General features: G+C 67.3%; 106 protein-coding genes and 2 pseudogenes (2 of these 108 running past the window's edge). 55 read left to right on the top strand and 53 right to left on the bottom strand.

Annotation, left to right across the window (positions count from 1 at the left end):
• From BM396_RS16140 to BM396_RS16120, 6 genes are all read left to right on the top strand, one after another.
• On the top strand, positions 1 to 516 hold the 3' portion of the coding sequence (locus BM396_RS16140; RefSeq protein ID WP_051975989.1) for a DUF3280 domain-containing protein. Its footprint begins 24 nt before the window's first position; the window shows 516 of its 540 coding nt (coding positions 25-540); its start codon lies beyond the left edge, outside the window; it ends in the stop codon at positions 514 to 516.
• Positions 517 to 775: 259 nt separating this feature from the next.
• Positions 776 to 1246: a cupin domain-containing protein gene (locus BM396_RS16135; RefSeq protein WP_043380981.1), complete on the top strand. Its 471-nt coding sequence runs from the start codon at positions 776 to 778 to the stop codon at positions 1244 to 1246.
• A gap of 139 nt (positions 1247 to 1385) precedes the next feature.
• On the top strand, positions 1386 to 1970 hold the full coding sequence (locus BM396_RS16130; protein ID WP_043380978.1) for a hypothetical protein: 585 nt from the start codon (positions 1386 to 1388) through the stop codon (positions 1968 to 1970).
• A 44-nt stretch (positions 1971 to 2014) separates the two neighbouring features.
• Positions 2015 to 2200, top strand: coding sequence for a hypothetical protein (locus BM396_RS32210; RefSeq protein WP_053622176.1), 186 nt, complete (start codon positions 2015 to 2017; stop codon positions 2198 to 2200).
• A 168-nt stretch (positions 2201 to 2368) separates the two neighbouring features.
• A complete protein-coding gene (locus BM396_RS16125) occupies positions 2369 to 2617 on the top strand; it encodes a hypothetical protein (protein ID WP_053622175.1) in 249 nt (82 codons plus the stop codon).
• Positions 2618 to 2668: 51 nt separating this feature from the next.
• The gene (locus BM396_RS16120; protein WP_043380974.1) at positions 2669 to 3178 is read left to right on the top strand and encodes a hypothetical protein; all 510 of its coding nucleotides are present in this window, start codon (positions 2669 to 2671) and stop codon (positions 3176 to 3178) included.
• A 483-nt stretch (positions 3179 to 3661) separates the two neighbouring features.
• Here BM396_RS16120 and BM396_RS32205 read toward each other — a convergent pair whose 3' ends face one another.
• Both BM396_RS32205 and BM396_RS33340 read right to left on the bottom strand, forming a co-directional pair.
• The gene (locus tag BM396_RS32205; protein WP_139239495.1) at positions 3662 to 3886 is read right to left on the bottom strand and encodes a hypothetical protein; all 225 of its coding nucleotides are present in this window, start codon (positions 3884 to 3886) and stop codon (positions 3662 to 3664) included.
• 1247 nt (positions 3887 to 5133) lie between these two features.
• Entirely contained in the window at positions 5134 to 5577 is a 444-nt protein-coding gene (locus BM396_RS33340) for a DUF6894 family protein (protein ID WP_244538883.1), read from the bottom strand.
• A gap of 23 nt (positions 5578 to 5600) precedes the next feature.
• Here BM396_RS33340 and BM396_RS16110 point away from each other — a divergent pair, with 23 nt between their 5' ends.
• The 3 genes from BM396_RS16110 to BM396_RS16100 all read left to right on the top strand — a co-directional run bounded on the left by BM396_RS16110 (position 5601) and on the right by BM396_RS16100 (position 9585).
• On the top strand, positions 5601 to 6392 hold the full coding sequence (locus tag BM396_RS16110) for a Crp/Fnr family transcriptional regulator (RefSeq protein ID WP_043380972.1): 792 nt from the start codon (positions 5601 to 5603) through the stop codon (positions 6390 to 6392).
• 15 nt (positions 6393 to 6407) lie between these two features.
• Entirely contained in the window at positions 6408 to 9104 is a 2697-nt protein-coding gene (locus BM396_RS16105) for a PAS domain S-box protein (protein WP_081948598.1), read from the top strand.
• Between the two features lie 67 nt (positions 9105 to 9171).
• Entirely contained in the window at positions 9172 to 9585 is a 414-nt protein-coding gene (locus tag BM396_RS16100) for a hypothetical protein (RefSeq protein WP_244538882.1), read from the top strand.
• Between the two features lie 426 nt (positions 9586 to 10011).
• Here BM396_RS16100 and BM396_RS16095 read toward each other — a convergent pair whose 3' ends face one another.
• Complete coding sequence (locus BM396_RS16095) at positions 10012 to 10335, bottom strand: hypothetical protein (protein ID WP_139239494.1); 324 nt, start codon at positions 10333 to 10335, stop codon at positions 10012 to 10014.
• A 47-nt stretch (positions 10336 to 10382) separates the two neighbouring features.
• Between BM396_RS16095 and BM396_RS33670 the strand changes: the two genes are divergently transcribed.
• The 4 genes from BM396_RS33670 to BM396_RS16080 all read left to right on the top strand — a co-directional run bounded on the left by BM396_RS33670 (position 10383) and on the right by BM396_RS16080 (position 13933).
• A complete protein-coding gene (locus BM396_RS33670) occupies positions 10383 to 10508 on the top strand; it encodes a KUP/HAK/KT family potassium transporter (RefSeq protein ID WP_274925975.1) in 126 nt (41 codons plus the stop codon).
• Between the two features lie 691 nt (positions 10509 to 11199).
• Positions 11200 to 11856: a LuxR C-terminal-related transcriptional regulator gene (locus BM396_RS16090; protein ID WP_081948597.1), complete on the top strand. Its 657-nt coding sequence runs from the start codon at positions 11200 to 11202 to the stop codon at positions 11854 to 11856.
• 35 nt (positions 11857 to 11891) lie between these two features.
• A complete protein-coding gene (locus tag BM396_RS16085; protein WP_274927669.1) occupies positions 11892 to 12284 on the top strand; it encodes an EAL domain-containing protein in 393 nt (130 codons plus the stop codon).
• A 164-nt stretch (positions 12285 to 12448) separates the two neighbouring features.
• On the top strand, positions 12449 to 13933 hold the full coding sequence (locus BM396_RS16080) for a sensor domain-containing diguanylate cyclase (protein WP_158713271.1): 1485 nt from the start codon (positions 12449 to 12451) through the stop codon (positions 13931 to 13933).
• A 175-nt stretch (positions 13934 to 14108) separates the two neighbouring features.
• Here BM396_RS16080 and BM396_RS16075 read toward each other — a convergent pair.
• A pseudogene (locus tag BM396_RS16075) lies at positions 14109 to 14258 on the bottom strand (helix-turn-helix domain-containing protein); the annotation flags it as partial.
• Between the two features lie 287 nt (positions 14259 to 14545).
• Positions 14546 to 14964, bottom strand: a pseudogene (locus tag BM396_RS32200) (IS630 transposase-related protein); the annotation flags it as partial.
• 251 nt (positions 14965 to 15215) lie between these two features.
• On the opposite strand from BM396_RS32200, the gene BM396_RS16070 reads away from it, so the two are divergent.
• The 4 genes from BM396_RS16070 (at position 15216) to BM396_RS16055 (ending at position 20315) form a co-directional block, all read left to right on the top strand.
• Positions 15216 to 16064, top strand: a complete 849-nt coding sequence (locus tag BM396_RS16070) for an AraC family transcriptional regulator (protein WP_081948595.1) — start codon at positions 15216 to 15218, stop codon at positions 16062 to 16064.
• A 122-nt stretch (positions 16065 to 16186) separates the two neighbouring features.
• Positions 16187 to 18166 carry an autotransporter domain-containing protein gene (locus BM396_RS16065; protein ID WP_081948594.1) on the top strand — a complete coding sequence of 660 codons (1980 nt, stop codon included), beginning with the start codon at positions 16187 to 16189 and terminating at the stop codon, positions 18164 to 18166.
• 203 nt (positions 18167 to 18369) lie between these two features.
• A complete protein-coding gene (locus BM396_RS16060) occupies positions 18370 to 18636 on the top strand; it encodes a DUF485 domain-containing protein (protein ID WP_051975983.1) in 267 nt (88 codons plus the stop codon).
• Positions 18633 to 20315 carry a cation acetate symporter gene (locus tag BM396_RS16055; RefSeq protein ID WP_091994845.1) on the top strand — a complete coding sequence of 561 codons (1683 nt, stop codon included), beginning with the start codon at positions 18633 to 18635 and terminating at the stop codon, positions 20313 to 20315. The genes BM396_RS16060 and BM396_RS16055 overlap by 4 nt, the downstream gene beginning before the upstream one ends.
• An 835-nt stretch (positions 20316 to 21150) precedes the next feature.
• Here BM396_RS16055 and BM396_RS16050 read toward each other — a convergent pair.
• The 7 genes from BM396_RS16050 to BM396_RS16015 all read right to left on the bottom strand — a co-directional run bounded on the left by BM396_RS16050 (position 21151) and on the right by BM396_RS16015 (position 32386).
• Complete coding sequence (locus tag BM396_RS16050) at positions 21151 to 21852, bottom strand: GntR family transcriptional regulator (RefSeq protein WP_081948592.1); 702 nt, start codon at positions 21850 to 21852, stop codon at positions 21151 to 21153.
• A 256-nt stretch (positions 21853 to 22108) separates the two neighbouring features.
• The gene (locus BM396_RS16045; RefSeq protein ID WP_043380957.1) at positions 22109 to 24061 is read right to left on the bottom strand and encodes a TniQ family protein; all 1953 of its coding nucleotides are present in this window, start codon (positions 24059 to 24061) and stop codon (positions 22109 to 22111) included.
• The gene (locus tag BM396_RS16040; RefSeq protein WP_051975980.1) at positions 24058 to 25152 is read right to left on the bottom strand and encodes an ATP-binding protein; all 1095 of its coding nucleotides are present in this window, start codon (positions 25150 to 25152) and stop codon (positions 24058 to 24060) included. Before BM396_RS16040 ends, BM396_RS16045 begins: the two co-directional genes overlap by 4 nt.
• The gene (locus BM396_RS16035) at positions 25149 to 27356 is read right to left on the bottom strand and encodes a Mu transposase C-terminal domain-containing protein (RefSeq protein WP_043380955.1); all 2208 of its coding nucleotides are present in this window, start codon (positions 27354 to 27356) and stop codon (positions 25149 to 25151) included. The genes BM396_RS16040 and BM396_RS16035 overlap by 4 nt, the downstream gene beginning before the upstream one ends.
• A complete protein-coding gene (locus BM396_RS16030; RefSeq protein ID WP_139239493.1) occupies positions 27353 to 28069 on the bottom strand; it encodes a hypothetical protein in 717 nt (238 codons plus the stop codon). The genes BM396_RS16035 and BM396_RS16030 overlap by 4 nt, the downstream gene beginning before the upstream one ends.
• A 1776-nt stretch (positions 28070 to 29845) precedes the next feature.
• A complete protein-coding gene (locus BM396_RS16025; protein WP_043380952.1) occupies positions 29846 to 30742 on the bottom strand; it encodes a 3'-5' exonuclease in 897 nt (298 codons plus the stop codon).
• Positions 30743 to 31345: 603 nt separating this feature from the next.
• Complete coding sequence (locus BM396_RS16015) at positions 31346 to 32386, bottom strand: GSU2403 family nucleotidyltransferase fold protein (RefSeq protein WP_158713270.1); 1041 nt, start codon at positions 32384 to 32386, stop codon at positions 31346 to 31348.
• A gap of 467 nt (positions 32387 to 32853) precedes the next feature.
• Between BM396_RS16015 and BM396_RS16010 the strand changes: the two genes are divergently transcribed.
• From BM396_RS16010 to BM396_RS15980, 7 genes are all read left to right on the top strand, one after another.
• Positions 32854 to 33141, top strand: coding sequence for a hypothetical protein (locus tag BM396_RS16010; RefSeq protein ID WP_051975977.1), 288 nt, complete (start codon positions 32854 to 32856; stop codon positions 33139 to 33141).
• The gene (locus tag BM396_RS16005; protein ID WP_043380947.1) at positions 33138 to 33776 is read left to right on the top strand and encodes a TetR/AcrR family transcriptional regulator; all 639 of its coding nucleotides are present in this window, start codon (positions 33138 to 33140) and stop codon (positions 33774 to 33776) included. Before BM396_RS16010 ends, BM396_RS16005 begins: the two co-directional genes overlap by 4 nt.
• On the top strand, positions 33773 to 35011 hold the full coding sequence (locus tag BM396_RS16000; protein ID WP_043380945.1) for an efflux RND transporter periplasmic adaptor subunit: 1239 nt from the start codon (positions 33773 to 33775) through the stop codon (positions 35009 to 35011). The genes BM396_RS16005 and BM396_RS16000 overlap by 4 nt, the downstream gene beginning before the upstream one ends.
• A gap of 53 nt (positions 35012 to 35064) precedes the next feature.
• The gene (locus tag BM396_RS15995; RefSeq protein WP_043380942.1) at positions 35065 to 38151 is read left to right on the top strand and encodes an efflux RND transporter permease subunit; all 3087 of its coding nucleotides are present in this window, start codon (positions 35065 to 35067) and stop codon (positions 38149 to 38151) included.
• 34 nt (positions 38152 to 38185) lie between these two features.
• The gene (locus tag BM396_RS15990) at positions 38186 to 38788 is read left to right on the top strand and encodes a DUF2147 domain-containing protein (RefSeq protein WP_043380940.1); all 603 of its coding nucleotides are present in this window, start codon (positions 38186 to 38188) and stop codon (positions 38786 to 38788) included.
• An 813-nt stretch (positions 38789 to 39601) separates the two neighbouring features.
• Positions 39602 to 39976, top strand: coding sequence for a response regulator (locus tag BM396_RS15985; protein ID WP_043380939.1), 375 nt, complete (start codon positions 39602 to 39604; stop codon positions 39974 to 39976).
• A 37-nt stretch (positions 39977 to 40013) separates the two neighbouring features.
• Positions 40014 to 40211 carry a hypothetical protein gene (locus BM396_RS15980; protein WP_043380936.1) on the top strand — a complete coding sequence of 66 codons (198 nt, stop codon included), beginning with the start codon at positions 40014 to 40016 and terminating at the stop codon, positions 40209 to 40211.
• Positions 40212 to 40394: 183 nt separating this feature from the next.
• Here BM396_RS15980 and BM396_RS15975 read toward each other — a convergent pair whose 3' ends face one another.
• Positions 40395 to 43736, bottom strand: a complete 3342-nt coding sequence (locus BM396_RS15975; RefSeq protein ID WP_043381003.1) for a DEAD/DEAH box helicase — start codon at positions 43734 to 43736, stop codon at positions 40395 to 40397.
• A gap of 408 nt (positions 43737 to 44144) precedes the next feature.
• Positions 44145 to 47876, bottom strand: a complete 3732-nt coding sequence (locus BM396_RS15970) for a vitamin B12-dependent ribonucleotide reductase (protein ID WP_043380934.1) — start codon at positions 47874 to 47876, stop codon at positions 44145 to 44147.
• A gap of 513 nt (positions 47877 to 48389) precedes the next feature.
• On the opposite strand from BM396_RS15970, the gene BM396_RS15965 reads away from it, so the two are divergent.
• Both BM396_RS15965 and BM396_RS15960 read left to right on the top strand, forming a co-directional pair.
• The gene (locus tag BM396_RS15965; RefSeq protein WP_078947231.1) at positions 48390 to 48806 is read left to right on the top strand and encodes an NADH:ubiquinone oxidoreductase subunit NDUFA12; all 417 of its coding nucleotides are present in this window, start codon (positions 48390 to 48392) and stop codon (positions 48804 to 48806) included.
• Between the two features lie 128 nt (positions 48807 to 48934).
• Positions 48935 to 49591 carry a DUF2155 domain-containing protein gene (locus BM396_RS15960; RefSeq protein WP_043380931.1) on the top strand — a complete coding sequence of 219 codons (657 nt, stop codon included), beginning with the start codon at positions 48935 to 48937 and terminating at the stop codon, positions 49589 to 49591.
• 83 nt (positions 49592 to 49674) lie between these two features.
• Here the strand turns inward: BM396_RS15960 and BM396_RS15955 are convergent, their stop codons facing one another.
• Positions 49675 to 50736: a polysaccharide deacetylase family protein gene (locus BM396_RS15955; RefSeq protein WP_043380929.1), complete on the bottom strand. Its 1062-nt coding sequence runs from the start codon at positions 50734 to 50736 to the stop codon at positions 49675 to 49677.
• Between the two features lie 245 nt (positions 50737 to 50981).
• On the opposite strand from BM396_RS15955, the gene BM396_RS15950 reads away from it, so the two are divergent.
• Positions 50982 to 52169 carry a GNAT family N-acetyltransferase gene (locus tag BM396_RS15950; protein WP_051975976.1) on the top strand — a complete coding sequence of 396 codons (1188 nt, stop codon included), beginning with the start codon at positions 50982 to 50984 and terminating at the stop codon, positions 52167 to 52169.
• Between the two features lie 42 nt (positions 52170 to 52211).
• On the opposite strand, the gene BM396_RS15945 is transcribed toward BM396_RS15950, so the two are convergent.
• On the bottom strand, positions 52212 to 54434 hold the full coding sequence (locus BM396_RS15945; protein ID WP_043380926.1) for a GumC family protein: 2223 nt from the start codon (positions 54432 to 54434) through the stop codon (positions 52212 to 52214).
• Positions 54435 to 54623: 189 nt separating this feature from the next.
• Between BM396_RS15945 and BM396_RS15940 the strand changes: the two genes are divergently transcribed.
• Complete coding sequence (locus tag BM396_RS15940) at positions 54624 to 55202, top strand: polysaccharide biosynthesis/export family protein (RefSeq protein WP_043345320.1); 579 nt, start codon at positions 54624 to 54626, stop codon at positions 55200 to 55202.
• A gap of 16 nt (positions 55203 to 55218) precedes the next feature.
• On the opposite strand, the gene BM396_RS15935 is transcribed toward BM396_RS15940, so the two are convergent.
• Complete coding sequence (locus BM396_RS15935; RefSeq protein WP_043380923.1) at positions 55219 to 55857, bottom strand: hypothetical protein; 639 nt, start codon at positions 55855 to 55857, stop codon at positions 55219 to 55221.
• Between the two features lie 182 nt (positions 55858 to 56039).
• Positions 56040 to 56288: a hypothetical protein gene (locus tag BM396_RS15930; RefSeq protein WP_043345326.1), complete on the bottom strand. Its 249-nt coding sequence runs from the start codon at positions 56286 to 56288 to the stop codon at positions 56040 to 56042.
• Positions 56289 to 56557: 269 nt separating this feature from the next.
• Here BM396_RS15930 and BM396_RS15925 point away from each other — a divergent pair, with 269 nt between their 5' ends.
• Positions 56558 to 56776, top strand: a complete 219-nt coding sequence (locus BM396_RS15925) for a hypothetical protein (RefSeq protein WP_043380921.1) — start codon at positions 56558 to 56560, stop codon at positions 56774 to 56776.
• Positions 56777 to 56795: 19 nt separating this feature from the next.
• Here the strand turns inward: BM396_RS15925 and BM396_RS15920 are convergent, their stop codons facing one another.
• Positions 56796 to 57851 carry a hypothetical protein gene (locus BM396_RS15920; protein WP_043380918.1) on the bottom strand — a complete coding sequence of 352 codons (1056 nt, stop codon included), beginning with the start codon at positions 57849 to 57851 and terminating at the stop codon, positions 56796 to 56798.
• Positions 57852 to 57879: 28 nt separating this feature from the next.
• On the bottom strand, positions 57880 to 60927 hold the full coding sequence (locus tag BM396_RS15915; protein WP_043380915.1) for a penicillin-binding protein 1A: 3048 nt from the start codon (positions 60925 to 60927) through the stop codon (positions 57880 to 57882).
• 156 nt (positions 60928 to 61083) lie between these two features.
• Between BM396_RS15915 and BM396_RS15910 the strand changes: the two genes are divergently transcribed.
• The 5 genes from BM396_RS15910 (at position 61084) to gyrB (ending at position 67532) form a co-directional block, all read left to right on the top strand.
• The gene (locus BM396_RS15910) at positions 61084 to 62751 is read left to right on the top strand and encodes an alpha-amylase family protein (protein ID WP_043380913.1); all 1668 of its coding nucleotides are present in this window, start codon (positions 61084 to 61086) and stop codon (positions 62749 to 62751) included.
• Between the two features lie 67 nt (positions 62752 to 62818).
• Entirely contained in the window at positions 62819 to 63202 is a 384-nt protein-coding gene (locus BM396_RS15905) for a hypothetical protein (protein ID WP_043345342.1), read from the top strand.
• Between the two features lie 89 nt (positions 63203 to 63291).
• Positions 63292 to 63936 carry an MBL fold metallo-hydrolase gene (locus tag BM396_RS15900; RefSeq protein ID WP_043380910.1) on the top strand — a complete coding sequence of 215 codons (645 nt, stop codon included), beginning with the start codon at positions 63292 to 63294 and terminating at the stop codon, positions 63934 to 63936.
• A gap of 8 nt (positions 63937 to 63944) precedes the next feature.
• Positions 63945 to 64907, top strand: coding sequence for an aldo/keto reductase (locus BM396_RS15895; protein ID WP_043380908.1), 963 nt, complete (start codon positions 63945 to 63947; stop codon positions 64905 to 64907).
• A 180-nt stretch (positions 64908 to 65087) separates the two neighbouring features.
• Positions 65088 to 67532, top strand: coding sequence for a DNA topoisomerase (ATP-hydrolyzing) subunit B (gene gyrB / locus BM396_RS15890; protein WP_043380905.1), 2445 nt, complete (start codon positions 65088 to 65090; stop codon positions 67530 to 67532).
• A 490-nt stretch (positions 67533 to 68022) separates the two neighbouring features.
• Here the strand turns inward: gyrB and BM396_RS15885 are convergent, their stop codons facing one another.
• Positions 68023 to 68316, bottom strand: coding sequence for a hypothetical protein (locus tag BM396_RS15885; RefSeq protein WP_007563909.1), 294 nt, complete (start codon positions 68314 to 68316; stop codon positions 68023 to 68025).
• A 63-nt stretch (positions 68317 to 68379) separates the two neighbouring features.
• Between BM396_RS15885 and BM396_RS15880 the strand changes: the two genes are divergently transcribed.
• Positions 68380 to 68589, top strand: a complete 210-nt coding sequence (locus BM396_RS15880) for a hypothetical protein (RefSeq protein ID WP_007563911.1) — start codon at positions 68380 to 68382, stop codon at positions 68587 to 68589.
• A 117-nt stretch (positions 68590 to 68706) separates the two neighbouring features.
• Here the strand turns inward: BM396_RS15880 and BM396_RS15875 are convergent, their stop codons facing one another.
• The 14 genes from BM396_RS15875 to BM396_RS15815 form a co-directional block, all read right to left on the bottom strand.
• Entirely contained in the window at positions 68707 to 69486 is a 780-nt protein-coding gene (locus tag BM396_RS15875) for a COG4705 family protein (protein WP_007563913.1), read from the bottom strand.
• Positions 69459 to 70298 (bottom strand): COG4705 family protein, encoded by an 840-nt coding sequence (locus BM396_RS15870; protein ID WP_007563915.1) that lies wholly within the window; start codon positions 70296 to 70298, stop codon positions 69459 to 69461. Before BM396_RS15870 ends, BM396_RS15875 begins: the two co-directional genes overlap by 28 nt.
• A 29-nt stretch (positions 70299 to 70327) precedes the next feature.
• The gene (locus BM396_RS15865; protein WP_007563917.1) at positions 70328 to 70735 is read right to left on the bottom strand and encodes a hypothetical protein; all 408 of its coding nucleotides are present in this window, start codon (positions 70733 to 70735) and stop codon (positions 70328 to 70330) included.
• Positions 70736 to 70803: 68 nt separating this feature from the next.
• Entirely contained in the window at positions 70804 to 71580 is a 777-nt protein-coding gene (locus BM396_RS15860; protein ID WP_007563919.1) for a COG4705 family protein, read from the bottom strand.
• A 92-nt stretch (positions 71581 to 71672) separates the two neighbouring features.
• Positions 71673 to 72968, bottom strand: a complete 1296-nt coding sequence (locus tag BM396_RS15855) for a sensor histidine kinase (protein WP_007563921.1) — start codon at positions 72966 to 72968, stop codon at positions 71673 to 71675.
• A complete protein-coding gene (locus BM396_RS15850) occupies positions 72965 to 73624 on the bottom strand; it encodes a response regulator transcription factor (RefSeq protein WP_007563923.1) in 660 nt (219 codons plus the stop codon). Before BM396_RS15850 ends, BM396_RS15855 begins: the two co-directional genes overlap by 4 nt.
• Positions 73625 to 73691: 67 nt before the next feature.
• Positions 73692 to 74129 carry an EamA family transporter gene (locus BM396_RS15845; RefSeq protein WP_007563925.1) on the bottom strand — a complete coding sequence of 146 codons (438 nt, stop codon included), beginning with the start codon at positions 74127 to 74129 and terminating at the stop codon, positions 73692 to 73694.
• A 131-nt stretch (positions 74130 to 74260) separates the two neighbouring features.
• Positions 74261 to 74869, bottom strand: a complete 609-nt coding sequence (locus BM396_RS15840; RefSeq protein WP_007563927.1) for an MFS transporter — start codon at positions 74867 to 74869, stop codon at positions 74261 to 74263.
• Between the two features lie 184 nt (positions 74870 to 75053).
• A complete protein-coding gene (locus BM396_RS32195; RefSeq protein WP_007563929.1) occupies positions 75054 to 75332 on the bottom strand; it encodes a hypothetical protein in 279 nt (92 codons plus the stop codon).
• A 225-nt stretch (positions 75333 to 75557) separates the two neighbouring features.
• Positions 75558 to 76499 (bottom strand): cation diffusion facilitator family transporter, encoded by a 942-nt coding sequence (locus tag BM396_RS15835; RefSeq protein ID WP_007563931.1) that lies wholly within the window; start codon positions 76497 to 76499, stop codon positions 75558 to 75560.
• A gap of 40 nt (positions 76500 to 76539) precedes the next feature.
• Complete coding sequence (locus BM396_RS15830; RefSeq protein WP_007563933.1) at positions 76540 to 77097, bottom strand: hypothetical protein; 558 nt, start codon at positions 77095 to 77097, stop codon at positions 76540 to 76542.
• Positions 77098 to 77102: 5 nt separating this feature from the next.
• Positions 77103 to 80351, bottom strand: a complete 3249-nt coding sequence (locus BM396_RS15825; RefSeq protein ID WP_007563935.1) for an efflux RND transporter permease subunit — start codon at positions 80349 to 80351, stop codon at positions 77103 to 77105.
• Positions 80352 to 80362: 11 nt separating this feature from the next.
• Positions 80363 to 81715, bottom strand: a complete 1353-nt coding sequence (locus BM396_RS15820) for an efflux RND transporter periplasmic adaptor subunit (RefSeq protein WP_007563937.1) — start codon at positions 81713 to 81715, stop codon at positions 80363 to 80365.
• Between the two features lie 120 nt (positions 81716 to 81835).
• On the bottom strand, positions 81836 to 82207 hold the full coding sequence (locus tag BM396_RS15815; RefSeq protein WP_039902985.1) for a hypothetical protein: 372 nt from the start codon (positions 82205 to 82207) through the stop codon (positions 81836 to 81838).
• A gap of 230 nt (positions 82208 to 82437) precedes the next feature.
• On the opposite strand from BM396_RS15815, the gene BM396_RS15810 reads away from it, so the two are divergent.
• Both BM396_RS15810 and BM396_RS15805 read left to right on the top strand, forming a co-directional pair.
• Positions 82438 to 82674, top strand: coding sequence for a hypothetical protein (locus BM396_RS15810; protein ID WP_007563940.1), 237 nt, complete (start codon positions 82438 to 82440; stop codon positions 82672 to 82674).
• 172 nt (positions 82675 to 82846) lie between these two features.
• Positions 82847 to 83086, top strand: coding sequence for a hypothetical protein (locus BM396_RS15805; protein WP_007563942.1), 240 nt, complete (start codon positions 82847 to 82849; stop codon positions 83084 to 83086).
• A 213-nt stretch (positions 83087 to 83299) separates the two neighbouring features.
• On the opposite strand, the gene BM396_RS15800 is transcribed toward BM396_RS15805, so the two are convergent.
• The 6 genes from BM396_RS15800 to BM396_RS15775 all read right to left on the bottom strand — a co-directional run bounded on the left by BM396_RS15800 (position 83300) and on the right by BM396_RS15775 (position 88236).
• Positions 83300 to 83563 carry a hypothetical protein gene (locus BM396_RS15800; protein ID WP_007563945.1) on the bottom strand — a complete coding sequence of 88 codons (264 nt, stop codon included), beginning with the start codon at positions 83561 to 83563 and terminating at the stop codon, positions 83300 to 83302.
• A gap of 99 nt (positions 83564 to 83662) precedes the next feature.
• Positions 83663 to 84997 carry an ATP-binding protein gene (locus BM396_RS15795; protein ID WP_007563947.1) on the bottom strand — a complete coding sequence of 445 codons (1335 nt, stop codon included), beginning with the start codon at positions 84995 to 84997 and terminating at the stop codon, positions 83663 to 83665.
• Positions 84994 to 85740 (bottom strand): response regulator transcription factor, encoded by a 747-nt coding sequence (locus BM396_RS15790; protein ID WP_007563949.1) that lies wholly within the window; start codon positions 85738 to 85740, stop codon positions 84994 to 84996. The genes BM396_RS15795 and BM396_RS15790 overlap by 4 nt, the downstream gene beginning before the upstream one ends.
• 12 nt (positions 85741 to 85752) lie before the next feature.
• Positions 85753 to 86439 carry a ZIP family metal transporter gene (locus BM396_RS15785; protein ID WP_007563950.1) on the bottom strand — a complete coding sequence of 229 codons (687 nt, stop codon included), beginning with the start codon at positions 86437 to 86439 and terminating at the stop codon, positions 85753 to 85755.
• A gap of 7 nt (positions 86440 to 86446) precedes the next feature.
• Positions 86447 to 87433, bottom strand: coding sequence for a cation diffusion facilitator family transporter (locus BM396_RS15780; RefSeq protein WP_007563951.1), 987 nt, complete (start codon positions 87431 to 87433; stop codon positions 86447 to 86449).
• A 47-nt stretch (positions 87434 to 87480) separates the two neighbouring features.
• The gene (locus tag BM396_RS15775) at positions 87481 to 88236 is read right to left on the bottom strand and encodes a cation efflux transmembrane domain-containing protein (RefSeq protein WP_043380901.1); all 756 of its coding nucleotides are present in this window, start codon (positions 88234 to 88236) and stop codon (positions 87481 to 87483) included.
• Between the two features lie 67 nt (positions 88237 to 88303).
• On the opposite strand from BM396_RS15775, the gene BM396_RS15770 reads away from it, so the two are divergent.
• Positions 88304 to 88849 (top strand): MerR family transcriptional regulator, encoded by a 546-nt coding sequence (locus tag BM396_RS15770; RefSeq protein WP_007563954.1) that lies wholly within the window; start codon positions 88304 to 88306, stop codon positions 88847 to 88849.
• A 145-nt stretch (positions 88850 to 88994) separates the two neighbouring features.
• Here BM396_RS15770 and BM396_RS15765 read toward each other — a convergent pair whose 3' ends face one another.
• Positions 88995 to 89420: a MerR family transcriptional regulator gene (locus BM396_RS15765; protein WP_007563956.1), complete on the bottom strand. Its 426-nt coding sequence runs from the start codon at positions 89418 to 89420 to the stop codon at positions 88995 to 88997.
• 69 nt (positions 89421 to 89489) lie between these two features.
• Here BM396_RS15765 and BM396_RS15760 point away from each other — a divergent pair, with 69 nt between their 5' ends.
• Positions 89490 to 89912 carry a hypothetical protein gene (locus BM396_RS15760; RefSeq protein ID WP_007563959.1) on the top strand — a complete coding sequence of 141 codons (423 nt, stop codon included), beginning with the start codon at positions 89490 to 89492 and terminating at the stop codon, positions 89910 to 89912.
• The gene (locus BM396_RS15755; RefSeq protein WP_007563961.1) at positions 89912 to 90136 is read left to right on the top strand and encodes a GDCCVxC domain-containing (seleno)protein; all 225 of its coding nucleotides are present in this window, start codon (positions 89912 to 89914) and stop codon (positions 90134 to 90136) included. Before BM396_RS15760 ends, BM396_RS15755 begins: the two co-directional genes overlap by 1 nt.
• Before the next feature lie 129 nt (positions 90137 to 90265).
• On the opposite strand, the gene BM396_RS15750 is transcribed toward BM396_RS15755, so the two are convergent.
• The 11 genes from BM396_RS15750 to BM396_RS15700 all read right to left on the bottom strand — a co-directional run bounded on the left by BM396_RS15750 (position 90266) and on the right by BM396_RS15700 (position 99899).
• Positions 90266 to 90541, bottom strand: a complete 276-nt coding sequence (locus BM396_RS15750; RefSeq protein WP_007563962.1) for a MerR family DNA-binding transcriptional regulator — start codon at positions 90539 to 90541, stop codon at positions 90266 to 90268.
• A 327-nt stretch (positions 90542 to 90868) separates the two neighbouring features.
• Complete coding sequence (locus BM396_RS15745) at positions 90869 to 92173, bottom strand: ABC transporter ATP-binding protein (RefSeq protein WP_007563965.1); 1305 nt, start codon at positions 92171 to 92173, stop codon at positions 90869 to 90871.
• Positions 92174 to 92239: 66 nt separating this feature from the next.
• Entirely contained in the window at positions 92240 to 93037 is a 798-nt protein-coding gene (locus BM396_RS15740) for a GNAT family N-acetyltransferase (protein ID WP_007563967.1), read from the bottom strand.
• A gap of 121 nt (positions 93038 to 93158) precedes the next feature.
• Complete coding sequence (locus BM396_RS15735) at positions 93159 to 93869, bottom strand: transglycosylase SLT domain-containing protein (RefSeq protein WP_007563971.1); 711 nt, start codon at positions 93867 to 93869, stop codon at positions 93159 to 93161.
• Positions 93869 to 94579 (bottom strand): copper-binding protein, encoded by a 711-nt coding sequence (locus BM396_RS15730; RefSeq protein WP_007563973.1) that lies wholly within the window; start codon positions 94577 to 94579, stop codon positions 93869 to 93871. Before BM396_RS15730 ends, BM396_RS15735 begins: the two co-directional genes overlap by 1 nt.
• A gap of 75 nt (positions 94580 to 94654) precedes the next feature.
• Positions 94655 to 94945 carry a copper-binding protein gene (locus BM396_RS15725; protein WP_007563975.1) on the bottom strand — a complete coding sequence of 97 codons (291 nt, stop codon included), beginning with the start codon at positions 94943 to 94945 and terminating at the stop codon, positions 94655 to 94657.
• Between the two features lie 163 nt (positions 94946 to 95108).
• Positions 95109 to 96527: a multicopper oxidase family protein gene (locus BM396_RS15720; protein WP_043380886.1), complete on the bottom strand. Its 1419-nt coding sequence runs from the start codon at positions 96525 to 96527 to the stop codon at positions 95109 to 95111.
• Positions 96528 to 96568: 41 nt separating this feature from the next.
• Entirely contained in the window at positions 96569 to 98101 is a 1533-nt protein-coding gene (locus BM396_RS15715) for a TolC family protein (RefSeq protein WP_007564144.1), read from the bottom strand.
• A gap of 47 nt (positions 98102 to 98148) precedes the next feature.
• Positions 98149 to 98445: a hypothetical protein gene (locus tag BM396_RS15710; RefSeq protein ID WP_007564146.1), complete on the bottom strand. Its 297-nt coding sequence runs from the start codon at positions 98443 to 98445 to the stop codon at positions 98149 to 98151.
• A 168-nt stretch (positions 98446 to 98613) separates the two neighbouring features.
• Positions 98614 to 99042: a hypothetical protein gene (locus tag BM396_RS15705; protein ID WP_230364970.1), complete on the bottom strand. Its 429-nt coding sequence runs from the start codon at positions 99040 to 99042 to the stop codon at positions 98614 to 98616.
• 245 nt (positions 99043 to 99287) lie between these two features.
• A complete protein-coding gene (locus tag BM396_RS15700; RefSeq protein ID WP_007564148.1) occupies positions 99288 to 99899 on the bottom strand; it encodes a DUF2231 domain-containing protein in 612 nt (203 codons plus the stop codon).
• Between the two features lie 522 nt (positions 99900 to 100421).
• Between BM396_RS15700 and BM396_RS15695 the strand changes: the two genes are divergently transcribed.
• The 15 genes from BM396_RS15695 to BM396_RS15625 all read left to right on the top strand — a co-directional run.
• Entirely contained in the window at positions 100422 to 100976 is a 555-nt protein-coding gene (locus BM396_RS15695) for a sigma-70 family RNA polymerase sigma factor (RefSeq protein WP_039903061.1), read from the top strand.
• Positions 100973 to 101623, top strand: coding sequence for an NrsF family protein (locus tag BM396_RS15690; RefSeq protein WP_007564152.1), 651 nt, complete (start codon positions 100973 to 100975; stop codon positions 101621 to 101623). The genes BM396_RS15695 and BM396_RS15690 overlap by 4 nt, the downstream gene beginning before the upstream one ends.
• A 224-nt stretch (positions 101624 to 101847) precedes the next feature.
• Positions 101848 to 102225 (top strand): hypothetical protein, encoded by a 378-nt coding sequence (locus tag BM396_RS32190; RefSeq protein ID WP_139239492.1) that lies wholly within the window; start codon positions 101848 to 101850, stop codon positions 102223 to 102225.
• 577 nt (positions 102226 to 102802) lie between these two features.
• A complete protein-coding gene (locus BM396_RS15680) occupies positions 102803 to 103216 on the top strand; it encodes a hypothetical protein (protein ID WP_007565524.1) in 414 nt (137 codons plus the stop codon).
• 81 nt (positions 103217 to 103297) lie between these two features.
• Complete coding sequence (locus BM396_RS15675; RefSeq protein WP_007565526.1) at positions 103298 to 103702, top strand: FixH family protein; 405 nt, start codon at positions 103298 to 103300, stop codon at positions 103700 to 103702.
• A complete protein-coding gene (locus BM396_RS15670; protein ID WP_007565528.1) occupies positions 103699 to 105222 on the top strand; it encodes an efflux RND transporter periplasmic adaptor subunit in 1524 nt (507 codons plus the stop codon). Before BM396_RS15675 ends, BM396_RS15670 begins: the two co-directional genes overlap by 4 nt.
• Positions 105219 to 108371 carry an efflux RND transporter permease subunit gene (locus tag BM396_RS15665; RefSeq protein WP_007565530.1) on the top strand — a complete coding sequence of 1051 codons (3153 nt, stop codon included), beginning with the start codon at positions 105219 to 105221 and terminating at the stop codon, positions 108369 to 108371. The genes BM396_RS15670 and BM396_RS15665 overlap by 4 nt, the downstream gene beginning before the upstream one ends.
• Positions 108372 to 108391: 20 nt before the next feature.
• On the top strand, positions 108392 to 108868 hold the full coding sequence (locus BM396_RS15660; RefSeq protein WP_007565532.1) for a DUF411 domain-containing protein: 477 nt from the start codon (positions 108392 to 108394) through the stop codon (positions 108866 to 108868).
• A gap of 230 nt (positions 108869 to 109098) precedes the next feature.
• Positions 109099 to 110058, top strand: a complete 960-nt coding sequence (locus BM396_RS15655) for an SMEK domain-containing protein (RefSeq protein ID WP_007565534.1) — start codon at positions 109099 to 109101, stop codon at positions 110056 to 110058.
• Entirely contained in the window at positions 110051 to 110293 is a 243-nt protein-coding gene (locus BM396_RS15650; protein WP_007565536.1) for a hypothetical protein, read from the top strand. Before BM396_RS15655 ends, BM396_RS15650 begins: the two co-directional genes overlap by 8 nt.
• Complete coding sequence (locus BM396_RS15645; RefSeq protein ID WP_007565538.1) at positions 110283 to 111998, top strand: DUF2326 domain-containing protein; 1716 nt, start codon at positions 110283 to 110285, stop codon at positions 111996 to 111998. The genes BM396_RS15650 and BM396_RS15645 overlap by 11 nt, the downstream gene beginning before the upstream one ends.
• A gap of 281 nt (positions 111999 to 112279) precedes the next feature.
• Positions 112280 to 112492 (top strand): heavy-metal-associated domain-containing protein, encoded by a 213-nt coding sequence (locus tag BM396_RS15640; RefSeq protein WP_007565540.1) that lies wholly within the window; start codon positions 112280 to 112282, stop codon positions 112490 to 112492.
• A gap of 130 nt (positions 112493 to 112622) precedes the next feature.
• Positions 112623 to 113057, top strand: coding sequence for a hypothetical protein (locus tag BM396_RS15635; RefSeq protein WP_230364971.1), 435 nt, complete (start codon positions 112623 to 112625; stop codon positions 113055 to 113057).
• Positions 113058 to 113469: 412 nt separating this feature from the next.
• Positions 113470 to 113802 carry a four-helix bundle copper-binding protein gene (locus tag BM396_RS15630; RefSeq protein ID WP_007565541.1) on the top strand — a complete coding sequence of 111 codons (333 nt, stop codon included), beginning with the start codon at positions 113470 to 113472 and terminating at the stop codon, positions 113800 to 113802.
• Positions 113803 to 113858: 56 nt separating this feature from the next.
• On the top strand, positions 113859 to 113967 hold the 5' portion of the coding sequence (locus BM396_RS15625; protein WP_007565544.1) for a DUF305 domain-containing protein. Its footprint extends 383 nt past the window's final position; only the first 109 of its 492 coding nucleotides appear in the window; it begins with the start codon at positions 113859 to 113861; its stop codon lies beyond the right edge, outside the window.

The following is a 113967-nucleotide window of genomic DNA, read 5'->3' as shown; positions in this document are numbered from 1 at the left end:
ATCCCGCTGTCTGCAGTGCTGCTCAGCGCTGCGACCGCGCGAGCCGACCCACCTAAAGCAGCGGTCTTCGACTTCCAGCTCGCCAACTTGGGCGCACAAGGTCCGACCGAGGCGGATATAGCCCGCCTCGGACCGATCAGCGATCTGCTGCGCGGCCTGCTGAAGAACTCCGGCCGCTACGAGATCGTCTCGACCGGCCCCGTGAAGGACGAGATCGCCAAGGGAGCCGAGCTACGCAGATGCGGCGGCTGTGCCGAGGATTACGCTCGCACGCTCGGAGCTGACGTCGCGATCACCGGAGAAATCCAGAAGGTCTCGAATCTCATCCTCAACATCAACCTCTATGTGAAGGATCTGAGAAGTGACGCGGCCGAGAAGGCCTACAGCGTCGATATTCGCGGCGATAACGACGCCTCCTTCGAGCACGGGGTGAAGTACCTCGTGAAGAATAATTTGCCGCCGGCCAGCGGCATGACTTCCGGCAACGGCGACCGGAGCAGCCGCTCGGATCGGTGACGACATACTCATGCCGGCAAGTCATGCTGCTATTCTCATATCGGAGTTGCCGCATGCGTCTCCGAAGGCGACGGTGTACGGCCTCCCGATCAAGAACCTTGGCGTTCAAGGGCCGACCGACGTCGCCGAGCCCGGAGAGCGATGTTCCTGCACCGTCGCACCCCGGATCTTGGGTGCTAGATGGTGCGCAAGATAAAAGCAACGTCCTGCACCGAGCACCAACACCCAAGCGGGAACGACAAGCAACAAAGGATCTACCATGACACCGTTCAGATTTGATGACAGCGATATTACTTGGCGCACTCTTGACTGGCTCGAAAACATCGCGTTTTTTGTCTACAAAGTCGATGAAGAAAACCGTATTGTCGATGTGATCTTCAAATTCGCGGCCAATAAGCGTGTGATGTTGCATCAACACAGGTGCCCATACAACACCCTCGTGATGCAGGGAGAGCTTCGCTTCTATCGTCCCGACGGCGAACTTAAGGAGATCCGCTATCCTGGCAGCTTCGTGTCCGGCGTCGCCGACGGTGAACCGCACACAGAAGGCGGCGGGGACGAAGATGCCATCGTGTTTTTCAGCAATCGCAACATCAAAGACGTACTTTACGAGTTCCTTGATGCGGCCGGAAACACGGCGCAAGTCCTCGGCATCGCAGATTTTAGGGCGCAGCTAGACGATCAGATTGCAACGGGAGCATTCGAGAAGGTCACCGCCAGGGCCGCGTGATCGTTACCTGGTGTGTGCGAGAGGCCCCGGCGTGCAAGCCGGGGATGTAAGCGAACCAGCCCACGTTGTCGAACAGAATGCGGACACCTGAGTTGCGCCGATGATGTTCGCGGCGAGCCATCGGTAGCGATTTGACCCGATGCGGGCGGCCGGCGACGCCTGCCGTGAAGGGGAGAGGCAGGTCGGCGTCCGCCGCGCCCGGGCGGCACTCGCGGCGGTCCACGTCGACGACGTTGTCGGCGACGGCATGCTCGGCCTGACGACACCCGATGGACGCGTGACCTTCGCCGATCCCCGCGCAATCGTCGCCGCTGCCGCAATTAACGGTGTCCAGGTCGCGTTCCGGCGAATCACGTCGTGGCTGTTCTGGTCCCGCACGCGCATCCAGATCACACCTCTTGGTCGTGACGAGCCGGTGCTGATCGGAACGCTGATCCCTGAGACACGCGCCGACGGCGTTTGGGTCTGGCGGGTTGTCGGCCTGCCCAGCCTGCCCGGCCTCGACGGGCCGTTCGCGACGATGGCCTACCTGACCCAGGGACATGAGACTGCGAACGCCGCCGTCAGCCTCGGGTTGGCCGGGGCGGCGGCCTTCTTCCTCTTCGATGCCCCTCGTAGCGCCGGCGAACTGATTGGCACGGGATTCGATATCGCCACGACGTCGGCTCGGTGTTCGAGCGCGCGACGGACTTACTTGGCGGTGACCTACGCCGCCGCCCCGTGATGGACCACCTGCCGCCTTCCCCTCGATTCTGACGGTCGCAACCGATGTTGCTTCAACCCTTGGACCGCAGCGCCCCTGGCCTGCAGCATTACGACGCCGTGCTTGCGTTCACCGGGCGACAGTACCGCCTTGCCGGTGATGGGCTCGCTGTCGGGGTCGTGCTCGGCATGCTCGACTCGCGGACCGGACGGCTGCCGATCGGCCTCGTCGATGCGCAGAACGCCTACTAAGCTGAGACCCTGTACTACGACGCCAACCGGCGCACGATCGACGTCTATGATTCGGATCGGTGGAGCGCCTTCGTCGACACCTATGCTGGCGGCGGCTGACAACTTGGTCTGGTCGCCGGCCTGGGACACTTCGCTCTTGCGGTCATCGGCCACTGCGTGTCGGCAGTCATGAAGGGCTTCGTCCTCGCGCTCGTTCCAGCGCTGCTATTCGGGGTCTTCGGCTTCGCCGTCTACGGGTTCTTCGGGTTCGTCGTGTACCTGATGGCCAAGCAGTGGCTGCCACACCTGATCGGTGGCGTCATCGCTTGGATCGGCCTCTGCGCCGTGTTGGAGATTGAGCGCCATGTGCGGCGCAGCCGCATCGGCCGAGCCCTGGAAGCCCTGATCAACCGGCAGCTCATGACGATCTTCGCCTGACCGCCGAACGGTTCGCCGCAACCCGAATACCCCTTGGATAGAGAGATCGACATGACCAAGCGCGTCGTCGCAGCGATGATGCTCGCCTGCTGCGCGGGCCTCGGCACGGCACAGGCCGAGACAGCCTGGCAGAAGCTGACCTATTCCGACCTGCGGCATCCTTCCGCGTTCACTCCGACCGTCGTGCCGCTGTGGCAGCGTGAGTTGGTAGACAAGCCGTTCTACCAAATCCACGCCGCGCGCTTTGAGGCGAAGGGCACGACGTACCTCGTGAGCGTCGCCTTTACCGGCGGCATCTGCGCCATGGGAGCCAACGACCGCAATGCGGCCGCGGAGCCGGCGATCTGCCCGGTGCGGGTCGACGTCCTGCGAGACGGAAAGGTCGTCCAGACGGTTCGCGACAGGGTGTGCTCGGTCGCGCCGCTACCGGAGGACACGACGGCAAACCGAACGGATGCGACTGAGCTCAAGTTCGATGCCAGCTCGAAAACCGTCAGCTTCCGATCGCGGCTGAGCGGAAAATGGCTACCAACCTGCCAGAGACAGGTGCACGTGCACTGAAGCTCAGAGCAACCAGTCTTCCTGCCGCTAGCCTGCTCATTGAGGCAGATCCCGCGCCTCCTCGAGCCGAATGCCCTTTAGAACCGGCACTGCGGGCTATCGAGGCGTTCCGGAGTTCGAGCAAGCGCGTACAGCATACTCTATCCGAGTGTCGAGAGTCTCAGCTTGTCGAGCCGGTCGGCAGAGCCGATCCGAGGCGCACTACGTCCACCGCGTGAGTGCCCTTCGCGGCGGTTCACCTAGCCCGGGAACGGATCGCACATATCGACCTCCTCTCGTAGAATTATACGATCGCACCCGCTTAACTCGCAGGCCATCGGATCGCGGCCCTATCGAGCGCGTCGCCGCCCCTTTGCGGCGAGCACGGCGCGAATCAACACTGAGCCTCGACTACCGAGACTAGCGCAACATAAGCGTCCGGCGTTCAAGGTTGCTGAGCCCGTGACGCCTTTGACGGAGCCGATCCTGGGGGCTTGACGTCGGTCATAGATGCTCGTTTCGAAGGATAAATTCTTCCGACCATCGAACGGTCTGCACGCCGTCGACGGATGCAAGGGCCTTTTCTACCCCTACGCTTGCACAGCCAACGATTTCATTGAATTTTGGGAAAATTTTTACCTCCCGAAGCCCTTCAGCCTCCAGACGGTCTGCGATGCTGTTGACGCCAGCCCTGTGAGACGGATCGATGGAGATCGTGAATTTGGTCACGTGTTATTTATCCTGTCTTTCCGGGATTTAGAATTGATTTGTTTTTAGAATGTACATCCACGACAAGGTCATAATTATAGTTGTTTCCGGAAGGCTGTAGTTTGGCGGATGCTGCTTCGCTCGCTTTGGGGGTTGATATCTTCTCGCACCGATCAGCTATCAGGCGCTCGGCCATGCTCAGCACATCCGGCATCTCAGGTGCTGCTGAAGCTGTGGCCGTAGCAGATGTGCAGCGCCATGGAGTCGGAGGTGTCGCGCGTTGCTCGGTCAGCAGATTCTGCCAAAGAACAGGATCGGAAAGCGCGAGGAAAGGATCAGTGCGCTGCGGTCGATCCGCTACCCTGTTCCGAACCGATGGACAGCGGATTTCACGTCGCTGAGTAGGGCCGACGCGCCTGTCTGCGGTATGAAAGCAGCCGCTAAGAGGACGAAGCTGACCTACCGGCAGTCGACGCGCTGCACATTGTGGAACCGCGAGAGAGTTAGAAGTGGGAAGAACAATCGATAGCCGTGGCTCTTGAGACGGAAAACCCGCGAAATTCCGACTGATTTGTAGGATTGCTCCTGCCGTTCGCTAGCAGCGCCCTGGGCCGATGCAGATACACTGCCCCGCGCACTGCCAGCAGGATCGAGCCACGCCGGCTATCCCCTCGCGCGAACGGTGGCTTCCGCCGTGCCGGCCGAACGATCGCGGGACGGATCGTGAGAAGACGCGAGCCCGCCGCGCCGTCGCTTTCGCCGTTTCAGAACGCTCCGCAGCTCTACCGCTGTCGGGCTACCTTGCGGGGACCGGCGACCCTCGGCATTGCAATCGCCGAGATTGTGCGACGACACCGCTGAGCGTGTGCCACGCAAGGCGCGCTCGGCGATGCGCGGGCGGCTCCATGTTCAAGTAAACCTGCGCGGAACACGATCCCGGCCACGCCGTTTACACGATGCAGCGCAGCACGGCGTGCTGCGCTGCAGCCCGTGAGGGCGTTTCCTCCCTAGACTTCGGGCCGCTCTTTGGGGCGGCCCCTTTTTGTCCGGGTCTGCATTAACCCGGGTGAAGGCATTCGGTTTCCGGCCGACGTCTGAAATCGCGACGGTCTAGGCCGCTTGCGTGACACCGCGGTGATCACGGCGTTTGCAACGTCCACGCAGCATAGGACCAGCACCCGGTCGCGACCGTCGCCCGATTCTACTGAAGCGCAGGCTCGCGGCGGTCTCGCTGTTCGAACTGTAAGGGCGCGCCACTGACCTGGCTCTCAAGCGCTCTGACCCGGGCGGTCGTGATGACACTCTGCATCCAGATGGAGCGATACGGTGCACAGCACGGCGCCAGCTTCATCCCTCACATAGGCCGTGAACGCGCGCCGCCCGTCAGCGGGCGGAGGATCGCGCCCCATGTCCGGCAGAGCCGCAATAGCTGCATCCCGGGCAGCATGGAGGTTCTCGTAGCACTGCCCTTCATCGTCAGGCAGGCACACGTGTCCGTCGTGATAGTCGATGAAGTAGCGGGGCATCACATGCGAGTTGGGAACGCGGATGGGTACGGACCTAGAAGCTCTCAAGCCGCACATAGTTGCAGGGTTCGAGGTACGCCGCCGTCGGCCGGCGCCAAGCCGATGAATGACGCCGATCTCCCAGCTATTGGGGTACTTGTGACCAGACAGGGCATAAGCGTTGCGGTAGATCTCGCGGGCGCTCATCTGGAATGACCCGTCGCTGCCCCATGCTGGCCGAGATTGACGCACTGCTCAGCGGCAACCTGCTTCTCAGCGCCCTACGCGTGCCCGATCAGGCCCTGATCAAGCCGCACCTGGAGCTGAAGGCCTATGCGCGCGGCGACGTGCTGTTTGAGGCCGGCGAGGACGTCTGCTTCGTGTCGTTTCCTCTGGACCAGTGCGTGGCCGCCCTCGTCGTGGGGCTGCGAGATGGACGTGCGGTCGAGACCGCCACGGTTGGGCGTGAGGGCGCGATCGGCGGCGTGGTCAGCCAGGGTTCGCTGCCCGCATTCAGCCGCGCGATGGTGCAGGTCCCCGGCTCCGTCCTGCGCATCGACGCCACGGTCCTCCAGCGAATCAAGCAGACCTCGCCTGGCCTGCGCAACATGATCACCCGCTACTCCGATTGCCTGCTCGCCCAGGTGCTGCAGTCCGTCGCCTGCAATGCCAGCCACACGATTGAGGCCCGTTGTGCCCGCTGGCTCTTGAGCCTTCAGGATCGCGTCGGCACCAACGTCCTGCCGATCACGCACGAGGTGTTGGCCGAACTTCTAGGCGTCCAGCGCTCCTACCTGTCGCGCGCGCTCCGCACCCTGCAGCAGCAGGGCCTGATCCAGATCCGGCGCGGGCGCATCGTGATCGTGAGCCGCCCGGCGTTAGAAGCGGCAAGCTGCGAGTGCCACGGCGCGGTCAAGCGGCATTTCGAGCGCGTGTTGGGCGCCGTCTACAGCGCGGGCGGGACCCTGGTGTCGCTGCGTCCGGCGCCTTCCGAGAGTACCCCGATGTGTCACGCTGTCTGAGACGACGGCGACGGAATGGGAGAGTTCCAACCATCCGGACGAGCCGCGATCAGCGAGCCGGATGAGCCCCTGAGCGATGAGAGCCGGCGCCTTCAGGCGCTCGAGAGCTACGACATCCTCCACACGCCACGTGAGCAGGACTTCGACGACATCGCTGAACTAGCGGCCGAAATCTGCCGCACGCCGATCGCGGTCGTGAACTTCATCGGCGACGGCCGGCAGTTCCTCAAGGCTGAAGTCGGTCTGGGCGAGCGTGGAATCAAGCTCGAGTCCGCGTTCTGCCACCAAGCGATTTTGCAGGGTGAGGTCCTCGCCGTCACCGACGCGACGAAGGATCCACGCTTTGCCGACGACCCGTTCGTGTCGGCTGCGCCAAGCTTGCGCTTCTATGCGGGCGCCCCGCTCAGGACCGCGGACGGGCTAGCGATCGGCACGGTGTGCGTGCTCGACACCCGGCCCCGCCGGCTCACGGAGCGGCAGCAGGCCGGCCTACAGCGCCTCGCCCGCCAAACCATGACGCAACTGGAGCTGCGTCGCGCCGGGCGCATCCAGCAGGCGGAGAAGGCGCTGCAGAACCGGGTCCTGGAGAGCGCGTCCGACTACGCGATCGTTGCGACGGACCGCACGGGCCGGGTGACGCGCTGGAACGCCGGCGCCGAACGGATCCTCGGGTGGCGCGAGGACGAAATGCTGGGCAGCCCAGCCCATCGGTTCTTCACGCCCGAAGACCGTGCCGGCAGCCGGCCCGAGATCGAGATGGGCCTGGCGCTGGAGAACGGCAGCGCGCCGGGTGAGCGCTGGCACCTGCGCAAGACCGGCGAGCGGTTCTGGGCGCGGGGCGAAATGATGCCCCTCAAGACCGCGAGCGGCGAGGTTCGGGGCTTCATGAAGATCCTCCGCGACCGAACTCAGCAGCGTGTGGACGCGGCCGAGCGGAACGCCAGCGAGCTGCGGTTCCAATCGCTCGTGGAGGTCAGCCCGCAGGTGGTCTGGTTCGGCGATGCCACCGGGCACATCACTTACTGCAACTCGACGTGGTACGAATTCACCGGCTTGACTCCCGCTGACACCAGTGATGACAGCTGGACCAGCGTGATCCACCCGGATCACCGCGTGCGGATTCTTGACGTCTGGAAGCAGGCGATCGCGACCGGGGACCACTACGAGATCGAGATTCCGTTTCGCCGGGCCAGCGACGGCCAGTACCGCTGGTTCCTGGCACGCGGCAGACCCGTGCGAGACGCGGCCGGCTTGGTGGGGAGCTGGATCGGCATCGCCATCGATATCCACGAACGCAAGCAGGCCGAGGCGGATCTTCGCAAGACGCGGGAACAGCTGCGCCTGGCGATCGCGGCCACCGGCACGGGCGTCTTCGACTACGATCTCGGCACTGGTGCGCTGGAGTGGGACGACCGCACCCGTGCCCTGTTCGGGTTACCGCCGGACGTGCCCGTGAGCTACGACGTATTTCTAAAAGGTCTCCACCCGGAGGACCGCGCTCGGGTCGAGGAGGCGGTCAAGACCGCCCTCGATCCTGCCGGCGACGGCTCTTACGACATCGCCTACCGCACCATCGGCTTGAGCGACGGGGTGGAGCGTTGGCTGGCAGCCAGAGGCCAAGCGTATTTCGACCAAGGGCGTGCCGTCCGCTTCATCGGCACGGTCCTCGACACTACCGACAGCCGTCGGGCCGAGCAGGAGCTGCGCGAGACGGAGGAGCGGTACCGCTTGGCCGCCCGCGCCACCAACGATGGGATCTGGGATTGGGACCTGGGCACCGACCACGTCCGCTGGAACGAGGCCGTGCAGACGCTGTTCGGCTATGCGCCCGACGCGATCGCTCAGAACAGCCACTGGTGGAAGACGCACATTCATTCTGACGACCGCGAGCGGGTCGAGGCCGGCATCTCCGCCGTCATCCACGGTGGTATCGACCATTGGAGCGCCGAGTACCGGTTCCTGCGTGCTGACGGTTCCTACGGGGACATCCTCGACCGCGGCTACGTACTCCGCGACGCGGAGGGTAAGCCGGTGCGGATGATCGGAGCCATGCTCGACATGACCGAACGCAAACGGGCGGAAGAACACCAGCGCCTGCTCACGGGCGAACTCCAGCACCGGGTGAAGAACACGTTGGCGCTGGTCCAAGCGGTCGCCAGCCAGACCCTGCGCGGAGCGACAGATCTCGCCACGGCGCGCGAAGCCTTCGTCGCTCGGCTAGTCTCGCTCGGGCGGGCGCATGACATCTTGACCCAGGCGAGCTGGACCGCGGCACCGATCATCGAGGTGATCGAGAGTGCGCTCTGTGTGGACCGTCGAGCCGAAACCTTGAGGATTCGGCTCAGCGGGCCCAACGTGTTGCTGGGCGCCAGTGCCGCCCTGTCCATATCGCTGGCGCTGCACGAGCTCGCGACCAACGCCGCTAAGTATGGTGCGCTCTCGAACGAGAGTGGCGTTGTGGATCTGCGTTGGGACGTGGTCCACGACGAGGCAGCTCCCCTCTTCTACCTGACGTGGTCCGAGCAGGATGGTCCGCCCATTGTCGGCCAGCCAACCCGTCGAGGGTTCGGCTCGCGCCTAATCGAGCGCAGCTTCACGACTGAGGTCGGCGGCGAGGTTGAACTCACCTACGCACCAACCGGCCTGGTTTGCCGCCTGGAGGCGCCCCTGGCTTCCATAGCAATCTCGCAGGGGACCGTCTGCTTGAGCTGACGGGGGGATGCGAGCCAGCCGTGCTGTGTCGTTGACGGAGAGAACGTATCGCGTACAAACGGTCTGGATGCAGGTCCGCAGTTACATGTATCGCCTTCGACCCGACCGCGTGCAGGCTGCAGCCCTCCATGCGATGTTGCGCGATTTCTGCGGGCTGTCCAACGCGGGCCTGCAACAGCGCATCGAAGCCTACCGCCGTGGCATCAGCCTGCGCTACGGGCATCAGGCGGCCGAAATGAAAGCGTGCCGTACGGCGGATCCGGATGGTCTGGGTCGTTGGTCGTTCTCTGCCCTGCAACAGGGCCTCCGGCGATTGGACCAGACCTATGCGGCGTTCTTCCGACGCGGGCACGGCTTCCCACACTTCCGGACGTCCGCACGCTACCACGCGGCCACGTTCCGCCTCGGCGATGGGCTGACGATCAAGAGGGATCGGCAAATTGGGGTCGTCGGGTCACCCGGCGGGATCAAGGTGGTCTAGCAGCGCGATCTGCCGCCGGACGCTAAGCTCGGTACAGTGATCCTAACCTGCCAGCAGGGCCGATGGTACGCTGTCTTCAGCGTTGAGGCCGAGTTCGCAGAGACCTGCGGCACCGGTATGGTCGGGATCGACTTGGGACTTAACAACCTGATCGTTCTGGACCGGGATGTTGCCGCAGCGACGGTCGTGCATCAGCGGGCGTTCGGGCCGGGACACGGCCCTCGGGACATGAGCCAGCGGGTTGCCGCATAGCTGTCCCGAGAAGCCGCCTGCTTCAGCGCGCGGAGTTGTCACCACCCAGGATCGTCGCGCTAGCGCCTTTGCATTGACGCGAGAACAATCCGGCCTCGCGGCCGCTGGGCGCTTCGGTGCCGCTCAAAGAGCACCGAGAGTCGGATTTCAGAGCCGTGTTGAGGGGGCCGACCGTCAACCACCAGCGTCGAGAGGCTCATCACCCGCCTGCTCATCGATCGCGGCCTTCGCGGCAATCATCACCTTGCGAAGCTGAATCCGAAGGGCATTGCGCATGGCCGCCTCGCGGCCGACCACGTCCGCGCTCTCAGACCCATTTGGACCACCGCCGAGCCGGGCCTCCACAGCCGCCCGCGCCGCCTCGAAGGCCTGGGTGGCGAGCTGCGGATCACGATTGGCGACCTCCCGGGCGAAGGTCACGAGGGCAATGCGGAACACTCCGAGCGCGGTCGCGAGCGGCGCTTCGACCTGCCCAAGCCCTGGGTCCATGACCATCACCTGCCTCCTCCGGTTCAGGTCAACACAACCCACTGGAGGGGCTGCCGGTGCCGTCGGTACGGCGACAGGAGCCGCTCTACGCCTTCATGGCGCGCAACGCCGTGCGCTCCCTAAACTACTATCGGATCCCGCCGGCGCAGGTCGTCGAGTTGGGCACCCAAGATGAGATGTAGGCACCCGTCAGATCGCCGCTCTTCCCTGGGTGCAGCCTTCGTCATACGGCCTCCCGCGCGGGGGCGGGTTCAGCCGCGGACGCCGCCAGCGACCACGGTTCGTTTTCACCACGGGCCCGGTCAGAGACGGCCCGGGTGCGTGAGATCGGGCCGGAGTTCAACATCGCCACGCGGACATTTTAACATTATTGCAACAGCAGACCACAGGCCCGGTATCCGGGTTTCGAAAGTGTCCCGATTGCGAAACAACGACCTGAAAGGGAAAGGCATTCCTGCGACGCTCGGCTAGAGCCTTTGATAAGCGAGAGGGTCGACGAGGAGCGCCCCCGCAATTGGGAGCGGATTGGCGACGGCGCGCTCGACCGAGTTGGGCGCCGCAGGCCAGATCCGCGCGACGAGCCTGGGGCGCGACAGATGGCCAAATCCTGGGGACGCACGTTCGGCGACCAGACCGGACGCCCCGCAGCGGCGGCGACGGTGGTGCGGTCGCGCCACGCGGCTGCTGCAGACCGGGGCTCTATGCCTCGGGCTCCGGTACGCGCGGCACCTCCAAGCCTTTCAACGGCCCGGGCAACGTTCGCGCCACAGACTCGACTTCGCCTCTTTGGCGTCCGCAGGTTGCGCCGAAGTGCGCGCTTCTCGGGCCACGCGCAAGAATCCCGCGGCGCGACGGTTTCGGTGTGAGCGGCTTATGCTGGTCCTGATCGTCGACGATCGCGTCATAATTCGAAATGCACTTGCAGAGATCGTGCAATTTTACTTTCCTGACACCGTAGTCGACGAGGTGGAAAGTCTGGAAGACGCCCGCTTGCAACTCAGAACGCGCCGCACGAGCACACTCCTTCTTCTGAGTGCCGATCAACGTGAGGCGACAGGCGACGACGGGATCGTCGTGCTGCGCTGCCCGTCGCTTTGGCAATCCCGGACGGCGATTGCGTCGGTCAGGTTGCCTGGTCCATTCCAGCAGGCTCTGCGCAACGGATCTGCCGCTTTTGTCCCGAAATCGGCAGGCAAGGAGACGCTCGTTCGGGCCATCGAGGCAGTCGCGGGCAAGCGAGCCCGGGTTGCAGCCCCACTCGTATCGCATCTCGCTGTGCAGCGTTCTGACGAGCGAGGGCGGCTGCTCGCTGAAAGATTGGAGCGCTTGACGCCGCAACAACGTCGCGTGCTGACGCTCATCCGACAAGGCTTGAGCAACAAGCAGATCGCCCACATCCTCGCTGTCGGGGAATCGACCGTGAAATCTCACGTGACGCAGCTTTTGCGCAAGCTGGAGATGAACACGCGCACTCAGGTCGCTGTGACCGTCACGATGCATGATGCACCTCCGTATGCCGAAGCTGACTGAAAGGGCCGTTGCCGAATGCCGCGTCCCCTGGGTTCGTGCAGAACCGGTGCGGGGACCGGCTGGATGCGGCAATCGTGCGGGCGACCATCGCGTTGAGCCGCAGCTTCGATTTGAGCGTGATTGCGGAGGGGATCGACTCGGACGCGCAGCGCCGGCGGCTACTCGCGAACGGCTGCGAGGAGGTGCAAGGGTACCTGTTCGGTCGACCGACACCGGCCTCGGTTTTCGCGGAGGGCTTCGGACTGCGGGACAATCAGGTGGATCAAGCAACGTCCGCGAGCGGCATCGGGGAACGGTGGCCATCGCAACGATCTCGCATGCTCTCCTGTCTCTGCAACGCACGCGAGAGTAATACAACCGTCACCGATAGCCGCGCACCGGAGTTGTCTGAAGCATTATTGCGCGTCGCCGACCTTTTTCGACTATGATCGGACAAATGCGTTTTTTACGCTAAGCGGTTGGTAATTGTTTTGCGGCCCACTGCGCGGGGATCCTTATGCGGCGCAGGCCCGAGGTGGTGGACGTTGAGACAAGCCCCTCGGGGCATTTCGATCGCACGGGGTCTCGGTGGCCCCTGGCCTTCTGGCTAGGCGTGGCCAATTTCTTCACTGTCGCCGGCTTGGTCGGCGTGGCTGCGCTTCTGCTCTGGCAGCTGCGTCTGGACGCGGAGCATCGCAGCCAGCTGACCGCGCGCAGCCTGGTCCAGGTGCTCGGCCGCGATATTGCCCGCAACGTCGAACTCTACGACCTGTCGCTGCAGGCCGTCGTCGAAAGTTTCGGCCGAACCGACGTCGCACAAGCCTCGCCCGAGTTGCGCCAACTGATCCTGTTTGATCGTGCCGCCTCGGCACCCGGCTTCGCGTTCCTGTTGCTCCTCAACTCAGACGGCGTCATCGTCGCCGGCTCGGATCGTTTGGTGCCGAAGGGGCTCGATCGGTCCGAGGCCGAGTATTTCCGTCACTTCCTCGCCCACCCCGAGGATGACGACCTGCATGTCAGCCCGCCCACCATCTCGAAGGTCAGCGGCAAGCAGATCGTCCTGCTCTCCCGTCGCTTGTCCAACCCGGACGGCGCGTTCGCCGGTGTCGTGGTCGGTGGCATCAGGACCGATTATCTGCGCAGCCTGTTCGCTTCGGTCGACGCGGCCCATGCCGGAACCGTCATGCTTTACGGACCGGAAGGCATCGTGCTGATGCGCGAGCCGTTCGATCAACGCGCGATTGGGACCAGCGTGGCAGGCTCGCCGAGCTATCACCGCATGGTTGCAATGCGAGAGGGGAGCTTCGTAGGACCGGCGATGCTCGGGGATGGCGAGCGGGACTTCACCTTCACGCAGCTTGGCACCGGACCGCTCATACTTAGCATCGCTGTGGCCCCGGCCACGATCTACGCCGAATGGCAACGAACGGCGCTGAGCCTCGGCATTGTGTTGCTCAGCCTGTGCGGTGTCACAGTCGCCCTGACCTGGCTTCTTCGCCGCGAGTTGCGCTGTCGTGAGCTGGCCGAAACCCGGCTGGTCGCCGCCAACGTCCGCTTGGCCGAGCAGGCGACGACGGACGCGCTGACCGGCCTCGGCAACCGCCGGCGCTTCGACGAGGTGTTGACGGAGGAATGGGGCCGCGCACTGCGCGGTCGGCGGCTGCTGTCGTTGGTGCTGATCGATGCAGATTGCTTCAAGAGCTTCAACGACACCTACGGCCACCAGCGCGGCGACGAGGCGCTTCGGCTGATTGCCGGCTCGATCCGGGCGGCCGCCAACCGTGCCAGTGACACGGCCTGCCGCATCGGCGGCGAGGAATTCGCGGTCGTCCTGCCCGAGGTTGACTTGGCGGGCGCCGCGGTCGTGGCTGAGCGGATCCGGGCGGCTGTGACAGGATGGGGCATGCCCCACGCTGCAGGGCCGCACGCAGTGCTCACGGTCAGCTGCGGTGTCGCAAGCGCCTCCGAGGTGTTGGCGCTTGAGGCAGCAGCGCTCACTGCAGCGGCCGACGCCGCTCTATATGCGGCCAAAGGTGCCGGCCGTAATCAGGTTCGATCGGCTGAGCCGCACACGAAAGGTCTGCGTCTTGTGAGCTGATCGCGCGCTAGGGGCCGCTTGTGACGGCGAGTGCCTCCGCGACGGCCCCAACCTCGACGATGGTGCCCACCACGGGCATGTGGACGAACAGACCTTCACAGACCGCGCCGGTCGCAACGCTCATTGCCTTTGCATACACGAGGTAGGGGGCGAGCTGGCTCGGGCGTCCGGCTTGGCGTGGACCGTAGGCGGGCGGTTCGAGGCCGCGCGCGATGTACCTGCGGACGGTCTTCGGATCGCGCCCGGTCCGGCGGGCGATGGCGGTGATCGACGGACCCTGGCGGTGCAGGTCGAGGATCATGAGGAGTTCTCCGAGCAGGACCATCCTCGTCGCTCCCGACCGATACGCATCGGCGGGCATGATAGCGGAGGACGGCTAAGCCCGAGGGCGCCGGATGCCCGCCGTGCACTCAGGCCAGGGCACCGACCAGGGACTTTTGGTCCCCACAATCAGGGAGTACTCAACGCCCGCTGACAGCCAAGCTCGGCGTGTCGTTCTTCCGCTATCTCGGCGACCGCCTCGGGATCTCGGACGGTGACGCGATCCCGCCCCTACCAGATCTCGTCAGAAATGCCGTTACAGTCTGACCGCCCGGCAATCTGCTCCGGTTACTCGAGCTGGTCCTCAAACCACGCCTCGCGCGGCCTTCACGTCCGGCCGCTCCTGCTTTGCCGCGTGGCCTGGCGATTTTTTGCGAGATGCGGTGGCGCTTGAAGAAGCGCGAGAGGCTGCTTTATGCGAGGCAGACGCCGCGATCAGCCAGGTTGGTCCGTAGCTCGTGCAGATGGATGCCGGGCTGCGCCTCGTAGAGGGAGACGATCAGGTCGGCATGAGCCTCGATCCGGTGCGAGCGCTGATCGCCGCCCATCGATTTGGGTGCGACGTGGCCCTCACGGGCCAACTGCCCGCACCAGCGACTGGCGCTCGCCAGACTGACCCCGTAGCGTTCAGCTGCTTGGTGACGCGCCGCGGCGGCTTCGACGGCTTGGACCACGCGTTGACGCAAATCGACGGACAGAGCTGAGGACATCGGCACTCTCCTTCGCCGACGAACCCATCATCCCGCCAGCCGTTTCGTCGCGCTCGGACGGCGCCCTAGCAAGACCGAACCGAGTCTGAGAATATTGTGCGCAAGGCCGATCTTGCAACATATCTCTTCGTCATCGCCTCTTAGCGAGTAGGGCACCGATTTGATGACTCTCCCAATTGCCGTCGATCCAAGCCGTTTGGTCGGCAGTCCTCGGTCGATTTTCGATCGATCTGTAGCCGGGCAGACCGGTTATGTCTGATGCCGGATTTCTCAAGGCGTCGCCGCCCGATCGGCGCAGGATTGTCGTGCACAGCGGAAAGTCAGGCTGGCATGATTTTCACTTCCAAGAAGTTCAGGTGTTTGGAGAAGGCACGTTCGAGAGTGTAACAACAAGCCTCACGGTCTCGATGACGCTCGGCCCGATGCGTATTGCGCGAGGCTTGAGTGGTCACTCATTTCTCGATCACCCAACTGACCCACAACTGTCATTTCCTGGAGATGTTGGCGTCGGACGGTGGAAGGGGACGCAGCGGGGATGGCACCTCTTCCTCAAACCAAGTACTGTCGAGCGGTTATCTGGGCGCGTTTTCCGATCGAGCGAGCTCCGACCCGCTAACGGTACTCGGGTGGCGATCGGACACTTGTTGCGCGCCCTACATGTTGACGTAGTTACCGGTCATCGAAGCGGCCCAGCCTTAGGCGAAGCTATTGCGTCCTCGATTGTTCAGCAGCTCTATGATGAGATTGGATTGGCTGCGCCGGACGATATCACTTCACCAACGGTAAATGCGCGCGTGCAGCGGCTGTGCGACTGGATTGAAGCGCACATTGAGCTACCGATTACACTTGAGGCTATGGCTGCTGAGAGCGCAGTTACCGTACGCCAACTATGCCGAATTTTCCGAGCCGCTACAGGGTATCCGCCTCACCGCTACATTCTTTTGCGAAGGATCGAGCGAGCAAAGCTACTGATCCGAAATGATCAGATGAGCCTTCAAGAAATAGCGTTGGCTGTTGGCTTTGCTCATCAGGCACATATGACCGACACGTTCAGAAGGCTCGCCGGCGCGTCGCCGTCACATTTCCGCAACAAGCGGTAGATTGTGCAGGAAAATCCTGCGGGCCATGTCCAGATTTCGAAATCTCGTCCGAATGACAGAAGACGAAATCGCGCGCCGCGACCAAACATCCCCTTGCAAAAAAATTCCTCAAGGGGGGCTTCATGTTTGCACGTCTAAGATTCACGCTGGCGCTTTCGACCGTTTTGTCGACATCTGCTCCAGCATTGTCACAACAGGCTTACTTCAAGAACTATTATAGTTTCGGAGATAGTCTATCGGACACCGGCCGTATTGCGAGATCGACGAGCGATATCAATTCCGGTGGCAATGGTTTTTTCAAGACCTTGGTTGGCGGCAACGTTTATGATGGTAATCGAGCGTCAAACGCACCAAATTTCCTTGAAGTTCTTCCAGGTCTAGTCGGAGCACCCTACGTTGCGGCCAACCAGTTCGCCATTGGATCTTCGACCAGTGCGCGCGAGCCGGCCAATGCGTTCGTGTCACCCAATTTCGCCTACGGTTTTCTTGACCAAGTTGACCAAGCTGTCGCTCAGGTTGGTCGCTTCAGCTCCCGCGATGTTCTGAACATCTGGGCAGGCTACAATGACTTGAGTGGTATTCCTGCTGCGGGGGCTGCGCCACAGTCGGTGCGTCTGGCCGGCGTGAACACCATCATCGCTAATACTGTGTCCGGTATTGAAACCTTAGCCAGCGCCGGCGCCCGCAACTTCGTGGTTTTCAACCAGAAGACGGATCGTTACGACACGCTAACCTACGCTGGTATGGCGATCCCGTTTGGCAACCGGGATCTGGCCTCTGCCGTGAACGCGCAGCTTCCGGGTGCGCTGACGCCGCTCTCCGCAGCGGGTCTCAACGTTCATCTTTTTGACGTTGATGCCTTGATCACGCGCCTGCGCGCTAATCCGACCGCCTACGGCTATGGGCCTGATGCCAACACACCCTGCGCCATGGTGCCGAACTGCCGGGCCAACGGAACCTTGAACGGCGGTGCGATCGAGAACCAGTACATTTCGCCGGGCGGGATCCACAACACGGGTCGGACGAACCAATATATCGCCGCCTTCGTGGCCAACCAATTGAACGCGCCGCTGACGATTGGACCGCAGGGCGATCTCGGCCAGAGCGCCGGCCTGGCCTTCTCCTCAACCTTGATCGACTTCCTCAGCGCCGAGCGCCGCCGTAACATGGCGATGTCGGTGCCCGCCACCTACACTGCGGATCTCCCTGGCCGCACAGTCCCGCCGGTTACCGTTCCAGTTCAAGTCGGAAGCCCGCTGTCGCTGTTCGCGCTCGGCACCTACCTCAACGTCGACCGCACAGCGCAGAACCAAAAGGGTGGTGGCAGCACCGGCAACACCTTTAGCGCTGACTTCGGCGGTGTCACCGCTGGCCTTCTCTATCAAGCTACACCTAATCTCGTGCTCGGCGCCGCCTTCAACTATCTCAACACCAGCGTCGATCTGCGCGGCCCGACCAATGGACGAATCGATATGGACAGCTTTCAGGGCGCCGGTTTCGCCTCGCTGTCATTTCCAAACTTCTTCGCCGATGTGGTCGGCACCTACGGCCACAACAACTACACCCTTGACCGGCCGGGGGTGATGAACGATCGCCTGACCGCATCGCCGTCCGGCGACGTGTTTACCGTGGCGGCGCGGACCGGCTACCTATTCGACTTCGGCACCTTCAAGGCCGGTCCGGTGGGCGAAATGGCTTACGCCAACGTCAGCGTCGATGCGTACCGAGAGCGCGGTGACGCGCTGCTGACCATCGGCACCCGCCAGCAAAACCTAGAGGGCCTGACGGCCGGCGGCGGCATCCAGATCCGTTCGACTCTCCCGATCTTTGGAGGACTGGCAAGCCCGTTCCTGAACGTGACGGCACAGCACGATTTCCTAGATGGTGTGCGCACGGTAACCTCATTCCAGACCTACGCGCCGACGCTGCTGATCCGCACGCAGACTGGGCGGCGGAGCGATGACGTGTACGGACGGGTCGCAGGCGGCTTGGATCTAGATTTCGGCAACGGGCTGAGCGGCGTGCTGACCGGCTCGACCAGCTTCGCCCGTTCCGGCGGCGACGATCACACCGTCAGCGTAGGCCTGCGCTATCGCTTCTGAGGCTGTCACTCTGGTTTCGCGCCCTCCCGATCTCAGACCCACAGGGGCGCCAACTGGCCCGGCCACCGGCCGGGCCTCTTCCGATCAGACCTGAACCCCTGATAGAGGTCGACATGACAGGCCGAACATTCGCAGCGCGCGGTCCTACGCCCCAACCCCCAGCTAACGCGGGCAGCGCATACGCCACAATCGTTCAAGACCCGATGTTCCAGCAGCTCGTCGGCGAGCGCACCCGGTTCGCCTGGACGCTGACGATCCTGATGCTGGTGGTCTATTTCGGCTTCATCGGCCTGATCGCCTTCGACAAGTCGCTGCTCGCCGTGAAGGTCGGCGGCACGGCCTCCCTCGGACTGTTCGCAGGCGTGTTCGTGATCCTGTTCGCCTTCGCGCTCACGGGCGTCTACGTGGCCCGGGCCAACACCCGGTTCGACGCGCTGAGCGACGCCCTGAAGCGGAGCGTCGCCCGATGAACCGCCTCTTCCTCGGCCTGACGCTCGCCGTGATCGCAGCGAGCGCGGCCTACGCCGCCGGTCCGGATCTCGGTGCCGTGCAGCAATCGGCCACGAACTGGCCGGCCATCCTGATGTTCCTGTTCTTCGTGCTGCTGACGCTCGGCATCACCTACAAGGCGGCCAAGGGCACCAAATCGGCCGCCGACTTCTACGCGGCCGGCGGCGGCATCTCGGCCGGCACGAACTCGCTGGCGATCGCCGGCGACTACATGTCGGCGGCCTCGTTCCTCGGCATCTCCGGCCTCGTCTACACCTCGGGCTTCGACGGGCTGATCTACTCCACGGGCTTCCTGGTCGGCTGGCCGATCGTGCTGTTCCTGATCGCCGAGCGCCTGCGCAACCTCGGCAAGTTCACCTTCGCGGACGTGGCGAGCTTCCGCCTCGACCAGACCGCGATCCGCATCATCTCGGCGGTGGGCACGCTGGTGGTGGTGGCCTTCTACCTGATCGCCCAGATGGTCGGCGCGGGGAAGCTGATCCAGCTCCTGTTCGGCCTGCCCTACCTCTACGCGGTGATCATCGTCGGCGTCCTGATGATCGTCTACGTCGCCTTCGGCGGCATGAAGGCGACCACCTGGGTGCAGGTGATCAAGGCCTGCCTGCTCCTGGGCGGCGCGACCTTCATGGCCGGCGCGGTTCTGCTGAAGTACGGCTTCAACCCGGAGGTGCTGTTCGCCAGCGCCGTGCAGGTCCACCCGAAGGGCGACGCCATCATGGCGCCGGGCGGCCTCGTGTCGAACCCGATCGAGGCGATCTCGCTCGGCGTCGGCCTGATGTTCGGCACCGCCGGCCTGCCGCACATCCTGATGCGGTTCTTCACGGTCTCGGACGCCCAGGCCGCGCGCAAGTCGGTGTTCTACGCCACTGGCCTGATCGGCTACTTCTACATCCTGACCTTCATCATCGGCTTCGGCGGCATCGCCTTGCTGATGTCCGATCCGAGCTACTTCAAGCTCGGCCCGGCCGGAGCCTTCGACAAGCTGAAGGACATGATCGGCGGCACCAACATGGTGGCGGTCAACCTCGCCAACGCGGTCGGCGGCCCGTACTTCCTCGGGTTCATCTCCGCCGTGGCCTTCGCGACCATCCTCGCGGTCGTCGCCGGCCTGACGCTGGCCGGCGCCTCGGCGATCAGCCACGACCTCTACGCCCAGGTGATCGCCCGTGGGCGCACCACCGAGAAGCACGAGGTCAACCTGTCGAAGATCTCGGCGGTGGTGATCGGCATCGTGGCGATTTACCTCGGCTACGTGTTCGAGAACCAGAACGTCGCCTTCATGGTCGGCCTCGCCTTCGCGGTGGCGGCGAGCTGCAACTTCCCGGTGCTGGCCATGTCGATCCTGTGGCGCGGTACCACGACTTGGGGGGCACTCGCCGGCGGCCTCGTGGGCCTGACGGCGGCGGTGGTCATGGTGGTGCTGTCGAAGGCCGTCTGGGTCACGACGCTGGGCAATCCCGCCCCGCTCTTCCCCTACGACAACCCGGCTCTGTTCTCGATGCCGCTGGCCTTCGCGACGATCTGGGTCGTGTCCCTGATGGACAAGTCCCGGCGCGCTCAGCGCGAGCGCGCGGCCTTCGAGGCGCAGTTCGTGCGCTCCGAGACCGGCATTGGGGCGGCGGGCGCGCACGCCCACTGAGATTGAGCTGCCGTAGCCCTGATCGGGCCACGGCAGTCTCGCAACGCCAATGGAGGTGCGCGGCATGCCGGCTTACGTCGATGATATTCTCGCCCCAGCTGCGGTGCTCAATGAACTGGCAGCGTTAGGGGTTGCTGAAGTAGCCACACTCTTCGAACACGTTGGCCAAGTCAGCGTTGCCAACTCTTTTTGGAAACGAGTTCGGCAACATCGTATCCAAGCACTTCATCTTCGGGCGCTCGAAGGTGCGAAACGTGCACAGTCGTCCCGATCTCAGCAGCCTTAGTCTTCAAAGGTAATAATTTTTCCTCGCAACATTCCGAGGCAAGATCCATGAATTTTCCGGCGTCTCTCAATGAGCCTGCTGTGACATGGCCCACTGCTGAGGAGCTGGTGCTGGCCTACCTTCAGGAACATTCTGATATTACGAATGCGCAGGCACGTGTTCTTACAGACATCTCATCCGGCATCATCATGATGAGGGTGTTCTGTCGGCTTCGCAAGAGGGGCCTGATAAAACGAGTTGAAGGCCCTAGGGGCAATATTGCGGCTTGGCAGCGAGTATAAGGGTCGGTCGATGCCAGCATTTGCTATCGATGCTGAACCTGACTAATTCTCTTCAGTCTCCCATCCGGTGTTTGAGATTCATGGGACCTTGACTCGGTTCTACGTGCTCGCCGGGCTTTTCCTTTGAAAAACTGCGACAACCGCCTCAAGCCCGAGGCGAGAACTGAGGCATATCATGTCATGCAACCGAAGAACGGCAATTGCAAATCTCAACAAAAGGCTCACGTTATGCGCCGCACCCTTTATATAGTTCAACGTGTTGTATCTATCAGATTTCTGGAATGAATTTAAGCTCCGAAAAACCGGATTGCTCCCTTAGCTGGAGCATAATGGCACATCCATAGCTGCTGATGTGCTGTGCAAGCGCGCTTCTTGACGACTTGACGTCACCAGACTTGCATAATTCCAGTATAACCTTATAATCGTCGAAAAAGTACTTAGTGTTTCTAGGTTTTTTCCAATAGTAATTCAAGTATTTGTCGAATTTTAATCTCAAATTATATACCTCGCCGATTGCATCGTTGTTGCGGGCTGGAGCGAAAATCGCTCGATAAAGTTCTGTTGCATATTCCATGTTGACAGATGCCGGTTTCATGAGATCAACACGGCTCATGATGGTATCAAATTTGATAAAATCCGTACCTGACATATTCGGTATCGATAGCGCTAGAACGAATTCTTCGATCAGTTCGCGTCTAGTGGTTAGTTCCCAGACTTCGAGATGATTCAAGGCCACGACCTCCGGCAGCCCACGCCAATTGATTTTGGCAAACCCTTCGACGATCAGCCGCTTGAAAGCTTCACGGGCGACGGTCTGACTAACGCCGAGCCGGTTCGCGACGACTTGCTGTTTCAGTATCTCTCGATCCAGCAGCCGTTCGCACAAGATTTCCTGCCGCAATCTGCAAGTAGCATCTTTGATCTGCAGAAGTTTTTCGACAGATAACTGAGCTGGCCGTGGAGTCAACATTGCTTTTGATCCGCTCTGCTGCGAATTAATGAAATTAGAGGCCAGCTACTTTCCTGGACCATTTCGAAGTTGGATCTTCTATTCGCACCTTCGATCAGGCCCGTTCTTCTTTCTCAGGAGCTACAGGTCTGGATCGCGTGTTTGGACTGGGCGAGTGAGGTCGCGAGATGTGTTCGAATGCGACAGATCGCGGGTCGCCGACACGCGACGGGCGGTCCGCGATAGCTCGGATAGAGGCGTTGAGCCGCTCCTGACTTCAAGCGCCGATCGTCGCCTGGAGCCCTGGATCAGGTCCTTGCGTGTTCGCTCGGCCGAGCCGACTGTCTCTTCGCTTGCACAACACTCCGGTGACACGTTCCTGCACACCTGGGTTGAGAACGGCGTCTCGAAGATAGAAGCTCACGCCGCATTGCGCGCGTCTGATCTCGGGTTCGATACCCAATTCCTTGAGGTAACAGACAATACCTCGGCAACTCGTCGCGTTGAGACGGGCGAGTTCCGAAGCAGAGATGTATCGGCTCCGAAACGCGTCCAGGTCACGACGTGCGACGAGCGTGATCCGTCGTCGCGTCGAAGGACGGACGCCTGACCACGCCTTCATGACTCGTGCGCGGATAAGCCGGCTTATCACCTTTCCGTTGACACGAAGGATTTGTTCGACTTGGCGCAGCTTGAGCAGATCGACCTCATCGGGCTGCTCAAGTGCGGCGGCGATCTCCCGCGGAGCGACGAGCAACGCGGCGTAGCCTGCTTTGCTGCGATCAAGGTGGATCGTCGGGAGCTCGCCTCGGATGACGAGCTGGATGATTGTCTTGACGGCACAGTTCGCCCTGCGCGCCGCGTCGGTGAGCGGACACATGTGGTCGGGGACCGTATCGACCGGTACGGCATGGTTCAGGAGGGCGTCGCGAAACGCGACGATCCTCGCTCGCGCGTAGACCGGTGCGAGCCCGGGCGCGTCGGCAAACAGCGGGATCGGTCGGATGAAGCCGGCTGCGGCCAGGCGCTTTGCTTGCACGAGCGAGCAACCCAGCAGCGTGGCAATGTCCGGTAGCGTCAGGGCGTCGCTGTACTCAGCGACGACGCGCTCTGCCGTGGCGGCGTCGAAGACGATGTGATGGTCCCAGTCTTCGTGCTGTTCTGCGGCGGCCAGCCCGACAGCGAAGAGGATCTTCCGTAGGCGACGGGGGTCTCGGCCGGTAGCGATCGAGAGGGTTCGGATCGAGTGCAGCGTCCGCACCTCGATCGTGGAACCGAGGATCTTGTCGCCGGCGCCGAGGGGCATGATCTGTGCGATCGATCGGCGCACGAGGATGCGCACCGGCTCGAAGTCGGACCGGCGCCCGGCGCTGGTCAACCATTCGTAGAAGGTTCCGAACAGCTTACGACCGTGGGCCAGCGCCGACGTGTGCGGACGGTAGGTCCTGTAGAGATCGTCTATGAAGGCATGCAATCCGTCCGGTCCCGCGGAGACAATCGCGAAACCGGCATGCCCGGCGGCCTGCCAATGGCTTTCGGGACAGCCACGGATCTTCGCCCGGCGTCCATCCAGCGAGACGAGGCCGACGATCTCGCAAAGCTTCGCGGCCACATGCCAGTCCAGACTATCCAGCCACGCACTCTGGCCGCTCAAGCCGTCCAGACGCCGGATGAGGTAGGTTTCCAAATCGGACAGCGGACGCGGACCATGCGACACAGCGAGATGCTCGAGATCGCGGAGCGCCGGTGCGACACAGCGGGTGAATTCGTGCACGACGGACCGTTCGGCTGGCAGGCCGACCTCAACCAGCGGCAGGCGGTGAACCGGGCACGTCCGGATCGCCGCGAGCGTCCAGATCGTTCTGCCGTATGCGGCCCACGACGCCGGAAGCTCGCTCGCTTTGGCGTCCTCGATGAGACAGCGCGGGCAAACCCTGCGGTAGCCGCGATGCAGGGCAGATGCGGCGAGCTTCTCGCCCCGAAAGCTCCCGCCACGCTGTCGGTCGAACCGGATCGCGCTCTCCACCAGTCCGGACGCGTCGACGTCGGCGACCCTAGCGAGGGCCTTGAGGTGCCGCAGCTCCCCTTGAGCGACCGCGCGGAAATCAATCCCGAGCATCTGGCCCAGCAGCTTGGGATCGTCGATTCCGTGCCGCATGGCGAGGCGTCCCATGAAGCTCGCCGGTGTCTCGCCGGGCTGGAAGGCGAGGTGAGGCCACAGCACGCTCACGCCTCATCCTCCTCATCGAAATCGTCGTCGGTTGCGAGTGACGCGCGCTTGACCTTCTGGGCGCGCAGGAGGCGCTGCTTCGGTGGCTTCTCCAGGACCAACAAGGGATCGGTCAGCCGCCAGTCTCGGGCCACGAATGGGTTGTGCTCGGGCGCAACCCCGCGCGATTGGACGTAAGCGCGTGCAAACGTGTGGAGGCTTATCGCCGCTTGGCGTTCGGTGAGTGCGAACCGGATCGCATCGTAGGTGATCTCGATGCTGCGCCCGAGCTGCCGATTCCCGGCATGGATGAGGCGGGGTACGACAGCTGCGAGCTCTCCGGATGCGATCGACAACCCTGCGACGCTCGCCAGCTCACCGACGACATGCTCGATGCGGCGGTAATCCGTCTTCGGAACGAGGCCGGTGGCGGCCGTGAACGCCATGCGACCAGAGAGCTGCGGGTCCTTCCGGATCGCGCTCACCAGCTCCGGAATACCGGAAAGTATGACTGCAACCGGCCAATCCAAGTAGATCATGAGGTACTTGAACATGTTGATAATCTTCTTGATCTCGGTCTTATTCGCCGGCTCCGTGACGTGATGCGCCTCGTCAACGTGGAGAATTTTGATGCCGCGAATTTTCAGTCGATTCCGGATCATGTGCGCGAGCTTCAGCTCGTAATTCTTGCCGGTGGGAATGTTGACGATCGGCAGTCCGAGTTGCTCGAAGACGTCTTGGCCGAATCGGCCGAGCGTGCAGGCGCCCTGGGGGACGACCGTGACCAGCGGACAATCGGCCCTCGCATCTCCGTAGCCTGGAAGGCTCGGGTGACCGCGGAAGACCTCGCTCAGTGCCCGGCTTTTGCCGGCCCTGGCCTGCCCGCTGAGGACGAAGCCGCGCGCCTCGACGACGTTGTCCGGCCCCACCGGCAGGGCCGGATCACGGCGCTCGAGCAGCTGCTGCAGGACGACGTTGAGCTGTTTCTCGACCGCGCCGTGTGTCGGCGTCGCGAAGTAGGTCGCCTTGACGCGTTCCATGGTGGCGACGACGTCGAGGTCGGCCGGCCGGAGGCCGGCGCGTATCGTCGCGAGGGCATTGGGCACCGTCACGTCGGCCTCCGCACTTGCCAGAGGCCCTGATCGTCCTCGTCCGTCACCTCGGGCGGTGAGGTCCGCTCAGGCTGCACGAGCGTGTCGTTCATCGGTGGCTCCGCGGGGCCTGTCACGGGGATGCCGCGGGAGAGATCCTCCAGGTCGGTCGGCGCCCCGTGCTCGTCGTCGAGGATCTCGAGGGTGCGAATGGTCCCGCGCTCGATCCGCTCCACTCTCTTGGGATCGAGGACGATGCCGGTCAGCGCGGCCTGAGCGTGGGCCGCGTTGGCACTGGATCGTATCCGATCGAGGGCCTCCTCTGCGATCGCCCGCGCCTCGTGCTGACCGGGACCGGCATCGATGCGGGCCTGTTTCACGCTGCGTTGCCAGGCGACGGCCGAAACGCCATCAAAGCCAGGCGTTCGACACTTCGCGTGGTGCCACTCCGTTCCGATGCGTACGGAGATCCAGCCCAGATCGTCTTGATCGATCCGGACGTCGAGTTCGACCTCTTCGTGATCGCGGAAGTGCCGCACCAGAGCTGGCGAGAGATAGTACAAGCCCATGACCCGGATGCCGCGATTGTTGAGCGTGCGCCGGACCGTGATGCCGAAGATTGCGCGCTGGTCGTGGGGCCCGGGCGGCACCGGCCCGCGCTTGTACAGGGCCTCGAGCTCAGTCCAGCGCTGTCTGGGCGTCTTGCCGCCAAGATTTTCGTGCGGGATGTTGTGATAGACGTCGACGAACCAGAGGATCATCAGGTCGCAGAGCTGATCGAGCGTTAGGCTAGCCCGCGCCTCCGCATCGTAGTCGCCTTTGTCGGTCACGTTCGCGAACGTCTGGCCGGTGAAGTAGCCCATCAGGCCCGTCCGGATCGTGCCGAATAGCCGCTCGATGTGCGGGCGTAATTCGGGCATTCCAGCCGGCGGCGAGACGTTGAGGATCCTCAAGTCGGCGGTGGCCAGCTTGAAGCGGTCGGAGACGTAGGCCGGCCCGGTGTCGTTACGGAGTGTGAGCGGATGCGCCGTGTAGTCCCACGGGGTGCGACATCCGGCGGCCTGCGCGACGGCGGTCTTGTCGTTCAGCATCATCCGCAAGGTCAGCAGGTTCGACTCCGCGGTCACCGTGCGGCTCAGGCGCATCGCGAGGATGCAGCGCGAAGCGACGTCGAGCACGACCGCGAGCCAGCGCCGCTCCCGCCGGACCAGCTTGCGTTCGGCGAGGCTCATCAGCTTCCAGGCGCCGGACCGGACGCACAGGCTCATGAGCGAGACCTGCCATTCGTCCATCTGCACGAGCTCGCCGATCCGGTGGGCTCCGAAGGTCTGGGTCACCGCCTTGAAGCGTCGGAGCGCGAACGGCAGCCCGCGGCGCGCGACGCAGACCTCGAATTTCGGCAGCACCCGCACGGCCGCGGAGAATGTGGTGAACGAGATTTGGTAGGCCTCGGGATCCTCGCCTGCGCGAGGCTTGAACCCGGACTTCTCCAGCGCGCGGCAGAACGCCTTGTAGCAGGCCTTCTGCGTGGGCCTCGTCTCGGACATGTAGTTGTGGACGTGCTCGTGCATCAGCGCGAGCACGTCGGGGTTCTTGCGCGGCACCCGATTGCCGCAATGGCGCAGGCGGTCGCGCAGGGCATACGCGAGACAGCCGCAGGTTTGATAGACGCGGTACCATTCCCGCAGCGTCCGGGCTTTCGGGAACCTGAAGGTCAGCGTCGTGGTCACATAGCGCCGTCGCTTTTCGACCTTGCGCTCCAGGGCCTCGCCGCGCCGATCCTCGACGACCACGATGTGCTCGGACAGGCCGCGTGCGGTGACGCGACGCTCGATCTCACCCAGAACCTTCTGAATCGCGGCATCGTCGATGGTGGTCTGCCCGTCGGCGTGGAGGTCGATTAGATCCTCGACGCAGGCTTCCCGGAAGAGCACGACCGCGAGTTCGTCCCGCGGCAGGTCCAGGACCGAGGCGACGCCGGAACGGGCCCGAGCTTCGACGTGCCCGAGGCTGTAGTAGTCCCGGTTGTGCTGGAACTTCGGCGATCGCCGGAACGCCTCGAATTCGGCAAAGGTGATCTCCTGGGCGAGGTTGCTGCCCACCTGCACCAGTACGTAGTGATCCGGAAGCGAGCGCGGGCAGGTGTAGGCCAGACCGTCGGGGAGGATGATCTGGTCATAGCGACCGAGCTCGTAGCGTGGGATCGTCCGTTCGAGCTGGGTCACGCGGCAACCTCCGTCCCCACAGGCGGCGCAACCCGGGTGTTGTAATCCCAGCGGCCGGCGTGGACTGGCAGCAGCGTGCGATCTCCGATCGCGCGGATCGCGGCACGGAACGCGTCGGCGCCCAGGCCCGTCGCTTCGACGAGACTGGCGATTGTGGTTCGCCCGTACAGGCGTCCGACGTACTGGGCGATCGCGGCGTCGGAAGATCCCGGACCGTCGCGCCGGCAGTCGTGCAGCAGGCCGACGTTGTAGATGTCAGCCTGCGAGAAGCTCAGCTCGGTGAAGATGACGATCCGGTCCGCGAAGCTGCGTGGGATCTGGTGGGCGATGCTCCTGTAGAAGCCGGCGAGATCCTTCAACTCCGCACGAATCGAGGCCTTGCAGGCCACGGCGACGCGCTGGCCGCTGCGCAGAACGGCCAAGAAGTCGAAGGTGTGCAGATGCTGCCGACCGCCTCGCGTGTAGGTGATGGCCGGCGGCTGATCGATCAGCGTCTCCACCTCGGGATCGGCCAGCAGGTGCAAGGCCGAATGGCACTCGATCATGCTCTGAAACACCACGCGTCGCTGGTCTGTCGTGGTGACGAGTTGCCCGATGGCAGAGACCCGCGACCGGCGTGGCAGCGTGCGGCTGGAGAGACTGGGGAGGCTTTCAGAGAATGGCAGCGGCCAGTCCCGCTGATCGTCGAACGATACGGTGCGATTCCGAAGCATGGGCCGACCTCGTGCGCCAGGACAGCGCCGGCATCGCCCGGCGCGTCACGGTTGGAGGCGGCGCTCAGTCAGGCTGAAGGCCCGACGGGCGCCGTCCTCATTCGAGGGGGAGCCGATCGACCTGCGGGGGAGTCGAGGTGACGCAGGCTCACTCGCCCAAGACGGGCTTGCGAGGCTGACGAACCCATGCGAATCCTCGTGCAGGTTCGGCTGTTCAGCCAGCATCCTTCGACCCACCGGTCTTGCCGATGTGGTTGTAGGAGCGGACTGGGGGGTTGGATCGATTGGGGCGACGACGATACGGGGTGACCCGTACCGGATCAGCGTCCTCGGCCAGCCGATACCGCATGCCCCTTGGGCGGCGGTGATCATGTACAGCGCACGCTCCGACGCCTTGGAACGTTGGCGGATCGTGCGAAGCGGCCAGCCCTGGAGGTGCGCGGTCGGTGACCGCGCCCTCCAGCGGAGCGGATCGTGGGGCACAAAGCTACATCGGGATCTCCTTCGTGGTGTCCGCAAAGAACGACTCAGCCCTGCCGTCGAGTCAATGATCCGGGAGCGTTCAGAACCGCCTTTTGTCCCGACAATGACCTAGCTTGGCCATGGCCTTTACTTGAAAAACCCTCAAGAACGGCCTTAGATCGCGCAAGAACTGCTGAAGATAACGCAAGAAGGGGTTGAGTAACGGCAAGACCTGCTGCCGTCGGGCTAGCAGCCACTAGATTGCGCCGGTTTGACGCAGCTGCTGTTGTCGAAGGAAGATTAGCCGGAAGCGGTTTCAGCCGAATCGGTGCCGTCGAGCTTTGATGACAGACCTAGAGCGGGTACGAGTCCATTCCGATCTTCCCGCAACCATCGGGCAAGCGTCGCAGCAGTTGGCGGACGCCGTCGGCCATCCAGGCTTGGTCCATGGGTTTCCGAAGTATTACCAGGCGGCTTTAGATCGGCCTCGATCCGGCCGATCACCGGGCTCAGGATTGCGATGATGCGTTCGAGGTCGTGAGCTGTCGACTTGTAGAGCCTGGGATCGGAGGCGCAAAGGTGACTGATCCCGTTCAGCCAAAGCCGCCGTCGCGTCTCGGACGTGATTGGCCTGTTCATCAGCGACGCTCGCGGTACGACGACGTCTTTCCAGAGTGCATCGAACACCTCCGTCCGGAAGACGCGGCAACCGCCCGCTCCGCCGCCGTTTGGGACGGCACGGCCGCTTCCCGCGTTCGATCGTGTCGTGCCCTTCGGCCAGCCTCGCAGTGGGATTGATCGCCGATCGGCAGAATTGCTGGGATCTGGGATGGAAATAACCGGGATCGGAATGAGACGCATATGTGCGTACATGACGAGCCACTCCTGCGGGTGATATCGTGAGATCCGTGCAGCCGCCCTGTCCCGTTCGCCGCCCGCGTTCGCGGCGACGTCGGTCTCAGCGCGATCTGGGTTGGAGCTTTGGTGAGAGCGCGAGGGTTACAGCAACGACCCGCGCTGTTCCGGATCCGCGCGGCGGTGGATCAGCGAGGTTCGCCCGCCGACGCGTCGCGCGCGTCCTCGTGCGCGAGCCCGCGGAGAGCCGTCGCGAGCCGATCAATGCGGGTGGGACGACCGGGGCCGCGTAGCCAGACGGCGCGGCTTGCCTCCGAGCTTCTGAGTTCCTCTCGGGCAACCCAGTTTGTGTACGCGTCGACGACCAAGGTTACTGCATCGCAGCGCACCGGCGCTCGTCCTTCGCGCCTGAGCGTGCGGAAGCTGTGGCAGGTGTCCAATGCGGACCTCCCATTCAGGTCAGATGCGGTTCGAGAAGCGGTCGTAAGGCGTGACCTCAGTGACCAGTATATCTGCGTCGTAGCCATAGATCTCGCGGCGCAGATACTCGAACTCCAAGCCGACGAGATCCTCGGGCAAGTCGCGATACCAAGCCTTCGGTCGGCCCGGATTGGGCGCCCCGTTCCAGCGATACCCACGTGTTTTGAGCGCGTCCTTCCGCTCGAACGGCGCGAGCGACGCCCAGACCCGGTAGACCGGCGCCTCCGCGGCCTCAATGAGCTTGGCGAAGGCGGTGGTTTCGGACTTCGGCAACCGCCGCGACAGGATTTCGATGGCCGCGAGGCAGTCTTCGTGCGCGCGGTGGAACGAGGCGAAGAAGCCGAGATCCGCCAGCAGATAACCGAGCTTAGCTCCGCCGAATCCTTCCTCCTTCCAGGGCACCTGCGTCAGAGAGCAAGCCCATCGCTTCCGCGCGAAGGCGGGCGTGATCTGTTCGGCGAAGGGTCTGTCGAAACGGCTGTTATGAGCGCAGATCCAGGATGCGTCGGCGATGATCCTCTCGACTTCGGCCACATCGATCATCGAGCCCTGGACCATTTCGGGCGTGATGCCGGTCAGCTTGGTGATCTCCGGCGAGATCGGCATGAAGGGGTCTTGAAACGAACAGTACGGCTCCTCCACGTTCAGAATCCGGCCGTCAGCCGAGTAGGTGAATGGTACCAGGGCGATTTCGATGACCTCGTGCATCTCGGGATCGAGTCCCGTAGTCTCGAGATCCAGGAAGACGCCGCGCGCCACCGCAGGGTCAGCAGTTTGATCGTAGGTTGCGCGCGGCGTCAGCCGACGCAGCACGCGATAATCGCCAGTCTGCTCCAGCAGGCTGGCGAGTTGATCGAGATGGAGATTTTTCGACATGGTCTGCACCACAGTTGTTGGCGACAACAATGATGTAATGCGGCCGCGCCCGAATTGCACATTTTGTGCAGTAACGTGGATAATCAAGCGTTGCTGGTAGACTTCGTTGATTAATATTCAGCCCGAGCAGGTCAGAGCAGCACGTGCCATGCTGGGTTGGTCTCAGGATGATTTGGCAGCGCGCATCGGCCTATCGCGCCGTTCACTCATAAATTATGAACATGGCATCCACAGCGCGAAGGAAGAAACACTGAAGAAGATAGCGGCCACATTCCGCGAAGCCGGGATCGAATTCACTCGGACTGCATCTGGGGCGATCGGCCTTACACTGAGCGAGGAGGCCCTATTGGAGAGCCGTGCTCACAGAAGGCGCCCAGCGCCCTGAGAAGATCTTCTCTGCGGCAACCTGGCCGTCGAAGCCCGCGATGGTGCTTCGCGCCTCTCGTGGTTAACGGCAGGGCCGAGCACGCCCCCGAAGCACGGCCGGCTTCCACACGCCGATCGCCTTGTATGGCAAGGATCCCTTCGGCTCACCTCAATGGTCTGTGTGTCCTCGGGGCTGTGCGAGGCTGGACCCGATCCGTTCAATCTCGCCTCCGGGTGTTAAACGTCAGAGGCCTGGCGCGGCTTTGACGGGGTGCTGCTTGCCTCTCGAATTCCGGCGTGCGCTTCGAGGATCGTACGTGCGGGCGAGGGGAGGTGTTGCACGCTCGCTCGGAGATCTACGTTCCATTTTAAGGCGCAGTCCCAAGCCGCGTCGAACGCTCTCGCGAGAGCGTGCTCCCGTCCGACCATGCTCAAGGCCTCGATCAGTTCGGCTGCCCGGGCAAACGCTTGGTTCGGATCGTCTGTGCCGTTGATGCACCATCCCTGTCCGAGCAGTGTGTTAACGACCCAGCGCTCGGGGGCCGGAACTTTTACTGGGATCCCCGGACCGTGCAGGACGATTGACTGAACCGCGTCGTCGACGAGGATCGCCAGTTCGCTCGCGACATGGACATGGATCTGTAGGTGGCTCGCATTCCGAAAGCGCGTCGTGCCGACCACGTCCGCCGGGCTGGCGAAGGATGCGAAGCTCGGATCGATGCCGCGAAGCGCGGCGAAGAGGTCAGGGATCTGATCTGCCGCGCGCAGCGCAATCCGGGCTGATCGACCCTCGTCGTGCTCGGCTGGCCTGCTGAAGGCTCTGGATAGCCGCACTCCGAGGACGCCACCGTAGGTCTGATAGGCGGCAGTGCCGAGGAGGACCGCGCCGTTGGAAAACAGGCGAGCCCTAGCCAAGGCCTCGATTACCCGCCCGATGATCCTGTCGGGTCGCGGTACCCCAGATCCGATCAGCGCACGTACGGTGATTGTGCGCTCGGCTCGGACAGCTTTGATCCGCTGGAACCGCACGACCCACGCCATGACACCTGGGTCGTCAGAGCGTCCGACGAAGCGAGCAAAGCGTTGACCTCGATCGGCCTCGCCGCCAGCTCGGCGATAGCCTTGATAATACACGTGGCCGGACGGCGCGCCTGCTCGGCCGGGCCGGACGAGGACGCTGCCGTTTTCCGGGAATTCTGGGTCGAACAGCTCGTCCGCGCTCTGTTGCAAGAGGTCGGCAAACAGCGTGTGCTGGGCGAGCGGGAGCGACCGTATCATCACAGACGACGATGTATGCAAACCGACAGGATACATACAGGATGAAAATCGACAATCTCGTGTTCGGCGGCCCGCGACAGAAAGCCGTAGCGATGTCGGACCGTTTGCGCCTGAGATCCGAGCGGGCTCGGTGCCATACGGCCTCTTCCTCAATCGCCGAAGTCTCGCAAACGAGTTACGCGCGGAGTTCGAGAGGTGCCTGCTGCCTCGCGGGCGATCAGAAGCTCCCGCTGCATCGAGAGCGCGTCTGAGCGTCAAGGGCGTTGAACGCGCATTCTGAAAGCCGTCGAGAGCCTCCGGCCGTCGAGCAAACTCCGAACGAACGCCGACATACAAACACGCGACCGGGCTGCGTTCGGGAACGGCACCCGACGTGCCTAGAGCGTCGTCATCACCAGTGAATGAACGCTCATTGACATGAGAATGAACGTTCACTATTGCTTCTTCGTAGAAGAGCGGGTTTACGAATGGCATACGGACTTGATGCTCTGACGAACCGGACCAGTGCTGCGGAGGAGGCCCTTGGCTTCCTGCGCTCAGTCGTGGCCGCCGCGTCGCGTCCGGCCAACCTGCTCGCCGTCCTCTTTGTGCTCCTGGGTTGGGCGGCACTGATTGCTTGGACCGGCAACGGGCCCGGGGGGTGGCAGGCCCGCACCTGCGCCGGCCTCGGTCTGGCATCGCGCGCCTGCGCCGAGGTCCTGCCGTCCAAGGACCAGAGCCGGGTCGCCCCGCACGACGCGGGCTCCACGTCGTGAGCGCCGCGACCGGAACCGTCGTCGAGGTCCGCGACGCGCAGGCCGCGCGGCGCGAGCAGATCCTGGCCGCGGCCGAGGCCTGCTTCGTCCGGAACGGCTTCCACCGCACCACCATGGCCGACCTCGCCCGGGAGGCCGCGATGAGCCAGGGCAACTTCTACCGCTACTTCGCCTCGAAGGAGGACATCGTCCTCGCGATGGCAGAGCGCGACCGCGCCCGTGGCGCGACCATGCTCGCCGACCTGGAGCAAGGTGGCGACCAGCGCGCCGTCCTGACCGGCATTCTCGCCCGCTACTTCACGGACCTCACCCAGGAAGCCGCGGTGCTGCGCCTCGACCTCTGGTCCGAGGCGACCCGGAATCCTGCCATCGCCGCCTTGGTCGACCGCAGCGAAGCTGAGGCCCGCGAGTGGCTGTGCGGGATGTTCACGGCACTCGCCGCCTCGCCCGACTGCGATCCGGCGGCGATGTTCGAGGCGGTCAACCCGCTGATGAAGGGCATCGTCGTCAATCGCGCGACCCTGCCCGGGCACGACTCGGCCGCCGCGGTTGCCCACCTCCAAACCCTCATCGAAGCCGGCCTGCACGGTTCGCTCCCGCGAGCGGCCGCGGCCCCCCCGGAGACCCGTCGATGACCCGCGCCGCCTTCCTCGCCGGTCCCGCGCTCCTGGTGCTCGGCCTCTCGGCTACCTTGGCCCGCGACGAGGCTCCCGTCGCCGCCAAGCCACTTCTCGCGCCCGCCGTCAGCGTGGTCGAGGCGATGTGGCGAGAGACCGTCGAGACCGTGACGGTGACTGGCACCCTCGTGCCGCGCGACGAGGTGCTGGTGACGCCCGAGATCGACGGCTACCGGGTCACCGAGGTGCTGGTGGAGGAGGGCGCGCGGGTCGCCAAGGGCCAAGTGCTGGCGCGCCTGTCGCGCGACCTGATCGACCGCCAGATCGCCCAGCAGGACGCGGTGGTGGCCAAGGCGGAGGCCGCCGTGCCTCAGGCCCAGAGCAACATCGAGCAGGCCGAGGCCGCCGAGACCGAGGCCCGTCTTGGACTGGAGCGAGCGCGCTCGCTCATGGCGACCGGCAACACCACGGCGGTGGTGATGGAGAGCCGGACCTCCACCCTGCGCCAGTCCGAGGGCAAGCTGGCCTTCGCCCGCAACGGCCTGGCCATGGCCAAAGCCGACCTCGCCCAGGCCCGTGCCGTTCGCGACGAGCTGTCCCTGCGGCTGGCTCGCACCGAGGTCCGCGCCCCGGAGCCCGGAATCGTCAGCCGCCGTACCGCCCGGGTCGGCATCACCGCGTCGGCCTCGGCCGAGCCGCTGTTCCGCCTGATCGCCCGCGGCGAGATCGAGTTGGAGGGCGAGGTCGTCGAGACCAAGCTGCCCCTGCTGCGCGAGGGCGCCCCGGCCTGGATCGACATGGGCGAGGGCGGCCGCATCGCCGGTCGCGTGCGCGCCGTCTACCCCGAGGTCGACAAGGCCACGCGCCTGGGCAAGGTGCGCGTGCGGCTCGACCCCGACCCGCGCCTGCGCATCGGGACCTTCGCCCGCGGTGCCGTCGAGCTCGCCCGCAGCCGCGGCGTCAGCGTCCCCCAGGCCGCCGTGCTCTACGGCGGCGGGCGCCGCAGTGTGCTCGTCGTGACGGGTGAGCGCGTCGAGGACCGCACCGTCCGCATCGGCATCGCCGACGAGGACACGATCGAGATCCGCACGGGCCTGAATGAGGGCGAGCGCGTCGTCGCCCGGGCCGGCTCGTTCCTGCGCGACGGCGACCGTGTCCGGCCGGTGCTCGAAGCCCCGGCGCCCGCGCGGGCGGTGGCCGCCATGCCGGCGATGCCCGCCGCGCAGGACACCGCCGAAGCCGGCGTGCCGTAGCCCCCGGCGTCCCCGCTCCCCGAAGCCAACGTCACGGAAGCCAAGGCCGTCCGATGCGCCTCAACGTCTCCGCTTGGGCGATCCGCAACCCCATCGCGCCGCTCGTCCTGTTCCTGGTACTAGTCGTGCTCGGCCTCGTCAGCTTCCGCGGGCTCGCGGTGACGAAGATGCCCAACGTCGACGTGCCCATCGTCTCGGTAGCCATCACCCAGTCGGGCGCGGCGCCGGCCGAGCTGCAGACCCAGGTCACCAAGTGGGTCGAGGACTCCATCGCCGGCGTCCGGGGCGTCAAGCACATCACCTCGGCCATCACCGAGGGCTCCTCCGTGACCACGGTCGAGTTCCGGCTGGAGGTGAACACCGACCGCGCTGTCAACGACGTGAAGGACGCGGTCTCAAAGATCCGCATCAACCTTCCGCGCACCATCGACGAGCCGGTGATCAGCCGCGTTGAGATCGCGGGCCTGCCCATCCTCGTCTACGGCGTGAAGGCGCCGGCAATGACGCCGGCCGACCTGTCCTGGCTGGTCGAGGACAAGATCGCCCGGGCGCTCCAGGGCGTGAGGGGCGTCGGCGGCGTCGAGCGCGTCGGCGGCGTCGCCCGCGAGGTGCGGGTCGTGCTCCAGCCCGAGCGTCTGCTGGCGCTCGGCATCACCGCGGCGGACGTGAACCGTCAATTGCGGCTCACCTCCGCCGACATGGCGGGCGGACGCGGCGAGGTCGGCGGTCGCGAGCAGTCGATTCGCACGCTCGCCGCCTCGCGCACCCTGCGCGACCTCAAGGCCACCTCCATCGTCCTGCCGGGCGGCCGCAAGGTCCGGCTCGACGACCTCGCCACGGTCGAGGACGGCATCGAGGAGCCGCGCACCTTCGCGCGCTTCAACGGCGAGCCGGTGGTCGCCTTCGCGGTGTCGCGCGGCTCTGGCGCGAGCGACGCCGAGGTCGCGGCCGGGGTGCAGAGGAAGATTGCCGAGTTCCAGGCGAGCTACCCCGACCTGCAGTTCGAGCTGATCGACTCCTCCGTATCGTCCACCATCGGCTCGTACGATTCCGCCATGCACACCCTGATCGAGGGGGCGCTGCTGGCGGTCATCGTGGTGCTGCTGTTCCTGCGCGACTGGCGCGCCACGCTCATCGCCGCGGTCGCGCTGCCGCTCTCGGTGTTCCCGACCTTCTGGGCGATGGATGCGCTCGGCTTCACCCTCAACGGCATTAGCCTACTCGCCATTACGCTGGTCACCGGCATCCTCGTCGACGACGCCATCGTCGAGATCGAGAACGTCGTCCGGCATATGCGGCTGGGCAAGTCGCCGTTCCGGGCCGCCATCGAGGGCGCCGACGAGATCGGGCTGGCGGTCATCGCCATCACGGCGACCCTGATCGCGGTGTTCGCGCCGGTCTCGTTCATGCCGGGCATCGCAGGCCGCTACTTCATCCAGTTCGGCCTCACCATCGCGGTCTCGGTGTTCATGTCGCTGCTCGTTGCGCGCCTGATCACTCCGATGCTCGCCGCCTACTTCCTGCGCGACCACGGCCATGCCGAGGAGCGCGAGGGCCTAGTGATGCGCGCCTACGGCCGCCTCGTCGGCTGGTCGGTGCGCCACCGGGTCGTCACGCTGTTCGCGGGCCTCGCGTTGTTCGCCGCCTCCATCGTGTCGACGGGCCTGCTGCCCTCCGGCTTCATCCCGAAGCAGGACAACGCCCGTACCCTGTTCATGGTCGAGCTGGCGCCGGGCGCGAAGCTCGCCGATACGGTCGCGGTCTCCGACCGTGTGGTCTCGCGCATCCGGGCGCTGCCCGAGGTGACCTCGGTCTTCGTCGACGGCGGACGGCAGGTCGGCGGCAAGAAGGAGACCCGGCTCGCGACCCTGACCGTCAACCTTACGCCGAAGGCCTCGCGCGCCAAGCGCCAGTGGACGGTCGAAGCCGAGATCGCAGCCCTGCTGGCCGAGGAGCCCGACATCCGGTCCTGGACCCTGCGCGACAGCGGCCAGCGCGACCTCGCCCTGGTGGTGAGCGGGCCCGACGCCGACGTGGTCACCGAAGTCGCCGCGCGCCTGCAGCGCGACATGGCCGCCATCCCGCACCTCGTGGCGGTGATGTCGACTGCTCCGCTGAACCGGACCGAGGTGCGCATCCGGCCGAAGGAGGGCGTGGCGGCCGACCTCGGCGTCTCGACCGACGCCATCGCCGAGACCGTGCGGGTCGGCACCATCGGCGACATCGGTCTGAACCTGGCGAAGTTCAACGCCGCCGACCGTCAGGTGCCGATCCGGGTGCAACTGCCCGAGAGCGCCCGCGGCGCGGTCTCGCGCCTGGAGAACCTGAAGGTGCCGGCCAAGGACGGGGCCGCCGTGCCCCTCGCCGTGGTGGCCGACATCGAGCTCGACCAAGGCCCCGGCGCCATTGACCGCTACGACCGGGCGGTGCGCGTCGCCGTCGAGGCGAACATGGAGGGCTCGGAAGCCCTCGGCTCGCTCATTGCCGAGGCCATGCAGACGCCGACCGCGCGCAATTTGCGCCCGGGCGTGACCATCAGGCAGACCGGCGACGCCGAGATCATGCAGGAGGTGTTCTCCGGCTTCCTGATGGCGATGGGCGCCGGCATCATGATGGTCTACGCGGTACTCGTCCTGCTGTTCGGCAACTTCCTCCAGCCGCTGACCATCCTGTTCTCGCTGCCGCTCTCCATCGGCGGCGCTATCCTCGGCCTGCTCGTCTTCCACATGCCGATCTCGATGCCGGTGGTGATCGGCATCTTGATGCTGATGGGGCTGGTGACCAAGAACGCCATCATGCTGGTCGACTTCGCGGTCGAGGAGATGGGGCGCGGCGTCGACCGGGTCACGGCAATCGTCGATGCCGGCCGCAAGCGCGCACGGCCCATCGTGATGACCACCATCGCGATGGCCGCCGGCATGGTGCCCTCTGCGATGGCGTTCGGCGTCGGCGGCGAGTTCCGCGCACCGATGGCGGTGGCGGTCATCGCCGGCCTGATCGTCTCGACCCTGCTGTCGCTCGTCTTCGTGCCGGCCGTGTTCCTGCTGATGGACAGCCTGGGCGGTCTTCTCGGGCGCGTGTTCGGACGGTTCGTTGGACCGCGCGACGAGGCGGCCGGGCACGCGGCGACCGCACCGTGAGCGCCACGGTCCAACAGCTTGCAGAAGGAATCCGATGACCGCTCCCATATACCGCTTGGCCGCGGTCGCCTTGGTGGCCGCCGTCGCGACCGTCACGTGCGGCCGGTTGAACGCGGCCCGTGCCGCCGAGCCGTTCGGCACCTGGTTCACGGAAGACGGCCGCGCCCGGGTCCGGACCGAGCGGTGCGGGTCCGACGCCTCCCGCCTGTGCGGCTTCGTCGTATGGGGCAGTGAGCCGCTCGACAAGGACGGCAAATCGAAAGTCGACCGCTACAACCCGAACCCGGCTTGGCAGGCCCGGCCCCAGCTCGGCCACCAGATGTTGCTCGGCTTGAAGCCGAACGCGGAGGGGCGCTACGAGGGCAAGATCTACAACGCTGACAACGGCAAATCCTACGACGTGACGGTATGGAGCGATCAACCGTCAGCGCTGACTGTGAAAGGCTGCATGCTGGTGTTTTGCGCCTCGCAGTCATGGAAGCGCGTGGCCGACGTCGTCCCCGGCCAGCTCCAGGGACCAACAGACGGCCCTGGGGGTCCGCGCTCTGATCCGGAGTGGACATCGAAGGGTCCGCGAACCGGCGCTATCTCCGCCAAGAGATCCGCACACGAGGGATCGGCTGCGCACGCAAGGTGAGTTTCGCGCCCACACGGGCGCACCAAGCATCGTGCCGCCCTCTCGAGGGTGCACGGTTGGCCGGTCGGCTGGCACATCGCCCCCTCGTGCATGGCCGACCGGCTGTTTTTCTCGTCTCGTGATGCGGAGTGTCTCGGGCAGCCGGCAGGCGAAACCTCCGTACATGCCCAGCACGGCGAGCCAGGCCGGTTCTGGGTCGAGGCGTATCTCAAGGAGGTGCGCGATCTCCAGCGGTCGTAGCCGTGCATCGCGAACGAGGTCGTCGGCACAGCCTCGGATCACCGCGAGGAAGTGCTCCTGGATCTTACGCAGCACGTCAAAGGGGACGCGCGACAGTCGCACAGGCTGCAAGACTGCTGCGATCCGGTTGCGACCAAGGCGTTCGGCGACATCGACCCCGCGCTCCCCTCGCGCGTTTCCAAGTGCACGTGCGTTTCACGCGAGGCGGAGCGGATCGAGTGCAGCTTTCGCGGCCCGACGGGTCCCCATAAGCACACCTCGTCGGCACCCAATGGCATGTTCGCCGCAGCAACCTCGCGGACGAGATCGCGAAGCCCGAACTGATCTGCGGAGTGGCGACTGTTGGCGGGCCAATCGTGCAGCGGCCCCAAAGCGGATTGCAGCCCGCCGTTCGCACGCCGCCCCTCCGAACCAAGATCGAGCAGCCCCGCAACGAAGGAACGAACGCCTTCGTGGCCACTTGCGGCCAACGCAAATCCCGCATCGCCCGCGATCCGAATGAACCGCGCCGAGTTTCCCGGAGGCCTTTTGGTTTGGCTCAGACGGCCAAGGTGTGAGCCTCGTTGACGGCTCATGTCCGCGAAGCGCGCCCTCGATGCCTCCCTGGTCCTCGTCGTCGAGGACGACGCCCTCGTGCGCCTGTACGCCGTCGAGTTGCTGGAGGACTTCGGCCTCGCGACGGTCGAGGCCCGCGACGCCGACGAGGCCTGGGACATCCTTGAGCGCCGCGACGACATCGGCGTGCTGTTCACCGACATCGACATGCCCGGGTCCATGTGCGGCAAGACCCTGGCCGCCCGCGTCCACGCGTCGTGGCCCGACATCCGCCTCGTCCCGACCTCGGGCCGGCATCGCCTCGCGGACGAGGACGTCCCAGACCACGGCCTGTTCGTGGCCAAACTCTACGGCACGGGGGACATCGTCGAGGCCATCGTCCACGCGCGGTGAGCGGCGGGCCGACAAGTCCCTGAATCTCGACGAGACCGTGCAGCTTTGGGCATCGACGCATGCCTTCTTGGAAAACAAGAAGAACGCGCGGCTTACCGACCCGAACGCCGCCGCACACATCGTATGGAGCCGCGCCATCCCGGCCCCGGTCTCATACCGAGCCGCGGTCGAGATGGCGGCTCAGTTCCTCGACGATCCGACCGCGTCCCTGTCGATGGAGCGTAAAGTCATTTAAGGTGACAAAACGTCATTTGGGGCCCGCGCTGAGCGGAGCTCAAAGGCGAAGCCGGTTAGCGTGCGGTGTCCTCCGGCAGCCCCTTGAGCCTCACTGCCGTGTTCGTGGCGGTCGGTTTGCACGATGCCTGGGCTCGGCGGCATACGTCACGGCCGTCGAGACCAGTGGCGGTGCAGGGCCGTTTCACGCCGAGCAGACGACGGCCAGCTCGACGTCGACGGTTTGCCGGAGATAGGCGGCGGCGGAACCCAGCACGACGGCTTGGTCGTCGGTCAGCCTCGACCGCCGCACTCCGGGCTGCACGATGAGGATCTCGAAGGCGATTGGCTTCATCCTTGAGGCGCGCGCGAGTTGGGCCAACGAGGCGGCCGAGCCCGCGATAAACCGGGACCGGGAAGGACTGCCGTTGCCGATCATCTTGCAGCGCGTGAGCATGTGCCTGTGAAGTCGGTCGAAACCGCCGCGCCACGAGGCCGAGCGGATCGCCTGCGACGATACCTCGACAACGTCCTTAATCCGCTCGCCAGGGTCCGGCTTGCCCGAGTACTTGCAGTGAACCAGGACGAGCCTAATGGTCTCGTCGCCCTCCTGCATGCAGATGAGGTCCGCCGCCTCTCCGGCGTCATCGTCATTGAAGACGATGTCGAAGCCCTCGTCGACGTAGTGGGTCGCCATGCGGGACTGGACCGAGCGCGGCCTCTCGACCCCTTCCTTCCAAGTAGACTCGACGTGGATGTCGACGTCGGTCCAGTCCCACGGCTGCAACTGGCGGTCTTCGATACGTGCCGGAGCCGTGCTGGTCTGCTGGTAGACAAGGTCGCCTTCCAGCTCCTTCAGGCTGACGTAACGGACGACAAGGGGATAGTCGTACAGATAATCTGGCAAGGGCACGTCCAGCCTGCCTTGCCGCAGCCGGATGTTCTCCGGTCCGACGAAGCGATAGCCCCGAACCGCGTCCAGCACCAACTCGACGCGGTCATTGAATTCGCCCCTTGCGGAGACGAGCCTGAAGGCCAGTCGGGTCGACGAGGATGCCTCGGCCTCGTGCTCCCATTGGCAATAGGCCATCGGGACCTGTCGCCCGTCCTTGCACAAGACGATGCGTTCGTCGGAGGTCTTCAATGTCTCCGCGGGCCATTCGACCGAGAGCACCCGCTCGTCCGGGAACGCAGTCTTCACCTCGGTGGGGATGAGGACGTTGTGGAGGATCTTGTCGACGTTGATCGCGGGATCGAGAAGCTTGCGCCCTATGGGCCGGCACCATCTCAGCCATTGCGGAATGGTGCCTTGAGCCTTGGACCAGACCCGCCCCTTCGCCGAACAGCCAGGCGAGACGACGGTCCCTCCCTCCCAGCCTCGACCGTCCAGGTTCGATTTCGTGGCGCCGGTCGTCTCCGTCAGCGTGAGCGCCTGCCTCACGTCGGAGCCCGTATACATGGCGAAGCTCATGTTCCGGCGACCGTGCTTGCGCACGCCGATGTTGCTGAAGATCAGCCGATTGATGCCGCCCAGGGCGCGGAAGGTCTTCTCCCCGTCAATCCGCGCGGTCGCGCCGACCGCGCTTGCAAGCCCCTCGTGCAAGCTGCTCTTGTCGGAGGAGTTCACATGCAGGAGGCCGGCCTCCTCGTCATGGAACAAAACGAAAAGGTCCCATTGGCGGTCGGCGACCTTCTTGCTCCGGGTCCATCTGACCCGCTCCTCCCGCCTCGTCACGAAATAGACCAGCGACGCCGCATCGTTCTGCCATGCGGCATGGACGAAGGTCTTGTCGGGAATGCCCTCGTGGAAGGTCTTGGGCGTGAACTCGTCGCAGAGATATGTGATGGTGCTGAACTTCGGCCTCAGCAGGTTCTTCGAGATCCTCAGCCCCTCGACGTTCTCCTCCGGCACGAGTGCGGTGGAGTCCCGCAGGAAGGCGATCAGCTCGGCATGATCGCGCGCCGCCTTCGAGCTGGCTTCGCTCAGCAACTGGTTCCAGTCGGCGCTCTCGCTATAGAGGCGCTCCAGCTTCGAAGACACCTTCGGATCGGCGATGTTCGCGACCACGGTTGCGTTACCGATGCGCTTGCCGGAGCGACGTGTGAACCGGCCGGTGAACTGCAGGAGGACCGGCAGGCTTTTGTGTAGGTCGTGCAGGACTGCGACCTTGAGCTCGGGCAGGTCGAAGCCCTCGCCGAGCATGTTGACGCAGACGACGATGCGGTGGCGGCCCGCCCGAAGGGCATCCAAGGCCTGCGCGACCTCGATTTCCGTCATCTCCGAATGGATCAGGACCGGGTTCGTCTCCGGCGCCAGGCGTCGATAGAGTTCGAGCAGGCCTTCGCCGCGTTGGATGCGCGCGCACCGGGCCATGAGCAGGTGGTTCAGGCCGGCCTTCAGGTCCGCCCTCAGGGCCGCGATGGCTTCGTCGGCCATTTCCTCGTCGGCCTTGCCCGGGTCGATCTGGAAGACCGAAACGAACTTGATCGGCTTGAAGTACCCGTCTCGCTGGGCGGCCGCGAGCGGGTAACTGAAGATGACGCGCCCATCGACCAGCTTTCCATCGAGCCTGAAGGGCGTCGCCGTGAACTGCACGATCTGGTGCCGACTGAAGTGGCTCCGGAAAGCGCTCCAGGTATCCGAGGCCACGTGGTGCGCCTCGTCCACGAACAGGGTGCCTACGGCTTCGGCGATCTCGGGAAAAAGGGGCTCGGTCGCGGCGCCCGCGAGCGAGGCCATGACGCCGACCACGACGTTGCAGCCCCTGAGCAGGTCGAGATCCTCGCTGCGGGTGGGTTCCTTCGTAATGATGCCCACGACCGGGTTGCGGATATCCGGATCGACCAGCCCCAGTTCCGGCAACTTGCCGAAGTTCTCGAATTTCCTGGCCGTCTGCCAGCGAAGCGCGTCCGACGGGACGGCCACCAAGGTCGGGCCCCGTCGATAGTTGACGACGGCGCAGAGCATCGTCTCGGTCTTGCCCGTTCCCGTGGGCATGACGACGGTGGCCGGCTCTGTCGAGAACACACTCCAATGTGCGCCGATGGAATGGAGCGCGCCGACCTGGGGCGGACGCAAGCCTTGGCCGCCCTCGGCGACCTCACCCTGGGCGGTGGTGGTCTCGGTCCTGAAACGAAAGCCGTCCTTCCAGGACCCCTCGATCTCCTGGGCCGATCCTCGTGGATCGGCACGGTGCTTGGCTGAGAATTCAGCCAGCCGCACGTGCCATTGCCAGCGCGGCTTGCGCCCGTCCTCCTGGAGCAGGACCCCGGTCACTCCAGGTGGCACCGTCGACAGACGCCGATGTGCGACGGCGATCCGCTCGTCGCCGGCGAGATGGTAGATCTCGATATCTCGCTTGGCCGAGATGCGGATGGATGTGACCCGTTCGACGGTATGGGATCGGGCAGGGATCAGCAGGCAGAACCTGACGCCGATCCTCATCCTCTCGATGTACCGAAGCTCCGGGGTCTGAAGCGTCGCCGGCGTAGGCGGCTCCGCCTCTACCCCGGTGTCAGGCTGACTGACGGGTTCCTCCAAGGTCATGTCGATGTCCCTGCTCGGTTCGAACACTGCAGGCCAGGAATGGCGTGCCGCGAGGATCCTGGGCCACCCCCGAAATCATGATCCCGTTTTGTTCGGGTTGGTATTCGGCGGCGGGCCGAGACCCGCCGCCGTTTTTGCTGTTTTGAACGAGAACCTGCTCGGCGCTGAACCGAGCGAAGTTCCAAGGCAACACACTGGCGAAATCGGCTTCAAAAGGAAGTTGGGACCAAACTTGCCTATGGCGAGGGACCAATCCTCCCTCTGTTTAGGACCAATCCCGCTCTCCGCTAAATTTGGTTCCCCAGGCTTATCTTATGCTTCGCTTCACATTCCCTCATAGGCTGGCAGCATATCCGCATGTACTGGTTGGACTTTGCTGCACGTCACATCCACCCCAGGACGTCGGGATTACGAGCACCCCGTCGTGGACCCGCAGGTGTCGCACTTCAGGCAGGTGCCGTTGCGGACCAGCGTGAAGTTCGCGCATTCCGGGCAGGCCTCGCCGACATAGCCTTTCATCTTCGCCTCGGCGCGGCGGTCCGCGACGGTCCGCTCCACCTTTGCGAAGGGCAGGGCGTCCGCGATGGTCTCGGCCTGACCGGGTGCCACCGGCTCCGCTTTCAGCGCGGTGCTGCCCCGGATCGCGTGGACCGTTCCGCCGGCCGGGGCCGACTGACCGGCGCTCGCCGCGCCGACACCGACCGTCCCGCCCGCCGGACCGCCCTGGATCAGGGTCAGCCGGTCGGCCGAGCCGCGCAGCAGACCGCGCGAGACCACCGAGGAGGCCGGTGCGGGCTTCGGGCCCTCGCGGGTCGTGTCGCCGCTCTCGCCGCCGCCGATCACCGTGCCGCCGATCTCGGCGGGGCTGACATGGGCGAGGTCGGCGCGGCCGAGATACGAGACGGCCAGCTCGCGGAAGACGTAGTCGAGGAGCGAGGTCGCGTTCTTGATCGCGTCGTTGCCCTGCACGAAGCCCGCCGGCTCGAACCGCGTGAAGGTGAAGGCCTCCACGTATTCCTCCAGCGGCACGCCGTACTGGAGGCCGAGCGAGATCGCGATGGCGAAGTTGTTCATCAAGCTCCGGAAGGTCGCGCCCTCCTTGTGCATGTCGATGAAGATCTCGCCCAGCCGCCCGTCGTCGTACTCGCCGGTGCGCAGGTAGACCTTGTGGCCGCCCACGACTGCCTTCTGGGTGTACCCCTTGCGCCGGGCCGGCAGCTTCTCGCGGGAGCGGATGCGCTCCACCCGCTCGATCACCCGCTCGACGATCTTCTCCGCCACCGCGGCAGCCTTGGCGGCGGCCGGGGCCTGGATCAGCGCCTCGATGCCCTCATCCGCCTCGTCGTCCTCATCCGAGATGAGGGCCGAGTTGAGCGGCTGCGACAGCTTCGAGCCGTCGCGGTAGAGGGCGTTCGCCTTGAGGGCGAGACGCCAGGACAGCAGGTAGGCCGCCTTGCAATCTTCCACCGTGGCGTCGTTCGGCATGTTGATGGTCTTGGAGATCGCCCCCGAGATGAAGGGCTGGGCCGCCGCCATCATGCGGATGTGGCTCTCGACCGAGAGGTAGCGCTTGCCGATCCGGCCGCACGGGTTGGCGCAGTCGAAGACCGCGTAGTGTTCCAGCTTGAGGAAGGGCGCGCCCTCCAGCGTCATCGCCCCGCAGATGTGGGTGTTGGCGGCCTCGATCTCCTTCTTGGAGAAGCCGAGAAACGGCAGCAGCTCGAAGGTCGGGTCCGCAAGCTTCTCTGCCGGGACCTTCAGGGTCTGGATCAGGAAGTCGTCGCCGAGCGTCCAGCGATTGAACACGAACTTGATGTCGAAGGCCGACTTCAGCCCCTTCTCCACCGCGGCGATCTTCTCGTCCGAAAAGCCCTTGGCGCGGAGCGTCGTCGGGTTGATCCCCGGCGCCTGGCCCATGGAGCCGTGGCCGACCGCGTAGGCCTCGATCTCGGCGATCTCGGATTCGCGGTAGCCCAGCGCCCGCAGGGCGTCCGGCGCGGCCTGGTTGATGATCTTGAAGTAGCCGCCACCGGCGAGCTTCTTGAACTTCACCAGGGCGAAGTCGGGCTCGATGCCCGTGGTGTCGCAATCCATCACGAGGCCGATCGTGCCGGTGGGCGCGATCACGGTGGCCTGCGCGTTCCGGTAGCCGTGCTCCTCGCCGAGCTTCAGCGCCCGGTCCCAGGCGGCGCGGGCATGGTCGCCCAGGTCGGCCTGCGGGATGTTGGCATGGTCGAGGGCGACCGGCGCGACATTCAGGAATTCGTAGCCTGCGGTCTCGCCATGCGCGGCCCTGCGGTGGTTGCGGATCACCCGCAGCATCGCGTCGGCGTTCTCGTCATAGGCCTGGAAGGTGCCGAGTTCGGCAGCCATCTCGGCGGAGGTGGCGTAGGCCACACCGGTCATGATCGCGGTGAGCGCGCCGGCCAGTGCCCGGCCCGCATCGGAATCGTAGGGCAGGCCCATGGTCATCAGCAGGCCGCCGATATTGGCGTAGCCGAGACCCAGCGTCCGGTATCGGTAGGAGAGTTCCGCGATCTCCTTGGATGGGAACTGCGCCATCATCACGGAGATCTCGAGCACCACCGTCCAGAGGCGGTTGAGATGCTCGAACGCCTCCACGTCGAAGCGCTTGGTATCCCGGTCGTACATCGTCAGCAGGTTCGCCGAGGCGAGATTGCAGGCAGTGTCGTCGAGGAACATGTACTCGGAGCACGGGTTCGAGGCCCGGATCCGCCCACCCGCCGGGCAGGTGTGCCAGTCGTTCATCGTGGTGTTGAAGTGCAGGCCCGGATCCGCCGACGCCCAGGCGGCCTCGCCGATCCGCTCCCACAGCTCACGCGCCTTCAGGGTCTTGGTGACCTTGCCGGTGGTGCGAGCCGTGAGGTTCCAGTCCGCGTCCGCCTCGACGGCGCGCAGGAAGCCGTCGGTCAGGGAGACCGAGTTGTTGGAGTTCTGGCCGGCCACCGTCAGGTAGGCCTCGGAATCCCAGTCGGTGTCGTAGACGGGGAATTCGATCTTGGTGAAGCCCTGACGAGCGAACTGCACCACGCGCTTGATGTAGGCGTCCGGCACGGACGCCCGCCGGGCAGCCTTGATCTCGCGCTTGAGCGCCGGGTTGCGCTCGGCGTCGAAGCAGGCGTCGCCTTCCGCCTCGCACTGGGTGCAGGCCTTCATCACCAGGGTCAGGTGCTTGGAGACGACCTTCGAGCCGGTCACCAGGGCGGCGACCTTCTGCTCCTCCTTCACCTTCCAGTCGATGAAGGCCTCGATATCCGGGTGGTCGATATCGACGATCACCATCTTGGCGGCACGCCGGGTGGTGCCGCCCGACTTGATCGCGCCCGCCGCCCGGTCGCCGATCTTTAGGAAGCTCATCAGACCCGACGACTTGCCGCCGCCGCCGAGCTTCTCGTTCTCGGCGCGCAGCTGCGAGAAGTTCGAGCCGGTGCCCGAACCGTACTTGAACAGGCGCGCCTCACGCACCCACAGGTCCATGATGCCGCCCTCGTTGACGAGGTCGTCCTGGACCGACTGGATGAAGCAGGCATGCGGCTGCGGGTGCTCGTAGGCCGTGGCCGACTTGGTCAGCACGCCGGTCTGCGGGTCGCAGTAATAGTGTCCCTGGCTCGGGCCATCGATGCCGTAGGCCCAATGCAGGCCGGTGTTGAACCATTGCGGCGAGTTCGGCGCCACCATCTGGCGGGCGAGCATGAAGCGCAACTCGTCCATGAAGGCGGACGCGTCCGCCTCCGACGAGAAATAGCCGCCCTTCCAGCCCCAGTAGGTCCAGCAGCCGGCGAGCCGGTCGAAGACCTGCGTGGCGGAGGATTCCGAAACGAAGCGCTCGTCCTCCGGCAGATCCGCCAGCGCCGCCTCGTCGGGCACCGAGCGCCACAGGAACGAGGGAACCGCGTTCTCCTCGACCTTGCGGAGGCGGGCCGGCACACCCGCCTTGCGGAAATACTTCTGCGCGAGGACGTCGCTCGCCACCTGGCTCCAGCTCTCCGGCACGTCGATGCCGTCGAGGCGGAACACAATCGACCCGTCCGGATTGCGGATCTCGCTCAGGGCCTTGCGGAAGGGGATCCCGGCGTAGGGCGATTGTCCGGCCGTTGTATAGCGACGCTCGAACCGCATGAAACACACCTCTTCCGACGGGACACGACGGCCCCGGCCCCGCGCGACGCGGGGTCTATGCCCGATATTGGGATTCGCGGCCGAACACGCCCGGCGAAGGGTCGTCACCCGGTGTCGCGAACGAAATCTAGGAACGGTCGCCCCTGCTCAACGCGCCACTCCAAGGTCGCGACCGATGCCGGGAGAATACCGCCGCCTTCACTCTCACGTCAACAAGTGGTGTTCGGCGGCCTTGTTCCCCGCTAGATGTTGTGCCGGCTCGCAAAAGCCTGTGGATATCGTCCCGGGCCTGGATAAGTGTCCTTCCCGCTTTCCGGAATCGGATCGGGAAAATTTTAGATTCACAACCGTCGAGAGAGCGGTGGGCGCCCGGCCGAAACAGGGAGCGGAAAGCCCGCCTTGAGCGTTGCCGCGCAGCGACACTTCCGTCTCGCGGCTGGACTCGCGGGCGCGCGGTCACCATAACGACGCCGAGAAGCGCCCCCGCGGCGCGGCACGATCTCGGGACCGGCGATGGCGCTGAAGGACACTTTGCTGCGCGTCTTCACATGGTGGAACGGCCAGACCGTCTCCCTGGCGCTCCAGACCGCCCGCACCGGCATTTTCGTCGGCGAGGACGAGTTCGGGAACAAGTACTACAAGGCGGAAGGCGCGCTAATCGACCGCTCGGTCGGTTCGGAGCGCCGCTGGGTCGTCTACAACGGCTATGCCGACGCCTCGAAGGTCCCCCCCGGCTGGCGTGGCTGGCTCTGCCACAATGTCGATCTCGCCCCGAGCGAGGAGAACTACGAGCCGAAGGCTTGGCAGAAGCCGCATATCGAGAACCAGACCGGCACGGCCAACGCGTACCGGCCGGCGGGTTCGCAGCTCTCCTGGGGCCAGCGGCCGGCGGCCACCGGCGACTACGTCTCCTGGTCGCCGGGCGAGTAGATCCCCGGTCTCCCGCGGACCCGGCGCCCTTTTGCCGCCACCGTTCCGGTGTTCATGACGGGCCAATCCCGATCGTCCGCCGCGCAATCGTTGGCGCGGCCGGCCACCCTCGTCTAGGGGTCCGAGCCTTGAGCCGCATCACCGCCTTCGCACGCCGCGCGCTCGCCCCGAGCCTGGCGCTCGCCATCTGCGCCAGCCCTGCCGCCGCCGACAAGATCAAGAACCCGACCGCGGTCTTCTCCGGCCTCGACAAGATTACCGGCCGGATCGTCAATTTCGAGGTGGCGGTCGACGAGACCGTGCAGTTCGGCGCGCTGCAGCTCACCCCGCGGGTCTGCTACACGCGTCCGCCCACCGAGAGCGCCAAGACCACGGCCTTCCTCGAGGTCGACGAGGTGACACTCGACAACAAGTACCGCCGCATCTTCACCGGCTGGATGTTCGCGTCGAGCCCCGGGCTGCACGCGATCGAGCATCCGATCTACGACGTGTGGCTGGTCGACTGCAAAGGCGGCAGCGATGTGATCGCCGAAGCCAAGGAGCAGGAAGACGTCCCGGCCGTCGCGGCCAAGCCCGAGAAGGCGAAGCGCCCGGGCAAGGACCCCACGAAGACCGCGCAGCAGCTCAATGCGGCCGGGCAGGTGGACGTGGAGGCGCCGCGCGGCGTGCCCGTCCAGCCGCGCCAGAAGCCCTCGCGCAAGTTCTTCCCGTCGAACGAGGGTCCGGCACCGGCTCCGCCGCCGCCGCATCAGCCGCAGAACCTGTTCGACGCTCTATTCCGCTGACCGCGTCCGCGATCCGGTCCCGGCACCCGCCTCGATGAACTCGTCCGGCATCGTCAGGGGCCGGTTCGAACCGCGACGCCGCTTCAGGCGACGTTGACGCGCCGCCCGCGATTCCACGCCAGGAACGGAACACCGGAGAGAAGTCCGGCGAGCGCCGCACCCGTCTGGTGGCAGCCGTTCACCGAGACCCGGGGCAGGGCCTGAAGGTGCGCGGCATGCTCGGCGAACAGGTGACCGGGCCGCGTGGTCACTGCCGTCGCAAAGCCCATCTCCCGCGCCAGGGCGAATTCCCGCGGTCCGGCGGAGGTCGGGTCTCCCACCGGATAGGACAGGTGCCGCACCTGCCGTCCGAGTTCCGCCTCGATCCGCGCGCGTCCCTCGGCGATCTCGCGGGCGGCGAAGGCGGCGTCGTGCTTGGCCAGCATCGGGTGGCTCACCGTATGCGCGCCGATGGTGACGGCCGGGTCGGCCGCGAGGTCGCGCAGCTCCGCCCAGGACAGGCACAGTTCGGAGGCGATCCGTCCGGGCGGGAAGCCGGCCTGTCGGCAGAGCTCGGCGATCCGGTCGAGAAGGTCGGCCTCGCGGCCGCGGCGCAGGTCTCGGTAAACGACTTCGAAGGCTAGAGCCTTCTCCTGCGGGCTGCGGGCCGGCAAGTCCACGCTGCGGGACCCGATGTCGATCCGCACGCGATCGAGGCGCGCGATCGCGTGCTCCAGCTCGATCCACCAGAGCCGGCCGGCCTGATCGGCGAAGCCGCTGGTGACGAACAACGTCCATGGCGCGCCGTGGCGGGCCAGCACGGGACGCGCGTGTACGACGTTGTCCCGGTAGCCGTCATCGAATGTCAGGACCGCGAAGGGCGGCCCGTAATCGGGTTCGGCCAGGCGCTCCGGCAGGTGATCCAGGCCGATGACCTCGAAGCCCCGGGCATCGAGTTCCCGCAGGGTCAGGTCGAGGAATTCCGGCGTGATGCCCAGCAGGCGATTCGGCGCGAAGGCGGGACTCGGCGCGGGGCTGACGTGGTGGAATGTGAGGATCACACCGAGGCCGCGGGCGGCGGGGCCGAGCCACCGATCCGCCCCAAGCGCCTGTATCGCGCGAAAGCCGGACGCGAAGACCCGATGCTTGGCGCGCGACGACAGCATGATTCTGAACCGATCGGGCCGCAGCGCCCGTACCACGGAGCCTTGGCGCGACGCGGTAAACAAATCCGAAAGCCGCCGCACCGAGGGGCGACCGGAAGAAAGGAGCTGTTAGCCAAGCATCCCTTTTGCCGCGCCGTGCCGCGCCGCGGGCCAAGGATCCCGCGTTGGGGTGACGGGCCATTCAGGCCCTGGAACCCAGTATTCGGGCGGCACGGGATCGTCGGTGGTCCCTGGGAGATCGGGTCATGGCGACCGGCGTCCAGATGGCAGGAACGGACATGGTCGAATCGCGCCTGGCCCACGGGCTCATCGCGGAGATCATCCCGGATCTGAATGCCGCCGAGGCACTCTGGCGCCGGCTCGAAACCGAGCCGGCCGCCCTCGGGACGCCCTATCAGCGGTTCGACTGGGTGAGCGCCTATCTGCATGCGACCGGGCAGGTCGAGCATGCCCGCATCGTGATCGTGCGGAACGCAGATGGGCGTCCACGCCTTCTCATGCCGTTGACGCTGCAGCGGGAACACGGCCTCCGCATCGCGCGCACCGTCGGTGACACGCACGCCAACTATCATATGCCGCTCTTCGCCACCCGCGATGCGGCAGCCCTCCCGCCCAGCAGCATCGTCACGGCCCTGATCCAGGCGGGCCGGGCCAACGGCATCGACGCCTACACCCTCAAGCATCAACCCAGGATGTGGGACGGGGCGGCGAATCCGCTCGCCGCGACCGGCGAGCCCGAGGCCAGCGATGCCTACGGTCTCATGCTCGGGCCGGACCCGGAGGCGACCGTGCGCCGGGTCTTCAGTGCCGACGCCCGCAAGAAGCTGCGCTCGAAGGAGAAGCGCCTCATCGAGGCGCACGGCGCCATCGCCTACCGCCGCGCCGGGACGCCCGAGGAGGCGCAGCGTCTGCTGGCCGCCTTCTACGCGCAGAAATCGGCGCGCTTCGCCGTCATGGGCATCTCCGACCCCTATGCCGATCCCGCGATCCGCGCCTTCCTCGCGGCGGCGTCGACCGGCGCGGAGCCGGCGATGGAGGTGCATGCCCTCTGCCTCGTCGAGAGCGGCCGGGTCCTGGCAACGTTCGGCGGCGCCGTGAGCGACCGGCGCTTCAGCGGCATGATGACGGCATTCGACGCCGACCCGGAGATCGCCCGGTACAGCCCCGGGGACCTGTTGCTGCAACATCTGGTGCGCGATCAGACGGACCGGGGCCGGCAAGGCTTCGACCTCGGCGTCGGCGAGGCGCGCTACAAGGCCAGCATCTGCGACGAGACGATCAGCCTCGTCGAGACGGTCATACCGGTGACCTTGCGCGGCCGGACCTACGGGGCCGTGCGCGGAAGCCTGACGCGCACCAAGCGGCGCATCAAGCGAGACCCGCGTCTCTACGCCGTCCTCAAGCGGCTCCGGGCTTTGCGCCGCCGGCCCTGACCGTCGCGTCCTGGGCCGGACCTGCGCCCGGCGACACCCGTCTCAAGCGGCGCTCAGGCGCAGCTCAGCCGCCGGATCCTCGAAACCCGCATTCGCCGGACGGTCCTGAGCGACCAGGATCTGCCCCGCACCCGCATCCTCGGCCAGGGCGTAGAGATCGGCCAGCGCCGGATCCTCCGCATCGGCATTCGACGCGATCACCACGCAGTCCATGAAGCCCGCGACGAGCTCGAGCAGGTCGACGGCGCCGGGCGCGGCGGCGAGCCGGAAGAGCACGCACTCGTAGGCCTCCGCCATGGCTTCGAAGGTCAACACCAGAGCGTCCGGCGCGTCGAACAGGACCGTCGAATCGTGGAGCCCGGCCGCGATCCGATGATGACCGCCGGCGCGACCGGCCTGAATCACATCGAGGAAGGCAGCCTCGCTGGCGATGAGGTCGGAGAAGCCCAAGCCCCGGGGCCCGCTGCTCGGCGCGTTCAGATCCACGGCGACGAGGCTCCCCTCGCGGCCGAGGGCACGGGTCAGGGCCTCTGAGAGCGTCGCCGGACCGCGCCGGTCCTCGGTCTCGACGATCAGGATCCGGCGGCCGGACTGGGCCCCCGGGTCGCGGGGCGCTGCGGCGATGCGCGCGACGAGGGGCGCAAGGTCGAAGGCCTCGGCGGTGCCGGCAGACGCTTTCGCCACGGGTGCCGTCGTCGCGGAGGCGGCTGCGGCCTCCGACGGCTGGGACCAGCGCTCGGACGGCATCGGCTCCGGAAACGCGAAGGTCGGCCGGTCCATCAACGGCTCGCGGCGGCGGCGATCGTCCGTCGGATCGCCGTCGCGCTGTCCGGCAGCGCGGCCGGATTCGGCGAGCAGCGCGCTGGCGATGACGCCGCCGGCCGAGAGCATGAGGGTCAGCAGCGTCGCGAAAGCGACGATCGGCAACTTCTTCGGGAAGGACGGCACCTCGGGCGTCACCGCGCGGGATACGATCCGGGCATCGGCCGGCGTCGCCGCCTCGCCGTCGCGCGCCGCCGCCTCGCGGTAGCGGCCGAGATAGGATTCGAGCTGCTCACGCTGCGCCTTGGCCTCGCGCTCCAGCGCCCGGAGCTGGATCTCGCTGGCGTTCCCCTGGGCGACGACGTCCTGCTGGCCGTCCACGGCGTTCCGGAGGCTCTCGACCCGTGCGCCGGCGATCTTGGCGTCGTTGTCCATCGTCCGCACGATGCGCTCGGCGGAGCCCTTGATCTGCGCGTCGAGATCCTCGAGCTGGGCGTTGAGTTCCTTGATCCGCGGATGGGCCGGCAGAAGCGTGCGCGATTCGAGGGCGAGCTGGGCGCGCACCGAGATCCGGTTCTCGACGATCCGCCGGATCACCTCGTTGTTCGCGACATCCGGGATCTCGAAGGCGCGCCCGTCCTTGATCAGGTCCTTGATGGCCTTCACCTTGCCGTCGAGATCGGCCTTCAGGCTCCGCGCCGCCGAGAGCTGGCTCGACAATTCGCCGAGCTGCTGCGCGTTGAGGGGCCGGCCGGTGGCGCCGGCGCTGCCCACGAGGCCGTTCTTGACGCGGAACGCCTCGACCTTCGCCTCGGCTTCGGCGACGCGCTTGCGGAGCCCATCGATGTTGCCGCCGAGCCACGTGGAGGCATAGCGGGCGGTATCGACCTTATCGGCCTCCAGCGATCCGATGTAGAGCTTCGCGATGGTGTTGGCGGCTTCGGCCGCGAGCTTCGGATCCTTCGCGCGGAACTCGATCGTCAGGATGCGCGACTTTCCGGCGGGAAAGACCAGCAGGTGATCGAAATAGGCATCGAGCACGCGGTCCTCGGCCGGGCGGTCCAGAGGATTGGCGCCGATGCCGAGCATCATCAGCACGCGCTGCACCGGGCCGATGCTGCCGGCGCCGGGATCGAATTCGGCATTGCCCACGAGCTTGAGCCGGCGGATCGCCTCGCGGGCGAGATCCCGGGACATGACCACCTGCACCTGGCTCGCCACAGCCTGCTCGTCGATGGGTGCGAGCTGGTCGGCGCGTTCCTGCGCGGTGCGGGCGAAGGCCGGGTCGCGGCTCTCCAGGAGAACCTTCGCCTCGCCGGTGTAGCGGGGGCTGACCACGTTGACGAAGACGCTCGCCCCCAGGGCGACCACCAGGGTCGGTCCGACGATCCATCCGATCGAGCGCCGCAGGATCCGCGGCAGCTGCGCGAGACCGAGGCCCTCCTCGGCGCGCGGCTGCGGGCTGGGCAGGGCGTTGGTCGAGCGTTGACGTATAGAGGACATGCGGACGCTCTGGACGCGGCGGAAAACCGGGCCGGCATTACTGCCCGCCCGCCGCCATTAGTGGATGTTAAGGTTGCTCAAGAGTTAAGGCGCGCGCGGACCGGCGGCGCCGGCCGGCCCGTCCGGCGGTGATCAAGTTTCATTAACCTTAACGGCCTAGATGATCCGGCAACTGCATCCTTGACGGCGATGGTGATGAACCGGCGCGCTCTGCTTCTCGCACTCGGCTCGACTCTGGCACTCGGCGGCTGCCTGCGGCCGAGCTTCCGCACCGACGAACTCGACGCGACCGGCACCGGGTCGATCGCTGCCCGCTACACGCTGGCGGCGGGCGACAAGCTTCGGGTGATCGTCTTCGGCCAGGACAACCTGTCGAACATTTACGCGGTGGATGGTGCCGGTCGCATCGCCATGCCGCTGATCGGCACCGTGCAGGTCGGCGGCCAGACGACCGCCCAGGCGGCCAAGGCGGTCGAGGCCAAGCTGGCGGCCGGGTTCGTCCGCGAGCCGCACGTCACCGTGGAGGTGGACGCCTACCGGCCTTTCTACATTCTCGGGGAGGTGACCACCTCGGGCCAGTATCCGTTCGTCAACGGCATGACCGTCGAGACGGCGGTGGCCATCGCCGCCGGCTTCGGCCCCCGGGCGGCGCGGGATTATGCCGTTCTGACCCGCGACACCAACGGCACGCTGGTCTCGGGAATCGTGCCGATGACCTACGCGGTCCGTCCGGGCGACACGATCGTCATCAAGGAGCGCTTCTTCTGAGCGACGGTCGCGCCAGTCACTGCGCCTCATGCCACGGGTTGATCACCCGCATCGCGGTCTTCTGCGCGGGGATCGGCGTCGCGATCTCGGGGGCCGGCTGTTTCGCCCGTGCCATCATCTGCCGTGCGGCCTGTGCGGGCAGGGTGCCCACCGGTGTGAAAAGGCCGGCCAGGACCTTGCGGGTGCCCTTGCTGACCAAGCGCGAGTTCTGGACCGGTTCGAAATCCCGGATGGCGTGACGCTTGTCGGGATTCCCGGTGAACACCCGGGCGCCGGCATTCAGGACAACGATGTCGCCGGGGCGCAGCGTCTCGTCCTTCAACAGAGCCGCCGTGGCGCCGCCCTTCATGTCGATGGGGGTCTGGCGCTCGCTGATCTCCCGCTCCTTGACGCGGATCTTCAGCGGCAGCGCCGCGTAGCGGGTCTGAAAGCGCCGGCGCGCGGCGCCGAGCCGCGGGCTCGCTTGGCGGCCATACGAACGGCCCTCGAAGGCCGGAGCCTGGGTCTGCGCGGGCTGAGATTGTTGAACCGCCGGCCGAGCCCCGAACAGCATCTCGAGGAAGCCCAGTTCGGCCGCGTGGGCGTGCATCGTCGTCCCGGCGAGAAGGCCGCCGGACGTCATGACGGCCAGCAAACTGCTCGTGCGAAGCCTCATGACATCCTCCGGAACCGACGCCCGACGTGAGCATCCGACCCTCAACCGCAAGGCGTACTGGAGGGTTCCGGATGATTTACGATCTGCTTAGCAACACCGGTCGACTTCGCGGCGGTGCAGTATTCGACGCCCCCGTCTGAGGGCGATGACGCGATCCGGATGCGTTGGGGGTGAAGCGCCGATCAGCCCGGAGCGGATTGCTCGCCCTCGCCGATGCAGTCGAGGGCGCGCTCGACCGCGCTCACGGCATCGAGCAGGTGCTGGACCGTCCGCTCAACCTCGAGCGCGGGGCGACCCATCGCGGCGGCACGGGCGCTCACATCCTCGAGCTGCTCCAGGAGGGCGAGAAGATCGCCGGCCACGGTCACGACCTCGCAGCGGGCGAGGCGCGTGACGGTGGGACGCGGGCGGAAGGGCAAGACGTTGCTCATTGCCGAGGGTTGTCGCCCGAAACGGTCCGGATTCGCCAGGGGGCGCGGGCCGCGCTCAACACGATTGCCCGTCGGTATCCGCCCCAAACCGGGGGTGTGGTGGATTTTCCGTGGCCGCTGCGCATCGGAGGCCACAGAACGGATTTACACGTTGCGCGCGACCTTGACGGGCGCGCTCCCGGGCTGACCATGCCGCGAGACGTTTCGTCGAGGCCTCGTCCGGGAGATGCCGGAGGGAGGCTCGACTCCGGCAGGCTTCAGGATTTGCGATGCGCTTGACCCTTCTCGCCCTCTCCGCACTCACCATCGGTGGCCTGTGTGCCTGCAGCACCAGCGACGGGCCGGACTCGCGCAGCGGGCTGGCCGAGACCTTCAACCTCGACAATTACCGCGCCTCCGGCAACACGAACGGCACCCAGAGCCGCCGGGACGTGAATCGCGCCTACACCCAGCCCACGCTGCCGACGATCGGCAACCGCGGGATGTGACACCCGCGGTCGCGACGCGTCAGCGCTTGGTGAGCGCGTCCGCGAAGGCGGCGATCCGGTTGCGGGCGTAGACCGGCAGGCCGGCGCTGATCGAGTTGCCGGTGTTGAAGCTCGAATTGCCCATCAGCACCTGCGCCGGCAGCAGGTTCTTGAGGACCGGCACACGGGCGTACTCGGCCTTGCGGTCGAGGACGTCCCCCTTGATCGCCAGGGCCATGTAGGTGGTGACCACCGTCTTGGTCGGGTCGTTCGGCATCGGCTGGAACACGGCGAGGAACTTGCCGAAGCGCAGGATCTGGTTGACCCAGAAGATCGTCTGCTCCAGGCCGCCGGTGACGGACGTGTCGATCTTGGTCAGGGCCTTGAGCGCGGCGCCCTGGTCCGGCCCGAGGACCCGCAACTCGCTCTGGAACGAGACGAACTCGGCGATCTTCTTGGCCGACCCTTCCTCCAGCTTGTTGGCGAGCTTCACCCCGAGCGGCAGCTTGCCCTCGAGATCGTAGCGCGACTCGATGCAGGCGCCCGCCCCCTCGCACCAGGGCCGGTCGGGTCGCTTGGCGAAGGCGGCGGCCGGATCCTTATTGGGGGTCACGTCGGCGGCCGAGATGGCGCGGTGCTTGATCGCCGGATCCATCTTCTGGACGAAGGCGAGATTGGCGAAGGCCTGCAGGTCGATCGCCTCGGCCGGCCGCGGGACGACGAAGCGCCCCTCGGCCACATAGACCTTCAGCGTCTCGTGCCGGGGCTTCGTCACGCCGTTCACCGTGACGGTGTAATCCGGCTCCTTGTAGCCGGGATAGGGGGCGAGCGCCGCCGCCTCGGCCGGCCGCACCTTCAACCAGTCGAGATACGGGATCAGGCCGTTCTCCGGCGCCGACGGATTCTCGCGGTGATCGGTGAACAGGATCTGGCCCGGCTTGATCGCGGCGGGGTCGACGGCCGTGACCGAGGGCACATCCTTGACCCGCTCCGGTGCCGGCGCCGTGTTGGCGGCGGGCGTCTGAGCGCGGACCGGGATGGCCGGGAGAGCGACCGTGAGGGCGGCCGCCAGGGCGGCAGGAAGCTGCTGACGCAACGGGATTCTCATCTCTCGGGGAGGGCAGTCAGTAACCGGGATCTTCGCCGAACAGGTAGTCCGGATCGCGGCGGCGCGGCCGGCGCGCGTCGTCATCCCCGCCGAAGGGCGAACGGTTCGTCTGGCCGGGCCAAGGCTTGTACGGATCCTGCCCGTAGAGATCCACATCGCCCTGCGCACGGCGGCTGCGCGGCGCCGGACGCTCGCCGAACGGGTCCAGGAAGTCGGCCCGCGGCCGCTCGCCCGTCATGTTGCCGTAATAGTCGCCCGCCACGTTCGCGCCGTCGTCGGCGCCGGCGAGATCGCCGTCCTGGGCATCGGGCCGCATGGCGTAGAGCGTCTCCCGCGGAACGAGGCGGTACTGCGTGTCCGCCATCCGTCCGTCGCCGCTTGTGCGGAAATGCTCGAGAAAGCCGCCGCCCGCGATCCGCACGCCGCTGCGCGGATCGACCGCCAGGTCTGCGATGAAGGGGCGCGCCTCGGGGGAGGGGCCCCGCAGCGGCGTCTTGGCGATTCCGTTCGCCCAGGCCGCCTGCAGGATCGCCGAGGCGATCGGCACCGAGACATGGCCGCCGGTCTGGCCGCGGCCGAGGGTCTTGCGGGTGCCGTCGGCGTTGTCGTAGCCGACCCAGACCACCACGCTGATCTCGTTGGTCAGGCCCGCGAACCACGCGTCGTTCTCGTTTTCGGAGGTTCCGGTCTTGCCGGCGACGTAGGCCGAGACCTTCGACAGCGCCGCCGCGGTGCCGTGCTGGGTCACCCCCTGCAGCATGGTCTTGAGCTGGTAGAAGGCGACCCGGTCCGCAGAGGCGATCCGCGCCGGCTCCTTGGCGGGGTGCGTGTAGAGCGGCTTGCCGTCCCGCTCGACGGATTCGAGCGCGTAGGGGGCCGGACGCGCGCCCTCGTTGGCCACTGCCGCGTAGAAGCCCGCGAGGTCCAGCATCCGCACCGGCTGCGCGCCGAGGACGAAGGGATAGTAGGGCTCGCACTCGGCGTAGATCTGTGCCTCCAGGGCGATGTCGCAGACCCGTTTCAGGCTCGCCGGCGCCTTGGGTTCGATTCCACCCTGGAGCAGACGGGCGGTGACGAGGTTCTTAGAGAATTCGAGGCCGCGCCGCAGGGTGGTGGGGCCCGAACCGCCCCCCTCGTAGTTCTTCGGCGACCAGGAATCGCCGGTCCCGCCGATCGGCGGCAGGGTGACGGCGGAATCCATCACCAGGGTGTTGGGCTGCAGGCCGGCATTGAGCGCGGCGAGATAGGTCAGCGGCTTCAGGGTCGAGCCGGGCTGGCGCACCGTCTGGGTGACGCGGTTGAGCTGGCTCAGCGGGTAGGAGAAGCCGCCGGCCATCGCGAGGATCCGGCCGGTCTGGTTCTCCATCACCAGGGCCGCGCCCTGGACCGTAGGCCGGACGCGGATCTGCGCGCGCAGGCCGCCCTTGCCCGAGCCGACCTTCACGCGGATCACGTCGTAGAGCTGCAGCTTGCCCCGGGCGATGCCGGGGTCGAGGACGGCGGTCCGGCCATCGGCGAGGCCGACCTTCATGCCGCCGCGCCCGGTCTCCAGCACCACCGCCATCGGCCAGTGCACGTCGTAGAGCACCGGGCGAGCGCTCTCGAGCGCCAGAAGCCAGGCCGGCTTCTTCTGCGGGACCGCCGCGACCTTCTCGCCGCGACGCGCCTTGGCGTCCGCCTTGGCGTCCATCTTGGCATCCGCCTTGGGCGCATCCGTTCGCGCTCCCGTCACCGCGGGCGCCGCCTGGGTCGCCCCCTCCGGTGCAGGAGTCGCGGCCTGGATCCGGCGGACGCTGTCGGCGAGGTTGAGTTCGGGCCCCGCGAAGACCTGACGGCCCGTGGAGCGCTCGTAATTGGCGAGCCCGTCCTGGAGAGCCTCCTCGACGGAGCGCTGCAGGCCCGCATTGATCGTCGAGCGGACGGTCAGCGACCCGGAGGTCAGGGAATCCACCCCCGCGAAGGTGCGGGCCTCCCGATTGAGGAAATCCACCACGTAGAAGCCGGAATCGCGCCGCGCGGTCTCGATCGGCTTCAGCCCGAGATCGGACTTGATCGCCGCGCTCATCTCGGCCTCGGTGATCGCGCCCTCTTCCTTGAGGCGGGCGAGCACGTAGGCGCGCCGCTCCCGCGCCCGGTCCGGATACTTGTCGGGGCTGTAGAAATTCGGCCCCTTGGGCATGCCGGCGAGGAGCGCGGCCTCCGGCAGGGTGAGCTGCCCCACCGGCTTCCCGAAATAGCTCTGCGCCGCCATCTCGATGCCGTAGGCGCCGCGGCCGAGATAGATGCCGTTGAGATAGAGCCCGAGAATCTGCGGCTTCGAGAGGATCCGCTCCAGCCGCGACGCGACGATCATTTCGCGGATCTTGCGCTCGTAGGTGACGTCGTCGCCGACCGAAAGGTTCTTGACCACCTGCTGGGTGATGGTCGAGCCGCCCGCCGGCCGTCCCGGGGAGGCGAGATTGGCGATGAAGGCGCGGATCACGCCGCGCTCGTCGATGCCGTGATGGGTCTCGAAGCGCTTGTCCTCGGCGGCGATGAAGGCCTTCTGCACCAGCGTCGGAACCGCCGTGATGGGCACGACGATGCGGCGCCCGTTCGGCTCGGAGGCCTCGGCGAAGGGCTTGCCGGCGCCGTCGAGGATCCGGGTCATGCCGGGCAGCGCCTTGTCGCGCAGGGCCTCGGCGCTGGGCAGGTCCTTGGTGGCGTTGTCGTAGAACTCGATCACCGCCTTGGCGTCGAAGGGCGAGTTCGCCGGGTTCTCGCCTTTGCAGAACTGCTTGTAGCTCGTGTTCAGCTCGTTCAGGTCGAGCCCGTGCAGGATTTTCGGGGCGGCCGGCCCGGCGACGGTGGACGGATCCTCCATCGCCGTGGTGATCAGCTCGTCGAGGTTGATGTCCTCGATGTCGAAGGCCTTGCGCATATGGGCGCAGCCGTCGCGCAGCAGGCGCACAACCTCGGGCCCATCGGTGGCTGGATCGAACTGCGTCCGGACCGCCTCCGGCCGGGTCGTGACTTGGCTCAGGGTCAGGGCGGTCGCGAACAGCTTGATCAGGATGGCGTTCATACGGGCCGAGTTCGGGGGACGCGACGGGGCGGGCGCGGACCTTTCGGGAGCGCGCCTGAACAGGGCGTGCACAACGCGGCTGATTTAAGGAGACGCCGCACGGCAACGCTTTGATGGGGTCCCACGTTCGTGAGGCGCGACGACGCCGGGGGGGCCATGATCAACGACCTGTGGTACAAGAACGCCATCATCTATTGCCTGTCGGTCGGCACCTTCATGGATGCCAACGGCGACGGGATCGGCGACTTCGCTGGGCTCGAGCGCCGGCTCGACTACATCCAGGGCCTGGGCGCCACCGCGGTGTGGCTGATGCCCTTCCAGCCGTCGCCCAAGAAGGATGGCGGCTACGACATCGCCGACTATTACGGCGTCGACCCCGATTACGGCTCGCTCGGTGACTTCGTCGCCTTCACCCACGCCGCCAAGCAGCGGGGGCTGCGGGTGCTGATCGACCTCGTGGTCAACCACACCTCGGACCAGCACCCGTGGTTCCAGTCGGCCCGCTCCGACCCGGACTCGCCCTATCGCGACTGGTACGTCTGGTCGAAAGAGCGCCCCGCGAGCGCCGACGAGGGCATGGTCTTCCCGGGCGTGCAGGAGACCACCTGGACCTACGATGCGAAGGCCAAGGCGTGGTATTTCCACCGCTTCTTCAACTTTCAGCCGGATCTCAACACCGCCAATCCCGAGGTGCTGGCCGAGATCCTCAAGATCATGGGTTTCTGGATCCAGCTGGGCGTCTCAGGCTTCCGCATGGATGCCGTGCCGTTCGTCATCGCCGAGAAGGGGGCTGATGTCGGCGGCAAGCCCCGCGAGCAGTTCGAGATGCTGCGCGACCTGCGCGAGTTCCTGCAATGGCGGCAGGGCGACGCCATCATCCTGGCCGAGGCCAACATCCTGCCGAACCAGGACATGGATTATTTCGGCGACGACGCCGACCGCATGCACATGATGTTCAACTTCCAGGTCAATCAGGCGACCTTCTACGCCCTTGCGGCCCATGATGCGCGCCCGCTGGTCAAGGCGATCGAGCGGACGAAGCCGCGCCCGCTCTCCTGCCAATGGGGCATCTTCCTGCGGAACCACGACGAGCTGGACCTGGGACGCCTGACGGGCAAGCAGCGTCAGAGCGTGTTCGACGCCTTCGGGCCCGAGAAGGGGATGCAGCTCTACGACCGCGGCATCCGCCGCCGCTTCGCACCGATGCTGGCCGGCGATCCCCGCCGCATCCGGCTGGCCTATTCGCTGATGTTCACCCTGCCGGGGACGCCGGTGCTGCGTTACGGCGACGAGATCGGCATGGGCGACGAGCTCGCGCTCAAGGAGCGGGACTGCGCCCGCACGCCGATGCAGTGGACCAGCGAGTATCAGGGCGGCTTCTCCACGGCCGACCGCACGGTGCTTCCGCTGATCGACCACGGGCCCTACGGCTACGCGCACGTGAACGTCGCCGACCAGCGCCACGAGGCCGACTCGCTGCTCAACTGGATGCAGAGCATGATCCGTCAGCGCAAGGAGGCGCCGGAGATCGGCTGGGGCGACGTGGTCCCGATGGAGACCGGGCGTCCCTCGGTGCTGGCGCTCCGCTACGACTGGCGCGGCAATGCCATCCTGTGTGTCCACAATCTGGCGCCGGAGCCCGTCGAGGTCGCCATGGCATCCGGCGTGGAGGATCCCGAGCACGACATCCTCGTCGATGTGCTGACCGGCAGCCGCAGCGAGGTCGGCGAAGACGGACGGCACTGCCTGTTCCTGGAAGGCTACGGATACCACTGGTTCCGGGTCGGGGGCCTCGACGCGCTGTTGAAGCGGCGGCCGGCGTGAGGAAAACCGGCGCCCGGCTCGCCCTCGGCCGGCGAAGACGGTAGGACACGCCTGAGCAAGGTGTAGCATGGCCCGGACGAAGCATTATCCCTCGGACGCGACGATCGCCGACATCCTGCCGGATCTCGCCGACGCTGAAGACTACCTGCGCGAAGTGCTGGTCACCATGAGGCTGTGCCAGAAGCATTACGGCGACGCCTCGGTGCGGATCGGCGTGACCGGCCGGTCGCCGACGCCGTCCTACCGGATCGACCGGCCGGACGAGACGGCGCGGGACGACGGTGCCGTCGAGGCGGGCAGGACCCTGTTCGGAGCCTATGGCGGCCGGTCCCACGACCGGTTCACGCAGGTCAACACCGCGGAGACGCGCTGGAGCTCGCGGGCGCTCGGCATGGCCGAGATGCTGGCGCTTCACGACGGCCTGCGCCGCCCCAGGGGCGACGCGGCCTGAGCGTGCCGCACAGGGTGCCGCCCACCGGCGTTCTGCGCTAAACTGCGGCCGAGGGCGTCCGGAGCGGCGCTGCCTACACGCGGGACGACATGCCAGGTACGCCACGCGCCGGGATCATCCCGGTCACACCCTTCCAGCAGAACTGCACCCTGATCTGGGACGACACGACCAAGGTCGGCGCCGTGGTGGATCCCGGCGGCGATCTCGATCGGATCGAGGCGGCCATCCGCGAGCAGGGCGTCACCGTCGAGAAGATCCTGCTGACCCACGGTCATGTCGACCACGCCGCCGGCGCCGACGAGCTGCGCGAGCGCCTCGGCGTTCCGATCGAGGGGCCGCACCAGGCGGACAAGTTCCTGCTGGATTCCCTGCCCGAGACCGCCGCCAATTACGGCCTCGGCGCGGCCCGGCCCGTCACGCCCGACCGCTGGCTCGACGAGGGCGATGCCGTGACGGTCGGCGGTCTCGGCTTCGATATCCTTCACTGCCCCGGGCACTCGCCCGGCAGCGTCGTGTTCGTGAGCCGGGACGCGCGGTTCGCCCTGGTCGGCGACGTGGTATTCAAGGGCTCGGTCGGCCGCACCGACCTGCCGGGCGGCAACCACGAGCAGCTGATCCGGGCCATCAAGGACAAGGTCCTGCCGCTCGGCGACGACATCGCTTTCATCCCGGGCCATGGCCCGACGAGCACGCTCGGCGAGGAGCGTGTCTCAAATCCCTTCCTGCAGGACTGACCGACATCATGGACAAGCGCCGCATCGGCCGCTCCGACCTGACGGTCGCGCCGTTCTGCCTGGGCGGCAACGTCTTCGGCTGGACCGCCGACGAGGCGACCGCCTTCGCGATCCTCGACCGGTTCGTGGAGAGCGGCTTCGATTTCATCGACACCGCCGACGTCTATTCGCGCTGGGCCCCCGGCCATGTCGGCGGGGAATCCGAGACGGTGATCGGACGGTGGCTGGCCAGCCGTCCGGGCGTCCGGGACAGGATCGTGCTGGCGACCAAGGTCGGGATGGACATGGGCGAGGCCGGCAAGGGTCTCTCGGCGGCCCATATCGAGCGGGCCTGCGAGGCCTCGCTGCGGCGGCTGCGGATCGACCGGATCGACCTCTACCAGTCCCATGTCGACGATACCGACGTGGCCCTGGACGAGACCCTGCGGGCCCATGAGCGCCTGATCGCGGCGGGCAAGGTCCGCGCGATCGGGGCCTCGAACTACAGCGCGGCGCGGCTCAAGGAGGCACTGACGATCGCCGCCTCCGCGGGGCTGCCGCGCTACGAATGCCTCCAGCCGGATTACAGCCTCGCCCAGCGCGGCTACGAGGCCGAGCTGGAGCCGCTCTGCCGGGCCGAACAGATCGGCGTCATCGGCTACTTCTCGCTGGCCGCGGGCTTCCTCACCGGCAAGTACCGCAGCGCCCAGGACGCGACGGGACGGGCCCGTGAGAACCGCGTCGCCAAGTACCTCAACCCGCGCGGTCTCGCGCTGCTGAACGTGCTCGATTCGGTCGCGCAGACGCACGGTGCCAGCCCGGCCCAGGTGGCGCTTGCCTGGATCATCGCCCGCCCCGGCATCACGGCGCCCATCGCCAGCGCGACCTCGGTGGCGCAACTCGACGAGCTCCTCGGCGCCGTCCGGCTGACCCTTTCGCCGGAGGCGATCGGCCGCCTCGACACGGCGAGCGCGGGCGGCATCGAGGGCTAACGCGGCGTTAAGCGGCGAGCGTCACAAAAGGCTTCGGGACGGGCCCGCCGCGGGCCCGTAAAATCGTGCAATCTCAACGCGGAACCCCTATATCAGGCGGATCAAGCGAGAGTTCAGGCGCGGGCACCCGACGGCGCATCTGCCACCGACGCGATCAGGCCCGCCTGCCCGAGGAAGTTCATGGCCGACACCCCCCAGACCGAGCCTGCCGATTACGGCGCGGAATCCATCCGCGTGCTGAAGGGCCTCGACGCCGTCCGCAAGCGGCCCGGCATGTATATCGGCGATACCGATGACGGCTCCGGCCTCCACCACATGGTCTACGAGGTCGTGGACAACGCCATCGACGAGGCGCTGGCGGGCCATGCCGATCTCGTCACCGTCACCCTCAACGCCGACGGATCCTGCACCGTCTCCGATAACGGGCGCGGCATCCCGGTGGACATCCACAAGGAGGAGGGCGTCTCGGCGGCCGAGGTCATTATGACCCAGCTGCACGCCGGCGGTAAGTTCGACCAGAATTCCTACAAGGTTTCCGGCGGCCTGCACGGCGTCGGCGTGTCGGTGGTGAATGCCCTGTCGTCGTGGCTTCGCCTGCGCATCTGGCGCAACGACAAGGAGCACGCGATGGAGTTCCGCCACGGCGACGCCGTGGCGCCCCTGGAGGTCGTCGGGCCCGGCAACGGTCGGCGCGGGACGGAAGTCAGCTTCCTGCCCTCCACCGAAACCTTCACGATGATCGAGTTCGATTACGGGACGCTGGAAAAGCGCCTGCGTGAACTCGCCTTCCTCAATTCCGGCGTGCGGATCGTCCTGACCGATGCCCGCCATGCCGAGAAGAAGCGCGAGGAGCTGTACTACGAAGGCGGCATCGAGGCCTTCGTCCGGTATCTCGACCGCTCCCGCAAGCCGATCGACGGCATGACCAGCCCGGTGGTCGTCAGTTCCGAGCGCGACGGGATCCGCGTCGAGGTCGCGTTCTGGTGGAACGACTCGTTCAACGAGACCGTGCTGCCCTTCACCAACAACATCCCGCAGCGGGATGGCGGCACCCATATGGCCGGCTTCCGGGCGGCCCTGACCCGGCAGGTCACCGGCTATGCCGAATCCAGCGGCATCGCCAAGAAGGAGAAGGTGTCGCTCACCGGCGAGGATTGCCGCGAGGGCCTCACCGCCGTCATCTCCGTGCAGGTGCCGGACCCTAAATTCTCGTCGCAGACCAAGGACAAGCTCGTCTCGTCCGAGGTCCGGCCCGCGGTCGAGAACGTCCTCAACGAAGGCCTGTCGACCTGGCTCGAGGAGAATCCGAGCCAGGCGCGGTCGGTCATGGCAAAGGTGGTCCTGGCGGCCTCGGCGCGCGAGGCCGCCCGCAAGGCCCGCGAGACCGTGACCCGCAAGGGCGCCCTCGACATCGCCTCGCTGCCCGGCAAGCTCGCCGATTGCCAGGAGCGCGACCCGACGAAGTGCGAGATCCTTCTGGTGGAGGGTGATTCCGCCGGCGGCTCGGCCAAGCAGGGCCGCGACCGGACCTTCCAGGCGGTGCTGCCGCTGCGCGGCAAGATCCTGAACGTCGAGCGCGTCCGCGCCGACCGGATGCTGTCTTCGGCCGAGATCGGCACGCTGATCACGGCGCTCGGCGCCGGGATCGGGCGCTCCTCGACCGACCGCGAGGGCTTCAACCCGGAGAAGCTCCGCTACCACCGCATCATCATCATGACCGATGCGGACGTGGACGGCTCGCACATCCGGACGCTGCTTCTGACCTTCTTCTTCCGGCAGATGCCGGAATTGATCGACCGCGGCCATCTCTACATCGCGCAACCGCCGCTCTACAAAGCGGAGCGCGGCCGGAAGGCGATCTACCTGAAGGATGAGCGCGCCCTTGAGGATTACCTGATCGACCAGGGGACCGACGGGGCGATCCTGCGCCTCTCCACCGGTGCGGAATTCGCCGGGCCTCAGCTCAAGAGCCTCGTCGAGGAGGCGCGGACCTTCCGCAACATCCTGCAGGGCCTGCACACGCGCTACGACCGCGCCGTGGTCGAGCAGGCGGTGCTGGCCGGCGCCTTCGACCCCGAGGCGGCCTCGCGGACCGGCGAGGCCGAGGTGCTGGCCGACCTGACCGCCCGCCGGCTCGACGCCATCGCGGACGAGATCGAGCGCGGCTGGCAGGGCGAATCCTTCGAGGGCGGCTATCGCCTCAGCCGGACGCTGCGCGGCGTCCGGCAGGTGGCGACCCTCGATCTCGGCCTGATCACCTCGCAGGAAGCCCGGCGCCTGTCCGAGCGGGCCGACGCCTTCCGGGAAATCTATGGCGAACCCGCCACCCTGATGCGTAAGTCCGACGAGACCGTGCTGCACGGGCCCGTCGCGCTGTTCGAGGCGGTGATGGCGTTTGGCCGGAAAGGCCTGCAGCTCCAGCGCTACAAGGGCCTCGGTGAGATGACCGCCCAGCAGCTCTGGGAGACCACCCTGGATCGCGACGTGCGCTCCTTGCTGCAGGTCAAGGTAAAGGACGTGACCGACGCCGACGACCTGTTCGTGAAGCTGATGGGCGATGTGGTGGAGCCGCGGCGCGAGTTCATTCAGGAAAACGCCCTCAGCGTCGCCAATCTGGACGTCTAGGGCTCAGCCTGTAATTTCTCAGTAAAACATATCCCGGGAAGCGAGTTATGTGGACCGATTTACTGAGAAGCCTGACCTCGCCGGCATATCGGCCGGTTTTCAGGCCGGTAGAGCATTGATTCAGAGATGCTCTCCGCTGTCAACATCGAGCTTTCGTCAGTGCCCTTTGGTGACCGAGATCCAACGCTTCGGGGATGGTTACCTGCTGAGCGCCATGGCCGCCGAAGCCGTCGGGGTACGGACCGCTTAGGTTCGGAGTGGGTAAGGAAGACGGGGTTCCATCCGGCGTTGGTCGTCGCGGCGGGTGCCAGAGCGGGCAAACACCCTCGCAACGTCGACCGGGCGTCGGAGGAGGCCCAAGCCCTCATGGGGCCGCCCCCCTTCGGTTATGATTAAGCCGCCCGGCTCCTGAAAGGACTGCCTCATTGTAAGTGCTGGCGCTCAGAACAGCATCCAGCCGGTCCTGCAACCGCTCCGGCAGTACGGACTCTCAGTCCACCATCGCGGGCGTACCGACCAAGCCGACGATGGCAGCTACGGCCGCCTCACACTCGCCGGCGTCCATCTCCGTAACCTTGGCGTAGATGTCCGGCGAGCGTGGAAGACCCTTCATCCCCGCGATGCCCGATACCTGAGCGGGGGCGAACGTGGCTTGGGTAGCAAGGTCGCCGTCCTCCAGGGCGAGCATCGGGATGGACGAGTAGAGATCGTCGAGCCTCAACTCGACCCCGATGGCCGCTAGCCGGAGGACGGCGTTGGTCCTTGTTGGACTTCGTAGTGCCATCCGTCTCCCTGACGGTGAAAGAAATCAACCCGGCGCTGGTCCTGCGCGACAAGGACGAAATGCATGAGGTCCGGCAGCGTCTGGTATTCGAGCCATTTCCCGCCGCGGTCGTACCGTCAGGTCATCGAGGGGCCGGGTCAAGGCATCGTGGGCGATGGAGCCGCCGACCAGCATGCGGATTACCTGCCCGTCGATGTACTCCAGCCGCTCCCCTTCCTCCGCCGCTTCGCAAAGGCGTTCGTACTCATCCAGCCCGATGAAGTCGTCGCGTAACGCAGCGGGCATGCTATGGCCCTAGAGGTTCCCCCTCCTCATACGCTTGGACGTGGCGATCCGGAAGCTGCGGGCAAGGCACGGTGGCCGTTCGGCGCTCGCACGGGAACGTCCGGGTCACCGCGACGCCTGCGCTCCCTCTGTCGGATGCCGACCGGCCCTTTGCGGGAGGAGGACGATGAGCGCGACGATGAAGGCCCCGATCACGGCGGAGGCGAGCGGCCGGCTCAGGTTCAGCCCGCCGTCGGCGACCGGCTTGTCGAGGAAATCGCCCACCGTGGCCCCGAGCGGGCGGGTCAGGATGAACGCCGCCCAGAAGAGCGTGACCCGTGAAACGGAGGTCCGGTAGTACAGGGCGATGACGACCGCGAGCGCCGCCGCGAAGACGAGGGCGCCACCCTCGTAGCCGAGGCCGCCGGTGTCCGCGAGCCAGTCGCCGAGCGCGGTGCCCAACGTCTGCGAGAAGGTGATCGCCCCCCAATAGAACGCCTCGACCCGCGGGGTCGAAACCGTGTCCACCGACACGGTGCCCTCGGTCGCATACCAGAGCCCGAGCACGGCCGCGAGGCAGGCGAGGAGCAGGGTCGATCCGCCGGTGTATCCGATGCCGAGCGAGCGGTCGGCGAAGTCCGCCATCGTCGTACCGAAGGTGGTCGAGGCGACGATCGTGGACCAGTACAGGACCGGGTGGAACCGCTTCGACATGATCTGGGCGACCACGAGCCCGACCAGCAGCACGGCGAACAGGGCGGTGCCGGCGAGATAGCCCCAATCGAGGGTCATGGTGACGGTGTCGCCGCCGGTCTCCCCGAGCGTGGTGGCCAGGATCTTGACGATCCAGAAGCCCAGCGTGACCTCGGGTACCTTGCTCAGGGCGCGTTCGTAACGGTCGTCCATCGGACCTGCTCCTTCTTCGAGGGGAAACCTGACGGCGCGTCGGCGCAGGCCGCCCGGCGACCGGCACGCTGCGGGATGAGGAGGACGAGCCCGACCATGACGATCGCGAGGACGCCGGAGATCGTGATGTCGTCGATGCCCAGGCCGCCGGAAGCGACCGGCTTGTCGAGCGAGTTGGCGAGGGTGGCGCCGAGCGGCCGCGTCAGGACGAACGCCGTCCAGAACAGCATCGGCCTGGAAACGCGCGTACGCAGATGGAGGGCCGTGACCACGGCCAGCGCGACGAGGATGAGGAGCGCGCTCCCGTTGTACCCGAGCCCGCTGCTGTCGGCCATCCAGTCGCCCAACGCGGTGCCGAGCGTCTGGGAGAACATGACCGTGGCCCAATAGAAACCTTCGGCCCGCGGGGACCGCACCGTCTCCACGGCGACCGTGCCGAGCGTGCGCTTCCACAGGATCAGGGTCGCGACGACCGATCCGAGCAGCACCAGGGACCCGCCCGCGTAGCCGATGCCGAGGGACCGGTCGCAGAAGTCGGCGAGGGTCGTGCCTGCGAGCGTCGTCGCGGTGACCACGGCCCAGTACAGGAGCGGCTGGAAGCGGTCCGCCCGGACCTGTGCGGCGAGCAGCACCGCCAGGGCGGCCCCGAAGATCGCCGTGCCGGCGAGATAGCCGAGGCCGAGCGTCAACGTGACGGCGTTGCCGCCGACCTCGCCCAGGGTCGTGGCCACGATCTTGATGGCCCAGAACCCGGCGGTGGCTTCAGGCACCTTGGCGGGTTCGACGTGTCCGGGTCGCTCGGTCGGTTGCATCGGGCTGCCGTGGGAAAGCGAGTGCCGGCTCAGGCGGTGTGGGTCTGGTCGATGATGGCGAGCAGGTCGTCGACCGCGCGACGGCAGGCGGCCGGATCGGGGTTCGACGCCCGCAGCGCGTCGAGGGCGCGGTCGATGGCCTTGTCCACGACGTGCCAGTCGGCGGCGGCTCGCGGCTTCAGGCCGGCCTCGGACGCGTCCCAGGACAATTCCAGGTCCTTAATGTGCGTCTTGGCGGCGGCGAGGTCGCCCCGGTCGGTCATCGCCTTCACGTCGACGACGATGGACCGGAACTTGGAGAGGTCGCCAAGCTTCGAGGCCGCCATCGCCTTGGGCGTCGCTCCGACAGCGGCGTCCTGCATCGCCAGCAGGCCCAGGGGGGCGGCCGTGGCACCGATGACCGTCGCGGCGATGGCGGCGAGGAGGATGTTTCGCATGGTCGTTCGCTCCGTGTCGTGCGGCGTTGGAAGGACTGGAGGATGGGGATGCGGGAGGCGGCGGACGGTCAGGCCCGCCGCTGTCCGGCCGGCTCGCCAGGGCGTCCGGAGACGAGGCTCAGGGACGTCACCAGGGCGACGATGACGGCGAAGAAGGCGAGGCTGGTGGAGGCCGTGCCGAAGCCGAGGCCGCCGTATTCCCGTGCCTGCGACAGCAGATCGCCCAGCGATGCGCCGAGGGGGCGCGTGACGATGTAGGCGAGCCAGAAGGTCGTCACCGGGTTCGCGCCGAGGCGCCAGGCGAGGGCGAGGGCGGCCAGGATCGTGCCGAAGATGACGACGCCGAGATTGAAGCCGAGCCCCAGCGCCTCCGTGGCCAGGTCGCCCGCGGCCGTGCCGAGCGCGAAGGTCAGGAGGATGGCGAGCCAGTAGAACGCCTCGCGGCGTCGGGTCACGATGGCGTGGATCGAGAGCGTCCGCTCGGTCGCGTACCAGAGGGCGAACACGGCGGCGAGGGCGGTCGCGAACACGCCGGTGCTGACGAAGAGGCTCACGCCGAGCTTGTCGGTCAGGATGTCGGTGACCTGCGTGCCGACCACGCTGACGAGGACGACGGTCGACCAATAGGTCCAGGGCACGTAGCGCCGCTCGCGCACCTGCAGGGCGAGGACGGCCGCGAGGAGGCCGGCCGTGACGGTGGCGGTGACGGCGGCACCCAGGCCGACGTTCACCGCGAGGTAGTCCGCGCCGGTCTCGCCGACGGTCGTGGACAGGATCTTGATGACCCAGAAGGCCGCGGAGACCTCCGGTACCTTGTTCAAGACCTGGCGCTGGATCTCGCTCATCCCCGTCTCCCGTCCGTCATGGTCGGGCACGGTGATAGCGAGCCAGAATGAGGGCAGAATGAGCTTCGTCCAAAGGAGCCGCAGGCTCGGCCTCAGGCCGGCAGTCTGACGGTTGCGAGGGTCCCCTGCCCGTCACGTCGGTTTTCGACCGTCAGGCCGAGGTCGTTGCGCTCCGCGATGCGGCGGGCGATGGCGAGCCCGAGCCCTGTGCCTTCGACTTCCGGTGGCGCGGCCCGGAAGAAGCGGTCGAACAGGCGGCCCTCGCTTCCCGGCGGCAGCCCGCAGCCGGTGTCCCGAACCGTGACGACGCACGCACCGTCCCGGTTCAGCAGACGGACGTCGACCTGGCCTCCGGACGGCGTGTAGCGCAGGGCGTTGTCGACGAGGTTGGCGAACAGGACGCGGACCTCGTCCTCCGACGCGTGAAGCGTCGCGGGTGTCTCGATATGCACGCCCAGGTCGATGTCCTTGCGCTCGGCGAGCACGACGTGGTCGGCGACGCAGTCGAGCAGGAGCTGGCCGAGGTCGACGGATGCAGGACGCGCCTCGGCACCGTCGTCGAGCCGGGCGAGACGGAGCAGTTGATCCACCAGCCGGTTCGCCCTCCGGAGGCCGTCCGCCAGCGCCGTACGCCGCGCGTCGCTCCCGCCACCGGCAGGCCCGCCGAGGGAGTCGAGTTGGATCTGCATCGCGGCGAGCGGCGTACGCAGTTCGTGCGCCGCGTCGGCGACGAACCGCTTCTGGGCGGCCAGAGCGGCCTGCAGGCGAAGGATGAGCCCGTTCATGGCCTCGACGAGGGGCGCCACCTCCGTCGGCACGCCGCGCGTCGGCAAGGGGCCTTGGGCGGCGGCGCCGCGCCCGGCGAGGTCATGCACCAAGCCGTCGAGCCGCCCGAGCGCCCGGTTCATCGCCCAGCCGACGACGATCCACGACAGCGGGACGAGGAGCAGCAGGGGGGCCACGGCACCGAGCGCCGCATTGCGTGCGAACTCCGCCCTCACGACGTCGCGCTGGGCGACCCGGACCGTCGTTGTGCCGTTGGCGGTCGTGTATGTGCGCCAGAGCTCGCCGCCCATGACGACGTTCGCATATCCCGTGCGGCCGGGGTGGCGGACGTCGACGCCGCGGTCGTCGCGCAGGACCTGCCCGTCCTTCCAGATGGTGACGGCGAGTTGGTCCTCCGGGTCCTGGTCGGCGGCGGGCGGCGCGTCCGCGTCCGTTAGCCCGGGACCGGCGTTGAGGGCGACTTGCCGCAACTGCCCGTCGAGGAAATCGGCCGCCTCGATCCGCGCGAGGGCATAGGCCGCGACCATCGCGGCCAAGCCGATTCCGGCGAGCAGGGCGGTCATCCAGACGAGCGTCGTGCGGCGCAGGGAGGCGGCCCTCATGGCTTGGGTACCATCCAGCCCGCGCCGCGGACATTCAGGATCACGCCCTTGCCGACCTTTCGACGGACCGTGAGGATCAGGGCGTCCACCGCGTTGCTCTCGACCTCCTCGCCCCACCCGTAGATGCGTTCCTCGATCTGCGCACGAGAGAGGATGCGCCCCGGTCGCTCCATCAGGGCGTGCATGAGGGCGTATTCGCGCGCCGACAGGACCGCGACGGTCCCGGCGTGGGACAGGACGTGGCTTTCCGTGTCGAGTTCGGTCTCGGCGGCCACGAGCCGCGCGCTCGCCCGCCCGGCCCGACGGCGCAGGATGGCCCGCATCCTGGCGAGCAGCTCGCGCATCTCGAACGGCTTGACCAGGTAATCGTCCGCCCCGAGGTCGAGGCCTGCGACGCGGCTTTCGAGGCCGTCCCGCGCCGTGATGATGAGCACCGACGTGTCGATCCCGGCCGCCCGGGCGGATCGAAGCACCCGAAGTCCGTCCCCGCCCGGCAGGCCGAGGTCGAGCAGCGCGAGCGCGTGGCTGCCGTTGAGCAGGGCCGTCTCGGCCTCGCCGCCGTCGCGGACCCAATCGACGGAATAGCCCTCGGCCGAGAGGCCGTTCGACAGCCCTTCGCCGATCATCCGGTCGTCCTCGATCAACAGCACGCGCATCGGTCGGTCCGTCCGGTTTCGAGCCCTCGCCCTGGACTGCGCCGCGACGCATCCCTTCCCGCCGGCTTCATCCTCGATAGGCGACGAGCACGGCCCCGGCGGCGATGAGGGCGACGCCGAGCCAATTCGGTGGAGATAGACGTTCGCCGAGGAAGACGACCCCGAAGACGGCCACCAGCACGACGCTGAGCTTGTCGACCGGGGCCACGCGGCTGGCCTCGCCGAGCTTGAGGGCGCGGAAGTAGCAGATCCATGAGCCGCCGGTGGCGAGGCCCGAGAGCACCAGGAACACGTAGGTCCTGGCCGAGACCGACCCGACCGGTACCCACTGGCCCGTGCCGACCAGGATGGCGCCGAGGGCGCAGAGTATGACGACCGTGCGGATGAAGGTGGCGAAGTCGGAATTGACGTTCTCGATGCCGACCTTGGCGAAGATCGCGGTCAACGCCGCGAAGGCGGCAGAAAGCAGCGCCCACAGCTGCCAGGATCCGAGCAACGTCCTCATGCCGTGTTCCCCTCGATGCGGACCTGCCGCGACGCAATCCTCACGGCCCCCGACAGACCATCGGATGAGGGATGTCCGGCACCCGACGCCCCCCCCTGAGCGTCGCCGTTCCAACGCTCGCCGTGTGGTTCCTAATTCGCCCTGGACGGCCATTGCCGATGCAGGTCGTCGATGACGAAAGCATGCTCGTGCCGGCCCTGACCGATCCCCCGCACGTGGGGGTGGGACGGGTCGAGGTCCGCGTGGGCATGTGCGACGACGTCCGGGTCGGATGCAGGCCAAAGCATGGCCGCCGCCGCGACGCCCGCGACGGTCAGGGCGCCGAGTGCCGCCAGGGTCGCGGGCATCCCGACGGCAGCGCCGAGGCAGCCCGCCAGCGGGTAAGTGAGGAGCCACGACGCGTGCGAGAGCGCGAACTGGGCGGCGGAGTAGCCGATCCCAAGGACGAGCCAGGTCCCGAGCAGTACGGGCCAGCCGATGGCCCCGCACCAGGTCAGGGCAGCGACCCCGACGAGGACGACTCCGAGGAAGGCCGCGGACGGCAGCATCACACCCCTGTCGGACAGGCGGTCCAGGACCCGCGGTAGGACCAGGGCGGCGGCCATCGAGCCCGCGCCGAAGGGTCCAAGGGCAAGGGCGACGTCGTGCTGGGGGCGTCCGAGCAGGGCCTGGACGATTACCACGGTATTGACGATGACCATGGCGCCGGCCGCCGCGACGGCGAAATTCAGGGCGAGCAACCCGCGCAGGCGCGGTGTCGCCAGGAAGATCCGCCATGCCCAGTTGGCACTCGATACGGAGACGCCTAAGCCTCAGTGACGGGCCGGGCACCGAGCACAGAAAAGGCGACAGGCGCGTCAGGTCCGCGGGACCTCTGCTCTCCGTCACCAACACTCGATAACTGATAAATGGTCTCATCGGATTTCAACCAAGAGATCTACGCAAATCTTGGACGAATGCCTTCGCGAGCGCCGGCGCCTCGGCCACCACCTCTTCGTAGAACTTGGTCCCCACGGGGCCTGCCTGGGAATAATCCGGGGGCAACTCACCGATTGTCGCCGCGATCTCTGCGAAAACCTCTTCCCGTTCAGGTGCTGAAAGTTTTTGCATGAGAAGGGTCATCATGGCGATGGTCGATGTTCTCACAACCGCAAGCATCGCCGTTGTCGTCACGGCAAAATGGTGCGTTTGTAGATCATTCATTGAAAACACCTTGCATAGTCAAGCATCATTACTCAGGCATCACTTCCTGAGGTGCTTGAAGTATTGGAGAAACAATACGGCCAGAGGCAATCCGATACAGATCGCTATCATCATTCGATCCGCGGCTTTGCGGACGTATGGCCTGACCCGTCGCTTGCGCCGAGGATTTGGCGCCCACTCGGTCTGCAGCCGCGCCGATTTCTTACTCATGCCGGATGCTCGCCGTCACACGGGCAGGCGCGCGGCCTCGGCCGAAAGCGCCTCGTCCTCGACCTGGACGGTGACGTGCTCGATGCCGTGTCGCTCCTTCACCAGACGCCGGACCGCGCGGATGAGGTCGGGTCCGGCGGCGACGTCGTCCATGACCACGTGGCCGCTCATCGCGTCGAAGCCGGAGGTCAGCGTCCAGGCATGAAGGTCGTAGGCGCGCCGCACGCCAGGCATCGCCTCGATCTCCGTTCGTAGCGCGGCAAGATCGACACCCAGAGGCGTTCCCTCCAGCAGGATGTGAAGCGCCTCGCTCAACAGGCGCCAGGTGCGCGGCACGATGAACAGGCCGATGCCGGCGCCGACCAGCGGATCGACCCATCGCCAGCCCGTCGCCATCACCACGAGGGCCGCAGCGATGACGCCGACCGAACCCAGCATGTCGGAGAAGACCTCGAAGTAGGCGCCCTTGACGTTGAGGCTTTCCGACGATCCGCCCGCGAGGAGCCTCATGCTGGCGAGGTTCACCCCGAGGCCGACGAACGCGACCAGCATCATCGGCCAGCCGAGGATCTCGGTCGGCTCGAAGAAGCGCCGGTAGGCCTCGTACAGGATGTAGGCCGTCACCCCGAGCAGCACGACGGCGTTGGCGAGGGCCGCCAGGATCTCGAAGCGCATGTAGCCGAAGCTCTTGCCCGGCGACGGCGCCTTGGCCGCGTAGTGGATGGCGAGCAGCGACAGCGCGAGGCCGCCGGCATCCGTGACCATGTGGGCGGCATCGGCCAGCAGCGCGAGGCTGCCGGTGAGCAGGCCGCCGACGACCTCCGCGGCCATGTAGGTCAGCGTCAGGGCGAGCGCCCAGGCTAGGCGCCCCTTGTTCCTGCCCGCCGCCGAGCCCGCGGGTATGCCGCCGCCGTGCGAATGCCCGTGGCCGCCGCCGTGCGCGTGTCCGTGTCCCATGTCGCTCCCAGTCTTTCGTTGCCGTCCCGGACCGGCCGCCTCAGGGGCCGGAGGAGCCGATGAGCTCGGCCACGTGCGCGCCGGCGGGGTGTCCGGTCGCGGCGAGGTGGGCGGCCGAGCAGGCCGCGTAGCCGGGACCGAACGCCGCCATGACGAGCTCGTGCCGCCCGTCCGGAGCCTCGCGGCTGGCCAGGAGAGCCCGACCGCCGGGCCAGAGCTCGGAATCGGCCGATGGCCCCGGTGTCGGCTCGCCGTAGCGGCGCACCCCTTCGTCGTGGATGGCGCGGCGCACGCGCGCGAGTTCCTCGCCCGCCAGGGGGAGCCCCACCCAGACGACCTCCTGCAGACCCTCCTCGCGGCAGACCACCAGCACGACCTCGGCCGTTGCCGACCCGACGGCCGGCCGCCAGCCACGCGGGTAGTACAGCGCGGTCAGGTTGGCCTCGCGGTCGGCCTTGAGCGGGCGCGGCACGTCGGCGACGGGCCCCCACGCGAGGCCGAACGGAGCCTCGCCGACGCCTCCGTCCGCGCCCGGAGCCGCACCCGTCAGCGCGAGGAAGGCGAAAGGAGCCGCCAACCAGGTTGGGACGCGTCGCATCTCGTCTACTCCGCCGCCTTGAGGTGTCGTGGCCCCGGCTCCCGCGGCCGCTCCGCGACCTTCGGGACGACAACCTTGCCGAACCGGGCGTACAGGGCCGGCAGCACGATCAGGGTCAGCAGGGTGGCGCTGATCAGGCCACCGATGACCACGGTGGCGAGCGGCCGCTGGATCTCGGCGCCGGTCTCGGTGGCGATGGCCATGGGCACGAAGCCGAGCGAGGCGACCAGCGCCGTCATCGCCACCGGCCGCAACCGGGTCATGGCGCCCTCCAGGATGGCCTCGCGCTTCGGCCGGCCCTCCGCCACGAGCTGCTTGATGAAGGTCAGCATGACGAGGCCGTTGAGGACCGCAACGCCCGAGAGCGCGATGAACCCGACCGCCGCCGGTACCGAGACCGGCATGCCGCGCAGCCAAAGCGCGAAGATGCCCCCGGTGAGGGCAAGCGGCACCGCGCTGAACACCAGCAGCGCGTCCCGCGGCGAGCCCAGGGCCGAGTACAGCAACAGGAAGATCAGGAAGAAGCAGACCGGTACCACCACCATCAGCCGCCGCTTGGCCGAGGCGAGGTTCTCGAACTGCCCGCCCCAGGTGAGGTAGGAACCTGGCGGCAGCTGCACCTGGCTTCCAACCTTCGCCTGCGCCTCCGCGACGAGCGAGCCGATGTCCCGCCCGCGCACGTTGGCCGTGACCACGACCCGCCGCTTGCCGTTCTCGCGCGAGATCTGGTTCGGTCCCTCGGTGACCGAAAAGCTCGCCACCTGCTTGAGCAGGACCGAGCTCGCCCGGCCGTTCGGGCCCGCCGGCAGCGGCACCGGGATGTTCTCCAGGGCCTCCCGGTCCTCGCGGACCTTGTCGGTCAGGCGCACGACGATGGGGAAGCGACGGTCGCCCTCGAACACGACGCCGGCGTCCCGTCCCCCGATGGCCGCGCCGATGACCTCCTGGATCGCCCCGGTGCTCAGGCCGTAGCGCGCCGCCTCGGCCTTGTTGATCTTGATCTCCAGGAACGGCAGGCCCGCCGTCTGCTCGACCTTGACGTCCTCGGCGCCGTCGATGCCCTTCAGGACCGCCGCGACCTGGTTGGCCGCCTTCAGCATCGGCTCGAACTCGTCGCCGAACACCTTCACGGCGAGGTCGCCCCGGGTGCCGGCGAGCAGCTCGTTGAAGCGCAGCTGGATCGGCTGGGAGAACTCGTAGACGTTGCCGGCGAGCGCCCCGACCGCCTTCTCGATCTGCTCCTGCAACTCGGCCTTGGACAGGCTCGGCTCGGGCCACTCCTCCTGGGGTTTCAGGATGACGAAGGTGTCTGAGGAGTTCGGCGGCATCGGGTCGGAGGCGACCTCGGCGGTGCCGGTCTTCGAGAAGACGTAGGCCACCTGCGGGAATTTCGAGACCACCTTCTCGACCTTGAGCTGCATCGCCTGCGACTGGGTGAGGGAGGTCGATGGGATTCGGGTGGCGTTGAGGGCGATGCTCTTCTCGTCGAGCTGCGGGATGAACTCGGTCCCGAGGCGGGTGAACAGGATGCCCGCCCCGACGAGCAGCAGGAGCGCCGCGCCGACGAAGACGAACGGCGCCCGGACCGCCGCGCCGAGCACCGGGCGGTAAGCGGCCTTGAGCGCCCGGATGATGAGGTTGTCCTTCTCCGTGACCTTGCCGGTGATGACGATGGCGATGAGCGCCGGCACGAAGGTCAGCGACAGCACGAAGGCCGCCACGAGCGCGATGATCACGGTCAGCGCCATCGGCTCGAACATCTTGCCCTCGACCCCCGTGAAGGTCAGGAGCGGGACGTAGACCAAGATGATGATCGCCTGCCCGTAGAGCGACGGCTTGATCATCTCCTCGGCTGAGGCGCGGACCGTCTGGAGGCGCTCCTCGGTGTCGAGCCCCCTGCCCAGCTCCTGCTGCTTCTCTGCGAGGTGGCGCAGGGCGTTCTCGGTGATGATCACCGCCCCGTCGACGATCAGCCCGAAATCGAGGGCGCCGAGGCTCATCAAGTTGGCCGAGATCTTCGCCTCGACCATGCCGGTCATGGTCATCAGCATGGCGACCGGGATGACCAGGGCCGTGATGATGGCGGCCCGGATGTTGCCGAGCAGCAGGAACAGGATGACGATGACGAGAGCCGCGCCCTCGGACAGGTTCTTCACCACCGTCTTCACGGTCGCCTCGACGAGCCGGGTCCGGTCGAGGACGGTCTGGACCTCGACGCCGGGCGGCAGGCTCTTGCGGATCTGTTCCATGCGCGCGTCGACCGCGGCAGCCACCGTGCGGCTGTTCTCGCCGATCAGCATCAGGGCGGTGCCGACGACGACCTCCTGGCCGTCCTCGCTGCCCGAGCCCGTGCGCAGGTCGCGCCCGATGCGGACCTCGGCGATGTCCTTGATCCGCACCGGCACGCCGCCCCGGGTGGCGACGACCACGTCGCCGATCTCGTCCATGCTCTCCAGGCGGCCGGCGGCGCGCACGACGTAGCCCTCGCCGTTGTCCTCCAGGTAGCGGGCGCCCTGGTTGGCGTTGTTGGCCTCCAGCGCCCGGGCGACGTCCGAGAAGGACAGGTCGAGGGACGCGAGCCGCGTCGGGTCGGGCTGGACGTGGTACTGCTTCTCGAAGCCGCCGATGCCGTCGACCCCGGCCACGCCGGACACGGTCTTGACTAGGGGGCGGATGATCCAGTCCTGGACGGTGCGCAGGTAGGCGGTCTGCTCCAGCTCGGTCTTCAGGCGCTGGCCCTCGGGGGTCAGGTAGCTGCCATCGGGCTGCCAGCCGGGCTTGCCCGCCTTCGAGACCGTGCGCTCGCCGGGCTTCGCGTAATGGATCGACCACATGTAGATCTCGCCCAGCCCGGTCGAGATCGGCCCCATGCTGGGCTCGGTGCCGGGCGGCAGGTCCCGCCTCACCTGCGCGAGGCGCTCGGCGACCTGCTGGCGGGCGAAGTAGATGTCGAGCTTCTCCGCGAAGACCGCGGTGACCTGCGAGAAGCCGTTGCGCGAGAGCGAGCGGGTGTATTCGAGCCCCTTGATGCCCGCGAGCGCGGTCTCGACCGGGTAGGTGACCTGCTTCTCGATGTCGACGGGCGAGAGCGACGGCGCCGTCGTGTTGATCTGCACCTGGTTGTTGGTGATGTCGGGCACCGCGTCTATCGGCAGCTTGGTGACCGAGTAGCCGCCGAAGCCGGCGGCCAGCAGCGACAGGAGCAGAACCAGCCAGCGCTGGTGCACGGAGAAGTCGAGGATGCGGCTGATCATGTCGGGCTTCCTCAATGGTCGTGGTCGGCTTCGCTCTTCCCGAGCTCGGCCTTGAGGAGGAAGGTGTTGGCCACCGCGATGGTCTCGCCGGGCTTGAGGCCCGAGACGACCTCGAAGCCGTCGTCGTCGGAGCGCCCGAGCTCGACCTCGCGCTTTTCGAAGCCCTCGTCCGTGCGCACGAAGACGACGCGCTTGCCCTCGACGGTCTGGAGCGCCGACTTGGCGACCCGCACCGGCACTTGGTCCGTCGCGGTCTCGACCTCGGCGGTGACGTAGGTGCCGGGCCTCCAGGCCATGTCCTTGTTGGGCAGCGAGACCACGACCCGGGCGGACCGGGTGTCGGCGTTCAGCAGCGGGCTGACGAACACCACCTTGCCCTGCTCGCTGCGGCCGCCGCGGTTCACGGTGACCCGCGCGCCCTCCCGGACCTCGGCGAGGTCGGAGGTGGGGACCGCGAGCTCGATCCAGACGGTCGAGAGGTCGGCGACGGTGTAGACGTCGGCAGGGTCGCCCTCCTTGCCCACCGCCGTGCCGACATCGACCTTGCGCTCCACGATGCGGCCGGCGATGGGCGCCCGCAGCTCGTACTGGCGCAGCGTCGAGGCGTTCGGCGTCGCCTCGTCGCGTTTCTGCGCGGCGGCGACCTCGGCGGCGTTCAGGCCCAGCGCCGAGAGCTTCTGGCGGGCGAGGTCGACGCGCAGCTGGTTCTCCTGGAACACGGCCTTGGCGTTGTCGAACGCCGCCTGGGATGCCGCCGCCGACGCCAAGAGTTTCTGCTGGCGCTCGAAGTTGATCTTCTGGAGGTCGGACTGGACCATCGCGGTGAGGTACTCGCTCTTGGCGTCGGCGACTTCCCGGCTGTCGAGGAGGGCGACCACCTCGCCCTTCCTGACGTCGTCGCCCAGGCGCTTGCGCATCTCGGACACCGTGCCGACGACGCGGGCGGGGACGCGGGCGATCCGGTCGGTATCGGGCGTGATGGTGCCGGGCACCAGGACGTGTCGCGAGAGCGTCCCGCCCTCGGCCTTGGCGACGCCGATGTCCTGCCCCTCGACCTGCTCGGCCGTCATCTTGACGTGGCCTTCCTCGCCCTCCGCCTCGGAATGCTCGTGCTCGCCGTGAGCGTGGGCTCCCTCGGCCTTCGGCGCGGCGGCCTTGCCGTGGTCGTGGCCGTCGCCTTCGGCATGGTCGGCCTCGTCCTTCGGCGCCTTCCCGCCAGGGGGCGGGCCGGCGGCGAAGGTGAGGATGGCCGGCGGCAGCCCGGCCGATGTCAGGAGGCCGCGGACGAACGCGGATATGGCGGGGACGGCGGCGCCGACGACGATGCCGGCGGCCACGAGGACCGCGGTGATGAGGATGCGCATGAGACCTGCTCGGCCGGGATCGGGCGCCGTTCGGACGGACGCGGCAGTCCCGCTTCTGTGGCGTGAGGAGTGGCCCGGAGCGCGGGCTCCGGGTTCGGGACGCGCCTCTGCGGCGTCACCTCAGGCGCGGGGGGGCCTCGGCAGGCGGTCCGGCGAGACGGAGGAAACCGTCTGGCTCAAATGCGCATAGGCCAGCCGGGCGACCCCGAAGACCGGCTCCGAGAAGTCCGCCACGGCGGGTGCCGCCTGGTGGCAGCCACAATGGAGGTGGCAGGCCATGCCGGGGTCGGTCGCGCCGGTGTCGGGCGCGGCCTCAATGCTCGCGATCTCCGTGACGTGCCTGCCGCCGCCATCGTGGTACGCGACGTCGGCGGCGAGGCCGGCGGCGGGCGCGACGAGGGACAGGGCGAGGGCGAGCGCGAGCAGGCGTGCGGCGAACGCCCACCATCCCCGTGCCGCCCACCTGCGGCTATGCCCGCGTCCTGAACCCATCTCCGGCCTTATGCGCGATTTATCCCGGATCGGACAAGGCATCGTCCTGGCCTCTTGAACCCGGTCTGAACAGATTTTGTGGCCGCCATGCAAGGTCAGCCGCGGTCACGACGCGAAAGCGGCCAAGCCGTTTCTCGCTCGGCCGAGACGAATACCGGGCGAGGAAAATCCGGGAACGGTTTCGCGGGGGGCCGCATTCCCGGCCGACCGCGAAACATGGAGATCCTTGGATGAAGATCATGTTCGCCGCCGCCGCCGCGGCCGCCCTGGCCCTCGCGCCGGTCGGTGCGCTCGCCCAGCACGTGGACGTCGGCCCCGGCGGAGTCGGGGTTCACGGCGACGGCCACCGCCGCGATGTCGACCATACGCACACCACCGTCGAGGAGAACCATCGCGACCGGCCGGTCGTGCACGAACATCATGACGACCATCACGAGAAGACCGTCGTGGAAGAGCACCGCCACTGAGCGGCTGACATCGCGACGGGGCCGGGCCGGGGGCAGCGACGTCCGGCCCGGCCCCTCGCATTTCGAGGACGTCGGCGAACCTGGGGTGACGGCTTCCTGAACGACGGTCTCAGAACCTGTTCAACGGCCGCCGCGCAAACCGCCGCAATAGGAATCCCCGGAGGAGACAGCGATGCGACGGCACCTAGCAGGCTTGATGGCGGCGGCCATCCTCCTCGCGCCGGCCGCGGCCTCGGCCCAGTATTACGAGCGCGGCTACGGCTACGGCGAGCGGCGGCCGCACGACCATGTCGATGTCTACCGCCACGGCAACCATGACGACGTCGTGGTCCGGCACCATCACCCGCGCCGCGAGGATTACGGGCCGGGCCGGTTCGAGCGGCACCATCACCATCACGACTTCGACGACTGAGGTCGCCGCCTGGCGTCGAGAAGAGGTCGCCCGCACCGGCTCGCGCCGGTGCGGGCGCATCACGACGCGCGAGGGGTCGGCGCATCGTGAACGACGTGCCGAGCAGGCTCGGCGAGCGCGTAGCCGATCACCGCGGCCAGGAGCGCGAAGACGACGAGCAGGGGCAGCATCCGCATGTCCGCGCCTCCCGCCCCCGCGGCCTGCCCGGCGAGCTCACTTCTTGCCGGGCTTGTCGTGGCTGTGCCCGTGGGCATGCCCGTCGTTGTCCGAATGCGCCGGCTTGCCGTCGGGCCGCTTCTCACGGGCCTCGCTGACGCGCGGGTCGTCGCGATGGGCCGGGCCGCCCGACACGCCACCGGTGTTCGGGACGGCGCGCTCGGGGTTCGAGGCATTGCCGTGGCTGTCCACGGCGAAGGCGGACCCCGTGGCCGCGGCCAGCATCCCGGCGGCGAGGACGGCGGCGAGCGTGCGCTTCATCTGTCGGTCTCCTGTTCGGCGCCGACCGCGTCGGCCGCTTCGAAGTCCGAGATAGCCAAGCCGTTTGTCTCCGGGACGCCGCGTTCGTGACGAAGTGTGTCAGCCGCCGCGCCCAGCCCGGGGCACGCGGATCTCGGCCCGCAATCCGCCCTCCGGCCTCGTGGTCAGGATGAGCGTGCCTCCCTCCGCTTCCACGGCCCGCCGCGCGATGGTCAGGCCGAGTCCGGTCCCGCCGGTGTTTCGGTTGCGCGACCCCTCCAGGCGGGTGAAGGGCTCGAAGGCGCAGGCGACGTCGCATGCCGGGATGCCGGGCCCGTCGTCGTCGATGCGCAAGACCAGCGCTGTCTCTTCGGCCGCCAGGGCGATGCGCACCCGCGCGCCGTAGCGCACGCCGTTGTCCACGAGGTTCTCCAGCGCCCGCCGGAAGGCGACTGGGCGCACCGTCGCCAGGGCCCGGCCGGGTCCTCCGTATGCGACCGCCCGGCCGGCATCCGCGGAGGCGTCGGCGACCCCCATCAAAATGCTCGCGACGTTGGTGACCTGCCGCGGCTCCGGGTCGGCGTCGCCCCCCAGGTAGGCCAGCGTCGCGTCGACCATCGCCTGCATGTCGTCGAGGTCGGAGGCCATGGCGCGGCGCCCGGCCGGGTCCTCGACGTGGTCGAGGCGCAGGCGGAGCCGGGTGATGGGCGTTCGCAGGTCGTGGGACACGGCGGCGAGCGCCTGCGTCCGCTCGCCGACCAGCCGGTGGATGCGCTCCTGCATCGCGTTGAGGGCACGGCCGATCCCTCGGGTCTCGTCGGGACCAATCTCGGGAACCCGGACGGGGGCGCCGTGGCCGATCCGTCCGGTGGCCCGGGTCAGCTCCCGCAAGGGGCCGGCGATCCGATGCATCAGGACGACCGCGGCCACCCCGACGAGGATGGCCATGGCGGTGGCGAGCGAGGCCCAGGGCGCGACGGGGACGAGGCTCGGGGCGTGCGCGGACCGGAAGGTCAGCGCGCTCCCGTCCGGAAGCGGGATGATCCCGCGCAGGTCCTGCCGGTGGAGCGGCTCGTCCGGCGCCTCCAGGTTCAGGGCGAGCCCCGCCCCGAGGACCGGTTCGAGGGCGAGGAGGCGGTCGCGCAGGTCCCGGAGCGCGGGATCGGTCGCCCCCGGGGGGCGAGCCGGCGCTGGGGCGTCCCAGCCGATCTCGAAATGGTTCGACGAGAGGGCCTCGGCCTCGTCAGCCCGCTCCTCCGGCGGGCGCCGCGACACGGCCTCGCGCGCGATGACGAGTTGGCGGGCGACCTCGGTGGCGAAGGCCTCGTCGGCGGCGGCCGCCGCCGAGAGGCGGTAGATCGCCAGCGCGCCGCCATGGACGAGGAGCACGGCCAGGAGCAGGACGACGACGGTGCGCCCCTCCAGGCTGCGGGCGAGGCCGAGGACGCCCCTCATGCCCGCTCGACCTTGGCGGCCAGCATGTAGCCGGTGCCCCGCACCGTCTTGATGACGGCGGCCGTCCCCGCGGGCGGTTCGAGCTTGCGCCGCAGCCGGCTGACCAGGGTGTCGACGCTGCGGTCCGACGGCGCGGAGAGGCGCCCGCGGCCCATCTCCAGGATCTGCTCGCGGCCGAGCACCCGGCCCGGGTGTTCCAGGAACACCAGCAGCAGGTCGTGCTCGGCGCCCGACAGGTCGACGGCGGCGCCTTCGGGATCGGTCAGGGCGCGGCTGCGCAGGTCGAGCCGCCAGCCGGCGAAGGCGAGGGATTCCGGCCGCGACGCCGCGCTCGGCACCGGCGCGAGCGCCGACCGGCGGAGCACCGCCCGGATCCGGGCGAGGAGTTCTGGGCGCCCGAACGGCTTGGCGACGTAGTCGTCGGCGCCCAGTTCCAGGCCGAGCACCCGGTCCGCCTCCTCGTTGCGGGCGCTCAGCATGATGACCGGGACGGTGCCCTTCGCCCGCAGGGCCCTGAGCAGGTCGAACCCGGACGCGCCCGGCAGCATGACGTCGAGGAGGACGAGGTCAACCGGCGTGTCGGGCAGGAGCGACCACATCTCGGCGCCGCCGCGGCAGCCCGTGACCCGGAAGCCGCTCTCCCGCAGGATGCGGCCGACGAGCACGCGCATGCCGTCGTCGTCCTCGACGAGCAGGATGTGGGCCTCGTCCGGGAGGGACCTGGTTTCGCCCGCGGCAAGCATTCCGGATACAGCCTAGCCGATCATCCCGTCGAGCAGGAGCAGCAGCAGGAAGCCCGCGAAGAACATCGCCGTCACCCAGGGGCGGTCCTCGGTCTCGTGCGCCTCGATGAGGAGTTCCTCGGTCACGAGGTACAGCAAGGCGATCAGGCCGAAGGAGAGGAAGCCGGCCTGGACGGCGGCGGGCAGCGAGCCGACGGGCCCGCCGAGCAGGGCTCCGAGCGGGAGCAGCAGCACGAGGGCGGCCGTCAGGCCGACCACCTTGCCCTTCGACGCGCCGCCCTCGCCGAGTTCGTTCGCCACGGTTAGTCCCAGGAACAGCACCTCGATGGTCAGCGCGACGGTGAGCAGGATGCCGGCCTTCGCCCCGGCCGCGAAGGCGATGCCGAGGACGAGGCCGTCCACCAGGATGTCGATGCCGGTGACCGACATCAGCCCGGCCGGCCCCTTCACCCGCTTCTCCAGGATACGGACGAGGAGCATCGCGGCGACGCCGAGCGCGCCCCCGACCAGCATGGCCCAGGGCGATCCGGCATGCTTGACGTCGGGCAGGATCTCGCCCGCGGCCGCCGCGAAGACGACGCCCGCGGCGAAGTGCTGGATGGCGCTGACCAGGACGGGGCCCGGCCGCAGGTTGACCGCCACCGCCGCGCCGACGACGGCGGCCGCGGCGGGGATCAGGGTATAGGACCAGGCTTGCATGCCGCGCTCAGACCACGTGGTCCGGAGCCAGGGCGCAGGCGGTGGCCTCGCTCGTCTCCACCTGGAGGGTCGTGTGGCCGATGCCGAACCGCTCCCTGATGCCGGTGGCCGCCGCCATCAGGAAGGCGTCGTCGGGACGGCCGCCGGGCATGAGGAGGTGCGCCGTGAGGCAGGTGTCCGTGGTGCTCATCGCCCAGATGTGCAGGTCGTGCAGGGCCGCGACGCCGGGCAGCCCTTCGAGGTGGCGGCGTACGGCGACCGGGTCGATGCCCGGCGGGACGGCGGCGAGGGACAGCGTAAGACTGTCTCGCAGGAGCCCCCACGTGCTCCAGACGATGACGGCCACGATGGCGAGGCTCACCACCGGATCGAGCCACGTCCATCCGGTGTAGAGGATGACGAGGCCGGCGATGACCACCCCGGCCGAGACGGCGGCGTCGGCCGCCATGTGCAGGAACGCCCCGCGGATGTTGATGTCGCCCTTGGCCCCGGAGGCGAACAGCCACGCGGTGATGCCGTTCACCAGGATGCCGATTGCGGCCACGACCATCACGGTCTTGCCTGCGACCGGGACGGGCTCACCGAACCTCTGGATCGCCTCCCACGCGATGGCGCCGACGGCGACCAGCAGGAACACGGCGTTGAAAAGGGCCGCCAGGATCGACGAGGCCTTCATCCCATAGGTAAACCGCGCGCTCGGGGCCCGCCTGGCCAGCACCGTCGCGATCCAGGCCACGATGAGGCCGAGCACGTCCGAGAGGTTGTGGCCGGCATCGGCGAGCAGGGCCACCGAGTTCGCCAGGACCCCGTAGGTCGCCTCGACGGCCACGAAGCCGACGTTGAGCGCGATGCCGATGGCGAATGCCGTCCCGAAGCTTGCGGGGGCATGGCTGTGCCCTGGCCCATGGGAATGCCCGGCATGGTCGTGACCCGCCTCGCCGTCGTGGTCATGCGATCCGTGATCATGTCCTGCGCGTGCGTCGTGTGATGTCATGGTCGTCCCTGTATCCGTCTTGGTCTGTACGCGGATCGGTGCGCGCCTTATCCGGACGCCGCGGTTCGCGTCGTGACGGCGCCTTCGCGATACTCCGCCCAGGCCTGCCGCAGGATCTGCACCGACGAGGTCAGGAAGATGCCGGCCATCACCGCCGCGACGGCGAGGTCGGGCCAGGCCGACGCGGAACCCCAGACACCGAGCGCAGCCACCATCACCACGACGTTGCCGATGGCGTCGTTGCGCGAGCACAGCCAGACCGAGCGCACGTTGGCGTCGCCGTCCTTGTAGGGGCGCAGCAGCAGTACCGAGCCGAGGTTGGCTGCCAGGGCCATCAGCCCGATGACGCCCATGACCTCGGCCTTGGGCACCCCGAGCACCAGGACGTGGTAGGCAGTCGAGCCAAAGACCCAGACTGCCATCACGCTGAGGGACAGCCCCTTGGCGAGCGCCGCCGTGGCCCGAGCCCTGAGGGACGCTCCGATGACCGCGAGGCTCAGGCCGTAGGTGACCGTGTCGCCCAGGAAGTCGAGGGCGTCGGCCTGGAGCGCCTGCGAGCCGGCAAGGTGCCCGGCGGCCATCTCGGTCAGGAACATGGCGCCGTTGACGGCGATGACCGTCCACAGCACGCGCTTGTAGCGCGGGTCGACCCCGTCGAAGACGGGCACGCCCCCAGAGCAGCCGCAGGCATCCCCCGTGCCGCAATCGCCCCCCGCGACGAGCTGCGGCGGCGCCGCCGGATGCGCACGTTCCGCCCTCGATGCCTGACAGCCAACGGTCGAGCCGCAGCACTCCTTGGCCATGACGCCTCCTTTCCAAGTCGTGGACGACTGCCTACTTCCTCCAGCGACTAGAGGAGCAAGCGGAAAAATGGAGCTGTCGATAGGCGAGCTGTCGCGGCGTACCGGCGTGCTCGCCACGACCATCCGCTACTACGAGACGGCCGACTTGATGCCGCCGCCGCCGCGGACGGAAGGCGGCCGCCGCCGCTATGGGCGGGCTGACATCGAGCGCCTGGCCTTCATCCGCCACGCGCGCGAGCTCGGCTTCGAGGTGGACGCCATCCGTGAGTTACTGGCGCTGGCCGCCCAGCCCGACCGCTCCTGCGCCGAGGTCGACAAGATCGCCCGGCGTCACATGGCCGAGGTCGAGCGCCGCATCGAGCGGCTCATGGCCCTGAAGGGCGAGCTCGCCCGCATGACCGACGCGTGCGGCCAAGGCCGGGTCGGCGAGTGCCGTGTCATCGAGGTCCTCTCGGACCATGCCTGCTGCGAGGATGAGGGCCACCGCGCTACCCGGAGCCGGCGTCCCACAAGGCCGGAAGCGAAGCAGGGAGCCCGGCCCCGGAGCGCATCGTCGTCGACATTCGATCAGGAAGACGACATGATATTTCGGGAGGGCCGGGCTCAGCCGTGATTGGGACTTCCGAACATTCGAGGTTTGAAGCAACCGAATGCCAGGACCGCTTCCTGTAACCGCTCTGGTTCGCGGCCGGAGCGGACCGACGGTGGGGGCCTCTGGGTCTACCGAGGATGCAGGCGTCGGATGGGTGCTCCGAAGCTCACTCGGCGGGGTCGATCATATCGAGCACCGGGCATCCAGGAGCCGCCCCACCGGGGCACTGCTCGATGGTTTCGGCCAGGAGACGTTCGAGCCTTGACAGGTCCGCGATCTTCGCACGCACCCGGTCAAGGTGGTGCCTCGCGATCCCCTGTCCCTCGCGGCAGGTTGCCTTACCAGGCCGACGCAGTTCGAGCAGCGCCCGAACCTCGTTCGGCGTGAAGCCAAGTTCGCGTCCGCGACGGATGAAGGCCAGGGTGCGCTCGTGCTCAACGCCGTAGGACCGATGGCCACCCTCGGTGCGCGGGGGCGAAGGGAGTAGGCCGACCTTCTCGAAGTACCGGATGTTCTCGATGTTGACGCCGGTCCGCAGCGACAATTGACCGATGGTCAGGGCCCCGCTTCGCGCCCCCTTAGCCGTACCCATGAAGATCGCCCTTGATCCTGTAGTGGCTACAGGATGCAGGGTAGCCGAGGATCACGATGGATACGAGACATGACCCTCGATCAGACACCGCCTGCCGAACGACCCGTCCACGAACCGGCCGCGGTCAGCGTTGGCAGCATCGCTGCGCTCGGCGCCATCACGGGGCTCGGTGCCCTGGCGGCCTCGTCGTGCTGCGTGCTGCCCATAGTCTTGGGCGGCCTCGGGATCGGTGCTGGGGTCTTCACGGTCCTCGGCGTGCTCGCCTCTCTTCGCACGCCGCTGATGCTCGTCAGCGTCCTGGCGGTCATCGCCGGCTGGTTCTTCTACGCGCGGCGGCGACGGGCTGCTTGCGGGCCGGATGGATCATGCCCAGCTCCGCGTCGGTCATCCGCCCCCCTGGTGCTTCTCAGCCTCGCCACGCTGTTCATCGCCGCCGCTGCGGCCGGGAGCTACTTTGAGCCCGCCCTGATCAAGATGCTACGGACAGCCTGATGAAGCTGATCTCGATCCTGACCTGTCCGCATTGTGGGCACCGGGCTTCGGAAACGATGCCGACCGACGCCTGCCAGTTCTTCTACGAATGCCCTGGCTGCGGCACTCTGCTCCGCCCGAAGAAGGGCGATTGCTGTGTATTCTGCTCGTACGGCGATGTCCCGTGCCCGCCGATCCAGGAAGCTCAGGAACGAAATGAACCGGCGAGCTGCTGCAAGGGCTGAGCAGCCATACTGTTTAGCTCCATCACGCCCACCCGGTGAGCGGCGCTGCGCCAAAACCGAGGTCGGCTTGCGCAAACCCATCCGAACGCCGTGCGGGTCGCCTGATGCAAAGCGTCCCAGTCTGGCGCGCTAAGGACAAAAACACTGCCGGCGCAGCAGCCAGAAACCTGCCCAGAATCGTAGGATTGTGAACGTGGCGCACGCGCGCCCCATGGCAGCCAGCGGCGGCGCGACTATCGACGGATGCCGCGCGTGCACGAACCGCAGCCTGCGCACCTCGTCCTCGGCGTAAACCCGAAGGCCCGACACCGACCGGGTCGGTGTCGGGATCAGGCCCGTCCGCACGTAGTAGCGGATCATCTTGGGCGAGATCCCGCAGGCGCGTGCCACCTCCCCGATCCTCATCGCCCCACTCCTAGTTCCGTCGAGGCACGTCGGCGCACCCGGATGAGTCTGGACGCCGCGACCGACCCGGCCCCGCGACCGCTTCGCTCGGCTCGAACGCCGGCGTGATCCGGAGCGTGCTCGCATCGCCGCCGGCCGAGCCGCGCCGGACGGCCTTAGGGCACGCGACGTCGCCGTGGCCGGAAGCACCGACGGTGGAGCCCCGAGGGCCGCGGTCGCCTTCGCTACCGGGGGCGGCCGCGCCAGGACCTCGTATGGTGCGGGCCCCGGGAGGCGGAGCGGGGGGAGGCCGCGGTCGGGGAACGGCACAGGTTGGGCGCCCGTCGGCTAGGCCGCCTCCCGTGCCGAAACCGACCTCGTGATGCCTGGCTGAACGGCAGCCGGAAGGTCGACGGCCCGCGTGACCTCGGCGAAGCGCGCCGCCGCGTCCGACCAATCCTGGGCGAAATCGAACAGCTCCCTGAGGGCGGGCGCGATCTCCTTGTAGGCCGCGAGCGCCGCCACCAGGGCGCCGAGCGTGAGGCGGCCTTGCACGACGAGATAGCCGCCGATCAGGAAGAAGAAGAACGGCGTGAGGTTGGACGTGTAATTGTACAGGCTCTTGATGCCGCCCTTCATGTCGTTGATGGCGACGCGGAGCCGCTCAAGCTCCTCGACGTGCGCCATGTGGCGCCGCAACGACGAGGCGGATGCATCGCGCTCCGCCGCGGAAGGGGCGAGGCCCGGACGCCCGGCGACCTCGGGCGTGGTGACGAGGGCGCCCAGCGTCCGCGTGGCGAGGACGCGCTGCCGGACCTTCGCGTTCAGACGCCTTTGGAGGCGCGGCAGGACCGTAAGCTGCACCGGCAGCATGATCAGCGCGGCGAAGGCAAGGGCGACGTCCTGGAGCAGGAGGAAGGCGACGCTCGTGACCAGCACGCCCCCCTGCACGATGGGGACCGCGACGAGGCTGCCGCCGAAGTAGCCGATGGGCTCGACTTCCTGGACCGCCACGGCGGAGAGCGTCGTGCGGCGTTCGACCGAGCGCTCCGTCCGCACGCGCCGCAGGACGGCCAGGCGCAGGCGTCGCACGACCCGCTCGTTGACGCGTCCGCGGACCCGGTTCGCCGCGTACTTCAGGAGGCCGTTCACGGTGAGGACGGCGAGGTAGCCGGCGCACAGGGCGAACAGGAGTTCCGTGCGGCCGAGGGGGAGTCCCAGGAACGTCATGCCGGGATGCCCGTCGCCCCGCGCGTCGTCGAGCGTGTGGTTGACGATGTGCTTGGGTATCTCAAGGGTCAGCCATGCGGCCGGCAGCGTGGCGAGAGACAGGAAGACCAAGCGGACCTGGATGCCCGCCGTGGCACCCAGGACGTATGCCTCCAGGCGCCGTCCCGGCCGGAGCGCGAAGCCGCGATGCCGACGGCCACGGGACGGGGCGTCCCGCAGGGCATCGGTGGCTCCCGCCGCGGCGACAGCATCCGCCGTCCGCCGACGGCGGCGCAGCGCGGCGCGGCCGACGAGCCACGCGGTCCACACAGGCGCCACGACGAAGACGAGGAGGGCATCGGCGACGATCCACCAGTGGCCGTGTGGGTAGTCGAGGCCCGTGAGCCTGTGGGCGAGTGCGTGGATGGCTTCGATTGCCGTCACGGGGCGGATCGGTCCGAATGTCCGGGAGGGGAGGGCGCGCTTCGCGGCCCGGCGTGATTGATGGGCTCAGTCGGCATCCGGCGGCTCCGCCTCTCGTGCGTCCACCTCCGACTGGATGCCGTCCCCTGGGTGAGCGCCGTAGCCCTCGTCCCGCGGCGTGGCGCGCGCGCCGCGACCCACGGCCCCCGCCCGCGGTTCGAATCGGACGGTTCGGAACGTCCCGAAGGCGAACTGGCGTCTCGTGCGGATCGAACAGGGTCTGAAGCCCGCCCGTTCGACCGCCTTGAGGGAGGCGGCGTTGTCGGCGTCGACGAAGGCCACCAAGTGTCCCTTGCCCAGTGACCGGGCGCGTTCGGCGATCAGGTACACGGCGGCGGCCATGACGCCCAGGCCGCGGAAGCCCTTCGGCGTGAAGGCGTTCTCCAGCATGGCCTCGTCGGCTGCCAGAACCGGCAGGGCCCCGGACCGACGGACCGCGTCGCCGTAACCCGGGTCGGTGAGCCACTGGACGTGGCACGGGCGGCCCGACCTGACCTCTTCGAGCACGTAGCAGCGGCTCGGCAGGACGCCGTGCGCGGCGGCACGCAATCGCCACTCGACGTCATCGCGTTCGCGTTTCGCCGCCTCGTCGCCGCCGGAGGGGAAGAGGGCCGCGAGGTCGTCCGGCCGGAAGTCGCGCAATCGCACCGGGATTTTGGCGACCGGCGGTTCGATGGCGACCGACAGGTTCCGCCCAAAACCTATCGAGACCCGCCTGGAGTAGGGGCCCAGGGCGATGCGCCGGGCCACCCTGGCGCGCAGCATCGCCAAGCCATCGCCGAGGGAGCCGTCGCCGCGCGCGTGCGGGTAAGGCTTGAACGTCATGCCGAGCCTCCCTCCATTCGCCGCCGGCGCACCAGGGCGGCCATGCGTCGACGCGCACGGGTGACCGGCGCCTTCCGGCGCACCCAGGGGAGCGGCGGGAGCGCCGCCCATTCGGGCCGCATCAGCCGCCCTCCATGATCCGGGCGGTCCGGATCTCGACGGCCCGGACGCGCGCGACGTGCGCGGCCCAGAACCGGTTCGCGAGGAACATGACGGCCGTCGGCGCCGCGCGGGTTTTCGATGCGGATGTCCGCGGGATGCCGGGACCGGCCGTCGCCGCGACCGCCGCGAGCGGCGACCCCATGGCGGCCAGCCGGTCGTGGGCGCGCCGGCAGTAATCGACGGAGTGCGGCGTCATGCGCTCCTCGCCGTGGCCGGCACGATACTTGGCCAGGGCACGGCAGACATCGCCGCCCGCGAGGCTCCAGGCCCGTGCGAGGTAGGCGACGCCGAAGCGGATGTTCGTGGCAGGGTCGAGAAGTTCCGCGGCCGGCCCGCGATGACCGAGCATCGCCGCCGTGGCCGGCCGGACCTGCATCAACCCGAGTTCGCCGACCGTTCCGACCGCCCCGGCGTCGTAGCCGCTCTCGACGAACGCGACCGCCTCGGCGAGCGCGGGCGGGACCCCGCGTGCCGTCGCCTCCCGCATGAGGAGTTCGCCATAGGCGGTGCGACCGCGGGCCTTGGCGTTCCCGGGGGCCGTGGCCGTCGCGGATGGTCCCGTGGTGCCCTCCGCCGCGGCCGCCCCGGCGCCGGCAACGGCGGCGAGGCCGAGGAGGACGCCCAGGGCGCGAGGTGCCGCCGGGCGTGGGACGTTCCGGCCGTATCCCACTACTTGGCTTTCTGGATGCGGGTGACGGCGATCGAACCGTTCACGCGGTCGGCCGAGAACCGCACCCGCTCGCCGGGCCTCAGGCCCTTGAGCATGGCCGGGTCCTGGACCTTGTAGGCCATCGTCATCGCGTCCATCCCGATGTTCGGGATGGTCTCGTGGTCGAGGGTCACCTTGCCCGCGGCGTCGTCGACCTTCTTGACGGTTCCGGCGACGAGCGGGGCGTTCGACGGCGTCGCCTGCGGAGCCGGCTGCGGGGCCGCCTTCTCCGCGGGGGGCGTTTCCGGCTGACCCTGGGCCGGGTCGCCCTTCGCTCGACGGTCCAACGGTCCCTCGCCCGACGGCGTCTGGTTCGGCTGCGGCCGGTAGCCGGCCTCGCGGCTGCGGACCTGCCACTGCTTCAGGGCGTCGATCTTGGCCTGCTGCTCGTCCTGGATCTTCTGCGCGAGCTCGCGCAGCTGCCGGTCTCCGCCGTAGTCGAGCTGCGTCTTGGCCAGGAACAACGTCTCCTCGTAGCTGGCGATCAGCAGCTCCGCGAAGTCCCGGTCCGGGTCGCCGGTCAGCTTCGTGTCCCGGAAACGGTTCGACATCGTTTCGCGCGCCCGCTCCAGGGCTGCGGGCGCGCCCTTGGCGGGCTGCGCGCCGGCGTGCTGCGGGATCGGGCCGACGAGCGCGGCCGCGAGCGCGGTGGACAGGATCAGGCGTCGCATGGTTGCTCCATCTCAGGGCTCCGAAGCCCTCGCGCGGGACCGGGCGGAAGCCGCACGGGGCTTCCCTCCAGGGCGCTACTTCGTCTTCTGGATCTTCGTGACGGTGTACGCGCCGCCGGCCTCCGCGACGTCGAAATCGACCTTGTCGCCGGCCTTCAGATCCTTGAGCATCGCGGGATCCTTGACGGGGTACGCCATCGTCATCGCATCCATGTCGAGCTTCGGGATCGCCGCGTGGTCGAGCGTGACCTTGCCCGCGGCCGGGTCTACCTTCGTCACCGTCCCCTTCACGGACTGCGCCCATGCAGGCGCCGCGATCGCCAGGAAGGCCGCCGAAAGGACGGCGAGCGGGAACTTGCTTCTCATGGTTTCTTCTCCTCAGGTCGATTGAACCGCCACGCCGGCGCCGTTGAGGGGATCGGCGACCGGCGCGGCGGACTTCGGACGGGATCGCTCCCGTTCCGAACGGGTTCGCCTGCCTCGCTCGTGGCGATTCCGGCAGGCCGTCTGGCGCGTTGTGGGCGTCCGCCTAGTGCTCGTGGCCGCCCGCGTTCGAGGCCGTGCGGCGCGTCCGCGGATCGACGACCCGCAGGTCGGTCTGCCGGGCGCGCCGGGCCTTCGGGGTGTCCGGGGCGCGGGCCGGCTCCGGCATCGGCTCGCCGGTCCACTCGTATGCGAGGGTGCCTTCCGGATGCCTGTACCAACCGGGGTCGCGGTAATCGCCGGCCGCCAGTCCCGGACGGACCTTCAGGACCGTGAACATCCCGCCCATCTCGACCGACCCGAACGGGCCCGCGCCGGTCATCATGGGCAGCGTGTTCTCGGGCAGCGGCATCTCCATCTCGGACATCATGCCACCGCCCGTCGAACCCATCGGCATGTAACCTGGGGCGATCTTCTGGATCTGCTTGGCCGTGCTCTTCAGGTTCACGCCGATGTAGGTCCGCACGTTGTGGCCCATGGCGTTCATGGTGTGGTGCGACTTGTGGCAGTGGATCGCCCAGTCGCCCGGGTTGTCGGCGTTGAACTCGATGGCCCGCATCTGCCCGACCGCGACGTCGACCGACACCTCCGGCAACTGATAGTTTTCGTTGATCCAGCCGCCGTCCGTGCCGGTGACCTTGAAGTCGACGCCGTGGACGTGGATCGGGTGGTTGGTCATGGTCAGGTTGCCGAAGCGCATCCGGACCTTGTCGCCCTGGCGCGCGACCATCGGATCGATGCCCGGCCACACCCGGCTGTTGAAGCACCACATGTTCATGTTGAGCATCGTGTTGACCTTGGGCACATAGGACCCGGCCTCGATGTCGTAGGCGTTCAGCAGCCAGACGAAGTCGCGGTCGACCCGCCGCTCGGCGGGGTCGCGCGGATGCACGACGAAGAAGCCCATCATGCCCATCGCCATCTGGACCATCTCGTCCGAGTGCGGGTGGTACATGAAGGTGCCGGAGCGCCGGAGGATGAACTCGTAGACGAACGTCTTGCCCGGCGGGATGCCGGGTTGGGTCAGGCCGGCGACCCCGTCCATGCCGTTGGGCAGCGTCTGCCCGTGCCAGTGCACGGCGGTCGCCTCCGGCAGGCGGTTGGTGACGAAGATGCGGACCTTGTCGCCCTCGACCGCCTCGATGGTCGGTCCCGGCGACTGGCCGTTGTAGCCCCAGAGCCGCGCGTCCATGCCGGGCGCCATCTCGCGCACGACCGGCTCGGCGATGAGGTGGAACTCCTTCCAGTCGCCGCGCATGCGCCACGGCAGCGTCCAGCCGTTGAGCGTCACCACCGGCTGGTAGTCCGGCCCGCTCGTCGGATAGAGCGGCGGCTGCATGGTCGCCTTGTCCATGATCGGGGCCTCGGGCAGGCCCGCGGCCTGGACGCGCCCGCTGATCATCGACGTGCCGGCGAGCACGAGGCCGCCCGCTCCCAGGATCCCTCTGCGCGAGATGTCGGTCATGGTTTCCCTCCGAATGTCATGGGCGGCGCGGGCCCCCGACCTCAGCCGCCGGGCGTCGCGACGGCGAGGCTCGTGCCCGGGGTGCCCCCGGCGGCCTCGCCGCCGAAGTTGCCCCCCGAGAACCCGCCGCCGACGGTCGCCGCCTTGAGGTCGGTCGCCGCGATCCAGAAGTCGCGCTGCGCCTCGATCGCCTGGATGTTGCTCAGGATCCTGGCCCGGGCGTCGACGATCAGCGTCGTGACGTCCAGCAGCATGCCGCTGTACTGGAGCAGCGCCTGGTCCTGGATCGTCCGCCGCAGGGGCAGGACGCTCGTCTGGTAATGCCGAGTGATGTCGTACTGGCCGCGATAGCGCTGGTAAGCCTCGCGCACCTCGGAGCGGGCGTTGACCGCGCGCTCGGCGAGGCGGTTGGCGCTGGCGAGGTAGCTTTCCTGCGCCCCCCGGACAGCGGTGGCCCCGAAGTCGTAGATCGGGATGACGAGATCCGCCGAGAACCCGTTCAGGCTGGCCTTGTCGACCTTCGGGGCACCGCCCTCGCCCCCCGCGGTCCTCGACCGCGAGAACCGGTTCGCGAAGCCCGCATCGAAGACGCTGACGAAGCCGCTGGCCTGGTTCAGCCCGAACTGCCCCACGAGCGATTGCAGCTCGAAGCGGGCTGCCTGCACGTCGGCCCGCTTGATCATCGCCTCGGCCTCGATGGCGTGCCCGTCGACGAGCCTCCCGGGCAGGGGCGGCAGGCCGTTGGGCAGGCGGAAATCGATGTCCCGCCCCCAGAGACCGAGCAGTCGGGTCAGCCGCTCCCGTTCGGCGCGTTGCTGCACCCGCGCCTTAGCGAGCTGCGCGCCCAACTCGCTGTAGAAGGCGTGCTCGCGCGCCTGTTCCAGCTTGTTCAGAGCCCCCGTCTCGCCCAGCTGCTTGGCCAGCGTCGAGGCGGATTCCGCGCCGGCCAGCGCCTGTTCGAGGAAGGCGGTCGCCTGGTTGGCCGCGACGGTACGGTAGAATTGCCGGCGCGCCTCGCCCCCGAGCCGCAGGACCTGCTCCGCCGCGTTGTACTGGTCGGCCGTGAACCGCTGCCGCGCGATCTCGGCGCGCACCGGGAGCGTAGCCAACTCCAGCACGCTGGCGGCGACGGAGCGCTCGATCTCCGTGTTGAAACCCAATCCCCATTGCGTGATCGAGAGGCGCGGCGAGGGCGGCAGCGTGGCCTGCACGTACTGCGCCTCGGAGACGCCGAGGTCGTTGAAGGCGGCCTGCAAGCCCCGGTTCCTCAGGAGCGCGACCTGCACCGCGCCGTCGGCGGTCAAGGGACGGCGCAGCAACGCGTCCACGCGGGCGTCCGCGCTCGGCGCGACGCCCTGGTCGTCCGCCTTCACGATGTCCTTGCGCAGTTCAAGCGCCGCGTAGCCGCCGGCCACGGAGAGGCCCGCGTCCGGCGAGAAGCTCGCGCAGCCTGCCAAGGCGAGGCCGAGGCCGGTGATGCTCGCGGCCACGCGCACGAACCGCCCCCGGACGGCCTCGTCCGGCGGTCGCGCGCTCGTACCGGCGTGTCCCGGCGCGGTCGTCGTGCCACTCATGCCCGGTAGTCCGGCGCCGCCGCCCGTTTGGTTACAGCGACGGGCCATCACCGGCCCCCCGAATCGCGCTTGCCGCCCATGCCGGGCATCCCGTCCATGCCCGGCATGCCCCCCGTACCGCCGGACCCGGCCTTCGGCGCGACCTGGCGATTGAGCTCGCGCCAATCCTTTGGGTCGACGACGCCGAAATCCTTCACGCCCTGCGTCACCTTCGCGTAGCGGGGCGGCCGGACCGGGATGTCCGGCTCCGAGGGCAGGACGAGCCCGGCGGGAACGGCGGCGGGCATGCAGCCGGCGAGCGGCAGGACCGCCGCGAGCGCGGCCGGTCTCGGCAACTTGAACATCTTGGATTTCCCGAGGTGAGGCGGACGGCCGAAGGCAGGCCCAGGCGTGGCACGGGCCGCGGGTCGAGCGGCGACGGCGTCGCGCCCGGCGAAGGCGTCGGCTCGTTGTGGGTGTGCGAGGCCGTCCTGTCGGAGCGGCCGAGGGCGGGCGCTAGATCCGCCCGCGCGTCACGCTTGGCGCCTCGGCGGCCGCTCGATCCGTAGCGGATGCGCGTCGACGGCCCCGTCCACCTGGACGATCAGGACCCGCTCGGACGGATGAAATTCCAGGGTGATGCTCGCCCATGGCAGGGTGGGAAGCGCGGCTTGGCACGCGAGCGGGCAGCAGGTAGCCGGGCAGGGAGGATGTTTGGGGCGATGCCGATGGCCGGGGCATCCTTCGTCGGCGGCCGCAGCCGGCAAGGCGAGGGAAGTCCCCCGTATCCCAGCCTCGTCCGGCTTGTTCTGGCTGCCCAAGGTGCCGGCGGCGTGCGCGAGATGCGTCGCCGCGGCGGCGGCTATGTGCCGGTGAGCCGTCGACTGCCGGCCCATGGTGCACGGCGCTGCCGGCGCGATGGCCAAGGCCAAGGCGAGTACGGCAAGCAGCAATGCGCGCACGACTTTCACTGATCAGGGCCCCTGCCTAATCTTCGCGGACATTCTCACGCCGGGGTGGAAGCTGCAATCCGTGGTGCTCGACCGATGTCCCACAAACTCAGCGTGTTGGAAGTTCGCCACATGCCGGTGTCGACGGCGAAGCCGCACTCGGCGGATTGACCGCCACACCGGTGCCAGGACCCCCGCCGCGTTCATGCGACGGGCGCTTGGGGGTACCCGGGACGGGTATCACCGCGGCCCGTCCGTCAATGAGCGTGTTCGTGCGGTGCGGAGGGGGCGTCCGGCGCCGGGCGCGTCTCTACCTTGCCCGCGGCGGCATCGGGCGTGTTTGGGGCGTCCGCGGTCTCGTGGTCGTGGCCGTGCTCGTGGGGATGGCCGCCGCTTGCGGGGTGGACGTGGTCGCCCGATCTCGGGAGCGCCATGACGCCCAGGCCGTAACGGTAGACGTTCTCGCCGCCGAGCCAGCCCGTGACCACGAGGGCCCCGGAACCTCCGGCGAGGAGCGCCAGCAGCACGACGCCCGCGCCTGCGACCTTCCGGCGCTCCAGCCAGGCGACGCCGGCGGCGGCGAGGAACACGAGCGCGGTGGCGATGGCCCAGCGAAGGTGGACGGTCATGTTCGCGTGCGAGGCCGCGTCGTGGGCGACGGTGTTGTACGCCGACCAACCCGTGGCGAGGGTCGCGACCGTGACGGCCGCGCCGATTGCGAGGTTCCATCGGGCGGCGGCCGTGAGCGCGCCACCCGATGCCGCTTTCCTGAACAGGGTCCCCGCGGCGAAGAGGACGCTGGCCGTGATGAGGAGGGCGACCGTGAAATGGACCGCGACCGGATGCCAGTTCGGTATCACCTCGATCATGATCATGCTCCTAGGGAAACGTCGATGGCGGGACGGGCCGGCTTCTTGCCCGGACCGCCCCCGGTGAGGGGAAAAGCGATGGCGCCGAACGCCCGCTCCGGGACGAATCCGCCGTCGTCCCCGGATCGGAGACCGCCCTCTCGGCGGCGCTCTCGGCAGGCCTTTCCATGCGAAGGGAGAGCGCGGGCGGCGAGGCTCCGGAGGCTTCCCGCCCGGCGCGTGGCGTTGGGTCCGGCTGGGTCTAAGATCGGGGCATAGGCTTGGCAATTATGGGCGGCACATGCCTACGCTCCCGGGCATGCCGCGAGCGCTGTAACGTTTCGGCGGCCGCTTGCGGATTGTTCTCCGAGCGGCGCGGCCGATCATACGTCGCCTTCGGCCGACGAGCCTCAGGGCGCGGATCGCCGTACGACACGCTCCTGCAGGATGGTGCTGCGGTCGTGAGGACACGGTGGGGTGGCGGAACATGCGACGTATCTCTGGCATCCGCTCAGCGGCTACGAACCGGCCCGCCTAGTCCCGGTGCTGCAGGTGGAAGAGGAACTGCGCGCGCTGCTTATCGCCAGCCTTGCGGGCAGCGCGGCCGACTACCGGCGCTTCCTGGGGCGGCTCGGGTCGCACCTGCGCGCGTATTACAAAGGCAAACTGGCTCGCTCCGGCCGTACCGACACCGAGGCGGAGGATCTCGTCCAGGAGACGCTGATGGTGATCCATGTGCGGCGGCACACCTATGACGTCACGCAACCGGTGACGCCGTGGATCCACGCCATCGCCCGCTACAAGCTCATCGACCATTTTCGGCGTACGCGTACGGCCGCGGCCGACGTCCCTGTCGAGGATGCCGGCGTGCTGGTGGCTCGCGACGATCATGTCGCGGCGGAGAGTTCGCTCGACGTCGAGCGCCTCCTGGCGCACCTACCGCCCAAGATGAGGAACGCGATCCTCTCGACGAAGGTCGAGGGCCTGAGCGCCGCCGAGGCGGCCGAACGTGCCGGGATGTCCGAGACCGCGATTAAGGTGAGCGTCCACCGCGGCCTGAAGACCCTGGCCAATCTCGTGGGAGGCAAGGCGAGATGAAGACCGACGAACTCATCGGCCTGCTGGGCGCCAGCTTCGAGCGCGAACCGGTCGGGGCCCCCTGGATGACCCGCCGGCTCGCGCTGGCGGTCGCGGTCGGCGCGACGGCCGCGCTGTGCCTGGCGCTGGCGTTTCTGGGCTTGCGTCCCGGCCTGACCGAGGTCCGGCCGCTCCTGTTCCTCGCGTTCAAGTTCTCGTTTGCGGCCGCGGTCGGGGGTCTCGCGCTCCGGTATCTCGTCAGGGCGGCCAGGCCCGGCGGCGAGAGCCGCGTCCATCTCGGGGTCGCCGCCTTGCCGTTCCTCGTGGTCGCGGCGCTGGCGTGCGTGAGCCTGTTGATGGCGCCGACCGAACATTGGCACGGCATGGTATCCGGTCACACCTGGCTCGAATGCCTCATCTCGATCCCCGTGATCGCCGTCGTGCCGTTCGCCGTCGTCACGTGGGCGGTTCGACGGTTCGGAGCGCCGACGGATCTCGTGCGGGCGGGTGCCCTGGTCGGCCTCTCCGCGGGAGCCGTGAGCGCGCTCGGCTATTCGCTGCACTGCATGGACGATACCGTACCGTTCGTCGCCGTATGGTACGGGGGGACGATCGCGATGTGCACGCTCGTCGGAGCGCTCCTGGGACCGCGCCTCCTTCGCTGGTAGCGAGCCGGTTCGGAACATCCTCCGGATCGCCTGCCGGGGTTCGAGGGGCGACGCGACGGCTTGGGGGCCTGTCGCCGGCCGACGCTTCATGTCACGGGCCTCGTCGCGGTAACGCCGCGGATGGGATCCGGCACGACGACTGGCCTGACCCTCCCACCCGCCCGGCCGCGCGAGGCAATGCGGCCGTCGCGCATCCCACAATCGCTTGCAGGATTATCCCCCCGGTGAGCGAGGCGCCGCGCCGGGCGACCCCGGCCCAACCCCACAAAGGTTCGCAGCGCGCTGTAACGGTACGTCCAAGACATCCGGACTTAAAGACAAGGAGCGGCAAGCTTCTCGTCAGATCAACGGTTTCCGCCATGAAAAGCAAGATCATCCCCGCCTTTGCAGGAATCGCCATGCTCGCCGGACTGCCGGGTTACGCGCTCGCGGGATGGATGGACAACGTCCCACCCCGTTTCCTGCCCCAGACGCATCAATCGCAACGGACCGAAACGCCTCAGGTCGAAGCTCCGGACGTCGGCCTGACGACCGGATCGATCAGCGCGGTGCCCCGCCGCCCTGCCGCCGCCCGGTCGGCCCCCCCCGCCCAGCACTTCTGAACCTCCCGCGGGGTCCGAACCGCCGGACCGGCCGATTGGGGTGGTACGGGGTGAGGTTCGGCGCGCCGCCCTGCACCGCCTACCGCGCGGAGGGTCAAGTGTGCGGTAGGTTTCCCAGATGCCCGGACAGCACGCGCGCGGATGCCGGGAGCCCGGAACCTGCGCCCTTGCGATGGGCGGCCAGCGCAACAGCCCGAGAACGACGACCGGCTCACGCCTGCGATGCACGCGACCATTCCCCTGTTGACCGCCTTCCAGATTGCGCGCTCGGCAGACGGCCACTCCATGTCCGGGGGCTTGCCAGGGGACCGACGGTGTCGATGCGGCTTCCATGGGTGGCGGCCTCGATCCGGCCTCTGCCTGCCGTTCGGGGACGGCCATTGCACGGCAGGCCGGACGCGCCATGGCGCGGTCCGGCGGGCCCACGAGGAACGGGTCGCCGAGACGCCCGCCCGGCGAGGTCGGTCGGTGGATCGGCCGCCCGACGGAACGAAACCTTGACCCTCAAGACTTGGGACGCGCCGTCTCCCGTGACACTGGCCTTCCGCCCGGATCGAAAAGCTGGCATCGTACCTGCGTGACGTTCTTGATCGCCCTTCGGCGACTGTTGCCGCTCCTGGCGGTACTCAGCCTCGCCCTGACGCCGGTGGCCGCGCCCGCGGCCGCCGCGGGGATGCGCGCGTTCATCATGGCGCAAGCCGCGCCTGAGGCGACCTCGGCCATTGCCCATGCCGAGATGGAGGGGATGGACGTGGGCGACGCGGACATGGCCGACATGCCGTGCTGCCCGCCCGGGAAGGCGGCGAAGCCCGACTGCGCCAAGGCCGGCTGTCCGCTTTTGGCGCTCTGCCTCGCCAGCGTCGCCTCCCTCCTGCCGACCGCGGCGTCCGTCCCGGCCCCGGTGGCGACGCGGACGAGCCGGGTGTGGCCCGATGCGGCGTCCTTCGCCAGCGTGTCCGGCCGCCCGTTACCTGAGCCCCCCCGAGCCTGAGCCCGATGACGCCGGCGTGAACGCCGGCACGACGCCGCGCGTCCACGCGTGGCCATCCATCGCGTTCAGGAGACGAAATCCGTGACCACGTACCCCTTCGCGCGCGCCCTCGGTGCCGCGCTGCTCGGTGCCGCCCTGTCGGTCCCGGCCCTGCCGGCGCTCGCCGGCATCAAGGACTACGCCTTCGTGCTGATCCGGACGGAGGCGAAGGTCGGCGAGACCATCCTCTCGGTGCGACTCATGGACAAGCGCACCGGCAAGCCCGTTCCGGACGCGGTGATCTTCGCCAAGCGCATCGACATGGCGCCCGACAGCATGGACGAGATGACCTCGACGATCGAGCAGGTCCCGTCGACGGAGCCTGCCCTCTACCGCTTCAAGGCGAAGCTCACGATGGCCGGGGGCTGGCGGCTCTCGCTGGGGGCGAAGGTCCAGGGCGAAACCGGCACCGTCGAGGACAGGCTCGTCTTCCAGGCCGTCAAGTGAGCCGCTCGGCATGGCTCGCCGGGATCCTCGCCGCGTTGGCGGCGGGGGGCACCGGGTACTGGGCGGGGCGTGATGGCAGCCCCGTTCCGGTCCTCGTCGAGCGCGCACGGACCGAGTTCGCCCACTGGCTTCCGACCGGCATGCCGGGTCCGCAGGCACCGGCGCCGGCGAAGGTCACGGGTCCGGTGGTCTACTACCAGGATCCGGATGGGAAGCCGGTCTACTCCGCGTCGCCGAGAACGACTGCGGAGGGGCACGACTTCCGGGCGGTTCGGGCCAGCGAGGACGTGCGCTTCGACCAGGCACAAGGGAGCGAGACGACATCCCCCGACATGGCCGGCCACGACGTGACCGGGCACGGCATGGCGGCGCATGGAACGGCGGCGGCCGGGAAGCCCGACGGGGGCACGCGCAAGTTGCTCTACTACCGCAACCCGATGGGGCTGCCGGACACCTCGGCGACCCCGAAAAAGGATTCGATGGGGATGGACTACATCCCCGTCTACGCGGGCGAGGACGAGGGCGGCGCCGTCGTGACGGTCTCCCCCGGCAAGGTCCAGCGGACCGGCGTCCGAACCGAAACAGTGGAGCGGCGGGTGGTGGCGCAGCCGGTGCGCGTGCCCGGTACCGTCGCCCTCGACGAGCGGCGCGTGACGGTCATCGCGACCCGGTCGGACGCGTACGTCGACCATGTCGAGGACGTCACCACCGGCGACCGCGTCCGCAAGGGCCAGCCGCTGGTCCACATCTACTCCCCCGAAATCAACGCCGCCGCCGCGCAGCTCATCGCCAACCCCGGCTTCGACGGAGCTCGGCGACGCCTGCAGAACCTCAACGTCTCCGAGGCCGTCATCGACGACATGGAGCGCACCCGGAAGGTGCCGATGGCCATCACTTGGTCGTCGGCCCGGGACGGCGTGGTGCTGCAGCGCTCGGCCGTCGAGGGCATGAAAGCCGCGGCCGGCGACACCCTGTTCCGGATCGGCGACATCTCGGTCATGTGGGTGCTGGCCGACGTGCCCGAGCGCGACCTGGCCGGGGTTCGCGCCGGACAGGCCGTGACCGTGCGCCTGCGTTCGGCCCCGGGCCGGACCTTCTCCGGCAAGGTCGGGGTGATCTATCCGCAGGTGAACCCGGACACCCGGGCCACGCGGGTGCGCATCGAGCTGCCGAACCCGGACGGCGCGCTCCTGCCCGACATGTACGCCGAGGTCGAGATCGCCACGGGGGCGGGCAAGCCCGTCGTGGCGGTGCCCGACGACGCGGTCATCGACACAGGTGCGCGGCAAGTGGTGCTGCTCGACAGGGGCGGGGGGCGCTTCGAGCCGCGCGAGGTCAAAGTCGGGGTTCGCGGCACGGGCTACGTCGAGATCCGCGACGGCGTCGCCGCCGGCGACCGGGTCGTCACGGCGGCGAACTTCCTGATCGACGCCGAGAGCAACCTGAAGGCGGCGCTTCAGTCCATGTCCGCCCCGAAGGCGAGCGACCGGCAGGCCTCGAACCTTGAGGGCAAGCCATGATCGCGCGCCTCATCGGCTGGTCGGCCCGCAACCTCGTCCTGGTGCTGGTCGGCACCGTGTTCGCCGTGGCCGCTGGCGTCATGGCGCTGCGAACGCTGCCGCTCGACGCCATCCCCGACCTCTCGGACGTGCAGGCCATCGTCTACACCGAATACCCGGGCCAGGCCCCGCAGGTGGTCGAGGATCAGGTCACCTATCCTCTCACGACCGCCATGCTGACGGTCCCGAAGGCGAAGGTGGTGCGCGGCTTCTCGTTCTTCGGGGTCAGCTTCGTCTACGTGATCTTCGAGGACGGCACGGACCCATATTGGGGCCGCTCGCGCGTGCTCGAATACCTCAACGCGGCGGCCAGCCGCTTGCCGGCGGGCGTGACCCCAACCCTCGGTCCGGACGCCACCGGCGTCGGCTGGGTCTACCAGTACGTGGTCGTGGCCAAGGAGCGCACGCTCGCGGAATTGCGCTCCCTCCAGGACTGGGTGGTCCGTTTCGGGGCGTCGCGGGCCGAGGGCGTGGCCGAGGTCGCGGGCGTCGGCGGCTTCGTCAAGCAGTACAACGTCGTCGTCGACCCGAACCGCCTACGGGCGCAGGGGATCTCGCTCAACAAGCTCCGGGACGCGATCCGGGCGAGCAACGCCGACGTCGGCGGCCGCACGGTCGAGCTCTCCGAGTTCGAGTTCATGGTGCGCGGACGCGGCTACCTGCGGAGCGTGGCCGACATCGAGAACATCGTCCTGAAGACCACCGGTGGTGCTCCCCTGCGGGTGCGGGACGTCGCCCGGGTCGAACTCGGGCCTGACGAGCGGCGGGGCATCACCGAGATGAATGGTGACGGCGAGGTCGCCGGCGGCATCGTCCTGCAGCGGTTCGGCGCGAACGCCCTGACCGTCATCGAGAACGCGAAGGCGAAGCTCGCGGAGGTGGCGAAAAGCCTGCCGGCCGGCACCGAGATCCTGCCGGTCTACGACCGCTCGCAACTCATCGACGCGGCCATCGAGACGCTGCGGCACACGCTTGTCGAGGAGAGCGTCGTCGTCTCCCTCGTGTGCATCGTGTTCCTCCTGCACGTCCGAAGCGCGCTGGTCGCCATCCTGATGCTGCCCGTCGGCATCCTGATGGCGTTCGCCGGGATGAAGGCGCTGGGGCTGGGCGCCAACATCATGTCGCTCGGCGGCATCGCCATCGCGGTCGGCGCCATGATCGACGCGGCCATCGTGATGATCGAGAACGCCCACAAGCACCTGGAGCGGGCGCGGCCGGACAAGCCGCGGGTCGAGATCTTGGTCGAGGCGGCGGGCGAGGTCGGCCCCTCGCTGTTCTTCTCACTCCTCATCATCACCGTGAGCTTCCTGCCCATCTTCACCCTGGAGGGCGAGGAGGGGCGCCTGTTCGGGCCGCTCGCGCTCACCAAGACCTTCGCCATGGCGGCGGCGGCGCTCCTGTCGGTGACCCTGGTGCCGGCGCTGATGGTGTTGTTCGTGCGCGGACGGATCGTCCCGGAGCATCGCAACCCGGTGAACCGGCTCCTGATCTGGCTCTATCGCCCGGTCATCGCAGGCGTACTGCGGGCGCGGTTGCCCACCATCCTGCTCGCCCTCGGCGTCCTGGCGGTCACCGTCTGGCCGGCGCGCCAGCTCGGCTCGGAGTTCATGCCGGAACTCGACGAGGGGACGCTGATGTACATGCCGACGACCCTGCCCGGCATCTCGGTGACGAAGGCGGGCGAGTTGCTGGCGACCCAGGATCGGATCATCAAGTCCTTCCCCGAGGTCGCCTCGGTCTACGGCAAGGCCGGGCGCGCCAGCACCGCGACCGACCCGGCGCCGATGGAGATGGCCGAGACCATCATCAGCCTCAAGCCTAAGGCCGAGTGGCGCCCGGGCGTGACGCTCGCGAGCCTCAAGGCGGAGATGGACCGGGCGCTGCAGTTCCCGGGCGTCTCGAATGCTTGGACGCAGCCGATCCGGGCCCGCATCGACATGCTCTCGACCGGCATCCGGACGCCGGTCGGCATCAAGGTGCTCGGCACCGACCTCGGCGCCATGGAGAAGGTCGCCCGTCAGGTCGAGGCAGTGGTGCGCGACGTGCCGGGCACGTCGAGTGCCTACGCGGAGCGGGTCATCGGCGGGTACTTCCTCGACATCACGCCCGACCGGGAGGCGCTCGGCCGCTACGGGCTCATGGTGGGCGACGTCCAGGACGTGGTCGCCTCGGCTCTCGGCGGGCAGAGCGTCACCAACACGGTCGAGGGCCGCGAGCGCTACACCGTCAACGTACGCTACCCGCGCGCCTTCCGCTCCGACCCGCGGGCCATCGCCGACGAGGTGCAGGTGCCGCTGCCGGCCGGCGGGACGGTGCCGCTCGGCGAGGTCGCGAAGGTCGAGCTTACCCGGGGGCCGACCTCGATCCGGACCGAGAACGGCCAGCTCGCGGTCTACATCTTCGTCGACCTCACTGGGCGCGACCTCGGCGGCTACGTGGCCGACGCCCGGGCCGCGGTCGACAGGGAGGTCAGGTTGCCCCAGGGCACGACGCTGCAGTGGAGCGGGCAGTACGAGTACCTGGAGCGCGCCGAAGCCCGCCTCAGGATCGTTGTGCCGCTGACGCTGCTCGTCGTGTTCCTGCTCCTCTACCTGAACTTCCGCCGTCTGACCGAGACCCTCATCGTCATGCTCTCGCTGCCGTTCGCGCTCGTCGGCGGCGTCTGGCTGATGTGGTGGATGGGCTTCAACATGTCGGTGGCGGTGGCGGTCGGCTTCATCGCGCTCGCCGGCGTCGCGGCCGAGACCGGCGTGATCATGCTGGTCTACCTCGACCACGCCCTCGACGAGGTCCGGGCAGGGTGCCGGCGTGAGGGACGCCCCCTCACGCGCGAGGACTTGCGGCAGGCCATCATGGTCGGCGCCGTCGAGCGGGTGCGGCCCAAGATGATGACGGTGGTCGCCATCATGGCGGGTCTCCTGCCCATCCTCTGGAGCACCGGTTCGGGCTCCGAGGTCATGCAGCGCATCGCCGTGCCGATGATCGGCGGGATGGTGTCCTCGACCGTGCTGACCCTCGTCGTGATTCCGGCCGTCTACGCGTTGGTGAAAGGTCGCGGGTTGCCGGAGGCCGCCGCGGAGGGTGCACGGATGCCTCTGGCGGCCGAATGAGGAATCGACAGGAGCGAATGATGAAGTCAGACATGATGCCGTCCCGGCGTGCCGTGCTCGCGGGCTTGGCGGCGGGAGTGTCCCTCGGACGACCCGTGATGGGGGAGAGCCTGCCGACCGTCGCCGTGACGAAGGACCCGAGTTGCGGCTGCTGCGCGAAGTGGGTGGACCACCTGCGACAGGCCGGCTTCACGGTGACGGTGACCGAGGGTCCCGTGAACCCGGTGAAGGCGCGTCTCGGCGTGCCGAGGGACCTCGCCTCCTGCCACACCGCTCTCGTTGACGGCTACGTGGTCGAGGGACACGTGCCGGCGGACGCCATCAGGCGCTTGTTGGCCGAGCGCCCGAACGGAACCGGGCTGGCCGTTCCGGGCATGCCGGCCGGCTCGCCCGGCATGGAGGTCGAGGGCAGGGATCCCGGCGCCTACGCGGTGATCCTGTTCGGACCCGAGGGGCGAGACACCTTCGCCCGTTATCGTGGCGGCGAACCGGCCTGAGCGCGGCCGACGTGCGGATGATCGCCGTCGCCGTCCACGGTGGTCAACGGTCGTCGCGCCGCCGCGCAAGAGCCGACGCCCCGCTTCGTGCCCGGACATCCCCCGAAGGCGGGCTTAGCGTGGGCGGGAACTCGGTTCACAGACTCGCCCCGGCGGCATGAAGATCGGAGTGGCGAAGGGGACGCCGCAACGCTAGGACTCGGGGGATCCGAGAGAGTCTCGTCACCACCATGAATCGCGCAAGCCTCATCGGGGTCGCTTTGCACTATTTGACGCAACTGAGGATGTCGGTCGGGCACCTCAATAGCCTCAACCTACAAGACGTCAACGTCCATGCGGAAGCGTTCTTTCGAGATTTTCTGAACTTGGTGTTTGACTATAAGCTGAAGAACATCAACATAGTAGAGAGGAACGCGCGAGCTATCGATTTGGGCGACGAGGACGAACGGATCGCCATCCAGGTGACGTCGACGTCGGAGTTGGACAAGATCAAGCACACCCATAAGGGCTTCGTGGCGAGCGGCCTCGACGGCAGATACGACCGCCTGGTCGTTCTCATCATCGGAGAGAAGCGCAGGTACCGGGAGTCGTCCCTAGGCGGCGACGGCGTGTTCAGCATGTCCCTGGTGGACGACGTCTGGGACATTCCCGAGCTCCTGAGGAAGGTCGGCGACCTTCGCTTGGACAGGCTTGAGCGCTGCTGCGAGTTCCTGCGCGACGAGTTGAAGATCCCCGAGCCCCGGCAGTCCAACGAGGTTGGTACCCTGATCCGCCTGATCGAGGTTCTCAGCGCCGCCGAGGAAGGGATCTCGGTCGGCGACAACCGGGAGGACCCCGATCCCGACAGGAAGATCCGCGACCGATTCGCGGATCACGCCGCCTTCCTCGAACAGCAGTACGTCGACTTGCACGAGATATATGGACGTGCGCTGGCGGAAGTGAACAGGCATACCGACCTCGGGCACGTGCGTGTGCGCAAGCTCCAGGTCTACCTCATGAATTGGAGCGACCGTGTCCTGACGGAATATGGAGGCGATCCCAAAGCCGCCCTCGATGCGCTGACCGAAAAGGTCCTTCGGATGATGGGCACCAGCGCCGTCGCATTCGACGATTGCGCCATTCGATATTACCTTGTCGATCAGCTGATTGCCTGCAACGTGTTCCCGAACAAGCGCGCGCTCGATGCCTAGCATCTTCCTCAAAGACGAGGCACTCGACAAGTCTCCGCCAATCGTCGGTTTCGAGATCGCGCGGTACATCAGGCAGTCGGGCAAGGGTCGTGTCAGTATCTTCGACGTGGTGGAGCGCTTCAAACGCGAGAGTTGGTTCGCGTGGAATTCGTTCTTTTATGGCATCACCTTCCTATACGCCGTTGGCCTGGTCGATTTCGAAGAACCATACCTGATCGTCCGTGATGTTGATTGAGCGTCTCTACACCGAGCCCGCGACCATCGATCCCATCGTCTTCACGGCAGGGGTCAATGTGATCCTGGGTGAGAGCGACGTGACCAGCTCCAAGAACAACGGCGTCGGCAAGTCGCTCTGCATCGAATTCTTGAACTTCGCATTGCTCAAACGCAAAACGGAAAGTCGCGTGGCGAGAATCCCGAAGGAGAGCTTCGATCCGCGCAACCTCATCTGCGTCGACTTCCGGCTGCACGGGATCGGCTACACCATCAAGAGATCGCTCGAAGAGGCGGAGCACCCGCGGATCATCGTCGACGGGCGCGAGACGGTCTACGCCAAGCTCAAGGATGCGACCGATTTCCTGACGGGGAGGCTGTTCCCCGACCAGGATGAGCAGGTCGGGTTCCGGGAGATCCTGGGGCCGCTGATCCGGGACGAGCGATCCGAGTTCAAGTCGATTGTAGGCTGCTTCGACACCAAGGCCCGAATACCGGACAACTACGCGCCGCACCTCATGCTCCTCGGCATCGACCTCGGCATCTACCGTGCCATCAAGGGCATACAGAGGGAACTCGACGCAATCGCCACCGAGGAGGCTCGCATCAAGGACAGCGTGAGGCTCGTCCGCCAGAAGGATCTGGATGACGCCCGGTCCGACCTCAACGCCCTCGACGAGGAGGTCGAGACGATCCGGCAAGGCATCGATGCCCTGGAGAACGCCCCGGCCTACGACATCGTGAAGGGCGAGATCCTCGATATCGAAGACCGGATGTCGGACCTGCGCCGCAGCAAGGACGTGCTCGTCCAGCGCGCTGCAAACCTGGCACCGATTGCCCTGGAACCCGGCATAGACAGCGGCGAGATCCGCGACTTCTACGACCAGCTTCGTGCCGGCCTGGGCACCAGCATCGTCCGCGAACTCGCGGAGGTAATTACTTTCAAGTCCAAGATCGAGCAGTTCCAGCGCCACCTGCTGGACGAGAAGTCGAGGGTGGTGGACGTCGAGATCCGGAACCTCAACAAGCAGCTCGCCGAACTCGATAGGCGGTACGCAAAGCTGGTGGCGGTTCTCGATCAGAAAGGGCAGCTGCGCAACCTACGCCAGACCTATGCCTCCTTCCAGGCGAAGAGCGATGAACTTGGACAGCTCAAAAGCTTCTTCAGCCGTTACGACCAACTGCTGATCGAACGTCAGACCAAGAAGTCCGAGATCGAGGCCGAAAGGCTGGCATTGCAGGCCAGCATCTCTGCCGCCGCGGATCGGCTGCGGTCGTTCGAACGGACGATCCTCGCCATTCATCAGTTCATCCAGGGCAACCGCAAGGCTTCCTTCGAGGTGCGAACCACCCCCAGGAAGCACGTCGTCGATATCGTCCTGCGGATCGACGATGACGGCAGTCATAGCGTGGAGAGGGAGAAAGTCTTCATATACGACATCGCGCTGCTGCTGAACGATTACACCAAATCCCGTCACCCCGGGCTGTTGGTTCACGATAATATCTTCGACGTCGACGACGACACCTTACGAAAAAGCCTGGAGTTCATCCTCACTCGGGCAAGACTCGACGAGAACAAGCAGTACATCCTGACGCTCAATGTCGACCGCATCGAGCATGCACGGGAGGAGGTGTGGTATTACGAGCTTGAGCAGAGCGTCGTGGCATCTTTCACCAAAAGCAATCGCTTTCTCAAGGCGCAATACCAGGAGGTTGGCCGGGAGTGATCGTTCGGACCAGGTCCCTCCTCACCGCGATGCCCATCGATCAAGGGTTCAAGCGCACGTGCGCAGGCCGATGGACATGATGCTTCAGGGTTAAGCGATGGAACCACGCCAAGCGTCGCCGCACCGGTCGACGATGTCGAGGATCGACCGGCTTCAGCGTCACGACGGCCATGTCGCCTGCAGCGAACGCGCTCCAGCCCGATGCGGAGCGCTCCCCGACCCTTGACCTTCCCACCATGGGAAGCCCTATCTGAAGGTGACGCCGTCATAGGGAGAGCGTCATGCATCGTTTCAAGGTCGACAAGATGGACTGCGGAGGTTGTGTCAAGTCCGTGGCCCGGGCCATCATCGACATCGAGCCGGACGCCCAGGTCGCGGTGGACCTCGGGGCCAAGCTCGTGACCGTGTCCGGCGCCGTCGGGCCGGCAGACCGCATCGCACTGGCCGTCACCGCCGCCGGCTACCCGGCCGAGCAGGTACGCGCGACCGCGTGATGGGACGAGCCGGCAACCAAATGCGGATGCAGGCATTCTCGTCAAAGGTGCGACTTCGTCGCGACATGCAAGATCGGGGTTAGCGACCGGGATGGCTTTCAGGCGGCATGTGGTGCGTTCGATAGCGGCGATGATCCTCGCGATCATCGCCTACGTCGCGCCGTCCGCCGTCGAGGCTCACGATGGCCATGTCCACTGCGGTCACAATCGGCGCGCGGCGGCAATGGTCGATGCGAAGGCACCGCTTGCTGGACCAGCCCTCGCAACCTCGCTGCACGTCCCAGGGTTCATGGGATGGCTTCGCGGTGCACCGCGTCTCCGGACGCTGCCGGTTCGGGCGACGGCCTCGCTCAAAGCCGCCGATGCCGACGAGGGTTGCTGCCCCGGCGCCTGCAAGCGCTGCCGCTGCGGGACGGCCGTTTGTGGCACCCTCGGTATTCCCGCCGCCCCAACATCCTTGTCAGCCCCCCTCTTCAAGGCCGTCGTGATGGTCCCGGACGACGTCGCAGGGCACGAGGGCGCAGGCCCCGAGGCGCTTCGCAAGCCGCCACGAACCGTCGCGTGAGGTGATGCGCACCTGGGCGCGCAACGCCTGAGGTGCGCCCGCGGCCACGACCTGCGCCCGCTTCGTCGCCGGTCGAGACTGATCCCCTGTCGATCTGCCCAATCGTCGCCTCAGGAGCGGCGGCGCCGCTTCGGGTCGCCCCGGCGGGACGCGCCGAACCGTGAGCTCGAAAGGGCGGCGTCCCATCGGGTCGTTCGTGATCGGACGATCCCGGCGCGCTGGGACCGGTCCACGATGGCCGCGGGACCGACTTTCCAAACTCGAACGTCGCCGCGAAAGATTTTCGTCTTTCGCGTTGAACAAGACGTCAGTTCACTATCTTTATGACTGCGCTGTGCTGAGAAATAAAATCGCTTTTTAGCGTAAATCTCGGTTTATCGAACAGTGTGAACCGTCTTAATGGAGACTCGGAATGCATACGATGTCGAACGAGATGCAGTCCTGCATCGATGAGTGTCTTCGCTGCTATCAGACCTGCATGGGCATGGCCTCGAACCATTGCCTTCCGGCCGGCGGCAAGCACGTCGAGCCGGCGCATTTCCGGCTGATGTTAGCCTGTGCGGAGACGTGCCGGACTTCGGCTCACTTGATGCTGATCGGTACCCCCGAGCACAAGCATACCTGCCGCGCCTGCGCCGAGGTGTGCGAGGCCTGCGCCAGGAGCTGCGAGCAGGTCGGCGACATGCAGGACTGCGTCGAGCGGTGCCGGCGATGCGCCGAGAGCTGCCGCAAGATGGCCGCCTGAGCCAATCGGGGCGGCCGGCGACGGCTGCCCCTTCCACAAGATGAGAGGAGGCAATTATGCTCGTTCGTAACCTTGTCCTTGCCGCGACCATGGCGTTCGCCGGCGCCGGAGCGGCCGTTGCGGCCGACCATGACCACGATCACGACCACGGCTCGATGCAATCCG

Source organism: Methylobacterium sp. UNCCL125, assembly GCF_900116795.1.
GTDB lineage: Bacteria > Pseudomonadota > Alphaproteobacteria > Rhizobiales > Beijerinckiaceae > Methylobacterium > Methylobacterium fujisawaense.
This window is presented reverse-complemented; position numbering and strand designations above follow the sequence as displayed.

Excerpts from the sequence above, each read along its gene's own strand:
- BM396_RS16135 (WP_043380981.1), top strand. The coding sequence starts at position 776 with ATGACACCGTTCAGATTTGATGACAGCGATATTACTTGGCGCACTCTT.
- BM396_RS16130 (WP_043380978.1), top strand. The coding sequence starts at position 1,386 with ATGCGGGCGGCCGGCGACGCCTGCCGTGAAGGGGAGAGGCAGGTCGGC.
- BM396_RS32210 (WP_053622176.1), top strand. The coding sequence starts at position 2,015 with ATGTTGCTTCAACCCTTGGACCGCAGCGCCCCTGGCCTGCAGCATTAC.
- BM396_RS16125 (WP_053622175.1), top strand. The coding sequence starts at position 2,369 with ATGAAGGGCTTCGTCCTCGCGCTCGTTCCAGCGCTGCTATTCGGGGTC.
- BM396_RS16120 (WP_043380974.1), top strand. The coding sequence starts at position 2,669 with ATGACCAAGCGCGTCGTCGCAGCGATGATGCTCGCCTGCTGCGCGGGC.
- BM396_RS33340 (WP_244538883.1), bottom strand. The coding sequence starts at position 5,577 with ATGAGCGCCCGCGAGATCTACCGCAACGCTTATGCCCTGTCTGGTCAC.
- BM396_RS16110 (WP_043380972.1), top strand. The coding sequence starts at position 5,601 with ATGCTGGCCGAGATTGACGCACTGCTCAGCGGCAACCTGCTTCTCAGC.
- BM396_RS16105 (WP_081948598.1), top strand. The coding sequence starts at position 6,408 with ATGGGAGAGTTCCAACCATCCGGACGAGCCGCGATCAGCGAGCCGGAT.
- BM396_RS16100 (WP_244538882.1), top strand. The coding sequence starts at position 9,172 with ATGCAGGTCCGCAGTTACATGTATCGCCTTCGACCCGACCGCGTGCAG.
- BM396_RS16090 (WP_081948597.1), top strand. The coding sequence starts at position 11,200 with ATGCTGGTCCTGATCGTCGACGATCGCGTCATAATTCGAAATGCACTT.
- BM396_RS16070 (WP_081948595.1), top strand. The coding sequence starts at position 15,216 with ATGTCTGATGCCGGATTTCTCAAGGCGTCGCCGCCCGATCGGCGCAGG.
- BM396_RS16065 (WP_081948594.1), top strand. The coding sequence starts at position 16,187 with ATGTTTGCACGTCTAAGATTCACGCTGGCGCTTTCGACCGTTTTGTCG.
- BM396_RS16060 (WP_051975983.1), top strand. The coding sequence starts at position 18,370 with ATGTTCCAGCAGCTCGTCGGCGAGCGCACCCGGTTCGCCTGGACGCTG.
- BM396_RS16055 (WP_091994845.1), top strand. The coding sequence starts at position 18,633 with ATGAACCGCCTCTTCCTCGGCCTGACGCTCGCCGTGATCGCAGCGAGC.
- BM396_RS16050 (WP_081948592.1), bottom strand. The coding sequence starts at position 21,852 with ATGTTGACTCCACGGCCAGCTCAGTTATCTGTCGAAAAACTTCTGCAG.
- BM396_RS16030 (WP_139239493.1), bottom strand. The coding sequence starts at position 28,069 with ATGCTTCGGAATCGCACCGTATCGTTCGACGATCAGCGGGACTGGCCG.
- BM396_RS16025 (WP_043380952.1), bottom strand. The coding sequence starts at position 30,742 with ATGTCGAAAAATCTCCATCTCGATCAACTCGCCAGCCTGCTGGAGCAG.
- BM396_RS16015 (WP_158713270.1), bottom strand. The coding sequence starts at position 32,386 with ATGATACGGTCGCTCCCGCTCGCCCAGCACACGCTGTTTGCCGACCTC.
- BM396_RS16010 (WP_051975977.1), top strand. The coding sequence starts at position 32,854 with ATGGCATACGGACTTGATGCTCTGACGAACCGGACCAGTGCTGCGGAG.
- BM396_RS16000 (WP_043380945.1), top strand. The coding sequence starts at position 33,773 with ATGACCCGCGCCGCCTTCCTCGCCGGTCCCGCGCTCCTGGTGCTCGGC.
- BM396_RS15995 (WP_043380942.1), top strand. The coding sequence starts at position 35,065 with ATGCGCCTCAACGTCTCCGCTTGGGCGATCCGCAACCCCATCGCGCCG.
- BM396_RS15990 (WP_043380940.1), top strand. The coding sequence starts at position 38,186 with ATGACCGCTCCCATATACCGCTTGGCCGCGGTCGCCTTGGTGGCCGCC.
- BM396_RS15985 (WP_043380939.1), top strand. The coding sequence starts at position 39,602 with ATGTCCGCGAAGCGCGCCCTCGATGCCTCCCTGGTCCTCGTCGTCGAG.
- BM396_RS15975 (WP_043381003.1), bottom strand. The coding sequence starts at position 43,736 with ATGACCTTGGAGGAACCCGTCAGTCAGCCTGACACCGGGGTAGAGGCG.
- BM396_RS15970 (WP_043380934.1), bottom strand. The coding sequence starts at position 47,876 with ATGCGGTTCGAGCGTCGCTATACAACGGCCGGACAATCGCCCTACGCC.
- BM396_RS15965 (WP_078947231.1), top strand. The coding sequence starts at position 48,390 with ATGGCGCTGAAGGACACTTTGCTGCGCGTCTTCACATGGTGGAACGGC.
- BM396_RS15955 (WP_043380929.1), bottom strand. The coding sequence starts at position 50,736 with ATGCTGTCGTCGCGCGCCAAGCATCGGGTCTTCGCGTCCGGCTTTCGC.
- BM396_RS15950 (WP_051975976.1), top strand. The coding sequence starts at position 50,982 with ATGGCGACCGGCGTCCAGATGGCAGGAACGGACATGGTCGAATCGCGC.
- BM396_RS15945 (WP_043380926.1), bottom strand. The coding sequence starts at position 54,434 with ATGTCCTCTATACGTCAACGCTCGACCAACGCCCTGCCCAGCCCGCAG.
- BM396_RS15940 (WP_043345320.1), top strand. The coding sequence starts at position 54,624 with ATGGTGATGAACCGGCGCGCTCTGCTTCTCGCACTCGGCTCGACTCTG.
- BM396_RS15935 (WP_043380923.1), bottom strand. The coding sequence starts at position 55,857 with ATGAGGCTTCGCACGAGCAGTTTGCTGGCCGTCATGACGTCCGGCGGC.
- BM396_RS15930 (WP_043345326.1), bottom strand. The coding sequence starts at position 56,288 with ATGAGCAACGTCTTGCCCTTCCGCCCGCGTCCCACCGTCACGCGCCTC.
- BM396_RS15925 (WP_043380921.1), top strand. The coding sequence starts at position 56,558 with ATGCGCTTGACCCTTCTCGCCCTCTCCGCACTCACCATCGGTGGCCTG.
- BM396_RS15915 (WP_043380915.1), bottom strand. The coding sequence starts at position 60,927 with ATGAACGCCATCCTGATCAAGCTGTTCGCGACCGCCCTGACCCTGAGC.
- BM396_RS15910 (WP_043380913.1), top strand. The coding sequence starts at position 61,084 with ATGATCAACGACCTGTGGTACAAGAACGCCATCATCTATTGCCTGTCG.
- BM396_RS15905 (WP_043345342.1), top strand. The coding sequence starts at position 62,819 with ATGGCCCGGACGAAGCATTATCCCTCGGACGCGACGATCGCCGACATC.
- BM396_RS15900 (WP_043380910.1), top strand. The coding sequence starts at position 63,292 with ATGCCAGGTACGCCACGCGCCGGGATCATCCCGGTCACACCCTTCCAG.
- BM396_RS15895 (WP_043380908.1), top strand. The coding sequence starts at position 63,945 with ATGGACAAGCGCCGCATCGGCCGCTCCGACCTGACGGTCGCGCCGTTC.
- gyrB (WP_043380905.1), top strand. The coding sequence starts at position 65,088 with ATGGCCGACACCCCCCAGACCGAGCCTGCCGATTACGGCGCGGAATCC.
- BM396_RS15885 (WP_007563909.1), bottom strand. The coding sequence starts at position 68,316 with ATGGCACTACGAAGTCCAACAAGGACCAACGCCGTCCTCCGGCTAGCG.
- BM396_RS15880 (WP_007563911.1), top strand. The coding sequence starts at position 68,380 with ATGAGGTCCGGCAGCGTCTGGTATTCGAGCCATTTCCCGCCGCGGTCG.
- BM396_RS15875 (WP_007563913.1), bottom strand. The coding sequence starts at position 69,486 with ATGGACGACCGTTACGAACGCGCCCTGAGCAAGGTACCCGAGGTCACG.
- BM396_RS15870 (WP_007563915.1), bottom strand. The coding sequence starts at position 70,298 with ATGCAACCGACCGAGCGACCCGGACACGTCGAACCCGCCAAGGTGCCT.
- BM396_RS15865 (WP_007563917.1), bottom strand. The coding sequence starts at position 70,735 with ATGCGAAACATCCTCCTCGCCGCCATCGCCGCGACGGTCATCGGTGCC.
- BM396_RS15860 (WP_007563919.1), bottom strand. The coding sequence starts at position 71,580 with ATGAGCGAGATCCAGCGCCAGGTCTTGAACAAGGTACCGGAGGTCTCC.
- BM396_RS15855 (WP_007563921.1), bottom strand. The coding sequence starts at position 72,968 with ATGAGGGCCGCCTCCCTGCGCCGCACGACGCTCGTCTGGATGACCGCC.
- BM396_RS15850 (WP_007563923.1), bottom strand. The coding sequence starts at position 73,624 with ATGCGCGTGCTGTTGATCGAGGACGACCGGATGATCGGCGAAGGGCTG.
- BM396_RS15845 (WP_007563925.1), bottom strand. The coding sequence starts at position 74,129 with ATGAGGACGTTGCTCGGATCCTGGCAGCTGTGGGCGCTGCTTTCTGCC.
- BM396_RS32195 (WP_007563929.1), bottom strand. The coding sequence starts at position 75,332 with ATGAATGATCTACAAACGCACCATTTTGCCGTGACGACAACGGCGATG.
- BM396_RS15835 (WP_007563931.1), bottom strand. The coding sequence starts at position 76,499 with ATGGGACACGGACACGCGCACGGCGGCGGCCACGGGCATTCGCACGGC.
- BM396_RS15830 (WP_007563933.1), bottom strand. The coding sequence starts at position 77,097 with ATGCGACGCGTCCCAACCTGGTTGGCGGCTCCTTTCGCCTTCCTCGCG.
- BM396_RS15825 (WP_007563935.1), bottom strand. The coding sequence starts at position 80,351 with ATGATCAGCCGCATCCTCGACTTCTCCGTGCACCAGCGCTGGCTGGTT.
- BM396_RS15820 (WP_007563937.1), bottom strand. The coding sequence starts at position 81,715 with ATGCGCATCCTCATCACCGCGGTCCTCGTGGCCGCCGGCATCGTCGTC.
- BM396_RS15815 (WP_039902985.1), bottom strand. The coding sequence starts at position 82,207 with ATGGGTTCAGGACGCGGGCATAGCCGCAGGTGGGCGGCACGGGGATGG.
- BM396_RS15810 (WP_007563940.1), top strand. The coding sequence starts at position 82,438 with ATGAAGATCATGTTCGCCGCCGCCGCCGCGGCCGCCCTGGCCCTCGCG.
- BM396_RS15805 (WP_007563942.1), top strand. The coding sequence starts at position 82,847 with ATGCGACGGCACCTAGCAGGCTTGATGGCGGCGGCCATCCTCCTCGCG.
- BM396_RS15800 (WP_007563945.1), bottom strand. The coding sequence starts at position 83,563 with ATGAAGCGCACGCTCGCCGCCGTCCTCGCCGCCGGGATGCTGGCCGCG.
- BM396_RS15795 (WP_007563947.1), bottom strand. The coding sequence starts at position 84,997 with ATGAGGGGCGTCCTCGGCCTCGCCCGCAGCCTGGAGGGGCGCACCGTC.
- BM396_RS15790 (WP_007563949.1), bottom strand. The coding sequence starts at position 85,740 with ATGCTTGCCGCGGGCGAAACCAGGTCCCTCCCGGACGAGGCCCACATC.
- BM396_RS15785 (WP_007563950.1), bottom strand. The coding sequence starts at position 86,439 with ATGCAAGCCTGGTCCTATACCCTGATCCCCGCCGCGGCCGCCGTCGTC.
- BM396_RS15780 (WP_007563951.1), bottom strand. The coding sequence starts at position 87,433 with ATGACATCACACGACGCACGCGCAGGACATGATCACGGATCGCATGAC.
- BM396_RS15775 (WP_043380901.1), bottom strand. The coding sequence starts at position 88,236 with ATGGCCAAGGAGTGCTGCGGCTCGACCGTTGGCTGTCAGGCATCGAGG.
- BM396_RS15770 (WP_007563954.1), top strand. The coding sequence starts at position 88,304 with ATGGAGCTGTCGATAGGCGAGCTGTCGCGGCGTACCGGCGTGCTCGCC.
- BM396_RS15765 (WP_007563956.1), bottom strand. The coding sequence starts at position 89,420 with ATGGGTACGGCTAAGGGGGCGCGAAGCGGGGCCCTGACCATCGGTCAA.
- BM396_RS15760 (WP_007563959.1), top strand. The coding sequence starts at position 89,490 with ATGACCCTCGATCAGACACCGCCTGCCGAACGACCCGTCCACGAACCG.
- BM396_RS15755 (WP_007563961.1), top strand. The coding sequence starts at position 89,912 with ATGAAGCTGATCTCGATCCTGACCTGTCCGCATTGTGGGCACCGGGCT.
- BM396_RS15750 (WP_007563962.1), bottom strand. The coding sequence starts at position 90,541 with ATGAGGATCGGGGAGGTGGCACGCGCCTGCGGGATCTCGCCCAAGATG.
- BM396_RS15740 (WP_007563967.1), bottom strand. The coding sequence starts at position 93,037 with ATGACGTTCAAGCCTTACCCGCACGCGCGCGGCGACGGCTCCCTCGGC.
- BM396_RS15730 (WP_007563973.1), bottom strand. The coding sequence starts at position 94,579 with ATGCGACGCCTGATCCTGTCCACCGCGCTCGCGGCCGCGCTCGTCGGC.
- BM396_RS15725 (WP_007563975.1), bottom strand. The coding sequence starts at position 94,945 with ATGAGAAGCAAGTTCCCGCTCGCCGTCCTTTCGGCGGCCTTCCTGGCG.
- BM396_RS15720 (WP_043380886.1), bottom strand. The coding sequence starts at position 96,527 with ATGACCGACATCTCGCGCAGAGGGATCCTGGGAGCGGGCGGCCTCGTG.
- BM396_RS15715 (WP_007564144.1), bottom strand. The coding sequence starts at position 98,101 with ATGAGTGGCACGACGACCGCGCCGGGACACGCCGGTACGAGCGCGCGA.
- BM396_RS15710 (WP_007564146.1), bottom strand. The coding sequence starts at position 98,445 with ATGTTCAAGTTGCCGAGACCGGCCGCGCTCGCGGCGGTCCTGCCGCTC.
- BM396_RS15700 (WP_007564148.1), bottom strand. The coding sequence starts at position 99,899 with ATGATCGAGGTGATACCGAACTGGCATCCGGTCGCGGTCCATTTCACG.
- BM396_RS15690 (WP_007564152.1), top strand. The coding sequence starts at position 100,973 with ATGAAGACCGACGAACTCATCGGCCTGCTGGGCGCCAGCTTCGAGCGC.
- BM396_RS15665 (WP_007565530.1), top strand. The coding sequence starts at position 105,219 with ATGATCGCGCGCCTCATCGGCTGGTCGGCCCGCAACCTCGTCCTGGTG.
- BM396_RS15660 (WP_007565532.1), top strand. The coding sequence starts at position 108,392 with ATGAAGTCAGACATGATGCCGTCCCGGCGTGCCGTGCTCGCGGGCTTG.
- BM396_RS15655 (WP_007565534.1), top strand. The coding sequence starts at position 109,099 with ATGAATCGCGCAAGCCTCATCGGGGTCGCTTTGCACTATTTGACGCAA.
- BM396_RS15650 (WP_007565536.1), top strand. The coding sequence starts at position 110,051 with ATGCCTAGCATCTTCCTCAAAGACGAGGCACTCGACAAGTCTCCGCCA.
- BM396_RS15645 (WP_007565538.1), top strand. The coding sequence starts at position 110,283 with ATGTTGATTGAGCGTCTCTACACCGAGCCCGCGACCATCGATCCCATC.
- BM396_RS15640 (WP_007565540.1), top strand. The coding sequence starts at position 112,280 with ATGCATCGTTTCAAGGTCGACAAGATGGACTGCGGAGGTTGTGTCAAG.
- BM396_RS15635 (WP_230364971.1), top strand. The coding sequence starts at position 112,623 with ATGATCCTCGCGATCATCGCCTACGTCGCGCCGTCCGCCGTCGAGGCT.
- BM396_RS15630 (WP_007565541.1), top strand. The coding sequence starts at position 113,470 with ATGCATACGATGTCGAACGAGATGCAGTCCTGCATCGATGAGTGTCTT.